The organism is Moraxella canis (assembly GCF_034424565.1).
Classification (GTDB): domain Bacteria; phylum Pseudomonadota; class Gammaproteobacteria; order Pseudomonadales; family Moraxellaceae; genus Moraxella; species Moraxella canis.
The window spans coordinates 2004496-2119838 of the sequence record NZ_CP139961.1 but is presented as its reverse complement, the minus strand read 5'-3'; the positions used below and the strand labels follow the sequence as shown (position 1 = coordinate 2119838).

Annotated in this window: 102 protein-coding genes and 2 pseudogenes (2 of these 104 only partly in view); 46 read left to right on the top strand and 58 right to left on the bottom strand. The window is 42.9% G+C overall.

Going from position 1 to position 115343, the window contains the following annotated elements:
* The 4 genes in view from U0021_RS09595 to U0021_RS09580 are tightly spaced (at most 41 nt apart) and all read right to left on the bottom strand, a layout consistent with a single transcriptional unit that may run on beyond the window.
* On the bottom strand, positions 1 to 933 hold the 5' portion of the coding sequence (locus U0021_RS09595; RefSeq protein WP_114799915.1) for an NAD(P)H-dependent glycerol-3-phosphate dehydrogenase. 396 nt of this gene lie to the left of the window's left edge; 933 of the gene's 1329 nt are visible here — the first part of the coding sequence; the start codon lies at positions 931 to 933; its stop codon lies beyond the left edge, outside the window.
* A 38-nt stretch (positions 934 to 971) separates the two neighbouring features.
* Positions 972 to 1547, bottom strand: a complete 576-nt coding sequence (locus tag U0021_RS09590) for a nitroreductase family protein (protein ID WP_114799914.1) — start codon at positions 1545 to 1547, stop codon at positions 972 to 974.
* Positions 1548 to 1588: 41 nt separating this feature from the next.
* On the bottom strand, positions 1589 to 2689 hold the full coding sequence (zapE, locus tag U0021_RS09585; RefSeq protein WP_114799913.1) for a cell division protein ZapE: 1101 nt from the start codon (positions 2687 to 2689) through the stop codon (positions 1589 to 1591).
* Positions 2690 to 2714: 25 nt separating this feature from the next.
* Positions 2715 to 3359 carry an alpha/beta hydrolase gene (locus tag U0021_RS09580; protein ID WP_114799912.1) on the bottom strand — a complete coding sequence of 215 codons (645 nt, stop codon included), beginning with the start codon at positions 3357 to 3359 and terminating at the stop codon, positions 2715 to 2717.
* Between the two features lie 178 nt (positions 3360 to 3537).
* On the opposite strand from U0021_RS09580, the gene U0021_RS09575 reads away from it, so the two are divergent.
* The gene (locus tag U0021_RS09575) at positions 3538 to 3891 is read left to right on the top strand and encodes a hypothetical protein (RefSeq protein ID WP_114799911.1); all 354 of its coding nucleotides are present in this window, start codon (positions 3538 to 3540) and stop codon (positions 3889 to 3891) included.
* A 78-nt stretch (positions 3892 to 3969) separates the two neighbouring features.
* On the opposite strand, the gene U0021_RS09570 is transcribed toward U0021_RS09575, so the two are convergent.
* Entirely contained in the window at positions 3970 to 4242 is a 273-nt protein-coding gene (locus U0021_RS09570) for a hypothetical protein (RefSeq protein WP_114799910.1), read from the bottom strand.
* On the bottom strand, positions 4232 to 4450 hold the full coding sequence (locus U0021_RS09565; protein ID WP_114799909.1) for a hypothetical protein: 219 nt from the start codon (positions 4448 to 4450) through the stop codon (positions 4232 to 4234). Before U0021_RS09565 ends, U0021_RS09570 begins: the two co-directional genes overlap by 11 nt.
* 109 nt (positions 4451 to 4559) lie before the next feature.
* Here U0021_RS09565 and U0021_RS09560 point away from each other — a divergent pair.
* A pseudogene (locus U0021_RS09560) lies at positions 4560 to 5092 on the top strand (IS1595 family transposase).
* A 199-nt stretch (positions 5093 to 5291) separates the two neighbouring features.
* Here U0021_RS09560 and ndk read toward each other — a convergent pair.
* Positions 5292 to 5723 carry a nucleoside-diphosphate kinase gene (gene ndk, locus U0021_RS09555; protein ID WP_003658352.1) on the bottom strand — a complete coding sequence of 144 codons (432 nt, stop codon included), beginning with the start codon at positions 5721 to 5723 and terminating at the stop codon, positions 5292 to 5294.
* Between the two features lie 246 nt (positions 5724 to 5969).
* On the opposite strand from ndk, the gene ychF reads away from it, so the two are divergent.
* The 6 genes from ychF to U0021_RS09525 all read left to right on the top strand — a co-directional run bounded on the left by ychF (position 5970) and on the right by U0021_RS09525 (position 13155).
* On the top strand, positions 5970 to 7061 hold the full coding sequence (gene ychF, locus U0021_RS09550) for a redox-regulated ATPase YchF (protein ID WP_114800053.1): 1092 nt from the start codon (positions 5970 to 5972) through the stop codon (positions 7059 to 7061).
* A gap of 185 nt (positions 7062 to 7246) precedes the next feature.
* Positions 7247 to 7738, top strand: coding sequence for a hypothetical protein (locus tag U0021_RS09545; protein ID WP_078256194.1), 492 nt, complete (start codon positions 7247 to 7249; stop codon positions 7736 to 7738).
* Positions 7739 to 7944: 206 nt separating this feature from the next.
* A complete protein-coding gene (locus tag U0021_RS09540; protein WP_114800052.1) occupies positions 7945 to 8661 on the top strand; it encodes a TetR family transcriptional regulator in 717 nt (238 codons plus the stop codon).
* Between the two features lie 246 nt (positions 8662 to 8907).
* Entirely contained in the window at positions 8908 to 9762 is an 855-nt protein-coding gene (locus U0021_RS09535) for an exodeoxyribonuclease III (protein WP_114800062.1), read from the top strand.
* A 273-nt stretch (positions 9763 to 10035) separates the two neighbouring features.
* Positions 10036 to 11790: an L-lactate permease gene (locus tag U0021_RS09530; RefSeq protein WP_114800051.1), complete on the top strand. Its 1755-nt coding sequence runs from the start codon at positions 10036 to 10038 to the stop codon at positions 11788 to 11790.
* A 156-nt stretch (positions 11791 to 11946) separates the two neighbouring features.
* Positions 11947 to 13155 (top strand): alpha-hydroxy acid oxidase, encoded by a 1209-nt coding sequence (locus U0021_RS09525; RefSeq protein ID WP_049235901.1) that lies wholly within the window; start codon positions 11947 to 11949, stop codon positions 13153 to 13155.
* Positions 13156 to 13363: 208 nt separating this feature from the next.
* Here U0021_RS09525 and U0021_RS09520 read toward each other — a convergent pair whose 3' ends face one another.
* The 8 genes from U0021_RS09520 to rsmG form a co-directional block, all read right to left on the bottom strand.
* Positions 13364 to 14356, bottom strand: a complete 993-nt coding sequence (locus tag U0021_RS09520; RefSeq protein WP_114800050.1) for a DNA polymerase III subunit delta' — start codon at positions 14354 to 14356, stop codon at positions 13364 to 13366.
* Positions 14357 to 14370: 14 nt separating this feature from the next.
* Positions 14371 to 15132 (bottom strand): 3-deoxy-manno-octulosonate cytidylyltransferase, encoded by a 762-nt coding sequence (gene kdsB / locus U0021_RS09515; protein ID WP_114800049.1) that lies wholly within the window; start codon positions 15130 to 15132, stop codon positions 14371 to 14373.
* Positions 15133 to 15153: 21 nt separating this feature from the next.
* A complete protein-coding gene (locus U0021_RS09510; RefSeq protein WP_114800048.1) occupies positions 15154 to 16107 on the bottom strand; it encodes a bile acid:sodium symporter family protein in 954 nt (317 codons plus the stop codon).
* Positions 16108 to 16134: 27 nt separating this feature from the next.
* Positions 16135 to 17172: a tetraacyldisaccharide 4'-kinase gene (lpxK, locus tag U0021_RS09505; protein ID WP_114800047.1), complete on the bottom strand. Its 1038-nt coding sequence runs from the start codon at positions 17170 to 17172 to the stop codon at positions 16135 to 16137.
* A gap of 30 nt (positions 17173 to 17202) precedes the next feature.
* Positions 17203 to 18300 (bottom strand): ParB/RepB/Spo0J family partition protein, encoded by a 1098-nt coding sequence (locus U0021_RS09500; RefSeq protein WP_114800046.1) that lies wholly within the window; start codon positions 18298 to 18300, stop codon positions 17203 to 17205.
* Between the two features lie 68 nt (positions 18301 to 18368).
* Positions 18369 to 18848 carry a hypothetical protein gene (locus tag U0021_RS09495; protein ID WP_227538674.1) on the bottom strand — a complete coding sequence of 160 codons (480 nt, stop codon included), beginning with the start codon at positions 18846 to 18848 and terminating at the stop codon, positions 18369 to 18371.
* A 15-nt stretch (positions 18849 to 18863) separates the two neighbouring features.
* Positions 18864 to 19640: a ParA family protein gene (locus U0021_RS09490; protein ID WP_049235894.1), complete on the bottom strand. Its 777-nt coding sequence runs from the start codon at positions 19638 to 19640 to the stop codon at positions 18864 to 18866.
* Positions 19641 to 19680: 40 nt separating this feature from the next.
* Positions 19681 to 20358: a 16S rRNA (guanine(527)-N(7))-methyltransferase RsmG gene (rsmG, locus tag U0021_RS09485; protein ID WP_064619653.1), complete on the bottom strand. Its 678-nt coding sequence runs from the start codon at positions 20356 to 20358 to the stop codon at positions 19681 to 19683.
* Positions 20359 to 20573: 215 nt separating this feature from the next.
* Between rsmG and U0021_RS09480 the strand changes: the two genes are divergently transcribed.
* The 4 genes from U0021_RS09480 to U0021_RS09465 all read left to right on the top strand — a co-directional run bounded on the left by U0021_RS09480 (position 20574) and on the right by U0021_RS09465 (position 25065).
* On the top strand, positions 20574 to 22946 hold the full coding sequence (locus U0021_RS09480) for an ATP-binding protein (RefSeq protein ID WP_114800045.1): 2373 nt from the start codon (positions 20574 to 20576) through the stop codon (positions 22944 to 22946).
* 52 nt (positions 22947 to 22998) lie between these two features.
* A complete protein-coding gene (locus tag U0021_RS09475; protein ID WP_114800044.1) occupies positions 22999 to 23367 on the top strand; it encodes a DUF6636 domain-containing protein in 369 nt (122 codons plus the stop codon).
* A gap of 155 nt (positions 23368 to 23522) precedes the next feature.
* Positions 23523 to 24176 (top strand): endonuclease III, encoded by a 654-nt coding sequence (nth, locus tag U0021_RS09470; protein ID WP_114800061.1) that lies wholly within the window; start codon positions 23523 to 23525, stop codon positions 24174 to 24176.
* Positions 24177 to 24477: 301 nt separating this feature from the next.
* The gene (locus tag U0021_RS09465) at positions 24478 to 25065 is read left to right on the top strand and encodes a biliverdin-producing heme oxygenase (RefSeq protein WP_114800043.1); all 588 of its coding nucleotides are present in this window, start codon (positions 24478 to 24480) and stop codon (positions 25063 to 25065) included.
* 94 nt (positions 25066 to 25159) lie between these two features.
* Here U0021_RS09465 and U0021_RS09460 read toward each other — a convergent pair whose 3' ends face one another.
* From U0021_RS09460 to U0021_RS09445, 4 genes are all read right to left on the bottom strand, one after another.
* Positions 25160 to 26155 carry a fumarylacetoacetate hydrolase family protein gene (locus U0021_RS09460; protein ID WP_114800042.1) on the bottom strand — a complete coding sequence of 332 codons (996 nt, stop codon included), beginning with the start codon at positions 26153 to 26155 and terminating at the stop codon, positions 25160 to 25162.
* Positions 26156 to 26196: 41 nt separating this feature from the next.
* Entirely contained in the window at positions 26197 to 26742 is a 546-nt protein-coding gene (locus U0021_RS09455) for a VOC family protein (RefSeq protein WP_078256180.1), read from the bottom strand.
* A gap of 297 nt (positions 26743 to 27039) precedes the next feature.
* The gene (locus U0021_RS09450) at positions 27040 to 28329 is read right to left on the bottom strand and encodes an adenylosuccinate synthase (RefSeq protein ID WP_049237709.1); all 1290 of its coding nucleotides are present in this window, start codon (positions 28327 to 28329) and stop codon (positions 27040 to 27042) included.
* Between the two features lie 54 nt (positions 28330 to 28383).
* Entirely contained in the window at positions 28384 to 29676 is a 1293-nt protein-coding gene (locus tag U0021_RS09445) for an ATP phosphoribosyltransferase regulatory subunit (RefSeq protein ID WP_114800041.1), read from the bottom strand.
* 370 nt (positions 29677 to 30046) lie between these two features.
* On the opposite strand from U0021_RS09445, the gene U0021_RS09440 reads away from it, so the two are divergent.
* Positions 30047 to 31336, top strand: coding sequence for a magnesium and cobalt transport protein CorA (locus tag U0021_RS09440; RefSeq protein WP_114800040.1), 1290 nt, complete (start codon positions 30047 to 30049; stop codon positions 31334 to 31336).
* Between the two features lie 140 nt (positions 31337 to 31476).
* On the top strand, positions 31477 to 33330 hold the full coding sequence (locus U0021_RS09435; RefSeq protein ID WP_114800039.1) for a monovalent cation:proton antiporter-2 (CPA2) family protein: 1854 nt from the start codon (positions 31477 to 31479) through the stop codon (positions 33328 to 33330).
* A 71-nt stretch (positions 33331 to 33401) separates the two neighbouring features.
* Here U0021_RS09435 and U0021_RS09430 read toward each other — a convergent pair whose 3' ends face one another.
* Positions 33402 to 34718 (bottom strand): Na+/H+ antiporter family protein, encoded by a 1317-nt coding sequence (locus tag U0021_RS09430; RefSeq protein WP_114800060.1) that lies wholly within the window; start codon positions 34716 to 34718, stop codon positions 33402 to 33404.
* Between the two features lie 254 nt (positions 34719 to 34972).
* Here U0021_RS09430 and lon point away from each other — a divergent pair, with 254 nt between their 5' ends.
* The gene (lon, locus tag U0021_RS09425; RefSeq protein WP_227538673.1) at positions 34973 to 37420 is read left to right on the top strand and encodes an endopeptidase La; all 2448 of its coding nucleotides are present in this window, start codon (positions 34973 to 34975) and stop codon (positions 37418 to 37420) included.
* A 62-nt stretch (positions 37421 to 37482) separates the two neighbouring features.
* The gene (locus U0021_RS09420) at positions 37483 to 38094 is read left to right on the top strand and encodes an inner membrane-spanning protein YciB (RefSeq protein WP_049237705.1); all 612 of its coding nucleotides are present in this window, start codon (positions 37483 to 37485) and stop codon (positions 38092 to 38094) included.
* A gap of 61 nt (positions 38095 to 38155) precedes the next feature.
* Here U0021_RS09420 and U0021_RS09415 read toward each other — a convergent pair whose 3' ends face one another.
* Genes U0021_RS09415 through U0021_RS09405 form a run of 3 tightly spaced genes read right to left on the bottom strand, consistent with a single transcriptional unit; the run spans position 38156 to position 40300 of the window.
* Positions 38156 to 38557: an ExbD/TolR family protein gene (locus tag U0021_RS09415; RefSeq protein WP_049237703.1), complete on the bottom strand. Its 402-nt coding sequence runs from the start codon at positions 38555 to 38557 to the stop codon at positions 38156 to 38158.
* A 10-nt stretch (positions 38558 to 38567) separates the two neighbouring features.
* A complete protein-coding gene (locus tag U0021_RS09410) occupies positions 38568 to 39116 on the bottom strand; it encodes a MotA/TolQ/ExbB proton channel family protein (protein ID WP_114800037.1) in 549 nt (182 codons plus the stop codon).
* A gap of 56 nt (positions 39117 to 39172) precedes the next feature.
* A complete protein-coding gene (locus U0021_RS09405) occupies positions 39173 to 40300 on the bottom strand; it encodes a TonB family protein (protein ID WP_114800059.1) in 1128 nt (375 codons plus the stop codon).
* Here U0021_RS09405 and U0021_RS09400 point away from each other — a divergent pair.
* Together U0021_RS09400 and U0021_RS09395 are read left to right on the top strand one after the other, a co-directional pair.
* Complete coding sequence (locus U0021_RS09400; RefSeq protein WP_162816789.1) at positions 40185 to 40619, top strand: hypothetical protein; 435 nt, start codon at positions 40185 to 40187, stop codon at positions 40617 to 40619. The two genes, U0021_RS09405 and U0021_RS09400, sit on opposite strands and share 116 nt — an antisense overlap.
* Positions 40620 to 40733: 114 nt before the next feature.
* Positions 40734 to 42254 carry an ABC transporter substrate-binding protein gene (locus tag U0021_RS09395; RefSeq protein ID WP_114800035.1) on the top strand — a complete coding sequence of 507 codons (1521 nt, stop codon included), beginning with the start codon at positions 40734 to 40736 and terminating at the stop codon, positions 42252 to 42254.
* A 16-nt stretch (positions 42255 to 42270) separates the two neighbouring features.
* On the opposite strand, the gene nadB is transcribed toward U0021_RS09395, so the two are convergent.
* Positions 42271 to 43827, bottom strand: coding sequence for an L-aspartate oxidase (nadB, locus tag U0021_RS09390; protein ID WP_114800034.1), 1557 nt, complete (start codon positions 43825 to 43827; stop codon positions 42271 to 42273).
* Entirely contained in the window at positions 43827 to 44936 is a 1110-nt protein-coding gene (nadA, locus tag U0021_RS09385) for a quinolinate synthase NadA (protein ID WP_114800033.1), read from the bottom strand. The genes nadB and nadA overlap by 1 nt, the downstream gene beginning before the upstream one ends.
* Positions 44937 to 45147: 211 nt before the next feature.
* Here nadA and U0021_RS09380 point away from each other — a divergent pair, with 211 nt between their 5' ends.
* Positions 45148 to 46083: an NUDIX hydrolase gene (locus tag U0021_RS09380; protein WP_114800032.1), complete on the top strand. Its 936-nt coding sequence runs from the start codon at positions 45148 to 45150 to the stop codon at positions 46081 to 46083.
* Positions 46084 to 46105: 22 nt separating this feature from the next.
* Positions 46106 to 46963, top strand: coding sequence for a carboxylating nicotinate-nucleotide diphosphorylase (gene nadC / locus U0021_RS09375; RefSeq protein ID WP_114800031.1), 858 nt, complete (start codon positions 46106 to 46108; stop codon positions 46961 to 46963).
* 61 nt (positions 46964 to 47024) lie between these two features.
* On the opposite strand, the gene U0021_RS09370 is transcribed toward nadC, so the two are convergent.
* Both U0021_RS09370 and prfA read right to left on the bottom strand, forming a co-directional pair.
* On the bottom strand, positions 47025 to 47414 hold the full coding sequence (locus U0021_RS09370; RefSeq protein ID WP_114800058.1) for a tautomerase family protein: 390 nt from the start codon (positions 47412 to 47414) through the stop codon (positions 47025 to 47027).
* Positions 47414 to 48493: a peptide chain release factor 1 gene (gene prfA / locus U0021_RS09365; protein WP_114800030.1), complete on the bottom strand. Its 1080-nt coding sequence runs from the start codon at positions 48491 to 48493 to the stop codon at positions 47414 to 47416. Before prfA ends, U0021_RS09370 begins: the two co-directional genes overlap by 1 nt.
* A 254-nt stretch (positions 48494 to 48747) precedes the next feature.
* Here prfA and U0021_RS09360 point away from each other — a divergent pair, with 254 nt between their 5' ends.
* The 3 genes from U0021_RS09360 to U0021_RS09350 all read left to right on the top strand — a co-directional run bounded on the left by U0021_RS09360 (position 48748) and on the right by U0021_RS09350 (position 53149).
* Positions 48748 to 49998: an NRAMP family divalent metal transporter gene (locus U0021_RS09360; protein WP_114800057.1), complete on the top strand. Its 1251-nt coding sequence runs from the start codon at positions 48748 to 48750 to the stop codon at positions 49996 to 49998.
* A 246-nt stretch (positions 49999 to 50244) separates the two neighbouring features.
* The gene (gene gabT, locus U0021_RS09355) at positions 50245 to 51507 is read left to right on the top strand and encodes a 4-aminobutyrate--2-oxoglutarate transaminase (protein ID WP_114800029.1); all 1263 of its coding nucleotides are present in this window, start codon (positions 50245 to 50247) and stop codon (positions 51505 to 51507) included.
* Between the two features lie 151 nt (positions 51508 to 51658).
* Positions 51659 to 53149 carry an APC family permease gene (locus tag U0021_RS09350; protein ID WP_114800027.1) on the top strand — a complete coding sequence of 497 codons (1491 nt, stop codon included), beginning with the start codon at positions 51659 to 51661 and terminating at the stop codon, positions 53147 to 53149.
* Positions 53150 to 53358: 209 nt separating this feature from the next.
* On the opposite strand, the gene U0021_RS09345 is transcribed toward U0021_RS09350, so the two are convergent.
* Complete coding sequence (locus tag U0021_RS09345) at positions 53359 to 54843, bottom strand: NAD-dependent succinate-semialdehyde dehydrogenase (RefSeq protein ID WP_114800026.1); 1485 nt, start codon at positions 54841 to 54843, stop codon at positions 53359 to 53361.
* 244 nt (positions 54844 to 55087) lie between these two features.
* Between U0021_RS09345 and U0021_RS09340 the strand changes: the two genes are divergently transcribed.
* Complete coding sequence (locus U0021_RS09340; RefSeq protein WP_114800056.1) at positions 55088 to 55882, top strand: IclR family transcriptional regulator; 795 nt, start codon at positions 55088 to 55090, stop codon at positions 55880 to 55882.
* 102 nt (positions 55883 to 55984) lie between these two features.
* On the opposite strand, the gene U0021_RS09335 is transcribed toward U0021_RS09340, so the two are convergent.
* From U0021_RS09335 to U0021_RS09320, 4 genes are all read right to left on the bottom strand, one after another.
* Positions 55985 to 57199, bottom strand: coding sequence for a CaiB/BaiF CoA transferase family protein (locus tag U0021_RS09335; protein WP_227538672.1), 1215 nt, complete (start codon positions 57197 to 57199; stop codon positions 55985 to 55987).
* Between the two features lie 95 nt (positions 57200 to 57294).
* On the bottom strand, positions 57295 to 58470 hold the full coding sequence (locus tag U0021_RS09330; protein WP_114800024.1) for an acyl-CoA dehydrogenase: 1176 nt from the start codon (positions 58468 to 58470) through the stop codon (positions 57295 to 57297).
* 339 nt (positions 58471 to 58809) lie between these two features.
* On the bottom strand, positions 58810 to 59691 hold the full coding sequence (locus tag U0021_RS09325; RefSeq protein ID WP_205276495.1) for a glycine betaine ABC transporter substrate-binding protein: 882 nt from the start codon (positions 59689 to 59691) through the stop codon (positions 58810 to 58812).
* The gene (locus tag U0021_RS09320; protein WP_205276494.1) at positions 59684 to 60331 is read right to left on the bottom strand and encodes an ABC transporter permease; all 648 of its coding nucleotides are present in this window, start codon (positions 60329 to 60331) and stop codon (positions 59684 to 59686) included. The genes U0021_RS09325 and U0021_RS09320 overlap by 8 nt, the downstream gene beginning before the upstream one ends.
* A gap of 452 nt (positions 60332 to 60783) precedes the next feature.
* Between U0021_RS09320 and U0021_RS09315 the strand changes: the two genes are divergently transcribed.
* Complete coding sequence (locus U0021_RS09315) at positions 60784 to 61578, top strand: HesA/MoeB/ThiF family protein (RefSeq protein WP_114800023.1); 795 nt, start codon at positions 60784 to 60786, stop codon at positions 61576 to 61578.
* Between the two features lie 62 nt (positions 61579 to 61640).
* On the opposite strand, the gene U0021_RS09310 is transcribed toward U0021_RS09315, so the two are convergent.
* Together U0021_RS09310 and U0021_RS09305 are read right to left on the bottom strand one after the other, a co-directional pair.
* Entirely contained in the window at positions 61641 to 62987 is a 1347-nt protein-coding gene (locus U0021_RS09310) for a NarK family nitrate/nitrite MFS transporter (protein WP_114800022.1), read from the bottom strand.
* 20 nt (positions 62988 to 63007) lie between these two features.
* Positions 63008 to 64219 carry an MFS transporter gene (locus U0021_RS09305; RefSeq protein WP_327037565.1) on the bottom strand — a complete coding sequence of 404 codons (1212 nt, stop codon included), beginning with the start codon at positions 64217 to 64219 and terminating at the stop codon, positions 63008 to 63010.
* A gap of 368 nt (positions 64220 to 64587) precedes the next feature.
* Here U0021_RS09305 and U0021_RS09300 point away from each other — a divergent pair, with 368 nt between their 5' ends.
* From U0021_RS09300 to U0021_RS09245, 12 genes are all read left to right on the top strand, one after another.
* Entirely contained in the window at positions 64588 to 66558 is a 1971-nt protein-coding gene (locus tag U0021_RS09300; protein ID WP_114800020.1) for a type IV pili methyl-accepting chemotaxis transducer N-terminal domain-containing protein, read from the top strand.
* Between the two features lie 8 nt (positions 66559 to 66566).
* Positions 66567 to 67223, top strand: coding sequence for a two-component system response regulator NarL (gene narL, locus U0021_RS09295; RefSeq protein WP_114800019.1), 657 nt, complete (start codon positions 66567 to 66569; stop codon positions 67221 to 67223).
* Between the two features lie 152 nt (positions 67224 to 67375).
* Positions 67376 to 68461: a GTP 3',8-cyclase MoaA gene (gene moaA / locus U0021_RS09290; protein ID WP_114800018.1), complete on the top strand. Its 1086-nt coding sequence runs from the start codon at positions 67376 to 67378 to the stop codon at positions 68459 to 68461.
* Between the two features lie 60 nt (positions 68462 to 68521).
* Positions 68522 to 69199 (top strand): MOSC domain-containing protein, encoded by a 678-nt coding sequence (locus U0021_RS09285; protein WP_114800017.1) that lies wholly within the window; start codon positions 68522 to 68524, stop codon positions 69197 to 69199.
* 38 nt (positions 69200 to 69237) lie between these two features.
* On the top strand, positions 69238 to 69807 hold the full coding sequence (gene moaB / locus U0021_RS09280; RefSeq protein WP_114800016.1) for a molybdenum cofactor biosynthesis protein B: 570 nt from the start codon (positions 69238 to 69240) through the stop codon (positions 69805 to 69807).
* Between the two features lie 67 nt (positions 69808 to 69874).
* Entirely contained in the window at positions 69875 to 70462 is a 588-nt protein-coding gene (mobA, locus tag U0021_RS09275; protein WP_114800015.1) for a molybdenum cofactor guanylyltransferase, read from the top strand.
* Positions 70455 to 70946, top strand: a complete 492-nt coding sequence (gene moaC, locus U0021_RS09270) for a cyclic pyranopterin monophosphate synthase MoaC (RefSeq protein WP_114800014.1) — start codon at positions 70455 to 70457, stop codon at positions 70944 to 70946. The genes mobA and moaC overlap by 8 nt, the downstream gene beginning before the upstream one ends.
* Entirely contained in the window at positions 70936 to 71187 is a 252-nt protein-coding gene (locus U0021_RS09265) for a MoaD/ThiS family protein (protein WP_114800013.1), read from the top strand. Before moaC ends, U0021_RS09265 begins: the two co-directional genes overlap by 11 nt.
* 1 nt (position 71188) lies before the next feature.
* Positions 71189 to 71683: a molybdenum cofactor biosynthesis protein MoaE gene (locus tag U0021_RS09260; RefSeq protein WP_078255496.1), complete on the top strand. Its 495-nt coding sequence runs from the start codon at positions 71189 to 71191 to the stop codon at positions 71681 to 71683.
* A gap of 11 nt (positions 71684 to 71694) precedes the next feature.
* Positions 71695 to 72480 (top strand): molybdate ABC transporter substrate-binding protein, encoded by a 786-nt coding sequence (gene modA, locus U0021_RS09255; RefSeq protein WP_114800012.1) that lies wholly within the window; start codon positions 71695 to 71697, stop codon positions 72478 to 72480.
* Positions 72477 to 73166 (top strand): molybdate ABC transporter permease subunit, encoded by a 690-nt coding sequence (gene modB / locus U0021_RS09250; protein WP_114800011.1) that lies wholly within the window; start codon positions 72477 to 72479, stop codon positions 73164 to 73166. The genes modA and modB overlap by 4 nt, the downstream gene beginning before the upstream one ends.
* Entirely contained in the window at positions 73163 to 73786 is a 624-nt protein-coding gene (locus tag U0021_RS09245) for an ATP-binding cassette domain-containing protein (protein ID WP_227538671.1), read from the top strand. The genes modB and U0021_RS09245 overlap by 4 nt, the downstream gene beginning before the upstream one ends.
* Before the next feature lie 20 nt (positions 73787 to 73806).
* Here U0021_RS09245 and U0021_RS09240 read toward each other — a convergent pair whose 3' ends face one another.
* The 7 genes from U0021_RS09240 to can all read right to left on the bottom strand — a co-directional run bounded on the left by U0021_RS09240 (position 73807) and on the right by can (position 84022).
* Positions 73807 to 75084, bottom strand: coding sequence for a molybdopterin molybdotransferase MoeA (locus U0021_RS09240; RefSeq protein WP_114800009.1), 1278 nt, complete (start codon positions 75082 to 75084; stop codon positions 73807 to 73809).
* A gap of 30 nt (positions 75085 to 75114) precedes the next feature.
* Complete coding sequence (locus U0021_RS09235; protein ID WP_114800008.1) at positions 75115 to 76218, bottom strand: peptidylprolyl isomerase; 1104 nt, start codon at positions 76216 to 76218, stop codon at positions 75115 to 75117.
* Positions 76219 to 76344: 126 nt separating this feature from the next.
* Positions 76345 to 77040 (bottom strand): respiratory nitrate reductase subunit gamma, encoded by a 696-nt coding sequence (narI, locus tag U0021_RS09230; RefSeq protein WP_114800007.1) that lies wholly within the window; start codon positions 77038 to 77040, stop codon positions 76345 to 76347.
* Entirely contained in the window at positions 77037 to 77837 is an 801-nt protein-coding gene (narJ, locus tag U0021_RS09225; protein ID WP_114800006.1) for a nitrate reductase molybdenum cofactor assembly chaperone, read from the bottom strand. The genes narI and narJ overlap by 4 nt, the downstream gene beginning before the upstream one ends.
* A gap of 1 nt (position 77838) precedes the next feature.
* On the bottom strand, positions 77839 to 79377 hold the full coding sequence (narH, locus tag U0021_RS09220; RefSeq protein WP_114800005.1) for a nitrate reductase subunit beta: 1539 nt from the start codon (positions 79375 to 79377) through the stop codon (positions 77839 to 77841).
* A gap of 99 nt (positions 79378 to 79476) precedes the next feature.
* Positions 79477 to 83229, bottom strand: coding sequence for a nitrate reductase subunit alpha (locus U0021_RS09215; RefSeq protein ID WP_114800004.1), 3753 nt, complete (start codon positions 83227 to 83229; stop codon positions 79477 to 79479).
* Between the two features lie 160 nt (positions 83230 to 83389).
* A complete protein-coding gene (can, locus tag U0021_RS09210) occupies positions 83390 to 84022 on the bottom strand; it encodes a carbonate dehydratase (RefSeq protein WP_078255505.1) in 633 nt (210 codons plus the stop codon).
* Between the two features lie 183 nt (positions 84023 to 84205).
* Between can and U0021_RS09205 the strand changes: the two genes are divergently transcribed.
* On the top strand, positions 84206 to 84982 hold the full coding sequence (locus U0021_RS09205) for a Crp/Fnr family transcriptional regulator (RefSeq protein WP_114800003.1): 777 nt from the start codon (positions 84206 to 84208) through the stop codon (positions 84980 to 84982).
* A gap of 127 nt (positions 84983 to 85109) precedes the next feature.
* Complete coding sequence (locus tag U0021_RS09200) at positions 85110 to 86375, top strand: NnrS family protein (RefSeq protein ID WP_114800002.1); 1266 nt, start codon at positions 85110 to 85112, stop codon at positions 86373 to 86375.
* Between the two features lie 194 nt (positions 86376 to 86569).
* Here U0021_RS09200 and U0021_RS09195 read toward each other — a convergent pair whose 3' ends face one another.
* Positions 86570 to 86845, bottom strand: coding sequence for a hypothetical protein (locus U0021_RS09195; protein WP_114800001.1), 276 nt, complete (start codon positions 86843 to 86845; stop codon positions 86570 to 86572).
* A 365-nt stretch (positions 86846 to 87210) separates the two neighbouring features.
* Between U0021_RS09195 and U0021_RS09190 the strand changes: the two genes are divergently transcribed.
* Both U0021_RS09190 and U0021_RS09185 read left to right on the top strand, forming a co-directional pair.
* Positions 87211 to 87747 carry a S24 family peptidase gene (locus tag U0021_RS09190; protein WP_162816793.1) on the top strand — a complete coding sequence of 179 codons (537 nt, stop codon included), beginning with the start codon at positions 87211 to 87213 and terminating at the stop codon, positions 87745 to 87747.
* A gap of 28 nt (positions 87748 to 87775) precedes the next feature.
* Complete coding sequence (locus tag U0021_RS09185; protein ID WP_205276493.1) at positions 87776 to 88204, top strand: Y-family DNA polymerase; 429 nt, start codon at positions 87776 to 87778, stop codon at positions 88202 to 88204.
* Between the two features lie 158 nt (positions 88205 to 88362).
* Here the strand turns inward: U0021_RS09185 and U0021_RS09180 are convergent, their stop codons facing one another.
* On the bottom strand, positions 88363 to 89739 hold the full coding sequence (locus tag U0021_RS09180; protein ID WP_114799999.1) for a UvrD-helicase domain-containing protein: 1377 nt from the start codon (positions 89737 to 89739) through the stop codon (positions 88363 to 88365).
* Complete coding sequence (locus U0021_RS09175; protein ID WP_114799998.1) at positions 89732 to 91456, bottom strand: ATP-dependent nuclease; 1725 nt, start codon at positions 91454 to 91456, stop codon at positions 89732 to 89734. The genes U0021_RS09180 and U0021_RS09175 overlap by 8 nt, the downstream gene beginning before the upstream one ends.
* A 233-nt stretch (positions 91457 to 91689) precedes the next feature.
* On the opposite strand from U0021_RS09175, the gene U0021_RS09170 reads away from it, so the two are divergent.
* From U0021_RS09170 to U0021_RS09155, 4 genes are read left to right on the top strand one after another with little or no spacing between them, the layout of a single operon-like run.
* Positions 91690 to 92865 (top strand): restriction endonuclease subunit M, encoded by a 1176-nt coding sequence (locus U0021_RS09170; protein ID WP_114799997.1) that lies wholly within the window; start codon positions 91690 to 91692, stop codon positions 92863 to 92865.
* A gap of 38 nt (positions 92866 to 92903) precedes the next feature.
* On the top strand, positions 92904 to 94610 hold the full coding sequence (locus U0021_RS09165; RefSeq protein WP_205276492.1) for a site-specific DNA-methyltransferase: 1707 nt from the start codon (positions 92904 to 92906) through the stop codon (positions 94608 to 94610).
* A 1-nt stretch (position 94611) separates the two neighbouring features.
* Entirely contained in the window at positions 94612 to 97890 is a 3279-nt protein-coding gene (locus tag U0021_RS09160; RefSeq protein ID WP_114799995.1) for a DEAD/DEAH box helicase family protein, read from the top strand.
* A gap of 4 nt (positions 97891 to 97894) precedes the next feature.
* The gene (locus tag U0021_RS09155) at positions 97895 to 100726 is read left to right on the top strand and encodes an SNF2-related protein (RefSeq protein ID WP_114799994.1); all 2832 of its coding nucleotides are present in this window, start codon (positions 97895 to 97897) and stop codon (positions 100724 to 100726) included.
* 249 nt (positions 100727 to 100975) lie between these two features.
* Here U0021_RS09155 and U0021_RS10000 read toward each other — a convergent pair.
* From U0021_RS10000 to U0021_RS09125, 5 genes and pseudogenes are all read right to left on the bottom strand, one after another.
* Positions 100976 to 101866: pseudogene (locus U0021_RS10000) on the bottom strand (IS256 family transposase).
* 181 nt (positions 101867 to 102047) lie between these two features.
* Positions 102048 to 103340 (bottom strand): DUF3100 domain-containing protein, encoded by a 1293-nt coding sequence (locus tag U0021_RS09140; RefSeq protein WP_114799993.1) that lies wholly within the window; start codon positions 103338 to 103340, stop codon positions 102048 to 102050.
* A gap of 23 nt (positions 103341 to 103363) precedes the next feature.
* Positions 103364 to 104536, bottom strand: a complete 1173-nt coding sequence (locus U0021_RS09135) for a M20 aminoacylase family protein (protein WP_227538669.1) — start codon at positions 104534 to 104536, stop codon at positions 103364 to 103366.
* A gap of 10 nt (positions 104537 to 104546) precedes the next feature.
* Positions 104547 to 106064 (bottom strand): aldehyde dehydrogenase family protein, encoded by a 1518-nt coding sequence (locus U0021_RS09130; protein ID WP_162816792.1) that lies wholly within the window; start codon positions 106062 to 106064, stop codon positions 104547 to 104549.
* A gap of 14 nt (positions 106065 to 106078) precedes the next feature.
* Entirely contained in the window at positions 106079 to 106945 is an 867-nt protein-coding gene (locus U0021_RS09125) for an NAD(P)-dependent oxidoreductase (RefSeq protein WP_114799992.1), read from the bottom strand.
* A 128-nt stretch (positions 106946 to 107073) separates the two neighbouring features.
* Between U0021_RS09125 and U0021_RS09120 the strand changes: the two genes are divergently transcribed.
* Positions 107074 to 107967 carry a LysR family transcriptional regulator gene (locus U0021_RS09120; RefSeq protein ID WP_162816791.1) on the top strand — a complete coding sequence of 298 codons (894 nt, stop codon included), beginning with the start codon at positions 107074 to 107076 and terminating at the stop codon, positions 107965 to 107967.
* A 19-nt stretch (positions 107968 to 107986) separates the two neighbouring features.
* Here the strand turns inward: U0021_RS09120 and U0021_RS09115 are convergent, their stop codons facing one another.
* The 9 genes from U0021_RS09115 to U0021_RS09075 all read right to left on the bottom strand — a co-directional run.
* Positions 107987 to 108709 (bottom strand): hypothetical protein, encoded by a 723-nt coding sequence (locus U0021_RS09115; protein ID WP_162816790.1) that lies wholly within the window; start codon positions 108707 to 108709, stop codon positions 107987 to 107989.
* A 111-nt stretch (positions 108710 to 108820) separates the two neighbouring features.
* Positions 108821 to 109276: a hypothetical protein gene (locus U0021_RS09110; RefSeq protein ID WP_114799988.1), complete on the bottom strand. Its 456-nt coding sequence runs from the start codon at positions 109274 to 109276 to the stop codon at positions 108821 to 108823.
* Positions 109276 to 110238 (bottom strand): hypothetical protein, encoded by a 963-nt coding sequence (locus tag U0021_RS09105; RefSeq protein ID WP_327037485.1) that lies wholly within the window; start codon positions 110236 to 110238, stop codon positions 109276 to 109278. The genes U0021_RS09110 and U0021_RS09105 overlap by 1 nt, the downstream gene beginning before the upstream one ends.
* A 154-nt stretch (positions 110239 to 110392) precedes the next feature.
* Positions 110393 to 110614 (bottom strand): DUF1542 domain-containing protein, encoded by a 222-nt coding sequence (locus U0021_RS09100; protein WP_162816853.1) that lies wholly within the window; start codon positions 110612 to 110614, stop codon positions 110393 to 110395.
* Positions 110615 to 111070, bottom strand: a complete 456-nt coding sequence (locus U0021_RS09095) for an immunity protein YezG family protein (protein WP_064620794.1) — start codon at positions 111068 to 111070, stop codon at positions 110615 to 110617. It lies immediately after the preceding gene.
* 1 nt (position 111071) lies between these two features.
* Complete coding sequence (locus U0021_RS09090) at positions 111072 to 112085, bottom strand: DNA/RNA non-specific endonuclease (RefSeq protein WP_162816854.1); 1014 nt, start codon at positions 112083 to 112085, stop codon at positions 111072 to 111074.
* Positions 112086 to 112266: 181 nt separating this feature from the next.
* The gene (locus U0021_RS09085; RefSeq protein ID WP_114801227.1) at positions 112267 to 112575 is read right to left on the bottom strand and encodes a hypothetical protein; all 309 of its coding nucleotides are present in this window, start codon (positions 112573 to 112575) and stop codon (positions 112267 to 112269) included.
* A 9-nt stretch (positions 112576 to 112584) separates the two neighbouring features.
* Positions 112585 to 115158, bottom strand: coding sequence for a hemagglutinin repeat-containing protein (locus tag U0021_RS09080; protein WP_327037484.1), 2574 nt, complete (start codon positions 115156 to 115158; stop codon positions 112585 to 112587).
* Between the two features lie 59 nt (positions 115159 to 115217).
* A protein-coding gene (locus U0021_RS09075; RefSeq protein ID WP_327037483.1) for a hypothetical protein crosses the window boundary here: on the bottom strand, positions 115218 to 115343 show its 3' portion. It continues 429 nt past the right edge of the window; only the last 126 of its 555 coding nucleotides appear in the window; its start codon lies off the right edge, out of view; it ends in the stop codon at positions 115218 to 115220.

Genomic DNA, 115343 nt, shown 5'->3' with positions numbered 1-115343 from the left:
AGACAGCCCTAAAAACGTTAAAGGGTCGGCGCCAACCGCCACACCAAAGCGGCTCATCTCTGCCAGAGCACGAGTGAGTAGCATGGCTTTGGTATTCTCACCCACATCATACGCTGCCGCCATACCCATAGCAATGGCATAGATGTTTTTTAGCGCCCCGCCGAGCTCCACTCCCTTAATATCATTGCTGGCAAAAACACGAAAAAACGCGCTATGTAAAGCAGTTTGAACTGCTTTTCTAAGTGGTTCTGACTCTGAGGCGATGACTGTCGCGGTGGGCATATTATCCATAATTTCTACCGCTAAGTTTGGTCCGCTCATGACGCCAAAATTCACCTCAGGCAATACCTCTTGGATGATATCACTCATCATCGCAAACGTCTCTTTTTCCATGCCTTTGGTCAATGAAACTACCGCTTGGTGCGTTATAAATGGCTTAATATTGGTCAGCATCTCGCGAAACGCTGAACTGGGCACAGCAACGAAAATCACATCCACGCCTGCCACTGCTGATTGAAGATCATGGCTGAATTTCAAACGCTCATCAAGCTTATGATTTGGCAGGTATTTTTTATTGATTCGAGTTTTATGCAATGACTTTACGGTGCGCTTATCTCGTACCCACAATGTGGCATCGCAACCATTTTTAGCTGCCAAATTTGCCATGGCAGTCCCAAAACTGCCACCGCCCAAAAAGGCAAAGCTCATCTGATTAATATCCGACACTGCCTGCTCTGCCGCTTGCATCGATTCAGCAAGCTGAGCGGATTTTTTCTTTTTTAGACCGGCAAGCTCAGCTATGCTTGAAATCAAAGGTTTGTTCGGCAAGCCTGATTCTTTGATAGCGCTGACCGCATCATCAATACCAGTGCTGGCAGCATCGACAATTTTTTGTACTTTTTGGTTTTTGACATTCGGTTTGCGCAGCTTCATACGGCATGCATCCTTTAAATATTAATAAAAACAATCGGTTACTGACGATATTCTACATAGTCAGACAAATCCACAGTCTCACGATCTGGCATCTGAACGCTGCTTGAACCAGTATAAAGCAAGCCACAAATGGTATTTTCTTTTGTAATACCAAAATGAGCTTTAACTTCAGGGGTGTTACACAAAGGACCTGTGCGCCAGACACTTCGATAACCCAAAGACTCAAGCGTGAGTAGCATATTTTGGGCAGCCGCCCCTGCGCTCAGCAACTGCTCAAATGGTGGCACTTTTTCGTGATACTGATATTGCGTTGCAATAACAATGATCATGGGCGCTCTGAGTGGCATATTCAGTGTTTTTTTGATGGCAACTTCATCCAAAACCTCACCGCGTGATGCTGCTTCATGCTCCGCTGCTGATAGCAGTACTTGACCAAATTCGGTCAGCGCCTCACCTGTCAATACCCAAAAACGCCATGGCTTAAGCTGCTTATGATCTGGCGCCACCATCGCCGCGCCTAATACCGCTTGTAGTTCAGCCTCATTTGGCATGGGCAAGGATAAGTTGCCGATGCTACGGCGCTGGTGAATGATAGTCAAAATCTCATTTGTCATTATTTTATCCTTAATTTTTATTAAAAATCAATATCGCCCTATTAATCCAAGCGATGCTCTTCTGCCAAGTATTCTTCTGACTGCATCTCCAATAAGCGTGAACGCGTCCGCTCAATTTCAAACGCCAATTTCTCGCCCTGATAAAGCTCCAAAATAGACTGCTCAGCTCGTATCAAGAGTTTTACCCTGCGATCATAAAATTCATCCACCAAATAAATAAAGCGGCGCGTCGGATCCATGAGAGTATCGTTCAGGGCAGGCACATTATCCACCATGACGGTATCAAAATCATTGGCAATCTCAATAAAATCCGCTGCCGAACGCGGCTGCATACACAGCGCTCGAAAGTCAGCCAGCAGCACCGTTTCTGTACGCTTAATAATATCAATATTACGACCGCCAATCTCAATGGGTGATGTGCTGATGGTCTGACCCCCTGCCAAAGTATCAAATCGCTCCGACAGCCAATCTTTTGTGTCATCAGTCAAAGGTGAGCTGTAAAGCTTAGCTTGCTTTAAAAGTCTTAGGCGATAATCAATGCCAGCATCAATATTCATGACGGTTGTATGTTTTTCAACTTGAGCGATGGCAGGTAAGAATCTATCACGATGAATGCCGTTTTTGTATAGTCCTGATGGCTCAATGTTAGAAGTCGCCACCAATGTAATACCGCGATCAAACAACATGCTAAATAAATCGCCCAAAATCATCGCATCTGAGACATTTGAGACAAAAAATTCATCAAAGCAAATAACTACAGCTTCTTGATGAATGATATCGGCAACTTTTTGCAAGGGGTCGGATTGACCTTGGAGCGCCACCAATTCACGCTGAACACGCTGCATAAAGTGGTGAAAATGCATTCGCATCTTACGCTTTATCGGCAGACTTTCATAAAACATATCCATCATCCAAGTCTTACCGCGTCCCACGCCGCCCCACATATATAGCCCTTTCGGCGTTGCTGGCTTAGATTTAAATAGGCTTGAAAACCATCCGCCGCCTGCATTATCTTCTGCTTTGATAATTTCGTGATACAAATTATCCATATAAGTCACTGCCGCCAACTGAACGGCATCTTCACTAAAATCGCCAGTAGCCAAAGCAGCCTGATAGCGCTCTAACGGAGTTTGATTTGACATGATGAATCCTTGTTATATTTTTAATTTAAATTTGGGTTTGTTCTTGTAAAATCTGCCCAAGCTCAACCAGTTTACCATGAAAAAAATGACCTGTTGAAAGCACGGTAGTGGGAATATCCCTTTCTTCGGCAAACTGCGCCAAATGCTCAGGACTGACCAGTTCATCTTGATCGCCATAAATCATAAATGTATGATCAGCCTGCCAACGCAAAGACGCCATGCCAACACGCATTACTGAAGGTGCGATGAGCGCTAAATTATGCAAATTCACGTCGGCAAATTCTTCATTATCCGTCATCAGACTTGCCAAGCGTGCGGCAGTATATCCACCAAAACTAAAGCCCCCTAGCCAAAGCTTACGGGCTTTGGTTTTATCCAAAGCATATCGCAGTACCGTCAGCGCATCTTCAAGCTCGCCATCGCCGGTACCCGTGACTCCAGTTGACTGACCCACACCACGAAAGTTAAACCGCAGCACATCCATGCCGGCATCACGACAAAATCGGTACATGGTGCTAACCACTTTATTATTCATCGTGCCGCCTTGGGCAGGATTGGGATGACAAAGAATCGCCAAGCCATCTTCAGCCGCTCGCTCGCCTGACTGCCAAATGGCATCAACTTCTAACACACCTGCAGGCGCATCGATCAGTAATATCTGTTGTTTCATAATTAAAATCAGCTTGGTAAATGAATCGCATTATATCATAATTTAGCGCTGTGCAAAACTTAGCATGGTATGCAGCATGATCTACAAAAAGCCCACAGTTGCGCAAAATACCTTACTTGAAATGCCGTGATTTCTTGTTATACTGACTAAATCAATGGTCTATCATTAGGAAGTTATGATGAAAAAAATACTAGCGATCGCTACTGTTGCTACCTTACTATCAGCCTGTGCCAGCACAACTACCACTGCACCTGTCATCACACGCGCTGACGGCGTTCACGAAACCACAGGCTTGGGTGCAACCAAAACCAAAGCCCAAGAGTCCGCCTTGACAGCCGCCAAAAAGCAATGTGGTATGCGCACGCCTGTAGTTGTGTCTGATAAGCTGACTTATAATGGTATTCTTGATGAGCGTACAGGTCGTATGATTGAGCAAGGAGTGAGTGTTGCAGGCGCTGTTCTTGGTCAATCCGCACCTAAGCTTAGCCGTGATGATGATTTTGAATATACCGTCAAATTTCGTTGCCAATAACCGGTTAATTCAATCTACAAAAATAAAAACAAGCGATAGATTTATCGCTTGTTTTTATTTGATTAAGACTTCTTTGAGTTATTCGCCAAATGGGTTTGGTAGTGGCGTCGAAGCATTTGAAGGTGGTAGCATTGGAAGCTTAATGTTCGGCTGATCACCTGTCAATGTTCTTAAAAATGCGACAATATCAGCCGTTTCTTCATTGGTGAATTGTTTATTTAGCTGAATTTTACCCATGATTTGTACAGCTTCTTCAAGAGAATTGACTTGACCGTCATGGAAATGAAGTCGGCATATTATCCGTTTACCCGTGCTACCCATGGCAAGGTTATGACACGGATTACAAGACAAACTGCCTGATTCTGATAAGTGTGGGTCGAACCAAAGCCCCCCCTAAATCAACTGCAGAAATATTTTCGACCACAGCAGGCTGAATGGGTTTGATTGGTTCATTTGGACGCACGCTGACCAAGGGTTTGGTCGGCTGATCTGCTGGCGTGATGACCGCTGCATCACTGATCCGCCGGTCAGGTTTGGCAAATTGTGTCAATGCCGGCATACTCAAGAATACCACTGCCAAAACAGTAATGATAACAGGAAGAAATTAAGCAATTAATAAAAAAGACTCCAATCTAGCAACCTAACCCAACCTAGGCTAGGCTAGCAATATGAAGTATAACAGTAAGTTGAGTGTCTATAAACTCAAGAAAATCATAACATGCTTTTGTATTGACATAGATGCAACAAGAACAGCACTTTTGCTTGGAGTTAAATCGCACTACAATTCATCATTGGTTTGGTATTTTTAGACAAGAAATCTATGAGTATCAAACCAACCAAAAACGCTTATTATACGGTGCAATTGAACTGGATGAAAGCTATTTGGGGCAAAGCGACAAAGGGGCTTTCATAGCAAGTTAAAGCCAGGTTGTGGTACATTAAAGCAACCTTACAAGCTGTGATACTTGGTAAAGATGTAGGTTATGACAAACAGTTTAGAGTAAATCATGGCAACAATGAATTTGCTTACGGTAGATGTCATATGAATGGCATTGAGAGCTTTTGAAATTTTAGCAAAAGACGGCTTGCTAAATTTAACGGTGTTACTGCCAACTTTGAACAACACTTAAAAGAATGTAAATGGCGTTGGAACAAAGATGTTAATGAGTTACAACGCCATTTATGGAGTTTGATTAAGTGAGATTTTTAACTTTGATAGTTTGGAGTCTAAGAAATTAATAAAAAGCTTGTCTAGCACATTATATTGAGTAGATAATGATCATGAATTAAAGATACGATGACACGTTATTTAACTATTTATATATAGACAAAATTTTTACAGAAACAAAAAACAGCCATCATATGACGGCTGTTTCTTGGGCGCTTAGACGCCTGAGCGATTAACGAGTACGTGGATAAACTTCGTCATCACCAAAGAAGTAGGCGATTTCGCGCTCAGCAGATGCCACAGAGTCAGAACCGTGTGCTGCATTTTCATCGATGCTGACAGCAAAATCTGCACGGATGGTGCCTTGAGCAGCTTCTTGTGGGTTGGTTGCGCCCAAGATCTCACGATGAGCCAAAACCGCATTTTCACCTTCAAGCACAGAGACAACCACAGGACCTGAAGTCATGAAAGACACCAAATCACCAAAGAAGCCACGCTCTTTATGCTCAGCATAAAAGCCTTCAGCATCAGCTTGAGACAGATGCTTATATTTCATTGCAACTGGCTTAAGGCCTGCTTTTTCAAAACGAGCGATGATATCGCCGATGTGGTTTTTGCCAACTGCGTCTGGCTTGATGATAGATAAAGTACGTTCGATAGCCATGGGTAAATCCTTATGCTAATTAAGTTTAAGGTAAATTCGCCATTGATTATAACAATTTTTTTGACACTTTTCATCTTTTTAACCCAGTTTATGGTGAAATTTTTTGCAACGAGTCGAAAATTCATCAAATCAACCCAAACAGGTTTTGGGTGGTGTTTTAGGCTTCGGAATTTGTCTTTTTTGATACCTTAATTTGATAAATTTTGGTATAATGACAAAATTTCACACAACATACGAGAATTTATTATGGGCTTTAATTGTGGTATTGTAGGCTTGCCAAATGTCGGTAAATCCACCCTATTTAATGCATTGACCAAAGCAGGCATTGCTGCAGAAAATTTTCCATTTTGTACCAAAGACCCAAATACAGGCATCGTCCCTGTGCCTGACCCACGCCTAAAAGCACTGGCAGGCATTGTTAATCCTGAGCGCACCATCCCAACGAGCATGGAGTTTGTGGATATTGCAGGTCTGGTGGCAGGCGCTTCTAAAGGCGAAGGCATGGGCAACCAATTTTTGGCAAATATCCGCGAAACCGACGCCATCGCCCATGTGGTGCGCTGCTTTGATGATGATAATGTCATCCATGTTGATGGGCGTGTTAATCCTTTGTCTGATATCGACACCATCAATACTGAGCTTGCTTTGGCGGATTTGGATGCCGTTACTCGCGCCATCACAAATCTCAACAAAAAAGCCAAAGGCGGCGATAAAGATGCTCAAGCTGCCCTTGCAGTCTTTCAAAAAATTGAACCTTTACTTGCTGATGGCAAGCCTGCACGCTTGGCAGGCTTAGATGACGACGAAAAAAAGCTGATTAAAAGCTATGGCTTGATCACACTTAAGCCTGTCATGTACATCGCCAATGTGTCTGAAGATGGATTTGAAAACAACCCACATTTGGACGCGGTACGCGAATTTGCTGCCAATGAAGATGCCATCGTCGTCGCGCTTTGTAATCAAATCGAAGCCGAGATAGCGCAGCTTGATGAAGAAGAAAAAGCAGAGTTTTTAGAAGGCATGGGCATGAGCGAAGCAGGACTTGACCGTGTGATTCGCGCAGGCTACGAGCTACTTAACCTTCAAACTTATTTTACTGCTGGCGTCAAGGAAGTGCGTGCTTGGACTGTCAAAGTCGGTGCTACCGCGCCTGAAGCTGCTGGCGTGATTCATACTGATTTTGAGCGTGGCTTTATTCGTGCTGAAGTCATCAGCTATGACGATTTCATCGAATACGGCGGCGAAAAAGGTGCTGCCGCTGCTGGTAAGTCTCGCTTAGAGGGCAAGACCTATATCGTTCAAGATGGCGATGTCATGCATTTTAGATTCAATGTCTAAATAAATCATTTAGATTAATTTCTTTATCAGCCAGGTTATACTTGGCTGATTTTATTTGTAGATGATAATAAATCCGTTCATGATTTCACAAAATATCTGAGCGTGATTTGAAATTGTTGGTTGGTTTTGTTATATTATCACGGTCACTATTTTTAATGATGTTAATGTTATCTCAAAGGATGATTATGAACCAAAAATTACTTTTAGCTTCTGTCGTGGCTGCGCTGACTTTGACCGCATGTAGCAAACCTGCCGAAGAAGCATCTCAAGCTGATACTCCAGCCACTGAACAAGTACAAACCACGGACGCCGCTCCAGCAGATACCCAACAATCACCTGAAACGGCTCAGATGACTGAAGATGCGCATGATCATGATGACCATGATGATCACAGTCATGCCGGTCATGATCACAGCCATGCTGATGGCGATGCCTATCAGTGCGGCAATCACACTGTTCATATCGCCGTCCATAATCATGATGGTGAAATGGAAGCTTATCTAAATCACGATGGCATCGAATACGACTTTGATCAAAATCCTGCTAATAACAATGAGTATACCAGCGATAATGGATTTGGTGACAATCAAAACACCACCCTGACCATCGATGGTAACAAAGCTGTCGTGACTGGCGATAATAATCAAGTATTACTTGACTGCGTCAAAGCAAGCTGATTGATATCTTAATACTGATTTTAAATCACTCATTTTAGCGATGAGTGATTTTTATTTGTCTGTTAAAGTCATCGCCGTCATGCACCTAAGAGCATTGATGCTATTAAATTTTGGCAAGCCCTCTTGAATGACTTGCAACTGGCTAAGTTTTTATCCATAATATACAGTCATTCACTCAAACTTTTAAGTTTATCACTGGACAGACTATGAGTATCGAAAAAGCAACCAACCGTGAGCAAAAAAAGCGTCAAACTCGCCAAGCGTTCTTTAATGCCGTGCTTGATCTGTGTATGAGTGGTCAAGGCTATAGCTCTATCAGCTTGCGTCAAGTGACGCGTGAGGTTGGTGTAGTGCCGACAGCTTTTTATCGCCATTTTGATGACATGGAGAGCCTTGGTAAAGCCTTGGTTGAAGATGAGCTTGGAAGTGCGCTTGCCTTACTTCGTGAGCATATGCAGCTTGGACGCAAGCGAAGCTTTGACCGTCAGATCGCCAAAAGTGTACAGCTATTTTTTAAAGCGGTTAATGCTCAGCCGCGTTATTGGCAATTCATCGCCAGTGAGCGCTTTGGTGGCTCTGAAGCGGTCAGACGCGCCATCAGCGAGCAGATCGATACTTTTGCTAAGATCATGACGACCGATTTGGGTTTACAGCCTGCGTTTGAGCATATTAACAGCTATGATCGTTATTTATTGGCAGAAACTGGCGTTAATTTATCTTTTTCTTGGATCATTGATTGGCTGGATTTGACTTATATGCCAGAGTTTTTGGATGAAGAAGATCGCCCTTCTCAAAATGAGTTAGACGCCAAAAAACAGCAGATGCTGCACCGCTGCACACGCCAAATGCAAATGGTGCTTTATGGCGCTTACAACTGGAAATCCAGCGAAGAAACCTTATTAGACGAACCTACCAATACCTAATCTGCCCTATCTGGGCGATCATCTCGCCCTTTTTTAATCCTAATATTAAGCACTACCATGACCCAAAATACTCTCAAGATGCCAAATAAACCAAAATCTATTCTTAATAAAAGCCTGACCAAGCCTCAAATCACACCAACTCAAACGACATCAATCACCCCTTTACCCAAGCAAGATACCACATCAGCCATCAAAAGTGCGCAAAAAACGCCCAATTCTAAAGCTTTAGCCGTCAAGCCAAATGACATTGTGCCATCCAAGTCCATCTATGATAATGCTGATCAAGTGCTGCGCGTGGTTTCTATCAATGTCAATGGCTTACGCGCAGCTCAAAAAAAGGGATTTTTTGAGTGGTTGGCTGTCAGTGATGCTGACGTAGTGTGCATCCAAGAATCACGCATCACTCACGAACAGTGGACGGATCAATTTCGCCCAGACGGCTGGCACACGCATCTATTTCCTGCCCAAAAAGCAGGCTATGCTGGCACAGCCATTTATAGCCGCCTCCCTTTTGTGTCGGTGGTGGATGGCTTAGGCTTTGATCTTGCCGACAGTCAAGGACGATTTATCAGCGCACAGTTTGATTTGTCCGCCCAAGGCATCGATCATCCAGTGCACATTGCCTCGTTGTACCTACCTTCTGGCTCATCAGGTGAAGATGCCCAAGCTAGAAAAGATCTTTTTTTGGAAAAATACCGCCACATCCTCAAACAATGGCGAGATGAGAATAAATCCGTCATCGTATGCGGTGATTATAATATCGTGCATAAGCGCATCGACATCAAAAACTGGTCAGGTAATCAAAAAGCGTCGGGCTGTCTGCCACATGAGCGGGCTTGGCTTGATCATATCTATGATGAACTTGGCTATGTGGATACATTCAGGGTGGTTCGACAAGATGCTGACATTTATTCTTGGTGGTCAAATCGTGGTCAAGCCCGTGCCAAAAATGTAGGATGGCGCATCGACTATCACGCCTGCTCGCCTGATTGGAAAGAGCGCACTTTGAATGCTTGGGTCTATAAAGATACTTGGTTTAGTGATCATGCACCTGTGATCATTGATTATCAATTATCATCACATGACGAAAACATAAAATAAATCATAGATTTATTTATAAATAATTCTTATTTTAATTTAAAATCTAGCTATTAGATAATTTTTTAGGTAAAATACCGCATTTTTATTTGTCTAGTAGATTTCATGAGTTTTTAACAGTGTCTCTTTAAGTGTTCGCCGCACAACTGCTATATCACTCACAGGTTTTGACACTTGTTAAAAAGCATCATCACGAATCTATCTTTCCAAAAGTCGCCTGAACATCTCTCGGCAGGCGACTTTTTTGGCTCAATTTTATGCAAACAAGGAGTGGGCATGCTTACTTTTTTGGCGATGTTGCCAATCATGATTGTTTTTTTGCTCTTGGTGGTGATGCGTCTGCCAGCCAAATATGCGATGAGCTTAGCTTATCTTGCGACAGCTGCTTTATCATATTTTGTTTGGCATACCAGCGGTCATCAAATCGCTGCAGCGACCATTCACGGTGTATTAACGGCGGTGAATGTCTTGTTCATCGTTTTTTCTGCCATTTTGATTTTAAACACCTTAAAACACAGCGGCGCAATTAACGCCATCCGCCAAGGCTTTATGGACATTTCACCAGATCGCCGTGTGCAAATGATCATTGTTGCTTGGCTATTTGGCTGTCTGATCGAAGGCTCAACAGGTTGGGGTACGCCGTCGGCAGTGGCAGCGCCTTTATTATTGGCATTAGGCTTTCCTGCGATGGCGTGTGTGATGGCAGTATTAATCATTCAGTCCACACCTGTGTCTTATGGTGCGGTAGGCACTCCGCTACTGATTGGCGTCAATTCAGGCCTTGAAAATAAAGAAGATGTTGCCAACGCTTTGGCAAATGTCGGCATGGATTTACCGGCTTATATTTTTAATATCTCAGGCAATGTCGGCATGATTCATGGTGCCGTCGGCTTTTTGATTCCGCTGATATTATGCGGATTTTTGACATTATTTTTTGGTCAAAAACGCTCGTTTACCGAAGGTCTAAAAGCTGCGCCCTTTGCGATTTTTGCAGGCTTGGCATTCACCATTCCTTATGCCTTGACCGCTAAATTTATCGGTCCTGAACTGCCATCCATTGTGGGCGCCGTCGTTGGCTTGTCATTGGTCATTCCTGCTGCTAAGCGTGGTTTTTTGATTCCCAAAGAAACCTTTGATTTTGGTCCGCGTGACAGCTGGGAAAAAGAATGGGTCAGTGAATTTGCCATCACTGAGTCGGCCGGCACGACTGTCCCAAAATTTTCAGTCATGCGTGCCTTTTCACCGTATCTGCTGATCATTGCCATCTTAATCATCACGCGCACCGTCGCACCGCTCAAAGCATGGCTAACCAGTGATTCGGTTTCGATTATTTTTGCTAATATTCTAGGCACTAGCATTACCAATAAAACACAGCTACTATATTCCCCTGGCGGCGTGCTCTTACTGGTGTCAATTTTGTGTATTTTTATTTTTGGCATGACAGGCAATATGGTCAAAAAAAGCTGGTCAGAATCTGGTAAAACCATGCTTGCTGCTGCGCCTGCATTGCTATTTTCGGTGCCGATGGTTCAGGTATTTATCAATTCAGGCACTGCGCCAGACGCTGCGGTACAAATGATCGCCATGCCAAAAGTTTTGGCAGCGTCTGCTGCGCAAGCCTTTGAAGGGATGTGGCCACTTGTCTCGCCTTGGATTGGCGGCTTGGGCGCCTTTATTGCTGGCTCAAATACAGTATCAAATATGATGTTTTCACATTTCCAATGGGGCACTGCGACCCAAATTGGCTTAGGTGTCATGGATGCCGCTAAGGTCGTGTCCTTACAAGCGGTGGGCGGCGCAGCGGGCAATATGATCTCGGTGCATAATGTTGTTGCTGCGTGCGCGGTCGTGGGCTTGGTCAATCGCGAAGGCTATGTGATTCGCAAAACCTTAATCGCCATGACTTACTATGTGATCCAGGCTGGTCTTGTGGGCATGGCGATCATTTTTAATCCGCTATATTGGGTAGGTGCGATCATCTGGCCACTGGCGTTTTTATTCATCATGAGCAAGGTGGGCAACAAAGCATAAGTAGGATTAGCAAATGGCTCAATTGATTTGGGCTATTTGCAATAAATCATCGCTTGCTGATAGTTTTTACTTGCCGATTTGGGGTAAAAACAAGTAAAATAGCCTGCTAAATTTGAAAATAATTTTTAAAAACACTTGATTAAATGAGAAATTAGAATGGCTGATTTAAGCAAAATTACCGAAATTGAAGATCTGCGTCGTATCGCTGAGCGTAAAGTACCGCGCATGTTTTATGATTATGTAGATTCAGGCTCGTGGACACAGACCACTTATCGCAATAACGAAACGGACTTTGATCGCATCAAGCTGCGTCAGCGCGTCCTTGTCGATATGGATAACCGCTCGCTTGCCACACAAATGATCGGTCAAGATGTCACCATGCCTGTGGCGATTGCACCAACTGGATTTACTGGCATGATGTGGGCGGATGGCGAGATTCACGCGGCGCGCGCTGCCGAGAAATTTGGCATTCCGTTTTCGCTATCCACCATGTCGATTTGCTCAATCGAAGATGTCGCCGAAAATACTACCAAGCCATTTTGGTTTCAGCTGTATGTCATGCGCGATAAAGAATTTATGGAAAATTTAATCAAGCGTGCTAAAGCTGCCAATTGTTCGGCACTGATTTTGACGGCGGATTTGCAAGTCTTAGGTCAGCGCCATAAAGACATTAAAAATGGGCTATCAGCACCGCCAAAACCGACGCTAAAAAATATCTTAAACTTAATGACTAAGCCTGAGTGGTGCTATAATATGCTTGGTACCAAGCGCCATACTTTCAGAAATATCGCAGGTCACGCCAAAAATGTGTCCGATCTGTCTAGCTTGTCAGCTTGGACGGCGGAGCAGTTTGACCCAGGTCTAAGCTGGGATGATGTGGCGCGCATCAAAGATCTGTGGGGCGGTCCATTGATCCTAAAAGGCATCATGGAGCCTGAAGATGCCATTATGGCGGCTCGCTCGGGTGCTGATGCGATGGTGATCTCAAACCACGGCGGTCGTCAGCTTGATGGCGCGCCCAGCTCTATTGCTTCTTTGACTGAGTGTGTGCAGGCATCTCAAGCCGAAAATCCCAACTGCGAAGTTTGGCTAGACAGTGGGATTCGCTCAGGTCAAGATGTTCTAAAAGCCATTGCCTTGGGGGCAAAAGGTACGATGATTGGGCGTTCGTTTTTGTATGGCTTGGGTGCTTACGGTGAAGACGGTGTACGCCGTGCGCTAGAGATCATTTATAAAGAATGTGATGTGACGATGGCGTTTTGTGGTCATACCAACATCAATACGGTGAACTCTGATATTTTGGTCAAGGGCACTTATGAACACCTCAAAGCCAATCAGCCGCACATCACACCAATTCGTTGGTAACTCCCGATAAAGAGCAAGTTTCACCAAACCAATGAAACTTGCCAAAATATTATCAAAAAAGGTTTTGGCTTTTAAATTTTAAATAATTAATCAAAACCTTTTTATTCTCCTGCCGCTATGATCGAATTGTTAATCGGTCATCATCAAACGGTTTAAAATTTAATTACCAATCATCAGCCCACACTGCTTGTGTTGATGAATGAAGCCGTCATTTTGCCATCTCAATTAAAATACGGTCAAAGCCCAAAGCCTCTTGCACATTTTGGGCATGAGCTGTCTGCACATCATCGATACAGCTTAGCAGTGAGTTAAGTTTTGCAGCCTCAAGCTGAACCTGACCAACCAGCATCTGAGCATCTATATCCTGATGCAAGCTTGGCAATCCCAACAGTATGCGCCACAAATCCGTTAGCATGACTCTTGACAAAGTGATGAATTCATCCAAAGTCAAAGCTTTTTGCCAGTAGCTACTGGCGGCGCTGGCTGTACGCTTGGATAGTTGTAGCGCAGCGAAAGTTTTTAGCCAAAGTATGCGCTGATCAAACCAGTTGGCGTCAGCCAATGCTTTGGCTTGCAAGACCGCACCATCACTGATGTCCAGTAAAATCTGTGATAGCTCAGGTGACATAAAGTCACTTAAATAACCAATCGCCTCTACTTTGTCGATATAAGATAAAGGCATTGTCTGTACACGGCTTTTGATGGTAGGTAAAAGTCTAGACGGATGATCGGTAATGAGTATCAAAAACACGCCATCCCTAGGCTCCTCAAGTGTCTTTAAAAATGCGTTGGCGGCGCCTAACGTCAGCGTATCCGCTCCATCGAGCACAATGACCTTTACCCCATGCCCTTTGGTTTGGCTGTATTCTTGGAGCGCGCGGATATCATCAATCTTAATGCTCTCACCCTGTGAATCACCAGATTTGGCACCCTGTGGTAAGACCAACAAGTCAGGATGTGTCCCAGCACGCAGCCATTGACAGCTCTGGCAGTGACCACATGCGCCATGCTGGTCTCGATGCAGACACAGTAAATACGCCACAAATCGCCAAACAAACTCACGCTTACCGATGCCTTTTTGACCTGCGGCGAGTAAGCCATGCGGCAAATGCTGCTCAATGAACTGTCCTGTCAGCTGCTGCCAAGCCTGCCTCTGCCAAGGCAAAAGCGGCGCAAAATAAGCCTCATGAAGAGCATCCATCAAATTAGCACCAATCAATAAGCCAAAAATTCATCCAGCGGCATGGCATTTAGTCGCTCCAGATCCTGAGGCGTATCCACCCCTGCTGGCAGTGCGACTTTTGCAATATCAATGGCGATACGTTCACCATTTTCAAGCACTCTAAGCTGCTCTAGGCTTTCTAATTTTTCAAGCACTCCTTGAGTCCAGCTTGTAAATTGCTTGAGCATACGCACACGATAAGCATACAAGCCCAAATGGCGAAATGCGTTATTCGGCACATCTGATGAGCCGTCACGATCATGCGGAATGGGCGCACGGCTAAAATACAAGGCGCGTTTTGCCTGATCCATCACCACTTTGACCACTGAGGGGCGCAAAAACTCTTCTTGATCATAAATTGGCTCACATAAAGTCGCCATCGCGCAATCTGGATTGTCAATCAAAAGCTGCGCCACCTGCTCAAGCAGCACTGGCGGCACCAAAGGTTCATCGCCCTGCATATTCACAATAATATCATCATCGCCAAAGTCTAAGTCCGATGCCACTTGAGCCAATCTATCCGTTCCAGATGGATGAGCGCTGTCGGTCATCACCACAGGTATGCCTGCATCAGCGCAAGTTTGATAAATCCGCTTATCATCGGTAGCCACACAGATGGTATCTGCAAAGCTTGCTTTTAGGGCTTTTTTTGCTGTCCACAGAATCATCGGCTGATCATGCAATCGCAATAGAGGCTTACCTGGTAGGCGAGAAGATTGATAACGCGCTGGAATGATCAAATGAATTTTTTGCATAGCTATCCTTACAAATTAAATTTAGGTATTTTTACGCTTATCCCACCATCCAAAGGCATTTCCAAGCAAAGTCCCTGAGATCGAATGCCAAACTACTGCAACCGCTGCAGCGATGGCGGCTTCCGCATTGGTGGGGAAAAATTTGGCGCTAAGCCCTGTGGCAAGACCAGTATTTTGAATGCCTGTTTCGATCGACACTGTCCGCTTTTTTGCGGTGGTCATGCCCGCTGTCGCAGCTGCATAATATCCCAAAACATACCCTGAGGTATTATGGGCAGCCACAGCCAAAAACATCACTAACGCCGATTCCATAAAACGATGCACATTTGCCCCCACCACTCCACCGACAATGCAAGCAAAAGCCAGTACAGCGACAGCAGGCATCACATCTTTAAGGCTTGAAAACCAAGCCTGTTTATGCAATGACATATTTGAGATCGATCCCAATATGACAGGAAATAAAGTCACCAAAACCATGACTTTGAACATTCCCCAAGCATCCATGTTCACCGTCTCACCCATCAGTAGCATGAGCCAAAGTGGGGTCATCACAGGTGCAAGCAGTGTCGATGCTGTCGTCATACCCACCGAAAAAGCCACATCACCACGTGCCAAATATGTCATGATATTCGACGACACGCCACCAGGACAAGACCCCACCAAAACCAAGCCCAGCGTTAAGCCATCCGACAGCCCAAGCCCTCGCCCAATGCCGATGGCAAGCAGTGGCATCACGGTGTACTGAATCATAGATCCTATAAAAATATCCAATGGGCGCTGCGCTAGGATCTTATAGTCTTTTTTACCTAATGTGATGCCCATTCCTAGCATCACGACACCCACCAGCAGCAGCTGAATATCGCCCCTAACCCAAGAAAAAACCTCAGGAGCTATGATAGCGATCAGTGTCGCCAAAATAATAATGATCGTGGTAAAACGCGTCGCCTGCTGACCAATCACAGAAAAAACTGACATCCAAATCCTTAAAATAGTTACAGCTGATTAATTTAATTGATAATTGGCAATCAAACGATCGATCTGCTCAAAAACCGCACAAGACAATACCGCCTCCACAGGCAGCACCCAAATCCGATCAAAAATATCATGAGTCGTTTGAGCAGCCAAATGACGCAATTTGACCGCATCCTTACTGGTGACAATGATGGGATAATCCGTCAAATCGACCAAGTCTTCAACCCTAAAATCATGATGATCCCCAAAAGGATGCGGAATAACCAAAAACCCCTTATCCGATAAAGTATCAAAAAACCGCTTAGGATACCCGATACCGCTGACCGCGTGAACGCACATACCTGTAGATGGCGCAGGACTTTTGGCAGTGCCCAAAAGCGGCTCAATCCGCCCTGCCCTTAGGCTCATCGTCATCGCATCATCGGGATAACTGGCAATGTTTTTATCATGGTAGATCACCAACGCGCCTTGCAATCGGTCAATAGGCTCTCTTAAAAAGCCTTGTGGCAGAAGCTTACCATTACCAAAACCTCTGGCAGCATCAACAACGATCCATTCTTCATCGCGATGCAGTGCATAATGCTGCAGACCATCATCACTGATGATGAGCGTCGTTTCAGGAAAATTTTGTAATAATAAATCGATGGCTTGACCGCGATCTGGCGCAACCGCCATCGGCAGATGCAAGCCACCAGAATGCAGGCTTTGGACAATTAAACAAGGCTCGTCGCCCACTTCGCTGGGCGTGCAACTAGGGGTGACCAGTTTGGGCATTTGGGCAGTATCACCGCCATAGCCTCGACTGATGACAGCAACGCTCACACCCCGCTTAAGTAAAATTTTAGTTAGAGCAATGATCAGCGGCGTTTTGCCACTACCGCCAACGGTGATATTACCAATGACAAGAACAGGTACAGGTGCCCGATAAATGGGGAATTTACCTGAATCATATAAAGACTTTCTGGCATGAGTGACCACGCTGTATAGTCCTGATAATGGTGTCAAGACCTTTAACCAAGGCGCATTATTTTGCCACGCCTGCGTAAGCATCAACTCAAGCTTCTTCATGATGACTGCCCTGCCTATTTTGTGTGATTATCAATAATTCGACATCTGGCGCAATCTATCTATCAGCTCACCAAGCTCATCGTGGCTATAAAAGAAAATCTCCACACTGCCTTTGCCATCTTTGCCTTGCTTTAGCTTAACCTTGGCACCCAAGGCATCCGATATCTGCTGAGACAGTGCCAACACCTCATGGTCTGGCTGAACTGTGTGCTTGGGATCAGGATCTAAAATTGATTTGACCAGTCTTTCGGCATCTCGCACAGTCATACCGCCATCAACAATTTTCTTGGCGATGACTGGCTGCTGCTCTTGGGATAGCGATAAAAGTGCGCGTGCGTGCCCCATGTCCATCACGCCATCAAGCATATATTGTTTGACTTGATTATGCAGATGATTGAGCCGCATTAAATTGGAAACCGTCGTGCGCGCCTTACCGACTACAGATGCGATCATGGCATGACTCATACCAAATTCGGTATGAAATCGCTGCAGCGCCGCCGCTTGCTCCAAGACATTGAGATCTTCACGCTGAATATTTTCAATCAATGCCAAGGCAATGGCGATCTCATCGGATAAGACACGCTCAATGGCAGGAATGGTCTCAAGCCCTGCCAGTTTCGCCGCTCGCCACCGACGCTCGCCAGCGATGATCTCGTGTGTCACCGTATCACTGGACTTGTCCTCATCTGACAAAAGCGGACGAATCACGATCGGCTGCATCACGCCATGCTGTTTGATAGAAAGCGACAACTCATTGAGCGCCTCTTCGTTCATGTCACGCCGCGGCTGATATTTGCCTGATTGTAGACGATTGGTAGCAATTTGCACAAGGGCAACTTTCTCACCCGTGCTAGCCTCTAAAGCTGAGTTATCATCGCTGGGTTTTTTGCTTTTTTTGGATTTTTTATCGCTTTTTGGGGTCTTTTTTGGCGCTTCTTCCAAAGAGATGAGAGTATCGGCTTCTGATACCGACTGATCCACGCCTTGATCAGACTTATTATCGGTCTGCTCACTTGTAGCACTCGCCGCCAAAGACTGGGCATCGGCGATGATTTTCTTCTCTGCTGAGATGTTGCCTAGCAGGGCATCCAGCCCACGATTCATACCCAATCCACGCTTTTTAATCATGAAAATTTCCAGTCTGTATTAGTGATTATTCAGTTAAAATTCATCTTTGGCGCATCCGCCAAATCAGATTATCGCGGCTCAGCCAAACCAAACTGCCAAAACAAAGCGATCTGTGTTTGTTGATATTCAGGCAGGTTATCCAAACCACTTGCCACCGCCTTATCATCGCTGCCAGTGGGCTCGTCGGTATCTTGTGGTATTGGATCAGTATGCCTAGAAGCCTCTAGCAACACAGACTCATCAGTCTGCCCAAGCTTATCATCCGCGCGGTGATGATAGCTATCTAGCTGGTCGGCGCTATCATCTTGTAAGGCAATTTCATGAGCATCATGATTGGCTGACTCAGATACTTTTGAGACATCAGCATCATAAGCGGTATCAGGCTCAGCGGTAACTGATGCCGCCTGCGACTGATCGGCAGAGCTGTCTTCATCCGCCATCACCAGTTTGGCATCATCAATCACATCGACGACTTGGCGACCGACTTTTGTCCCGCTTAAGAGCGCATCCAACCCGTATTTGACCCCAAGTCCGCGTTTTCTTGCCATGGCTATGTATCCGTTTTATTTGGCTTTGGTCTGTGCAACCACTTCATTCATGAGTTTATGATAAGCGATCGCGCCCTTGGACGATTTTTCATAAGTAAAAATCGATTGCCCAAAACTCGGCGCTTCTGCCAAACGCACATTTCTTGGAATACTGGTTTGATAAACCAAATCACCAAAATGACGCTCAAGCTCATTAGAAACATCTTGCGCCAAAGTGTTGCGATAATCAAACAAAGTGCGTACCACGCCGCGAATGTGTAAAGCATCGTTGATGGATTTAAGCTTATCAATCGTCGCGATCAAGTCCGCCACACCTTCAAGCGCATAATACTCGCACTGCATCGGGATGATGACGCCATCAGTCGCCGCAAAGGCATTGACCGTAATCATGCTAAGACTTGGGGCGCAGTCCATCACGATATAATCATACTCAAGCTTGCCTGCCGCCTTGGCATCTGCCATCGCTTGCTTGAGCAAAAAAGGCGCATCAGGAACACCAGCCAATGACACATCAATCCCAGCCAAATCACGGTTGGCACCGATGACATCCAAGCCGATATCTGTAGATAAGATGGCATCTTGTAGAGACACGCCATCAAGCAGCACATCCGCCATCGTGTATTCTAAGGTATTTTTATCCAAGCCAACACTGGTGGTGGCATTCCCCTGGGAATCCAAATCTATCAGTAGCACCTTTTTTTTGGCAATCATCGCCAACGCCGCCGCCAAATTGACTGTGGTTGTGGTCTTGCCAACACCCCCTTTTTGATTGGCAATTGCAATAACTTCCATAATAAAACCTTCAAAAATATATCATAAAAATGATTAAAAATTACTGTTTTGTGAGATAAACCACGCACCTGTCGTCATTTAATTTGGGCACTAAGATGGGCTCAATGTCTATATGCCAAGCCTGCAAATCTGCCATCTCTTCAGCGGTCGGGACTTTGCCTTTCATCGCGTATAAGACACCCGACTCAGCCAAGCACGGCTCGGCAAGGCTGACAAAATCAGCCAGTGACGCAAATGCGCGTGAAGTAATCACATCGTACGCATTCGCCTTTTGGGCATGATGGTGCTCAATTCTAGAAGCAATTGGTGTGATATTTTTTAAGCCAATTTCACTGGTGATTTGGCGTATAAAGCGGATTTTCTTTTGATTGCTGTCAAGGGCATCAATGTGCCAATCAGGCTTTAAAATCGCTAAGATCACCGACGGCAGACCTGCGCCTGTACCAATATCAAGCAACGATTGGTTTGACTGCGTCTTAAAAGGCAGTTTTGGGACGATCGCCATACAGTCAAAAATATGCTTAACCAAAGCCTCATCAGGATCTGTGATGGCGGTGAGATTGTACGCTTTACCCCACAATAAAAGACCATCTAAATACCGTAAAATCTGCACAATCTGCTCGTCAGTGATAGTCAATCCAAGCGATTGGGCGGCTGCCTCAATGGCGGCTGCAAAGCTTTGAGATTTGTGGGAGATTTTAGAAAATTTGGGGGTCATATCATCGTTCTTAATAAATTTAACACATCAACAAACAACACAAGACTGCCAAACTAGGCAGCATAAAATAAAAGTTTGCGCACAGCAAAGCCTATTTTATCATGCTTTAATCTGCTAAAATACCCTTTTTAACCAACCCACTGCGTTTTTTGAGCATTTCATCACATTTTACCGTTTTGCACAAAGGATAGGCAGGCTGAGCTGATTTCGATTTTATGAAAGACAACGCATATCACATTTTAAAAAACACCCACCGATTACAAGCCTGCGATTTAAAGCGTTATACCGATCCCAAAAAGCTGCCCAAATCTAGCCGCGCGCGCCTGCCTAAGCCTGATTTGGCATTTGGTCAAAGCCGTGCGATCAAGGCGTTAAACACAGCGCTTGATATCCGCGCCAATGGCTATCATGTGTTCGCGGTGGGTGAAAATGGACTGGGCAAACGCACCTTGGTTACGCGCCTTTTGACTGAGCGTGCCAAACAGATGCCCACGCCCAATGACTGGGTGTATGTCCATCACTTCGCAGATGCGCGCCGTCCGATCGCGATTGATTTTCCTGCAGGGATGGCAAGCGTATTTCAGCAAAAAGTGCATAAGCTTTGGCAGGACGCCAAGAAAAAACTTGCCGCCAAATTGCTTGGTGATACCCACCAAAGCCACATCGAAGTCATCAAATCCGCCACCGTGACACTACAACATGAACGCTTTAACAGTATCAATGATGACGCCAAAAATCATAATCTGATGCTAAAGACAGCTGCTGATGGGCGCGTGCATTTTATGGCGATTGATGACCAAAAACCGATCGACACCCAAGCACTCAGCAAACTTCAAAAACAGCTTTCAGAAGCACAGCTTGAGCTTGGTGAGCTTGAAGATAGCACGCATGATCAGCTAGAAGAGCTGCACCAAAGCACCGCCCAAAAAGTGCTTGAGCCGATGTTTAAGCCCATTTTGGCAAGCTTTAATCATCAGCCAAAAGCCGTGCGCCATCTAAATGCCATGCTAGATGATATGGTCAAGAATGTCGCGCGGATCATCAATGAAGATGATGAAAATTTTGTGGCGGCAGCGTTATCTGATGTGCCTAGTCGATATGCGGTCAATGTCTTGGTCAGTCATAAGCCTTCAGCTGGTGCACCAATTGTGTTTGAAGATTTGCCAACGCATCTTAATTTACTTGGGCATATTGAGTACACCACAGAGCTTGGCACCGTCTTGACTGATGTGAGCATGATCCGAGCTGGCGCTCTGCATAAAGCCAATGGCGGCTATCTTTTGCTTGAAGCCCAAAGCCTGCTTGAACATCCTTATGCATGGCAGGGGTTAAAACGAGCACTGCAGTCCAAACAAATCAAAATCTCAAGCCTAGAGCAGATGCTCACCTTGACAGGCAGCTTATCGCTTGAGCCTGACAGCGTGGCGCTGGATGTTAAGGTGATTTTGTTGGGCGAAGCTGATTTGTATTATGAACTTTTGGAGTTTGAACCTGAATTTAATTCGGTATTTAAAGTTCGTGCTGATTTTCATGACGACATCAAGCGCGACGACCTAAGCGAGCACGGCATGGTGCTAAAGATGATAGATATGATTAAAGCATATCAACTGCCAGCCTTTGATAATACAGCGTTTGCGGTGATTATTGATAAATTATCAGAGCTTAGCGACGACAAAAATAAGCTGGATTTGCACGCTGACCGATTGGCAGGCTTGATCGTGGAATCTGCGCGCATCGCTGCCCTTCAAAATGATAAAACCGTCACCGCCAAACATGTGCAAACCGCGCTTGATGACATCACCGAACGCACAAGCTATCTAAAAGACCTGTATTGGCAAGAAATTTTAAACGGTCAACAAATCATCTGCACCAAAGGCTGGGCGGTTGGACAAATCAACGCGCTCACCGTCATCAGCTATGCCGACAGCGAATTTGGACTGCCTGCGCGCCTGACCGCCTTGATTCAGCCCAATTTCGGTCATGGCGAGATTTTGGATATTGAGCGCGATGTCGAGCTTGGCGGCAGCTTGCACGCCAAAGGTATGCTGATCATGTCAAGCTTTTTACGATCATTGTTCAGTGAATTCCATGAGCTTAATTTTAGTGCGTCATTGGCTTTTGAACAAAGCTATGGTCAAATAGATGGTGATAGCGCCACCCTAGCCGAAGCTTGCGCCCTACTGTCTGCCTTAGCCAAAGTACCCATCGCCCAAAATCTTGCCATCACAGGCTCCATGAATCAACTTGGTCAAGCTCAAGCGGTCGGCGGCGTCAATGCCAAAATCGCTGGATTTTTTGATGCTTGCCGCGATAAAGGTCTAGATGGCAGCCAAGGCGTGATATTGCCGCGCGCTAACATTGACCAGCTGATGCTGCGTGATGACATCGTACAAGCGGTTATAGATGGTCAGTTTCATATTTATGCCATCGATCACATCACCGATGCGCTCGCCCTTTTATCAGGCATGCCCATCGATGACAAAAACAAGCATGGTGAATATAAGCGTAATACTTTATTTGGCAAGATCATCAAGCGCCTTGAAAGTTGGGCTCATGATGACAAAGACGATAAATCAGACAAAAAGTAAGGCTGCCTATCACTCCCAAAACTTCAGCAATTGATCATAGGTTAAACTACTCATGAGATTATTAAGCCCATTGATTTTAGCGGCACTATTGCCAATCAGTGCTTTTGCACAATCAACCGCCTTTGAGAGCCCATCAGGCAACATCTACTGCGAAGCGCACGACGATATGGTCGCCTGTTTTATTCACCAAACCAAAACAGGTAACGACGGCTGCGCTTATATCATCGAAGCTTATGCCCCATACGCCTACAGAACATGTGCTGCCGATGGTGGTTATGACGGCTATATCACCACCTTAGGCTATGGTAATAGCATTCGTGGTCAAGGGTGGACTTGCACCAGTCAGCAAACGGGTATGTATTGTGTGAATCGTCTTAAAAAAGGTTTCAAAATTAGTCGTTCAAAACAAATCATGTTTTAAACGCTCATCTTTTAGCGACCAATTTTACTCAGTTTATTAAATTAATAGTTAAAATAAATCTAAACCTTAGAACCATGACAACCAAACCCAAAGCCGTACGCCCCAAGACCAAACTGGCGATCACCAAAACAGCCGATACGCCACCTTCTCGCCCGATGAATGCTGAAAAGCGCTTGGCTTTTTTTCAAAAACTCTCGCAGCACATCAATGAGCCAGTAACTGAGCTCAATTATTCTTCTGAATTTGAGCTACTCATTGCAGTCATGCTATCAGCACAGGCGACCGATAAAAGCGTGAATATCGCCACAGACAAACTCTTTAAAGTTGCCAACACGCCTCAAGCCATTTTAGATTTAGGTTTAGATGGTCTAAAAAGCTACATCAGCTCGATTGGGCTGTATAATTCAAAAGCTGCTAATGTCATCAAAACTTGTCAAGATCTCATCGATAAGCACGAAGGTCAAGTCCCTCGCACCCGCGCAGAGCTTGAAGCCTTGGCAGGCGTCGGCAGAAAGACCGCCAATGTGGTCCTCAATACCGCTTTTGGTGAGCCTGTCATGGCGGTAGATACGCATATTTTTCGTGTGGGCAATCGCACAGGTCTCGCCACAGGCAAAACCGTTCTCGCTGTCGAAAAAGCCTTGATGAAGCGCATTCCTTCAGAATTTTTGGTTGATGCGCACCATTATTTGATCTTACACGGTCGCTATACTTGCATGGCACGTGCCCCAAAATGCGGATCGTGTGTCGTTTTTGATGAGTGTATGTTCAAAGACAAGCAAAAATGGGCTGTCAAGGATTTGGGCTAAACCGCCCTTATCAGTATTGATCATACGACCGCACCCTTACAATTTCATAATCCATATATCCGTCATCATTGTTGCGGGATTTGCGCTTACGGCTTATTTACGCAGTAAATTTGAGTTAAATTTGTAAAATTACCTATTGCAATCACACTTTAATTTGGCTATTATACGCTATTAATGATAATAATTATCATTGGTATTATTTTTATTGTTTATAAAAATCAATTTCGCTCATCTACCTTATCAGCTGAGCGGTTAAATTATACAAATTAGCCAATCTCTTATCACTCATTGGAAAGATTTTATGACAACTTCAAATTTTGCTGAACGCCTCAAAGAAGAAACTCGCAAAACACACGACATCGTCGATCAGATGGTCATGTCGGTCAAGCCCTTTGACAGCGTTGAAAACTATATCAAATTTTTAAATTTACAATCAGTGTTTCATCATATCGTTGATGATATCTACAAAAACCCTGCGCTAAACCAAGCCATCCCAAACTTAGCGTCTATGGCGCGCCACGAAGCGGTGCTGACAGATTTAAGCGATCTTAAGCAGTCGGCTTATCACTTTGACGGCACGCTACCAAAGCCCACCGACGCCAAAGCCATTGGTTGGCTTTATTGTGCTGAAGGCTCGAATATCGGCGCGGCGTTTTTGTTCAAAGACGCCAAAGAAAAACTTGGCTTTGATGAGAATTTTGGCGCACATCATTTGGATGCTCATCCCGATGGACGCGGCAAGCACTGGAAAGCATTCCGTGAATCTTTAAATGCGCTCAACCTAAGCACAGAAGATCAAGATGCCGCCATTGAAGGGGCGCTAGAAGCTTTTGAATTTTATAAAGTTGCACTTAAGCAAATTTTTGGCGAAGCCACGCCAAGCGCATGAACAACAGCCCACCGATTGAACTTGATGATCAAGGGTGGGCTAACTTAGCTGACTTAAATTGTGTGATATTAAGAATGTTTGATATAAAGTGAAACTAAATCCCTCTAACCACATTCTCAATCTTACCAAAGATCGTGTTGCCGTCTTTGTCAAACATCTCAATACGCACCACATCACCGTGTTTCATAAATGGCGTTTGTTCTTTACCTTCAATCTTTTGGTACATACGAAGCTCCGCCAAGCAGCAGTAACCGACGCCGCCATGCTCGACACTTGAGCCCCACAGACTGTCTTGTTTGTTAGACACCGTCCCTGAGCCAATGATCGTCCCTGCCGCCAGATGGCGCGTCTTGGCAGCATGAGCGATAAGCTGACCAAAATCAAAAGTCATGTCTGTGCCAGCATTAGGACGACCAAAGAGCGCATCATTTAGATGCACAACCAGTGGCAGGTTTAATTTATTGTCCCGCCAATCGTCCAGCTCATCTGGCGTCACCGCGACAGGACTAAACGCCGAGGCAGGTTTAGACTGAAAAAACCCAAAGCCTTTGGCAAGCTCATCTGGGATAAGATTTCTTAAAGACACATCATTGACCAGCATTACTAGTCGGATTTGTTCGGCGGCTTGTTTTGGGTTGCTGCCCATTTTTACTTTGCCTGTAATGACCGCCACTTCAGCCTCCATATCAATGCCCCACGCTTCGCTTGCGATGATATCATCATTTGGAGCGATGAAGCCATCCGAGCCACCTTGATACATCAAAGGATCGTCATAAAATGACTTAGGCACCTCTGAATTTCGGGCTTTACGCACCAATTCCACATGATTGATGTACGCTGAACCATCCGCCCATTGATACGCTCGAGGCAGTGGCGAGTGGCATTTTGTGCTGTCAAATGGTAAGCCGTCAGTGCTCTCATTGAGCTTTTGATAGATATCTTGAAGCTTAGGCGCTGTGTTTTCCCAATCATCGAGGGCAGCTTGCAAGGTGGGTGCGATCTCGCTTGCGGTGACATAGCGGCTCAGATCACGACTGACGACAACCAAGGTGCCATCTAGTCCGCCTTGTTTTAGAGTGGCTAATTTCATAAAAACTCCTGATTATTTTTATATTTTAAAAAACACATCTCTCACACATCGGGTGGCTCTGTGCCATCATGAACCCACTGCGCGTGTTTGGGGGCTTTTTTGGTTTGCGCCCATTCATTGAGCATCTGCCATTTGACCTGATCAAGCGCGCGGTTCATCCGATCGGTTGAGATATCACAGGCAAGCTCAATACGATGTCCATTAGGATCAAAAAAATAAATACTCTTAAACAGCGTATGATTCACAGGTCCCAAAACCTCCAAGCCTTCATCAATCAGCCTGTGTTTGGTGGCGTTTAACGTCTCTTCGCTATCAACTTTGAGCGCCAAATGCTGAGTCCAAATCGGCGTATTTTCATCACGCCCCATCTCAGGTTTGGTCGGTAACTCAAAAAATGCCAAAATATTACCACCCCCTGCATCCAAAAAAATATGCATATAAGGGTCAGGTTCGCCCGTAGATGGTACTTTATCCTCGGCGATGGCAAGCACAAAGTCCATGTGTAAGTGCTTTTGATACCATTCAACCGTCTGTTTGGCATCCTTGCAGCGATACGCCACATGATGCACGCCTTTGGTCAGGGACATGAAAACTCTCCTTGCTGATGTGCGGTTTGTTCTATCATTTCATCAAAAAATGACCCTAAATAAAAGTTGGATTTTATGGATTATTTATCAGACTATACGATAATTCCTGTGATTTAATGCATGAATTCACCAATGAATACTAAGAAACCTCAAGATGCAAGCTCACCGACCTTGAAAGCCAATGGATTCCCAAATCATGAATAACTATGATGAATATTGACGGTCATTAAAATAATTAAAATCCCCCAGAAGCAATCATGCAACTGGGGGATTTAATTGGATTAACCAAACAATCAATTAAGCGTCATAAGGATCGCGCAACACGATGGTCTCATCTCGATCTGGACCTGTTGAGATAATGTCCACAGGGCAGCCGACAAGCTCTTCGATGCGCTTAATATATGCTTGGGCATTGGCAGGCAATGCATCAAAATTGGTCACACCAATCGTTGACTCGCTCCAACCTGGCAAGGTTTCATATTTTGGGGTGACTTTTTCATAATATTCAGCATCATAAGCGCCTGCACATTCACCTTCTGGCACTTCATAGCTCGTACAGATATTAATCTCATCCAAGCCATCAAGCACATCAAGCTTGGTCAAGCAAATTCCACTCATTGAGTTTAGCACAACTGCACGGCGTAAGCTTACCGCATCAAACCAACCACAGCGACGAGCACGTCCAGTCGTTGCGCCAAATTCATGACCTACTTTTGCCAAATGGGCGCCCACATCATCAAACAGCTCTGTTGGGAATGGACCTGAGCCAACACGCGTGGTGTATGCCTTAGTAATACCCAGTACATAATCCAAATACAAAGGACCTAGACCTGTCCCAGTTGATACGCCGCCAGCTGTCGTGTTTGAGCTGGTGACAAACGGATATGTCCCATGATCAATATCAAGTAGCGTCCCTTGAGCACCCTCAAACATCAGATTTTCGCCATTTTGGCGGCGAGTCTCTAGCGCGTCGGTCACATCCACCACCAAATCTTTGAGCTCGGCTGCCCATTCTTGACATAGCTTAAGTGTGGCGTCAAAGTCGATGGCATCGACTTTATAATATTCAGTCAGTGCAAAGTTATGATATTCAAGCAAATTTTCTAGCTTTTCAGGCAGATCCGCTCGGAACAGATCGGCGACTTTCAGCGCGCGACGAGAAACCTTATCTTCATAAGCAGGACCAATGCCGCGTCCTGTGGTGCCGATTTTACCATTACCACGCTTGATTTCGCGCGCTTGATCCAAGGCAACATGATAAGGCATGATCAATGGACAAGCAGGCGAGATGCGCAACCGCTCACGCACAGGTACGCCCTTTTCGATCAAGCCGTTCATCTCTTTGAGCAGTGCATCAGGGGCAAGCACAACACCATTACCAATAAAACAAGTCACGCCTTCGCGCAAAATGCCTGATGGAATCAAGTGCAAGACAGTTTTTTCGCCGCCGACGACTAGCGTATGACCTGCATTATGACCGCCTTGAAAGCGAGCGACGGCGGTAGCTTTTTCGGTGAGCAAATCCACAATCTTGCCTTTACCTTCATCGCCCCACTGACTGCCCAGCACTACGACATTCTTACCCATAATGTATCCTTAAAAGTTACTCAATAAATCAATCAACAATCAAATCAGCGACAGTCAGCACTCATCACCAACTAAGCGCACCGCCCAAACAGGCTTATCTTGATCAGTATCCCAATGCAGGATACCATCAATCTGATCAGGCTTGTCATCTACAGTCAAAGGCTTAATCACAATACAGCCTTCAGATTGCAAAGTTTTAATTTGTGCCGCCAAATCGGCTTTCGTGTCTGCATCGGCATTTTGTAGATCATGATAATCCACCCAAATCACGGTGTCTTCTTCAAGCTCTACAAATTCAAGCAAGCGATTAATATCCATGCTAAAGCCAGTCGCGCCACGTGCCACGCCTTGAGTTGAGATCCCATCAAAGCGTCCGCCGCGCACCAAAGCCTGAGTCTGCGTGGTTCTATTGCTCAGATACACATCAAAGACCACGCCAGTGTGATAATGATAGCCTGACAATTCAGTCACATCAATGCTCACGCTCATGCCGACCGCTCTAATATGCGCCGCTAAAGTCGCAAGCTCATTTGCCGCTTGGATGATGTCATCATCTTGGCGAGCTTTATCAGACAGTTTACTCAATAAAGCCTCGGCATTTGGCGTACGATCACTGCTTAGCGTATGTTTAGCCAACACCAAAAAATCGGTTGCATCACTTGGGCTGCTTAGACTTTGTCCGATATTTTGGCACCATTTGGCAAGCTCTGGCATGGCTTTTTTATGATAAATACCAATCAGCTCGTCAGCGTCTTTGCTTGAAACGTCATGCAACTGGCATAAGCGATCAAAAATAGCCACATGTCCAATATCCACATGCAACATCTCTCGATCCAGTCCGATCTCATCCACCAGTGCTGCCAGCAGGTCAATCAGCTCAAGCTCGGCGCGGATGTCATCCACCCCAAAAATCTCAGCACCCAACTGAAGCGGCGTACGCAGTCCAAACAGACCAGTCGGTAGGGTTTTGACAACCTGCCCAACATAACAGTAACGGCTAATGCCTTTGCCGTATTTGCTGTCGATGCGTAAAATTTGCGGCGTAATATCGGCACGCAAGCCCATCAAGCGTCCATTAAGCTGATCGATAAATTTGAAAGTTTGGCGTTTTAAATCTTCATCGGCATTGTTAAGTAGGCTTTCGGTGTACTCAATCAAAGGTGGCGACACTAAGCGATAACCGTGCGCTGTAAGCACAAATAGTAAGGCATCACGCAAGCTTTCTTGTTTTTGAGCATCGGTAAATAGGACATCAGCCACGCCATCAGGTAGGAGCCAATTTTGCTGAATGTGTTTTGCATCCATTTGGTGTTCGGCGTTAGAATTGGTAGTGCTATGCTTTGGCACAAAAAACCCCTGTCAGCAAATAAAAACAGTCAAACAAGCGTTTGACCAAAAATACTGTGTCATGAAAAAATAAATTGGGCTATAATAAGCACCACAACGACAAATGGACTGTCATTGACCCATTTGTGATCACAGTGAGAATTTTTTCTTGACTAGTGTACCATACCTTAGCAGGCTTGCAAGGTTAATTTGAAAAAAATTTTCATCAGTGGCTAAATTATCCATGAAGTCATCAAAAGCCATGATTTAACTGATGAAAAATTGCTACATTATTGCTATAATAATCAACTGAATATAAAAATCTGCTCTATATTTTTAGGGTTTTGGCAAACTGATCATCACGAAATTTGCGATTTTTTTTGGGGATTTTATGACACAGCATAATACACAAACCGATCACACCCCAAATCCAAACGACCTTAATAACTCAACCGAACCCATCACCATTCCTGATCCTGTCATTCAGCAAGATGAGCTGTTTGATGAATCAGACATGATCAAAGTCACCACTGACTCTGAGCATACTCCCGAAAGTGCAGAAACATTCCACGATACGCATGACAGTTACATCTATGGCGATGCCGATGCTACGGATGAGGACACCATCGAGACGATGACCGTCTATGATCCTGATGCGGATCGTTTGGAGGATATAGAACAATCAGGTGATAACGAAACGGTCATTTGTTATTCTTATTCTCGTAAAACGGGTGCGCCGATTGAGGCTTTGGCGATCGAGGATGTCAGCCGCACACTTACCAATAATAATCAGTTTATTTGGCTTGGCTTGTATGACCCAAGCCTTGAGACGGTGCAAGAAGTTCAAGATGCTTTTGATTTGCATGAGCTTGCCTTGGAGGATGCGTTTGCCGATCATCAGCGCCCCAAAGTCGAAAGCTATGGCAACGATACCATCTTCGTCGTCGTGCGAACTGCCAAGCTTGAGGACAATCAAATTCGCTATGGCACCACCGCCATTTTTATGGGCAAAAATTTCATCATCAGTGTGCGCCGAGGAGCGTCCAACTCCTACACACCTGTCCGAGAGCACTGTCATCGCCGCCCCGAAAAGCTACGCTTAGGTCCGATTTTTGTACTGCATGCAATTTTGGACTTTATTGTCGATAACTATTTGCCAATCACCGACCGATTGGGTAATTATCTGCGCGAGCAAGAGCGTAATATTTTTTCGCACGAATTTAGTAAATCTACCTTAAAAAGCTTGTATGAGCTGAAATCTCAGTTGGTGCATATGCGAGCGGTGATTTTACCTGTTCAAGATGTGTGTAACTTTTTCATTAATCATAAAAAAAATGAGCTGATCTCTGCCTTCCCTGTCGCCGCTAAGCCATATTTCCGCGACGTTAACGACCACCTTTTGCGCTCTATTGATGCGGTCAATGGTCTGAACGAAATGCTGTCTGTGGCGATGGATACGTATATGGCGATGGTCACGATGGGGCAAAACGATGTCGTGCGTAAGCTTGCGGCATGGGCTGGTATAGCAGCTGTGCCGACGGCGGTAGCTGGCATCTATGGCATGAACTTTGACTACATGCCTGAGCTGCACATCAAATACGCCTATTTCGTGGTGGTTGGTGCGGTGATCATGGTATGTTTATTTTTATACTCTAAATTTAGAAAGGCAGGTTGGTTGTAATTTATCATTTAAACTGATAACTTCATAAGTTTTATATATAATTTTTGATTTTATTGGCACAGTGCTTAAGTTTCCATTAAAATGGCTGCTTAATTATTGTGCTTTTTTATTTGAGTTTATCATCAAAATAAGGGATGGCTATGGCTGAAGCTGGTATGGCAAGCGAGCTGATACAAGTCGTTACACTGCTTGGGGCTGCCGTGATTGCAGTTCCTGTTTTTCGTAAAATTGGCTTAGGATCCGTCCTTGGCTATTTGGCTGGCGGTCTGATCATCGGACCGTTTGGCTTGGGGGTATTTACCGATCCACAGACCATCATCCATATCGCTGAGCTTGGCGTGGTGATGTTTTTATTCATTATCGGTCTTGAGATGCATCCATCGCACTTATGGAGTCTCAGACGGCAAATCTTTGGGCTTGGCTCTTTGCAGGTGCTAGGCGCCACCGCCTTAATGATGCTGGTGATGAAGCTGTTTGGGGTATCATGGCAAGTGGCTTTTGTGGGCGCATCAGGCTTTGTGCTGACCTCGACGGCGATCGTCATGCAAACTTTGGGCGAAAACAATGAGTTATCCACTGCCAAAGGTCAAAGCATGGTGTCCATCTTATTATTTGAAGATCTGCTGATCGTGCCGCTGCTTGCCATTGTGGCTTTTTTATCGCCGGTGGTGCACGCCAGCGAAACGCCAGCTTGGCAGGCGATCGTGGTCGCATTGGGTTCATTGCTTGCACTTCTGGTTGTTGGACGCGTGCTGATTAATCCATTATTTAAAATACTTGCAAAAACTGGAGTGCGTGAGATCATGACTGCAGCAGCGCTATTAGTCGTGCTCGGATCGGCGCTTCTCATGGAACTTGGCGGCCTGTCGATGGCGATGGGCGCGTTCGTCGCTGGCGTGCTGCTGTCTGAATCCAGTTTTCGACATCAGCTTGAAGCGGACATTGAGCCTTTTCGCGGTCTTTTATTGGGCTTATTTTTCTTGGGCGTCGGCATGGCGCTTGATTTATCCATCGTCGCTAAGAACTGGCAGCTGATCGGTCTTGGCGTCATCGCACTTATGCTTACCAAAGGTCTTTGGATTTATTTGGCGGCGCGCATGACCAAATCTGATCACGCCATCGCCATTGAACGCGCGGTCATGATGGCTCAGGGCGGCGAGTTTGCTTTTGTGCTGTTTTCGGCAGCGGCGACTCATTCGGTGATATCTGCCGATACCCATGCCAATTTGACCGCAGTCGTTGTGATATCCATGGTGCTCACGCCACTATTTTTAGTGATCCATCAAAAATACACAGCCAAGCACAGCGCCAAAGCTTCTTTTAGAGACAGTGATGCGATCGACGAAGAAAACCCCATCATCATCTTAGGACATGGCAGATACGGACAAGTCGTGAATGGTATGATGACCGCTTGTGGCTATCAGACCACTTTGATTGATAGTGATGCTGATCATGTGGATGGGTTGTCAAGCTTGGGTATCAAAACCTATTATGGTGATGCCACACGATTTGATCTGCTTGACATGGCGGGCATCGCCAAAGCTAAGCTGGTGATCATTGCCATTGATCACCCTGAAAAAGCGCTGTCCATTGTACGCCATTTGCGCCATACTTATAGCGACTTGCCGATCGTGGCGCGCGCTTATGATCGCGTTCATGCCTATCAGCTTCACAGAGCAGGCGCCAATGCAGTGATTCGTGAGACTTTTGACTCAGCGGTGCGTAGCGCACGCACAGGGCTTGAGCTTCTGGGGATGGACAGTGAGATTGCCGAGCGCATCGCACATCTATACCATCACCGAGATCGGGACGGCGTCGCCGCAGCCGCCCAAACCTATGACCCAAATGTCAGCCGCTATAAAAACACGCACATGATCAGCATGCTCAATGAGCATCGCGCGCATACCAAGGTGATGATTGAAAAACTCTTGCGTGGTGAAGAAATCGAATGGCAGCCAAAACGGGGGACTTATTTGGGTCAAGAAAATCGCTAATCAATTAAAATGCCTTGAACTTAATTCAAGGCATTTTAATATGAATTTAACATTAAATTAACCAAAAGCTACTAAAGCACCATAGCAGCAATCCAACCAAAAATAATCAAAGGAATATTATAATGAATAAAAGTTGGAATGACAGAATCACGAATATGATCATGCTGACCGTCTGCATTTAGCCCCATGGTAGGACCCAGCGTAGAGTCCGACGCAGGCGAGCCAGCATCGCCCAGCACGCCTGCTGTCGCAATCAAAGCCACCGTAGCAGGCACACTAAAGCCCATCGCCATGCATAGCGGCACATAGATGGTCGCAATGATGGGGACGGTAGAAAATGACGAACCAATCCCCAGCGTCACCACCAAACCAACAAGCAGCATCGAAAACGCCGCAAGCATTTTGTTATCGCCAAAGATACCCACCACGCCATCAACCAACGCATCAATTTGCCCTGTGGCTTTCATCACTTCTGCAAAACCTTGAGCGCAAATCATGATAAAGCCAATCATCGCCATCATCTTGATGCCATCATTAAACACGTCATTGGCATCGCGCCACTTGACGACGCCTGTCGCCATAAATATCGCAAAACCCACGAGCGAGCCAATCAATAAAGAATCCGTCATCAGCTGCGCCACAAATGCCGCGACAATCGCCGCTACCGCCACGACAACATTGAGTGTGCCAATGTGAGTGGGTGCTTGACTGACCGCCACCGCTTTTTCTTGGTAATCACGGGGTTTACGATAAGTCACAAAAATCGCGATCAAAAGCCCGATCAACATACCCAAAGCAGGAATCGTCATGGTTTGCATCATTGAAATATTATCGGTAGCCATGCCTGCTTCATTGACATTTTTAAGAATAATTTGATTCAAAAAAATATCGCCAAACCCATAAGGAATGAACATATATGTATTGACCAATCCAAATGTCAAAATACATGTCACAGCACGGCGATCCAAGCGCAAACGATTCATCACCAATAATAGCGGCGGCACGATCAGCGGAATGAAAGCAATATGAATCGGCACAATGTTTTGGGATATCATCGCCATGATAATCAAGATAAAAAATAAGAAAAACTTAAGCTTGCCTGCGCCATCGGTGTGCTGCACTTGAGCAATCAGCTTATCTGCCAACATCTGCGGCAGTCCTGAATGAGCGATCGCCATCGCAAACGCACCAAGCATGGCATAAGACAAAGCGATCTGTGCACCGTTTTTAATACCATCTTGAAACGAAGTCAGCGTATCAGCGACTGACATACCCGCCACCAAACCGCCGACGAGCGCCCCAACCACCAAGCTTAGCACCACATGCACGCGTGCAAGCGACAAGCCCACCATCACAATGACAGCAAGCAACACAGCATTAATCATCATCACTCCCAACTCACCCATCAAAATCAAACGAAGTATTATACCCCAAAAACCTGTAAGATTTTTTTAATAATATGATGATAAATCAATAACTTAGCGATTTAATTATTATAGACAATTTGCACAACTGCAATCATCTAGCAATGTTTATTAAAAGCTCATTGATCATTTGCCAAGTTTTTATGGGCAAGCCTTGCAATTTATTGCAGATGCCACCATAAAACTGTCATCATTTTAACACATAAGGAATGACAACAATGACGATTTCAAAATCCGATTATTATGAAAACCCAGGGCAGCTGCCACTGTTGGCGGTGCGCGATGTGGTGGTTTACCCTTATATGCAAATCGCTTTGTTTGTGGGTCGTGAGCAATCCATCAAAGCCATTGAACTGGCTCAAGAAGCACACGATGGCGAGCTGATCGTCGTCTCCCAAAAAGACTCGCTTGCCGAAGAGATTAACATCAATGATCTGTATCAATTCGGTACTCGCTGCCGCATTGTCAGCACCATGCCGCATGATTCTGATGACAAATGCCTAAAGGTGCTGATCGAAGGTCTTGAGCGTGTACAAATCGGTCACATCCAAAATGCCAGTGATGATGCCGATGATAGCCTGATCGTGAAATTTACTGCTGCCGATGTTGAGCTAAATCTTAGCCAAGAAGAAGCCGATGCCCAAAAGTCAGTGCTGCTTGAGCTATTTAGTGACTATGCCGAAAGTGCACTGAGAAATTCGCGCGAGCTGATCCGTGTTGCCAATGGCTTTGACAATTTGCTTGAGCTGATCTACTTTGTCGCGACGCGCACGCAGCTACCCCTTGACAAAAAGCAAGCCTTGCTTGAATCAGGTGATGCCGCCGAATACTTTAAGGCGCTGAGTGAATATTTCACCAACACCAAAACCGAGCGCAGCATCGAAAGCGAGCTACAAGACACCGTCCGCAAGCAGATGGAAAATAATCAGCGCGAATATTTCTTAAATGAAAAAATGAAAGCCATCAAATCAGAGCTGTCTGATTTAAATAATGGCGCTGAAGATGATGATGCCGAGCTTGAAAATCGTCTAAAAGAAGCTGATTTGCCTAACGATGTCCGCAAAAAAGCCGAAAGCGAATTTAAAAAGCTTAAACAAATGCCTGCGTCTTCTTCTGAAGCGTCAGTGGTGCGCGGTTATGTTGAGTGGATTTTGGACACGCCTTGGAATAAAGCCAGTAAAGTTAGTATCAACCTTGACAAAGCCAAGCAGACATTGGATAAAGACCACTATGGCTTAGATGATGTCAAAGATCGCATCTTGGAGTATTTGGCGGTACAATCTCGCGTCAAACAAATCCGCGGTCCGATTCTGTGCTTGGTAGGTCCTCCAGGTGTGGGTAAGACCTCTTTGGGCGAGAGCATCGCGCGTGCCACAGGTCGTAAGTTTGTGCGTATGGCGCTGGGCGGCGTGCGTGATGAAGCCGAAATTCGTGGTCATCGCCGCACTTATATCGGTGCGATGCCTGGCAAGATCGTGCAATCACTTGCCAAAGTCGAGGTCAAAAATCCGCTATTTTTGTTGGATGAAATTGACAAGATGGCGCAAGATTTTCGTGGCGATCCTGCCTCAGCCTTGCTTGAGGTCTTAGATCCTTCCCAAAATAAAGCGTTCAATGACCATTATTTGGATTTGGATTTGGATTTGTCGCAGGTGATGTTTATTTGTACCGCCAATAGTATGAATATTCCGCCTGCCCTGCTTGATCGCATGGAGGTTATCCGCCTGCCTGGTTATACCGAAGACGAAAAAATGGCGATCGCCAATAATTATCTGACGCCAAAAGCCTTAGAACAAAATGGCTTAAAAGCTGATGAGCTGACCATCACCGATGAGGCGATTACCAGTATTATCCGTCATTATACCAGAGAGGCGGGTGTACGAAACCTTGAGCGCGAGATTAATAAAATCAGCCGAAAAGCAGTTCGCACACAAATTGAAAAGTACGGCACTAAGCCTAAAAAAGGTGTGAAAATCGAGGGGCTGACCATTAATGATGAGAATATCTCAGACTTTTTGGGTGTCAAGCCATTTGACTATGGCTTAGCAGAAAAAGAACCTGAAATTGGTCGCATCACAGGTCTTGCATGGACTTCGGTGGGTGGGGAGCTTTTGACCATCGAGTCTGCGACGATGCAAGGCAAAGGCGAGCTTGTGTTTACAGGATCGCTTGGCGATGTCATGAAAGAGTCTATCCGAGCCGCGATGAGCGTCGTGCGTGCCAATGGCGAGCGATTTGGTATTGATTATGAAAAATTTAAAAATACCGATTTGCACATCCACATGCCCGAAGGCGCCACGCCCAAAGACGGTCCATCGGCAGGTATCGCACTCACCACTGCCATCGTCTCTGCGATGACGGGTATTGCCATCCGCGCCGATATAGCGATGACTGGCGAGGTGACTTTGCGTGGTAAAGTCCTGCGCATCGGCGGGCTCAAAGAAAAGCTCTTGGCGGCGCATCGCGGCGGGATCAAGCATGTTTTGATACCCAAGTCCAATGAGCGTGATTTGGTCGAGATTCCTGACAATGTCAAAGAAGGCTTAATCATTCAGCCAGTTGAGACGATTGATGAGGTGTTAGCGGCGGCGTTGGTTGAGCCGATTCGCCCAATCCCACCAAAAGCAGTCACGCACGATAGCAGTAGCGATACTGTCCGCAGCTAAACGACAGCACACCTTGCGCAGATCTTGGCAAGGTGTGCTTTATTTATGAAAAGATACGCCTCATGAAAGCCTTATTTGATTATATCCCACTCATCATATTTTTTATCCTATATAAAACGACCGAACCCACCGACAGCACTCATCCGATTTTACAGCTGATTGGGTCATCAGGCACGGATAATAACCACATTTTGGTAGCAACCTTTGGTTTGATTGCTGCGACGGTGGCGGTCTATGGCTACTTATTCATCAGTCAAAAGTTTCGTCTAGAAAAACAGCAGTGGTTTGTGCTGCTGATGACGGTGGTCTTTGGCGGGATTACCTTAGCGCTGAGTGATGCCTTTTATATTATGCTAAAAGCGGTGCTAATCAATGGGGCATTCGCCTTAGGACTCTTGATCTCCCCTTTATTTACCAAGGATAATAGCCCCATCATCAAGCGACTGTTTGAGCCTGTATTTCACCTGACAGATCAGGGTTGGCGTCGGCTTAATTTGGCGTGGGTAGCGATGTTTAGTGTCATGGCAGGCTTGCACGCATTTTTTGCATTTGTGTTCGCTGATGGTAAGTACTGGGGTGAGTTTACCGCATTTGGTGATATGATTGTGATGTTTGGATTTTTGGGTGTGATGTTTTTTTGTTTAAGAAAAAATATCAGAAAAGACATCGCCTAAGGTCTCAATACAGCAAAAAAGCACTGTCTTTGACAGTGCTTTTTCATATTAAGATGATGACTCATTCGCTGACAAAGGCGATTTTACCCAGTCCTGCTTTTGAAGCTTCTGCAAGTACTTGCGCGACGGTGTCATACTTGCCTTCTTTGTCGGCGCGTAGATTAATTTGGGGGTTTTTGCCTGCAGCCACCTGCTCACCAAGGCGGGCAGAAAGCTCATCTAGGCTTAGTTTTTCTCGATCCCAATAGATCCCACCTTCGGCATCAATGCTGATCTGTAAGACTTCAGGTGGAGCGTCATTCACCGATGCCGATGTTTTTGGCAAATCAAGCGGTACGCTTGGGTTTAGCACCGTCGCCGTCACCAAAAAAATAATCATCAAAACCAGCATGATATCAATCAGCGGGATCAAATTCATCTCATTCATACCGCTATCGTCATGATTACCCAATTCAAAAGCCATCGTGTACCTCTTATTGTGCAACTTTTGCTAAGATTTGATGCGCTGTATCGGTCGCTTGGTGGATCGCCTGCTTATTAATACGCGTGGCAATATTATAAAAAACCACCGCAGGAATCGCCACTGCCAAACCCAGTCCTGTCATGATCAGTGCCTCGCCCACAGGTCCTGCTACTTGCGCTAAGCCTGCTTGACCAGTCGCACCGATGCTGTGAAGCGCATGAAAAATACCCCAAACCGTACCAAACAGTCCAATAAATGGCGCAATGGATGCGGTCGTACCAAGTATAGGCAGCCCCTTTTCAAGCTCATAGCGATGGCGTGCGATCTGCTGAAGCAGTTTTTGCTCTACAACCATCTTACGCTGAGCAAATGGCAGGCTCTCTAGCTCATCTGACCAAACCTTCGAGCTCAGCTGATTGCCGATACTCATTGCTTGACGACGAGAATTTAGCACACGCATGATGCCAATGACCCACGAAACCAAAGACAAGGCGATCAAGATAAAAAACAGTGTCTTACTCACTGCATCAGTGTGCGACCAATAAAATGCAAAATCCATAAACTTACCTCAACTCTTAAATCAATCATATCATTTCAAAATTTCAATCAGCCGAATCAATTCGTGCAGGCTTCATCTTTTTGCAATCTGAGCACAATCGGATAAATCGCCTTGCCCACGCGCGTGACATTGCCCTCTTTGAATGGATGCAGGCGACCACGCCCCACTTGACGCGTGATTTGTCTGTCTAGATTTCTATCACCTGTTGAACCATTCAGGCTGATATTGGAGATTTTACCTTCGGCATCAACACGGAAGCTGACTTGAACGGTCATATCCACATCTTTTCTTGATGAACAAAAATTACTGACTCTTGGCTTGGTTCTCCAGCTGGCATCGCTGATCGTGCCGATACCGCCTTCGATCACCTGATTTTGTTTGTTCTGACCGCCACCGCCTTGGTCGTTGTTATTGCCTGCATTTTGTTTTTTCTTGGCGGCAGCGTCAGCGGCTTGTCTTTCGACTTTTTCGCGCGCCTCTCGCTGAGCTTTTTCGAGTGCTTGGCGTTCTTGCTCCAGACGCTCACGCTCGCGCTGCTCATTTGCCAAGCGTTCTTGTTCTCTGCGCTCATGATCCAACCGTTCTTGCTCGCGTCTTGCATTCTCTAGGCGCTCTTGTTCAAGGCGTTCTTGCTCAAGGCGCTGCTGTTCTCTACGCTCGTTTTCTAGGCGCTGCTGTTCTTGGAGTTTAGCAAGCTGTCTTTGGTGCGCCTCCCAAGCTTCTTGAAGCCGCCTTTGTTCAAGCAACTGCTCTGCATCAAGCTCAGGGTCGACTTCAGGTTCTGGATCGGGTGTAAGCTCATTGACAGGTTCAGGCTCAATATCTGGCTCAATATCTGGCTCAACTTCGGTTTTTTGCTCAACTTCAGGTTCTGGCTCATCTTGTGTGGACTGCTTAGGCTCAGTCTCGACTTCAGCTGCTGGCGCCTGCAATGAAGCACGCATCTGAGCCAAGCTTGCCTGCGCTACCTTTGGCTCGTTGGATGGGGCAGCGGATTCAAGATTATTTAAAATGACAGGCTTAGGTGGCGGCTCAATGGTGATAAATTCAATCTCCAAAGGGGGTGTAATGGGTGGTGTGGTCAGCGGTTTTATGGTCATATTTGCCAATCCCAATCCCACCAATCCATGCAAGGCAGCTGCCACCGATAAAGCTAATACTTTGATTTTCTTGGAATTATCCACCGCAAACACCCATAAACACCCAAATATGGCACATCTATTGACAAAAATTAAAAATAAAAATAGTAACGATAACGATTATCAATTGGCGTATTATGAACGATTTGGTCATAAATTGCAATGTTTGAGTAAAATTTATTTTACCAAAATCGGCTGCCAACTGATCGCAAAAGGTTATATTATAACATTAATTATCAATCTGCCAACCCTTCTCAAACAAGTTTGGTTGAATTTTATGGCGCGGTATTTTTTCTTGACAATTTATATAACTTTGCTAAGATTTGAAAAATTTTTTATTATACAACTCTCCTCAAATCCATAAAATTAGTTATAAGGATGACTATGAACTTAAAATTGACCATGATGACTGCCGCCTTAGTGACAGTTTTAGGAATCAGCGCTTGTAGCACCCCCCCCCTCACAGCCGTCAGCATCGTTGCCGCCTAACAAAGACACGCTGATCATCGCCAATGGTGCGGAGCCTGCCACGCTAGACCCCCAAAAAAGCCAAGATACCACCAGCTCTGCCATCATTCGGCAGATGTTTGAAGGCTTGGTGATGACTGATGCCCAAGGCAAAATCATACCTGGTCTAGCCGAAAGTTGGGAGACGACGGATAATAAAGTTTGGACCTTTAAACTGCGTGATGCCAACTGGTCAAATGGTGATGCCATCAGCGCGCATGATGCCGTCTTTGCGCTTCAAAGATTGGTCGATCCTGCTACTGCTGCTTATTATTCTAGCTATTTGGTCGACGCCAAAGTCCACAATGCGGAAAAAGTCGTAACAGGCGATCTGCCTGTGGACGCTCTAGGCGTTAAGGCATTAGACAATAAGACCTTACAGATCACCTTGGATGAGCCTGTCCCTTATTTGGTGGATATGTTGGCGCTGCCAGTTGCTTATCCCGTACCCAAAGCGGTCGTACAGGCACATGGGGACAGCTGGCTATCACTTGACAACATCGTGGTGAGCGGTGCTTATCGATTAAGCGACTGGGTGGTGAATAGCCATATTAATCTTGAGCGAAATCCTGCTTATTATGACAACGCCAATACAGCCATCGAAAAGGTGCAATTTTTACCGATCACATCAAGTGCTGGCATGAATCGCTACATGACTGGTGAGCTGGATATCAATGGCGTGCCGCCAGAAGTGATGGATAAAGTTCGCAAAGATTTGCCTAATGAGATGCATACCGCTCCCCAGCTTTGTACATTCTATCTAGAGCCGAATTTTAAGTCAGCGCCATTTGATGATGCGCGCGTACGCCAAGCACTATCTATGAGTATTGAGCGTAAAACACTGACCGATATTCTAAAACGCGATAATCCTGAAGCGTATCAGTTTACGCCCCTAGCCATTCAAGGCATCACGAAGATTAGCCCAGATTGGCAAGCGCTTGACCAATCCGCACGCTACGAACAAGCGATCAGCTTACTCAAAGACGCAGGATACGATGCCAACAATCCACTGAAATTTGAATTTTTTTATAGCACCAGCGAAACAGCCAAGATGCTCGCCAGTGCGATTGATTCCATGTGGAGACAAAACTTAGGGGGCGCTGTCCAAGCGTCTTTGATCAACCAAGAATGGAAAACTTTTTTGGATGCTAAGAATCAAGGGCGATATAATTTGGCGTTTTCGGGCTGGTGCGCTGATTATAATGAACCAAGCAGCTTTTTGAATATCCTAAAAACAGGCAATAGCAACAACACTGGCAAATATAGCAGTGCGCAGTACGACGCCATTATGGCACAGACGCTGCAGCCAGGCATTGATGATGCTGCTCGCAGCCGCCTGTATCAAGAAGCCGAAACTGTGATCGCCAAAGACACTGCGATCATTCCAATGTATTCATCGATCGCTGTGCGCTTGATCAAGCCATATGTCAAAGGCTTTTCGCATGACAATCCTATGGATGATTATCACGTCAAAGACATGTCTTTTGAATGATATCTAATAAAAGTGCTCATCCAGCTTTTGGCAGCCGATTTGGTGCTATCAGATCTAATCCATCTTCCGCCCAATGATGGCAGCCAATGCTGTGAGCACGATCTAAGCTTGCTTTTGCCACCAAATAAGCGCATGTGGTGAGATTAAGCTGCTCAATTTGGCTTTGTGTGGTGAGGTTTTGGGTGGATAACTCAGCCAAAGCCCCCGCCAAAAGCTCGACAGTTTTTGCCACATCATCTTGCCTGCGCATCACCCCAAGATACTGCTGCATCAGTCGCTTGATTTGAGCGACATCCAGTGGCGCGCTTGATACAAGATTAAGCTGCTTTTGCGTCTGAATCGACCAGTTGGGCAGCACATCGCGACTTACCCAATTTATCAATGACTCTTGTAAGGATTTGGCAGCATTTTGCCCCATCACCAAGCATTCTAATAATGAATTGCTCGCCAACCGATTGGCACCGTGCAGCCCTGTATACGCCATCTCACCCAAACAATACAAGCCCACGACATCACTTCGCCCACTGGCATCTGTCAAAACACCCCCACAAAAATAATGCTGTACAGGCGTTACAGGGATCGGCTGCTTGGTCATGTCCACGCCTTTGGCTAAGCAGGATTGATAAATTTTTGGAAAATGCAGTTTGATAAACGCATCCGATTGATGACTGATGTCCAAAAATACGCCCTGCGCGGTGCGCTGCATCTCCTGAGTGATGCTTCTTGCAACGATATCTCTGGGTGCAAGCTCCAGACGATCATCATAATTTGACATGAAGCGCTCACCTTGAGCATTGATAAGCCGCCCACCCTCACCTCTAACCGCTTCTGAAATCAGCGCCGTCTGAGCCATACCGTCATCAAAGCCTGTCGGATGAAATTGAACAAATTCAGCATTCACGATGCGGCAGCCTGCCCGATACGCCATCGCGATGCCATCACCAGTACACACCTCTGGGGCTGTGGTGTATTGATAAATCTGCCCCAAGCCGCCAGTGGCGAGCACCACTTTATCAGCATAATATTTTTTGGATTGATGATTCATCAAACAGACGACGCCTTGACAGTGTACTTTTTTTGTCTTTGCATTATAAGCAGTCAAAATATCTGTGACAAAACACCACTCAAGCACGTGGATATTTGGGCAAGATTGCATCTGCACCCAAAGACACTCCATGACTGATTGACCTGTATAATCAGCCACATGACAAATACGCCGCCTACTGTGTCCGCCTTCTTTGGTTAAATGTAAACCTTGTTCGGTGGCGCTAAAAGGTACTGCCAAATCACGAAGCCAAGCGATCGCATCAGCACCATGGCGGATGATCTGCTCGGTCGTGTGGGGATCGCACAGACCTGCACCTGCGATGAATGTGTCTGTCATATGCGCTTCAATGCTGTCGGTCGGCGCCATCACCGCAGCGATACCGCCTTGAGCAAAGCGGCTTGACGCGTCAGCAATCTTACCTTTGCACATTAATAAAATTTGACAGTCCTTTGGCAAAGATAAAGCCGTCGTCAAAGCCGCCAAGCCACTACCGACGATCAGCACATCGTAGTATCCTTGCTCCATTATGCCGCCCCTAAGCCATGCGTGGGCTGTTTGGGCAATGTTTGTGAAAATTCAATCATCTTATTGAGCGCATGACGCGCATCAGCCATCAAAGACTCGGTCAGCTGAATCTCACCGGTGCCATATTTGAGCGCTTGATAAACGCCCTGAACGCCATTCATCGCCATCCAAGGACAAAACGCACAGCTTTTACAAGTTGCACTATTCCCTGCTGTCGGTGCTGCGATGAAAGTTTTTTGTGGGGCGTGTTTTTTCATTTCATGCAAAATCCCCAAATCAGTTGCGACGATAAAAGTTTTTTCGGGTCGGTGAATGGCGGCTTGTAGCAGCTTACTGGTAGAGCCCACCACATCGCCTTGGGCAACCACTTCAGCGGGAGATTCTGGATGCACCAAAATCACCGCTTCAGGGTGCTCTGCTTTCAGCTGCTCAAGCTCCAAAGCTTTAAATTCATTATGCACAATACAAGAGCCTTGCCATAAGATCATATCCGCGCCCGTCATTTGGCGAATATACTCCCCCAAATGACGATCAGGACCCCAAATGATCTTTTCTCCTTTGGCGTGTAGATGACTGACAATTTCAAGCGCTACCGAAGAAGTGACCACCCAATCAGCACGCGCCTTAACAGCGGCACTGGTATTGGCATAGACCACCACCGTTCTATCAGGATGCGCATCACAAAATGCGCTAAATCCATCAATCGGACACCCCAAATCTAGCGAACATTCAGCACCCAAATCAGGCATTAGCACGGTTTTGTGCGGGCTTAATATTTTGGCACTCTCACCCATAAAGCGTACCCCCGCCACCAATAATGTTTTGGCATCGTGGGCAGCGCCAAACTTAGCCATCTCAAGCGAATCCCCAACGCAGCCACCTGTCGCCAATGCCAAATCTTGAATGTCAGGATCAACATAATAGTGCGCAACGATGACCGCATCTTTTTGGATCAAAAGATCCTGAATATTTTGCTGATATTTAGCCAGCATATCTCTTGGTAACTCAGGTGGCACCTTCGCCCAAGCTTGCTTGATACGGCAAGCGGTTGTTGGCATATTGGATAATGGCGCTTCATAGTCAAACGCTTTTTGGGTATTTTTGTGCATCATAATCTCCTTTTACACCCTCTAACCCACATGGTCATTCAAATTATTTATGCTCATTTTGAGTATTAGTTTGACATATTATGCTCATTTTGAGTATAATGTAAAGCAGTTTTTGACAATGCGTCGTTTTTTGAAGGGTTTTGTCATAAAAAGTCCATTGAAAGTCAGTCAGATTTTTTTTAAAATGATGATTTTTCAATGACTTTTAATTATGAGCGTACATTCATCGACCAATACCTCTCCAGATGACGGCTTGGTTGAACTGGTGACCGTTTTGACGGCTGTGACCGATCATAGACCTCGGGTGCTGACGGTCTGTGGCGGCGCCAAACTGCCCAGTGGTCAGCTGACGCCCATCCATCATTCGCTTCAAGCCGGCGTGAAAGACTGGGTGCGCAGTCAGACCGCCCAGCCCATGGGCTATGTTGAACAGCTTTATACCTTTGTGGATGGTGAGCGCAAAAATGCTCAAGGAATGCCCATTTTGTATGTCAGCTATCTTGGGCTGGTCAAGGAAGCCACAGAACACAGCCTAAATCCTGATGCCACCTGGCAGGATTGGTATGATTATTTTCCATGGGAAGATCGGCGCAATAGCAGTGAGCCTACCGAGATTTTGGCAGGTCTGTATGCATGGGTGGATGCTGGCAACGATGCCCAAGAACGCCAAGAACGCCTAAGACGCGTACAGCTTTGCTGGGGTTTGTCGCCTTATACATGGTCAGAAGAACAGGTGCTGCTGCGCTATGAGCTGCTCTATGAGACAGGCTTAGTTGCCGAATCGCCTTGGCAAAACCCAAATTTTGAGCTTCACCATACTGGTCGGCATATGCAGCACAGCCATCGCCGTGTATTAGCGACAGCGCTCGCCAGACTGCGCGCCAAGATAAAATATCGGCCTGTTATTTTTGAGCTCATGGCGGATGAATTTACCCTACTTCAGCTCCAAAAAAGTGTCGAAGCATTATCAGGTCAAGAACTCCATAAACAAAATTTTCGCAGGCAAGTTCAGCAGCAGAATCTGATAGAAGCCATCGAAGGCAGGTTTGCGCATGAGCGCGGTCGCCCAGCACAGCTTTACCGATTCAAGGACACCGTGCTACTTGAGCGCTTGCTGTCTAATACTCGCCTGCCCGTGAGTAAATGATTGATCATATAAGGATAACTTCATGAAAACGCCATTATTTGCGCTGCCGGATGCCCTGCTCATACCCACAGTTCAGGCGGCACTTTTGGAAGATCTGGGACGACGCGGCGACATTACCTCAGCTGCCGTCATCGACAAAAGCAGCACGGCAAATCTTGCCATCGTCAGCCGAGATACAGGCGTATTGGCAGGGATGGATTTGGCACGACTGGCATTTGAATGTAGTGATAAATCAATCACCTTTAATATTCAGGCATCGGATGGGGATGAGATCAAGCCAGGTCAAGTGCTGGCTCATGTGTCGGGCAATACCCAAGCCTTACTCCAAGCCGAACGGACTGCACTAAATTTTTTGACGCACTTAAGCGGTATCGCCAGCATGACAGCCAAAGCGGTCGCTCAAGTATCGCACACTCAAGCCAAAATTACCTGTACACGGAAAACCACGCCTCTTTTAAGAAATCTTCAAAAATATGCCGTACGTGCAGGGGGCGGCTGTAATCATCGCTTGGGGCTTGATGATGCCATATTAATCAAAGATAATCATTTGATCTATTCAGGCACCCTCAAGCAAACGCTAACACATGCCAAAGCTGCGGCAGGTCATCTGATACCCATCGAAGTTGAAGTGGATACCATCGCACAGCTTGAAGAAGCCTTGGATGCGGGCGCTGAATTTATTTTGCTTGATAACATGGATAATGACACGCTAAAACAAGCGGTCAAGCTGTGCCAAGGCAAAGCCAAGACCGAAGCCTCAGGCGGTATTACATTTGATCGCTTGCGCGCTGTCGCCGAATGCGGTGTGGATTATATTGCTTTGGGCTATCTGACCCACAGCGTCATCAATCACGATATTGGTTTGGATTTTTTGGATTAATGGTCTAAAACATCCAAAAACCTGCAATCATATTTGATTAGCAGGTTTTTATTCGTCACATTTAAACCTCAACTTGATAGTTTAAAAATAATTCATCCGCTGGTTTGCCACGGATACCCCAATTTTCTTTAGGTGTCTCAAAAATGGTTATTTCAACGTTTTGGGGGCTGATTTGGCACTCTTTAGATAAATACTCAAAAATCAGCTGAATGAAACGCTTCTTAGTAGCCACACTCCTGCCCACAAACATCGAAACCTCAATGATAATATAGTCATCGCTTCTATCATCTGGATAAATAAAATCCTGAGCATCCAAAGCAATGAACCGCTGAAAACGCTTTTGGGCAGGGTATGCCAAAGCATCAACCAAAGCGCGGTGAATGGCATCACTAACAAGTTGTCTTTTTTGCTCAATCAGTGCTTTATGTGCATAAATCTTGATTTGGGACATCATTCAGCCCCCACACTTGCCATCAGATCTGCCTGATGCTCACGCAATAAGCTGTCCAAAAGCTCAGTCAAATCCCCTTCCATAATCGCATCAAGCTTATATAAAGTCAGATTGATGCGGTGATCGGTCATACGCCCTTGGGGGAAATTGTAGGTGCGAATGCGCTCAGAGCGATCGCCAGAGCCAACGAGATTACGCCTCATATCACTGGTGGCGTCAATTTGGGCTTGCACTTTGGCTTGCTGAATGCGCGCCACCAACATTTTCATGGCTTTTTCTTTATTGGCGTGCTGACTGCGCTCTTGTTGGCATTCAGCCACCACCCCTGTTGGGATATGCGTGATACGCACCGCCGAATCCGTCGTGTTCACGTGCTGACCACCTGCGCCGCTTGAGCGATATGTATCAATCCGCAAATCACTTGGGTTAATCTCAACACTATCATCAATCTCAACCTCAGGCATCACCGCAACCGTACACGCCGAAGTATGCACGCGCCCTTGAGATTCGGTAGCAGGGACGCGCTGTACGCGGTGCGCGCCGCTTTCAAATTTCAATTTACCGTACACGCCCACGCCAGAGACTCGGCTGATGATTTCTTTATAGCCGCCATGTTCGCCTTCATTGGCTGAGAGCACTTCGACTTGCCAGCCTTGAGATTGCGCAAATTTTTGATACATACGAAACAAATCGCCCGAAAAAATCGCCGCCTCATCGCCGCCTGTACCCGCGCGAATCTCCAAAAATGCCGTTGCCTTATCATTAGGATCTTTGGGTAGCATCATCACATTGAGCGCCTCCTCAAGCGTCTCAATGCTTGCACGCGCCATCTCGATCTCGTCAAGCGCCATTTCCTTCATATCAGGATCATTCAAAAGCTCGTTGGCAGTTTGTAAGTCTGCTTCCGCTTGCACAAAGTCCTTCCAAGCAGCGGTGATCTCAGACAGATCGCTGTGCTCCATAGACAGCTCACGAAACTTTTTATTATCGCTGATGGTGTCAGGATCAGATAAAAGCGCGGTCACTTCTTCAAAACGATCGACCATTTGATCCAAGCGGTGGCGTAAAGATTCTTTCATAAATTTATTTCGGCTAAATATTTGGTAAATCAGTTATTTTGCCATATTTTTTAGGTTTTTGCACCGTTTTATGGGTGTCATTGCGTGGTTATAAGGCTTATTCCTGAAATTTTGGTTGTTTCATCATGCTTGATTGTGCTAATCTGTGGCAAATTGTAATCTTTTATCAAGTAATCTTTGCAGTACTTGTAGTCTTGGCAGGCTTTCATAAAACACAGCAGCTGCGATGTTTGAAACTTTTTGAGTATGAACTTATGACTGATACAACCCTAAACCAAAGCCATAAATTGACTTGGCGCTCATTTGGACCTGGTATTTTGATGGCTTCTGCTGCCATCGGCGGCTCACATTTGGTCGCCTCGACACAAGCAGGTGCTTTATACGGATGGCAGCTTGCGATTATGATCATTCTTGCCAATTTTTTTAAATATCCGTTTTATCGTTTCGGCACAGAATACGCCTACTCGACAGGTAATAGCCTAGTGGCAGGCTATGCCAAGATCTCACGCGTGTATCTTTGGGCATTTTTTGTCTTATGCATCATTTCAGGTATCATCAGTACAGGCGCGGTGGCGCTGCTTTGTGCGGTGATCTTGGGGCAGATTTTACCTTGGGAACTAAACACGCTTGCGCTTTCAGGCATCGTGATGGTTACTGCATGGGTGCTGTTATTTGCAGGTCATTATCGCTTTTTGGATGGCTTAACCAAGTGGATCATCGCCTCATTGACAGTGGCAACTGTGGCAGCTGTATTTATCGCTGCAGGCAAGCCTTCTGCCATGGCTGCCGACTTTATGCCTGCTTCACCTTGGAATTTGGCGGCTCTTGGATTCATTGTCGCACTCATGGGCTGGATGCCGGCGCCGCTTGAGTTTTCTGCCATCACTTCGGTGTGGACTTCCAAGAAAATTCGCACCGATCATACCAGCCGTTTTCAGGGTTTTGTCGATTTTAATGTTGGCTACTTTACTTCAGCGATCTTGGCAGTGCTATTTTTGGCGCTTGGCGTATTTGTACAATATGGCACAGGCACTGAGATCGCGATGCAAGGCGGCGCTTATGTGCCACAGCTGATCAATATGTACACTGAAACCATCGGTAGCTGGTCAAAAATGCTGGTCGCTGCGATCGCCTTTTTGTGCATGTATGGCACAGTCATCACCTGTGCTGACGGCTATGGTCGTACCAATTCAGAAAGCCTATCGCTGATTTTGACCAACACCACAGCCGACACCGAAAAATATGTCGCCAAATGGACTGCATTCACGATTGTGGCAGGCTATGGCTTGATCGCATTCTTCTTAGGTCAAATGGCGGCACTGCTCAAATTTGCCATGATTTCAGCATTTGTGACCGCACCGATTTTTGCCTATTTGAATTACTCTTTGGTCAAAAAAGAAGGTCATCTGAGCACCACCATGAAATGGTATGTGCTGGCAGGCATTGTGTTTTTGACAGGCTTTACCATACTGTTTTTATTGCAATTTTTTGGTATGATTGGCTAAATTTATCCATTTTACCCCAAGCGATCGCCAAGCCAAAGTTGCTTGGCGATTTTTTATGATTATTCGATAGTTATAGATTGGTTCATGTATTAGCTGATTTTTAATCAGTCATCCGTCAAAAAAGCCAAAAATTTATCAAAATCGGTTGCCAAGCCTTAAAAAATATGGTTTGATATACTCATTCCATATCAAGAACAAATGTTCAGTATAAAGAACATATCACCCACTGGAACAAAAGGAAGTCCTATGAGCCAAACCAATCAGTCTTTACTCACCCGTCGCCAAAACGTGTTACCCACAGGGCTTGGCGTAGCATTCCCCATCTTCGCCGATTATGCCAAAAACAGTGAGATTTGGGATGTCGAAGGCAAGCGCTACATTGATTTTATCGGTGGCATCTCGGTGCTCAACACAGGGCACAGCCATCCGCGTATCGTCGAAGCTGTCAAGGCTCAACTAGATCGCTTTTCACACACATCAGCGCAGATTGTCAATTATGAAAGCTATGTTGAGCTGTGCGAAAAATTATGTGAGCTTGCCCCCATTTCTGGCGATAAAAAAGCCTTTTTATTGACCACAGGTGCCGAAGCGGTCGAAAATGCTGTCAAGGTGGCGCGCGCTAAGACGCATCGTCATGGTGTGATTGCTTTTCAGGGCGGCTGGCATGGGCGCACTTTGCTTGCGATGGGCTTGACTGGTAAAGTCATTCCTTACAAAAAGAATTTTGGTCCCATGCCTGCGTCCATTTATCACGCGCCGTTTCCTTGTGAAGAAAATCATGTCACCGAAGAAGAGGCGCTGCATGGGCTTGAGATGATCTTTAAATGTGACATCGATCCTAGTGAAGTGGCAGCTATCATCATTGAGCCTGTCCAAGGCGAAGGCGGTTTTCACCAGCTAACGCCCAGTTTTGCCAAATCACTGCGTAAGATTTGTGATGAGCATGGCATTGTACTGATTTTTGATGAAGTTCAGTGCGGTTTTGCTCGTACAGGCACGCTGTTTTGTGCTGAGCAGCTTGGCGTTGAGCCAGATTTGATGACCTGCGCCAAAGCACTGGCGGGTGGTTTTCCCATCTCGGCACTGATCGGACGCGCGGACATCATGGATGCGCCGCAAGTCGGCGGCTTGGGCGGCACTTACGCTGGGTCACCGCTTGGCACAGTGGCAGCACTGGAAGTCATCAAGATCATCAAAGAGGAAAATTTACTAGAAAAAAGCCAAGCCATTGGCAATAAAATGTCAGCATTTTTGGAGAATTTAAACAGCCCAATGATTCAGCACATCCGCCATAAGGGCGCCATGCTTGCCTTTGATATCGTTGATGAACAAGGCAATCCTGATGTCGATCAAACCAACGCCTTAAAATCTTATGCCTTTGAGCAGGGGCTACTGCTGGCATCTTGTGGCACAAATTTCAACACCATCCGCGTGATGATGCCTTTGACCATTCAAGATGAAGTATTGGATGAAGCTTTTGAAATCATTGGCAAATTTTTTCAGCGCTAAGCATTGATAGCGATGTGCCAAACTTACCCAAACTGCAAAGTTTGACACAAAACATCTTGGCATCCAAAATCAGTGGTATTTTGGATGTCAGCCATTCAAATAAAAAATCATGGCTTTGAGTGGCTAAATTCACATAAAATAAGGATTTTTTATGGAAAATCAACATGGTTTAAGTAAATCTTTAAGCACCCTTGACATTGTCGCACTCGCTTTTGGTGCGATGATTGGCTGGGGCTGGGTTGTGCTGGCGGGCGGCTGGGTCAGCTCTGCTGGCGTGCTTGGTGCAGTCGTTGCTTTTTTCATTGGTGGACTTGCGGTGTTACTCATTGGGCTGGCTTATGCTGAATTGGCAGCGTGTATGCCCATCACAGGTGGTGAGCACACTTATACGCATCGTGCTTTTGGGGTGCATGTCTCTTTTATCTGTTCATGGAGTATTTTATTTGGCTACTTGTCTGTCGTCGCCTTTGAGGCGGTCGCCCTACCGACTGTGGTTGAATATCTCATTCCCAATTTTAATCAAGGCTATATGTACAACATCGCAGGCTGGGATGTCTATGCCACCTGGGTGGCGGTTGGAATGCTTAGTTCCATCATCGTCACTTGGCTAAATGTTCGTGGTCTAGAAGTCGCTGCATGGTTCCAAAAACTTGCCGTTCTAGGGATTCTTTTTGTTGGTATCATGCTGTTTGTTGGGGCGCTGCTATTCAATCCTGAAGCCAGATTTGACAATCTTGGTTTACCAAACTTTATCAATGGCACAGCAGGCATTATGACGGTGATTATTATGGTGCCGTTTATGTTTGTGGGCTTTGATGTGATTCCACAGGCAGCCGAAGAGATTGACCTTAGCCGTCCTAAGATTGGTTTGTTTTTGATTGTCTCGCTCATCATGGCGATCATGTGGTACATGGGGATTGCTTGGAGTGTGGGCTACACATTATCCGCCGAGCAAGCTGCTAGCTCAAGCCTAGGTACTGCCGACGCGATGGTGAATGCTTGGAATAGCAAATGGGCAGGCGTATTGCTGATTATTGGTGGTGTTTTGGGCATTTTGTCCAGTTGGAATGCGTTTTTGATTGGCGGCAGCCGCCTGATGTACGCCATGGCAAAATCACATATGTTGCCAGAATTTTTGGGTAAAATTCATCCAAAATACGGCACGCCTGCCACAGCGATCATGCTGATTGGTGGTTTGGCGACATTGGCGCCATTATTTGGTCGTAAGACGCTTGTGTGGATTGTAGATGCAGGCGGCGTAGGCATTGTCATTGCTTATACTTGTGTGGCAGCAGCGTTTTTATATTTACGCTTTAAAGAGCCTGACATGGTGCGACCTTTTAGAGTACCTGCCGGCAAATTGGTTGGCGTCATCATCTTATTGGTCAGTATCGGTATGATTAGCCTGTATCTGCCTTGGGCACCATCAGCGCTGACACCTGTTGAATGGGTTATCTTTGGCGTGTGGTGCTTGATTGGCGCACTCTTATACGGCTATGCTTATAAGAAAAATCCTGGCAAGAGCCAAGCTTTTATGGACGAAGAAATCCGCGCCATCAAAGAAGCCAATCAAGTCTGGCTCAAAGAAAATGGCATGCCAAGTCTTGCCATTGAGCGACAAGCCAGTCGCCGCAATCCCTAAACAAAATCAGTCTATGATTTGACAGCGGCTTTTGTCGCTGTTTTTATTTTAATGAATTAACCCAAAACTTAAAGGTCAAATTGCAAGGTCGAAATCAATCAAGCCTAAAGGGTAAATCATTTATGACCACACTTCATTCAGTCAATCAATCACACATAAAAAAGCAGCGCCTTTTGCACTGCTTTTATTGATGAGAGATTTAGTGAAAGTTATTCGCTGACATCCATGCACCAATATTTGGTGGTGACATATTCTTCGATGCCATATTTTGAGCCTTCACGCCCAAAGCCTGACTGCTTCACACCGCCAAATGGTGCAACTTCGGTTGATAAAAGCCCTGTATTTTGGGCGACCATGCCATATTCTAGCGCTTCAGAGACGCGCCAAGCACGAGCATGGCTTTGGGTATAAAAATACGCTGCCAAGCCATAGATGGTATCATTAGCATGGCGGATGACTTCTTTTTCATCCTCAAAGGTCATGATCGGTGCAATCGGACCAAATATCTCCTCATGAGCGATATCCATCTCATCACTGATGCCACTGATGACAGTTGGGGTAAATGACAGATCGCTTGCCTTATGCGGTGCACCGCCAGTGACCAAGGTCGCCCCTTTGTCAAGCGCATCATCCAAAAGTGACTGCACTTTTTTGAGCGCCTGTTGGTTGATCAGCGGTCCGACATCGGTTGAGTCATCAGCGCCGTCACCGACCTTGAGCGCCTCCACTTTTTGCTTAAACTTCGCCAAAAATTCATCCTTAACCGAGCTTTGGACATAGACGCGGTTAGCACACACACAAGTTTGCCCTGCGTTTCGATACTTTGAAGCAATCAGCCCTTCTGCCGCCTTTTCTAGATCAGCATCATCAAACACGATGAAAGGTGCATTACCGCCGAGCTCCATGGACAGCTTTTTGACGGTGCTTGCGCATTGCTCCATGAGCACTCGCCCTACTTCGGTAGAGCCTGTGAATGACAGCTTATGGATGCGTGCATCTTTGGTGAGCACCTCGCCGACCACAGACGATTTGCCAGTGACGACTTGTAATACACCCTCAGGAATGCCTGCTTGTTTTGCCAAATATCCGAGCGCCAGTGCAGAAAATGGCGTCTCGGTGGCAGGCCTGATGATCATGGTGCAGCCAGCCGCCAGCGCAGGCGCCGCCTTACGCGTGATCATCGCCGATGGGAAATTCCAAGGCGTAATCGCGGCGCACACACCCACTGGCTGCTTGAGCACCACATAGCGCAGTGACTGATTGGCGCTTGGAATGACATCCCCATAGACGCGCTTAGCTTCATCAGCGAACCAGCGTATGAAGCTATTGGCATAACCAATCTCACCGCGCGACTCCTTGATGGGCTTGCCTTGTTCATAGGTCATGATCAGCGCCAAATCCTCTTTGTGCGCATCAATCAAATCTGCCCAAGCATGTAAAAGCTTGGCGCGCTCACTTGCTGTCGTATTCGCCCAGCCTACCTGAGCGGTATCGGCGCACTCAACCGCTTTTAGGACAGCCTCTTTTGATAAACTGGGTATCGTCCCTAGCGCCTCACCTGTAAAGGGATTGGTCACTGTGATGGTATCGCCTGAGTCGGCATTGACCCATTCGCCGCCGATTAAGCAAGCTTGCTTTAGCAAATCAGGGCAGTCAAGGGGAATGGATGAAGTTTTGGTCGTCGGTTGGTTCATAGCACATCCTTTTTACTGATAAATTATGACCTAAAAATGGTGGATTGAATTAATTGTTCGATATATTGAACATATGTTCTTTATATTGTACAATATAGCACTAAATATTTTGGAATACAAGACCAAAATTCAGGGTTTTGCCAAGCAAGATCAGTTGCATGAATATCTTGTATAGACAGTTTAAGATATGCGATAATTTGGCAATTTTACACATTTAACCTTATCAATGACATCAGAACCCACCATGAACAGTACACCAAAATCATCAGCCGCTCCCAAGGCAGCCAGCGTACCTGCGCTTGATAAAGCCTTTGAAATTCTTGACTTTATCACCCAAAGCCCCTCGCCCGTCTCTGCTGCTGCCATCGCCAAAGAGCTGGGGCTGGCTCGCTCTACCACTCACAACATCTTACAAGCACTCAGCGCAAAAGGCGTGCTGTACAAAGATGCCAATCATTTGTTTAGCTTAGGTTCGTATTTGTTGTATTGGGCGGGACGGTTTGAGATGGCGCATGGCGTGGCCGGGGTATTTCATGAGCTTGTGGCAAGCTTTGATGAACTTACGCCCTATACGGTCACCTTATCGACGATAGATTTTGAGCGCGGCGAAACGGTTTTTTTGAGCTCGCATCAAGGCACCAGCGCGATTGACTTTGTGTTTCGGCGCGGCGTTCGCGTACCTGCCCTTTTTTCGGCGACAGGCAAAGCCATCCTAAGCCAGCAGCCTTTTGAGCAGGTTGTCTCAATGTATCCAGACTTCCCTGCACCGCTGACCGAGCGCGGCGTGGCTGATTTTGATCAACTCAACGGGGAGTTTGAGCATATCAAGCAAACGCGCTTATCGCTTGACGACGGTCAGCTGCGACTTGGCATGACGTGTATCGGCACCTACATCCAAAGTCCTGATGATAAGGTCAAGCTTGGCATTGCTGTGTCTTTATCCGACAGCGAATATGACGACAAAAAAGCAGAAATTGGCGATGCGCTCATCAAGCTTGCCCAAGCCATCGAAAGTCGTATGGGAATTGGTAAAATTTAATCATCCGATCCGATGGCTTGATCACCAAAACAACCTAAGCTTTTAATATCTATAAAATAAAAGCAGCGGATGACTGCTTTTATTGATCCTTAAATCACAGGCTTAGATGACGCCATTTTGCTTAAGTGTTTCGATGCTTTGATCATCCAGATATTTGGCAAGCACTTGAGCGGTGTCCGCGCCAAGCAGTGGTGGTGCGGTGCGGTACTGCACGGGCGTATCGGATAATTTGATGGGATTACCCAGCACCTTGACAGGCGAGCCTTCAAACTGATGCACCATGCCGCGGTGGCGTGCTTGCGGTGTGCCGAGCGCTTCATCAATGGTGTTGATTGAGCCACAAGGAACGCCTGCATCATCTAGCAGATCCAGCCAATATGCCCGAGTCTGACTGACAAAAACCGCTTGCATGGCAGGAATCAGCAGCTCACGGTTTATCACACGCTTTGGGTTTGTAGCGTAGCGCTCATCGGTATGCCATACCTGCCCAAGCGCCTGACACAGCCGCTCAAACTGACCATCATTACCACAAGCAATAATAAAATGCCCATCCAAAGCCGCAAAAACTTGATAAGGCACAATGCTTGCATGAGCATTCCCCAGTCTTGGCGGCGTGGCGTTGGTTGCCAAATGGTTCATGCCGACATTAGCAAGCATGGCAAGCGCACTGTCAAACAGCGCCACATCCACCCACTGCCCCCTACCCGTCTGCTGGCGTGCATACAAAGCAGTCAAGATACCTACCGTCAGCTGAAGACCTGAAAACAGATCCACCACCGCCACCCCGACTTTTTGGGGCGCGCCATCAGCCTCGCCAGTGATGCTCATCAATCCTGATAAGCCTTGGATGATATAATCATAGCCCGCTTTATGAGCATCTACTCCCGTCTGCCCAAATCCTGTCAAAGACGCATAAATCAGGCGCGGATTGATCGCTTTTAGGCTATCATAATCCAGCCCATATTTTGCCAAATTACCCACCTTAAAATTCTCAACCAAAACATCGGCATCTTTGACCAGCTTTCGTATGACTGCCTGACCGTCTGGATGTGAGATATCCAGCGTCAGAGACTGCTTATTGCGATTGACTGTGGCAAAATAAGCACTGGTCATGTTGCCATTATCATCTTCAAAATTGGGCGGGTTCCAGTGGCGAGTCTCATCGCCCACTTCTGGACGCTCAATTTTTATCACTTGGGCGCCAAAATCCGCCAAAATCTGCGTGGCACTCGGTGCCGCCAAAACTCGTGATAAATCAATCACCTTAATCCCTTGAAGTGCCTGCGGCGACAAGCCCAAATCACTGACGTTATCCATCATCATTCCTTTTGATCATAAACTTTATAACAATAAAAAACGGGCAGAAGTACGCCCTCGCCCGTTTTGAAAGATATTTAAAGACATTAAATTAATCAGGCAAAGGCTTGGATACCTGTGATCGCACGACCCAAAATCAGTGCATGGACATCGTGCGTGCCTTCGTAGGTGTTCACCGCCTCCAAATTCATGGCGTGGCGAATCACATGGAACTCATCGCTGATGCCATTGCCGCCATGCATATCGCGCGCCACACGGGCGATGTTCAGCGCCTTACCGCAGTTATTACGCTTAATCAAAGAAATCATTTCAGGCGCTGCCTTGCCCTCGTCCATCAAACGACCCACTTGTAGGGCAGCTTGTAAGCCTAAGGTAATCTCAGTTTGCATATCAGCAAGCTTGAGCTGCATCAGCTGAGTGGCGGCTAAAGGACGACCAAACTGCTTGCGATCAAGCGTATAAGTGCGCGCCGCCTGCCAACAAAATTCTGCCGCACCCATCGCGCCCCAAGCGATGCCATAGCGAGCTTTATTTAGGCAGCCAAAGGGTCCTTTGAGCCCGCGAATGTCGGGAAACGCGTTTTCTTCTGGAACGAACACGCGATCCATGACGATCTCCCCTGTGATCGATGCCCGCAGGGAAAATTTGCCTTCGATTTTTGGGGCAGATAAGCCTTTCATCCCCTTTTCAAGGACAAATCCACGAATCTGACCTTCGTCATCTTTTGCCCACACCACGAATACATCCGCAACCGGTGAGTTGGTAATCCACATCTTAGAGCCATGTAGCTCATAGCCACCCTCGACTTTTTTGGCGCGTGTTTTCATACTGGCAGGGTCAGAGCCTGCATCAGGTTCGGTCAAGCCAAAGCAGCCAATGTACTCGCCTGTCGCAAGCTTGGGTAGGTATTTTTGTTTTTGGGCTTCGGTGCCATAGGCATAAATCGGGTACATTACCAAGCTTGACTGCACACTCATCGCCGAACGATAGCCAGAGTCCACCGACTCCACCGCTCGCGCTACCAAGCCATAGGCGACATGCGAAAGCCCCGCACAGCCATAGCCTTCAAGCGTCATGCCCAGCAATCCAAGTTCGCCCATCTGTCTCATAATATTGGTATCAAAGTTTTCATGGCGGTTGGCTTCGATGATGTTTGGCATCAGCTGTTTTTGACAAAAGCTCTTAGCAGTGTCATAAATCATACGCTCTTCTTCGGTGAGCTGAGAATCTAATAACAAGGCATCTTGCCAATCAAAAGGTGGGCGACTCATGATATCTCCTTATCAATGCAATGAATGTCATGGTTATTCAATATACTGTACAAAAGTTCTGTATATTGAAACATGTCCCTATTTAATCAAATAAAACGTGCTTTGTAAAGGGGCGGCGGCTAAATTTATTCGCCCCTTTTTATTTCGTTAGCCTTAAGCCTGTTAGCGGATATGGCCTGACTTACCATAACTTGGATAATACATGCCATCACTTAGATGGCTGCTTACGATGACTACTTACAGTTTAATCTTAGATTAAAATAGCTCATCACCCAAAAAATGATGAGCCGCCAATAAGGTCATGGCGCATTAGCAATGATGTGGTTAATGATCAACCAATTAAGATGCCAATAAAGATTTTTCACGCAAAAAATCTTCCGCCACTTTCTTTTCGTTCTGACCTTGATTTTCTACCAAGTCGTTCATGCGCGCCATATCTTGTTCTGAAATCAGCCCATCGATTTTCATCAGTGCCGATTCAAGCTTTGGGTGCTTTTGTAGCGCTTCTTGTCTGACGACTGTGCCTGCATGATAATGGGTATAAAATCCTTGGTCATCTGTCAGTACTTTTAGGTTTGGATTGGCTAAGGCGCCATCAGTGGTTGAGATGCTCACAACATCAATTTGACCATTATTCAGCGCTTGATATTTTAGGCTGATATCTAGGTCTTTGGTGCTCTTAAATTGATAACCATAAGCATCACTCAAAGCCTTGTAGCCATCATCACGCTCAAAAAAATCATACTCAGCGCCAAAAGTCAGATTTGGGCTATAAGGCGCAAGCTGACTAAAGGTGGCGATCTGATGATCATTGGCGTAGTCTGAGCGCACCGCCAAGCCAAAGGTGTTATTAAAGCCGTACATCCCCACCCAGCGAAAGTCGTATTCCTTTTGATAGCTTTTTTTGAGCTCTTCTAACAGTACAGCTTGATCAGCGATCGGTTCATTTTTTAGGACATACAACCACGCGGTGCCTGTATATTCTGGATATAAATCGAACTCGCCTTTGACCATGGCAGGATGAATATTTGCCGTACCTCCGCCGATACCTTTGGTGATTTCGACCTTTGAGCCGGTTTCTTGCTCAATGAGTATGGCGAGCATCTCAGCGATGATGAATTGTTCGGTCATGGGCTTGGTAGCGATACGAATTTTATCATCTTGGCTTTGGCAAGCGACCAATAAAACACTCATCAGCAGCAAAGCGGATTTTTTAAGCATAAGATTTTCTCCATTTGATTGATTTTTCAAAACGCGCTAGCACAAAGTCAGCCAAAAAGGCAATGAGCATGATCAAAATACTACCAACCACTGTCATGGCAGTGCTATTCGTCGTGATGCCGCGATAGATCGCCACCCCAAGCCCGCCTGCGCCAATAAAAGATGCAATACCCGCCAGCGCAATGGTCATCACAAGCATCGTACGAATGGATGATAAAATAATTGGCAACGCAAGCGGCAGCTTGATACGGCGCAAAATCTGCCAACGCGTCATCCCAAAAGCTTCAGCAGCTTCTATCAGTCCCACATCAATCTGCTTAAGCCCCGTGTGCGTGCCATTGACCATCGGTAATAGCGCATAAATCACCAGCGCAATGATCGCCGAGACATTACCAATACCACTCACCAAAATCAGCAAGCCGAACAAAGAGATGCTTGGAATGGTATAAATGATGTTGCTCGTCTGGATGACAAACGGTGCCAGCTTCCTATTTTCGGTGATCAGCACACCAAGCCCAACCCCAATCACGATCGCAAAGCCTGCCGCGACGCCACAGATCATCAAATGCTCAGCAAAAAGTCGCATAAAAAACGCAGAGCGAGTGGTCAGCAGCTGCAAGGATTCCTGAATGATAGTCACGCCATATCCTTTGATTTTTTTATAAATTTATTTAAGTGAGTATAAATACTTACCAATTCATTTTATATGACCAAGGCGCATATTACAATGTTAAGCTTTGTAAAGATTGTAATAGTGGGTAAAAATGCTAAAATCTACTGAGTAATATTTACTTAAGATATTTTAAGATATAAATCAAATTATGAAAATTATCTTTATTTTTCAGTGTTACATCTGTTCAGACCATTAATAACTTAAATCTCTCCAGATGCTTTATGAAATGGAGTGGTATTTAAAACCTTAACTATGACAATCCCAAGTATAATTAAAAAATTTTTATACTTCTAATATAACTAAATTTTTATCTAAGTTTAAAATTAGATAAGAGAAAAAGGTTATATTTACCCAAAAGTTGTATTGACCTAACATGACAATCTGGGCAAACTGTATTTTTTGATAAATTGATATACTTTATGACGAATACCGATACCAAATCCCACCCCAAAACCGAATTATGCGATGCCGAGCTGATGCGTTATAGTCGTCAAATTTTATTAGACGGATGGGATATTGAATCACAACTTAAAATTAAACAGTCGTCTGTTTCACTAATTGGGATGGGCGGTCTAGGTTGTATGGTTGCGCCGATTTTAGTGAGAGCGGGTGTGGGTGAAGTGCATTTATTTGATTTTGATACCATAGATGACAGTAATTTACAAAGACAGCTGTTGTACACTCAAGCAGATATTGGTTTACCAAAAGCACAAATAGCTAAACAAGCACTGATAGAACAAAACTCTTGGGCTACAGTCCATAGTCATAATATTGCACTCAATGATGATACTATAAAAGAAAACTTAATATCTATTGAATCAGACTTGTGGATTGATTGCAGTGATAATTTCGATATTCGTCAAACCCTTAACCGCCATTCGATCATAACCGATACCGCTCTACTTTCATTGTCCGCCATTGGCGAAACTGGGCAAGTTGCACTTTTTGAGCCAAAAAAAACAGGCTGCTATGCATGTTTATTTGGTACTCCGATGAGCGCAGCCCAAAACTGTGCAACTTCTGGTGTGTTGGCAAGCACGGTGGCGGTGATCGGTGCACTCGGTGCTGACATCGCCTTACATTTTCTCGGTAAAGATCAAAATACCTTAAAAGATACGCTGATGGTATGGCAAGGTACTCGTGCCAATTTTCAAAAAATGAAGTTTGCCAAAAACCCCTCCTGCCCTATTTGTCAAAAATCTATCGCGCTATAATAATTTAATATGAAGAAATAATAAAAAACGGCTTTTATTAATAAGCCGTTTTTTGTTTGACTTTAACAAGGATATGGGGCATTTCTGCGTGAATAATACCACCATGTCAAAGCGATACATATAATATAAAATGCAATGAGTACAAGGAAGGTACCATTTACCCCTAGACCTGAGCCGAACATTTTTGGGATAAAAAACCCACCATATGCCGCAAATCCTGCCGAAAAACCCACAACTGCCGCAGATTCTTTGCGCGCTTGTATGATAGCATCGGAGGAATGTAAACGCTCATGCATGGTTCGAAAGATCACAGGAATCATACGAAAGGTTGAACCATTACCAATCCCCGTAGTGATAAATAGCAACATAAACCCAGCAAAATAGCCTGTAAAATTACCATTTTTAAGGAAAAACATAACTGCGATGACAGCAATTGTCATAATAATGTAATTCCAGAATGTGACGCGCGCACCGCCAATTTTATCAGATAACCAACCCCCTGCAGGGCGAAATAGAGCGCCAACTAAAGGACCTAGAAAGGCAACTTTTAGAGGATCAATCTCAGGGAATGACTGCTTAATGACCATAGGAAACGCTGCACTAAAGCCGATAAAAGACCCAAAAGTTGCTAAGTAAAGAATACACATGATCCAATTATGCTGTCTTCGAAAAATGATCGACTGTTCTTTGAACGACGCTTTGGCATTACTTAAATCATTCATGCCAAACCATGCAAGTACGGTCATAATAACGATTGGAATGACCCAAACAAAAGCGGCGTTTTGCAAATATAAAACTTTGCCAGATTCAGTAACCTGACCATCTCCTGCCAATGCGCCAAATAAAGAAAACCCAATAACCACAGGCACAACAAACTGCAGTACAGATACACCCAAATTCCCCAAACCTGCGTTTAAGCCTAGAGCCATACCTTGTTTAGACTTAGGGTAAAAAAATGAGATATTAGACATACTGGATGAAAAATTGGCACCGCCGAAACCGCATAGTAGCGCGATGATTGCAAATGTGGTGAAAGAATTTTCAGGGTTTTGTATAGCCAACCCCAGCCAAATTGTAGGTATAAGCAAAGATGCGGTTGACAGTGTCGTCCAGCGGCGACCACCGAAAACAGGCACTAAAAATGCATAAAATAAACGCATGGTTGCCCCAGATAAGGCAGGTAGTGCCAAAAGCCATGACAGCTGCGCTTTGTCAAATTGAAAGCCAACTTCAGGCATACGAACTACAATCACGCTCCAGATAACCCAGACCGAAAAGGCAAGCAATAATGCAGGAATTGAGATAAAAAGATTTCGAGTAGCGACACGGCTGCCGCCATTTTGCCAAAATGTTTCATCTTCAGGGCGCCAGTCATCGATGCGACGACCACCTTTAAGTTGATTATTCATTTAGGTCTCCAAGATATTGGTTATAATTTTAAGGTTTTTGGCTGATGGTCTTGCTCCATTTTTGGCTTGACCTCTGATAAATAAATCCAAATCAAACTCACCCACACCACACCAAACATAATCATAAACGCCGATGAACGAATGCCTGTGATATCTACAGCAGCACCAAACATAATCGGTAGAATAAAGCCGCCAAGACCCCCTGCCAAGCCAACAACACCTGATACTGCACCCATATTATCCTTGTATTCATCAGACAAATATTTAAATACTGATGCCTTACCAATTGCAAAGGCAATACCTAATAAGAAAATCAGTACAGTAAAGACGGTGGCATTTAAGCCAATATAAAAGCTTTTTTCTCCATCGACTGTCTGAATGGTCAAGAATGTTTGAGGATAGGATAAGGCAAATAGCAGCAAAAACGATGACCAAAGTACCCACCAAGTGACTGTGTGTGCCGAATACTTATCTGACAGCCACCCACCCAGTGCACGCAATACCCCACCAGGCAAACTAAAACACGCTGCCAAAAATGCTGCTGTTTGTAGGCTAAAACCATATTCGCCGACATAATACTTGGTCATCCAAAGCGCCAGTGCCACATAGCCGCCAAAAACGATCGAATAGTATTGGCTATAACGCCAAACATTCTTATCCTTTAAAACAGCCAGTTGACTGGCAAGAGTAGCATTACTGGCAGTACGATGCGTTTTATTATCATAGCTAAAAAACCAAAAACCTATGGCTGTAATCAGCATAATACCTGCATAAACTTTAGGTAAAAAACGCCAGCCTTCTGCAGCACTGGCTGCTGTGGACGCCCCTACAGCGATAATGGCAGGACCGATCATCTTAGTAATCGCTGAACCTGCATTACCTGCGCCAAATACACCCATGGCAAAGCCCTGCTTGTCTGCCTCAAACCACTTGGCTACATAGGCGATACCCACCGAAAAGGATCCACCTGCCAAACCAACAAACAAGCCCAATAATAAAAATTGCCAATATTGATCAGCATACCCCATTAAAAAGATCGGCAATACGGTCGCTAACATTAAGACAAAAAATACAATGCGTCCGCCATATTTATCCGTCATGATACCCAGCGGTAAACGAACTAGCGAACCTGTCAAAACAGGCGTGGCGGCAAGTAATCCAAATTGGGTTTCATTTAAGTCAAGTGCTTGCTGAATAGGGATACCCAAAACAGCAAACATCATCCAAATCATAAAACATACCGTAAATGCAATGGTCGATGAGATGAGTACAATGGTAGATTTTGTTGTCATGATAGGCTCTTTTTACAAGATGCTAAAAACAGCTTTTATTTGGATCTCAAAATCTCTCCAAATAAATCAGCTTTAGAAAAGTACACAAGCTATAATAAATTGAAATTTTTTTGAATTAGTTGATTTAAATCAATCATAAATTAATGCTCTTGTGTCTAAAATATAGATTTCTACTACTTAAGAAGTAGTCGTTCTTCATAAGGATTAGCGTATAATTGCTTGATTTTTCAAGAACTTGTTTTTAAGCACCTGATTACAATCAATCATTTTTTACTCAAACAGCAGATCTTGGCTTTTTGGGGGTATGTATGTTAAATAACCGACTTAGTGGCTTTTTGCCAAGATCGCTTTCAGTGCGTGCTTGGCTGGCAGTTGGCGTTATTGTATTTTTTGCGACAGTCACAGCCAGCACTTCAGCAGTCTTAGCCTGGGTATCAAAATCTGATGCTCAAGCACTCAATTCTGTCGGATCAATTCGGATGGCAACTTATCGCATTAATTATTTATTAACAACCAATACCACTTTACCAATTGATGATCATTTAAAACTTGATCCAACCTTATCGATCAATCAGCAATTGATTGATGATATGCAAGCACGTTTGAATGTGCTGTATGCATATCAGAATATGCCTGGCAATAAGGACACCGAGATAGATAGCCAAACTGAAACAATTCAACACCATTGGCTAAAAATGCTAAAGCCTGCTTTAGTTAATAATGATAATGCTGCAGTATTAGTGGCGTCTGGTAAATATATTAAAGAAGTTAATGAGCTAACCAAAAAAATTCAGGTTCGCAGTGAAACTCGTCAGCACTGGCAACAAGTATTACAAATGTCTGCGCTTGGTATCATCTTATTAACCCTATTATTAGGTATGTACGAGCTTAGACGCAATGTACTAAGACCCATTCACTCTCTCATAGACAGCACGCAGCATTTTCGACGCGGTCATCATGTGCCTGCGCTGGTAACTGGCTATCAAGAGTTTCAAACGCTTAGCAAATCATTTAATGATATGGCGGATACCATTAGCGAACATCAAGCCAAACTCAATCAAGAAGTATTAAACAAAACTCGCCATCTTACCCAAGCCAACCAATTGCTTAAACTATTGTATGATTTTTCCAATCAGCTCAATCAAGAGCCTGTTACACTATCTAAGCTACATCATTTACTTGAGAATTTTTCAAAGATAAATCCAAGTTTTGGGTTTACATTATGCTTGCATGATCACCTAAAATTAAATGAATCTAGCACTTCAGGACCTCTCTTGAAAAATGACACTACGCTTGTGTCATCTAAAGACAGCATTAGTATTCACAGTCACTCTGTTGAAGAATTGCAAACAGGCAAAACCGATCTTTTGTCGAGTAAAATTTGTTCTACGGGCAATTGCGAGCAATGCACTCTCAAAGCCAGACCCACCACAAAGATTTATCCCATCAGCGCCCAAAACAGCTACTGGGGCGAGCTGATGGTTCATCAGCAGTCTGAAGAAGATGACGCCACAGTTACCAAAGAGCTTGTACAAGCATTGGCAAGTCTAGTAAGCCTAGTATTTACCATCCAAAAGCAACGTCAACAAGAGCATCAATTAATACTTTTAGAAGAGCGGAACACCATTGCCCGCGAATTACATGACTCATTGGCACAGTCATTATCATACCTAAAAATTCAGCTTTCTATGCTGGGTACACATGCCCGTCAACTTTCTGACGCAGCTCAACAAAACCAAAATGATACGCTCATGGATCATAATGAAGCCATGCTTCAAGTTTTAGGGCAAGCGCGTTCAGGGCTTGATGCTGCCTACATTCAGCTGCGCGAGTTACTAGTGACCTTTCGCTTAAAAATAGAATCGGGCAGTTTTGATAATGCCATCGAACAAGCTTGTGATGAATTTTCTGCGAAAGGCGGTTTTAATATTACACTGGATAATCGGATTTTGAGCCAAAATCTAAGCGCCAATGAGCAAATTGACTTATTACAAATTATTCGTGAAGCATTATCCAATATTCAGCGCCATGCATACGCCAAAGAGGTAACTGTCAGCCTTTATCAAAAAACACATTTAGACACTGAGCAGCGTATTTATTTGGAAATCGGTGATGACGGCGTGGGTTTACCAAAGCATATTGATGGACAACAGCATCACGGATTAAAAATTATGCAAGAGCGCACGCACAGTTTGGGTGGCGAGTTTGATATCAGTCAAAATACCCCGAAGGGCACTTTGGTGCGTATTTGGTTTTTACCTAAATTTTATGAAAACTAGGAATAACAATAGTTTTAAAGATTTTTACCGCAGCCAATCCTGCACGCCTTCTTCTTGTCGATGATCATCCGATGTTGCGTCGTGGTTTGGCAGATTTATTAAGTCTAGAAAAGGATGTTCAAGTCATTGCTGAAGCCAACCATGGCATGGAAGCTTTGGATATTCTAAATCAAGAAATAGTAGATCTTGTGATTTTAGATCACACCATGCCTGTCTTAAATGGCATTGAAACGCTCAAAAAAATACGGGAGTTAGGTATTCAAACCAAAGTTTTATTATTTACTGTATCAGACAATAGCAAAGATGTTCAAGATGCGCTTCATTTGGGCGTTGATGGCTATCTACTCAAGGATATGGAGCCAGAGCAAATCATTACTGATATACGTAAGATTTTGCGCGGTGAATTAGTCATCAGTCCAAGTCTTGCACCGATTTTAGCACAAGCGATGCGCAAACCTGTTCAAACTGACAGCAGTCACGAGCTGACAGAGCGCGAGATCCAAGTTGCCAAAATGATTGCTCAAGGGATGAGTAATAAGATGATTGGTAACAAGCTTGGTATTGCTGAATCCACAGTTAAAGTTCATGTCAAACACATTCTTGGTAAAATTGGCCTGCGTACGCGCGTTGAAATTGCCGTTTGGGCGGTTGGTCATTATCAGTGATAAGCGAAATAATCAAGCATTGTAGTGACACATACATCCAAAGTAGTAGAAGATGTCAAAAAATTTTAACCATGTGGCTATAGGTCGCTTGGGTATTTTTTGTTATAGTTGTACTACATTCATCACCGAGGCAACGCCCATAAGTTATTGTCATGAAAAACTCTTTATTATTCCAACCGGCGCAGCCAGCCCACCAAGCGACGGATTGTTTTGACACGGTATTTTATGGCAATGAGTTTACCCTAGCAACATCCAACTCAACAGAAAAATTGACTGATAACTTTCAGCGTAAACTAACCTATCTTAGACTTTCCATCACTGATTTTTGTAATTTTCGTTGTAATTATTGTCTGCCTAATGGCTATCAAGGCAAACGCCCTAATAACGAGCTGACACAACAAGAAATTACCACTTTATTGGCAGGATTTGCTGCTCTTGGCACCACCAAAGTTCGCCTAACAGGGGGCGAGCCATCCATACGCCATGATTTACCTGATTTGATCAGACTTATCAAAAATACAGAGGGCATCAAGACCGCGTGTATCAGCTCCAATGGCTATAAATTAGGTAAACATCTATCCGCTTGGCATGATGCAGGCTTGGATAAATTAAATCTAAGTATTGATAGTTTTAATCCGACAACATTTCATAAAATAACAGGCTATGATGGCTTGCCTGACCTACTGCGTGATATTGATAAACTCTTACACTCAACCAGCATCACCTTAAAGCTCAACGGCATTTTGATGGCACATACCGCTTATGATAATCTTATGGCAGCACTGGACTTTGTCAAAGATCGTCCTGTTACTTACCGTTTTATTGAATTTATGCAAACATCGGATAATAGCCAACTGTTTTTTGCCGAACATACCAGCAGTCAGCATATCAAAACCCATCTAATCGAGCACGGTTGGAGAGCTCAAATGCGCGCAACGGATGGTGGACCTGCAACTGAATACAGCCATCCTGATTATGTCGGCAAAATTGGTCTGATTGAACCTTATTCACCCAAATTTTGTGATCATTGCAATCGCCTGCGTGTTAGCAGTCAAGGTCAAGTGCATCTTTGCTTGTTTGATCGCCAAAATTACGACATTCGTCCTTATCTGACCCAAGGTGACACTCAGGGGCTCATTCAAGCTTTGCAAGCCTTAATGCCTATCAAACCCGAGCATCATCACCTGCACTCTGCCGACAGCGGCATGATGCATAATTTATCCTTGGTAGGCGGTTGATGTGTTATGATGAGTGATTTCACTGATTGCTGAAATCATCGATACACAAGGAGGCAGAAAATGGATACTCTACCTAAGTTTATTGGCACTCTGACCACCGTACGTACAGGTAAAATTGAGCCGTTTGTGCGTGGCGTGAGTGCTATTAATAAAATTCCCATTGATGGCAGCATGAAAGTTGATTTACTGGGTCTAGACGCAGACGAACAAGCTGAGCATAAATTTCACGGCGGACCACTCAAAGCAGTGCATCAAATGCCAATCACTACCTATGATGTCATCAATCAGGCGTTTGGTTTGAACGTCCCTGTTGGCTCACTCGGAGAAAATTTAACTGTCATTACCGATAAGATACCGATGAACGAACGCTCGGTATGCATTGGCGATATCTATCAATTCGGTGATGCAGATGATTGCGTACAGCTTCGGGTCGTGCAGCCTCGCCGTCCTTGTTATAAGATCAATGATCGACTAAATACTCCAAACATATCTTCTTTTGTTAGTCATCAAGGCATTGCTGGGTGGTATTATCAAGTGGTCAAAACAGGCGTCATTAAGCCTGACTTACCCGTCTACCTTATCGAACGCCCTTTTGAATACGCCACTTTGCACACTCTTTGGCAATTAGTGAATCAAAAAAGCAAAATCGATGCCGCTACTGCCAATCAGTGGCTGAACATTGATTGCCTTGAGAGCAGCTGGAAACAGAAAATTTTTAATAAAATCCTAAGACCTTAACTTTGATTTGATACTTTAATTAACCCACAGGACATCTTATGTGTAACTTATGTAATGACCCCAATCATCAACCACAAGCCAAAAAATCCGATAAACCATTTACTCCCTTAAACATCGCTGTACTAACGGTATCTGATACGCGCACACTGGACGAAGATACTTCAGGAAAATTCTTGGTAGATAGCCTAGTGGAGGCAGGTCATGTATTGGTTGACCGCAAGCTGACCAAAGATGATATTTATCAAATCCGTGCAGTGATTAGTGCATGGATCGCTGATGAACGCATTCATGCCGTTATTACCACAGGGGGTACAGGTTTTTATCATCGTGATAACATGCCAGAAGCAGTCGGCGTGCTATTTGATAAAGAAGTGCAAGGCTTTGGGGAAATGTTTAGATACTTATCTCATGGCGAAATCGGAATGTCAACCCTACAATCTAGAGCAGTGGCAGGCATGGCAAACAACACAGTAATTTTTTGCTTACCAGGATCAACAGGAGCATGTCGAACAGGCTGGGAGGGTATTATCAAACAGCAGCTGGACAACCGAACTCGTCCTTGTAACTTTGTACCACATTTAATGCGTCAAAATCCATCGCATGGCTGATAGTGGCAGATTTGGATTCTCGGTTTAATGGTAACTATAATATGACGCTTAAGATCGGAATTAAGCCATGAATTTATGCGCTGTCTTAATTTTAGCAGGGGGAGAGTCAACTCGAATGGGACAACCCAAAGCACAGCTTGCCCTGCCTAACAAAAGTACGGTGCTTGATTTTCATATCGCTTGTGCCAAAAAATTAAATCTACCCATTTTTTTGGCGGATAATGGTAAAAATTGTGTGCATGATCCACTCATTACGCCACTTAAAGATTATTTGCCTTGCAATGATTCAGGTAAAGGTGCAGGTCCTTTATCCGGCATCGCTGCTGGCTTACAGGCGGTAGAAAGCGAAGGCTATGTTTTGACTGTTAGCTGCGATCATTTGCTAGCGATTGATAAAATTGCTGATATATTAAAGTTTACCAGTGCTCAAGTTGGCTATCTATACGCAAAAAAAGACTGTCCCTTATTAGGGGTTTACCACACCAGCATTCTACCAATATTACTTGATTTTCTGGCTCAGGGTGGTCGCTCAGTCATGCAATTTTTAGACCTTGTTGACCGCCAAACTTTTGATCTTAATGATGATTTACACTCTTTGACTAACTTTAACACACCCAGTGAATTTGCCTTAGCTTTGGAAAATTTTTATGACTGATTTAGATCACCGCACCCTAACTCATCTAGACGCCAATGGTGATATTAGCATGGTTGATGTTTCAACCAAAATAGCAACCCAGCGCAGTGCTACCGCAAGCGCTCAGGTAATTTTTCCTTCAAACATCTATTTAGCCATCAAAAACACTGATGGCATGACAAAAAAAGGGTCAATTACCCAAACAGCTCACATTGCAGGTATTATGGGTGCTAAGAAAACGAGCGATTTAATCCCTTTATGCCATCAGCTACCGCTTGATAGTGTTAAGCTAAGCTTTGACTATAATGATGCAAAATGTGCCATCGTTGTGACAGCAGCTGTCAAGGTGACTCACAAAACTGGTGTAGAAATGGAAGCCTTAACAGCAGTATCAGTAGCTTGTCTGACCATCTATGACATGACCAAAGCAATGAGCCAAGACATTATCATTACCGATGTTTGTCTATTAAATAAAACTGGGGGGAAATCTGATTATGTCAAATAACTTAACTGTTACTGTATTATATTTTGCCAGTCTTGCCGAACAGGCAGGTATAGATGAAGAAATTTTAACAACCTCGCATTATTATCTTAATGAGATTTATTCTTATTTATTAGATAAATACGATTTTAATTTAACACAAGATGAATTGGCGGTTGCTGTCAATCATCAGATTACCAGTTGGCAGACTAAGGTTAGCAATGGTGATATCATTGCCTTCATTCCACCTGTCGCTGGAGGTTAATATGGCTCAAAAACTACATCAAGGCTCATCAAAAATCGCTTTAAGCCATGAGGCTGCCTATCATGCAGCAATCACTGATGGATTCGCCCTATTGGACATCGCTATCGATGACAATAAACTAAAAAAAGGTCTGCTTGATGACCGCTGTGGGGCTTTAGCGACCTTTGAAGGTTGGGTGCGAAACCATAACAACAGCCGTCCAGTAGAGAAGCTCACCTATTATGGTTATGAGGCACTGGCACTTAATCAAGGAAAGCTATTGATCAGTGAAGCCTGCCAACGTTTTAAAATTGAAAATGCCATCGCCATGCATCGCATCGGTGATCTGAACATAGGCGATATGGCGGTGTGGATAGGCGTTAGCGCTCATCATCGCTATCCTGCCTTCGAAGCTTGTCAGTGGTTGCTCGACGCCATCAAGGCACAGATTCCTATCTGGAAACAGGAGTTTTATACGGATAGTCAGGAAAGCTTATGGCTTTCTAATAACGGTTAGGTCAAAAAATTATGCAAAAATTCTTTTTTAGCATATTAATATTGTTAGTTTTATCAAGTTTGAGTGCATGCAGTCAGGATCCTTCAACCAAAGCGCAGACTGTGACCGTTTATGCTGCGGCAAGCCTATCAAATGCCCTTGATGAGATTAATGCATTATATCAGCAACAGCATGATACTGTCGTACATACCTCGTACGCCTCTTCAGGTACACTTGCCAAACAAATACAAAGTCGTGCGCCTGCTGAAGTATTTTTATCGGCAGATACCACTTGGATGGATGATCTGACAGACAAAAATTATTTGATCGAAGGTAGCCAAAAAAATTTATTGACCAATCGCTTGGTACTTATTACTCCAAAAGATAAGCCAGTTCCACTGAATGTTGCAGAAAATGGATTGTTTGACCCTCATCTTTTTCAAGGCAAACTTTGTATCGGCAACCCCCAAAGCGTGCCTGCTGGCAAATACGCCAAAGAAGCTTTTACCTATTTGGGTATATGGGATGGTCTTTTAGATAAATTGGTGGAAACCCAAGATGTACGCTCTGCTCTCAACTTCGTTCATAGAGGCGAGTGTCAGCTTGGTGTGGTCTATCAAAGTGATGCTGTCATAGCAAACACTGTCCAGATTGTCGCCATATTTCCCCAAGATAGTCATCGCCCAATTATCTATCCCTTAGCGATGATTAAGCACGAAGATCGGCATAATCATAACATCAAGCCATATTATGATTTCATTCAAAGTGCTGATGCAATAACCATTTATCAAAAATACGGTTTTGAAGTACTGCCATGATTAGCCTAACCCATGATGAGTGGCAAGTTATTTATTTATCCTGCAAAATCGCTTTATTTAGCTTAAGCATTACTTTGGTACCTGCAATAGGAGTGGGATACTGGTTAGCTCGTAAGCAATTTTGGGGGAAGTCTTTGGTGGAAACTTTAGTATTTTTGCCATTGGTACTTCCCCCTGTCGTACCAGGCTATTTATTACTTATCAGTTTTGGCAATCAAGGTGTTATCGGTCGTCATTTATCTGCTTTGGGGTTTGAGGTTGCCTTTAACTGGAAAGGTGCGGTTCTGGCAAGCAGTGTTATGGGCTTTCCGCTCATGGTGCAGTCAGTGCGTTTGGCGATAGAGCTGGTAGACAGACGGCTTGAGATCGCCGCCATGACCTTGGGCGCAAGTCGCCTGAAGGTATTTTTTGGGATTACTTTACCTTTATCAAAAACTGGTATTTTGATCGGTGCAATGCTTGCTTTTTGTCGTAGCCTAGGAGAGTTTGGCGCGACCATTACTTTTGTAGGAAATATTGCAGGACAAACTCGCACCCTACCTTTGGCCATTTATAGCCTATTACAGCAACCAAACAGTGATGATAAGATAATGCGCTTAATGATGATTAGTATCGGCGTAGCATTTATCGCAATGTGGATTGCCCAATGGTACAATCGAACGCAAAGAAACAGGCTAACCCAATGAATGTGTTTGAATGCGATTTCCATCTGACTTTAGGTAAGTTTAATCTTGATGTCAATTTATACTCAAACGCGCAAGTGGTGGGTTTATTTGGAGCATCAGGCTCAGGTAAAAGCAGTATTCTTCATGCTGTTGCAGGGATTCAAACTCCCCAAGCAGGCAAAATCATCATCAACAAACAAACTTGGTTTGATAGCAATACCCATATTAATTTTAGCATTCAAAATCGCCGTGTTGGAATGGTTTTTCAAGACGCTCAACTTTTTCCGCACAAAACCGTCATAGAAAATTTAACCTATGGTTATCAAAATATTCATCCAAATGAAAGACGGTTTCATCCTGATGAGATTATTGAGCTACTTAAAGTTGGTCATTTAATCCACCGTCTGCCAAACAAACTGTCTGGTGGTGAAAAGCAGCGAGTAGCTTTGGGGCGCGCTTTATTATACTCCCCCAAACTGCTACTTTTGGATGAACCTTTATCGGCACTTGATAGCATGCACAAACAAGATATCTTGCCATTTTTTCAAGCTGTTATTGATAGCACCGCGATACCAATGTTATATGTGAGTCATGACAAATCTGAAATTATGCACTTGACCGATGACATTTATTACTTATAAAATCAAATGGTCAGTGCAACTCACATCACCCAATCAAATAGCTGAATCATCACCTGTTCGCCTTGATTCGCACCCACACTATTTTCATCAAGTACAATTAGACAGTTGGCTTGAGACAATTGTTTGATGCGGTGAGAGTCTTGCGCACTGGCTGGTGTGACTTGTAATTTTTTTTCACCCATTTCAAAATAGCCGCGCTGATACTCTCGCCTACCTGCACTTTTCTTGATGTTTGCCGTCGTAATCGCAGGCAAGTGTAAGGTAAGGGGTGCATCTATTGCCCCTAGCGCCTGCCATAGTGCTGGACGCACAAAGTTAATACAGCCAACTACTGTAGAAAGTGGATTGCCCGGTAACCCAAAATACAGCACCTTACGCGCATCCGTAGCGAATTCACCAAAAACAAACGGCTTACCCGGTTTCATAGCGACTTTATAGTGATTAATTTTACCCAAGCTTTTTACCACTTCGGTTAAAAAATCATAGTCGCCGACAGAAACACCAGCGCTAGAGATAATTATGTCACATTCTTCAATGGCATGCTTGACTGCTTCGTAAGTCTCATCAAACACATCTTTGACAATGCCATAATCCTTGATTATGATAGGTAATTTGCTTAATAATGCCTTTAAAGTTGGAGTATTGGAATTATAAATCTGAGCCAAATTACTCAATGGCTGACCAATGGAAACCAGCTCATCGCCTGTGGCTATCAGACCAATTCTGAGTGGTGAAAACACTTCAATTTCATCATATCCCATACCAGAAAGCAGACTAATATCACTGGGATTCAGACGCTTACCTGCACTAAGCAAGGTATCACCTTGAGCAATCTCTTCACCTTGGTGACGAATATTGGCGCTGACTTTAGCAGGCTTGGTTAGTACAATGGAATAAGGCTGAGATTTATCAGTTATGTTAATTTGATCAAAAGTAGTATGTTCTTGCATTACTACCGTATCACAACCCTCTGGTACAACCGCTCCTGTAAAGATACGCACCGCTTGGTTGGGTAAAATCTCGCCACTAAACGGCGTGCCTGCACAAGACTCGCCTATGACGGTAAATTCACCACCCTGCTGTAGTTGGCTTTGTGCAGCCAAAGCAAACCCATCCATCGCCGAAACATTCTGGCGCGGCATATCGAGATTTGCGTTTATATCAACCGCCAATATGTGATTAAGTGCATCGTTTAAAGCCAGTACTACCCTCTGTCTGGATACCAAAGGATTGTCAATATCCAAATATTCGTCCACGCGACTGATAATTGATTTTTGAAGCTCATCTACACGAATCATGTGTTTTTCCTTTTATAAATTTAATATAAATCAGCCACGATAAATATTTTGCTCATTCATCTTAAGCTCAATGCCAATAATATCAGCCTTTTGGCTCAATTCAAATAAATAGTCACACAAACTATGATGAAATGACTGCTGCTTAAGATGATTTTCAATGATAGGATATGCCTCTTCAAAGCTCAGCTGCCTACCCTCCTGCTTTTGTAGAACTTCAATCACATGGATCCCATATCGCGTCTCAATCGGATTAATACTGATACCAACTGGCAAAGCAAATACAGCACTCTCAAATTCAGGCACGGTACTGCCTTTTTGTAATACACCCAATTCACCGCCATCATCTTTTGAAGGACAGGCGGAGTATCGACGTGCAAGCTCAATAAAATCACTATCCCGATTTTGGCTTTGATTAAGCAAATCGATCAATTGGCGAGCTTGCTTTTTTAATTCAATGCGCTCTTCACCCTCTTGTGGCGGGCACGCAAGCAAAATATGGCGAAGCGTCATTATTGGCGTACTAACAAATTCAACTTGATTAGCATGATAGTAATTCTGACAGCTTGTTTTGTCTGGTGATTTGGCGATAACTTGCTGCTCTAACAGCTTAGCGATGGCAGCTTCTTCATTCTCTAACCATACCCTTTCTCCCAAGCGCATCACCACTTCTTGGCGCAATAATTCACGCATAACTAAGGCTTGAGCTGCTAAAAACAATGCTTCTTCTTGGCTATTAGCAGGATGATACTGCACTTCGGCAGCTACTGCTTTGGGGTCTATTGCTACGCCATTCACAGTGATATTTGGTAAAGCTTGGTGGCTTGAGGCGATTAGATTGGTGCGGTCAGACATTTTTTTGTCTAATGCTTGCTTGATAAATTGAGCATCAGATGAAGGTCTGCTCAGGTCTTCAGAGGTTGGCATAATGCGAATATTATCGCCTTCTTGAGCCAAATTCTCTATATTCAATACTTTGGCGAGCTTAGTAGAATCATCATGTTCATCTGTGCATATATTTTGAATTGTTTGTTGAGTCGGTATATAGGTTCCAACGCTCATAAGACCTCTTATCATGGTTGCAATGAAAATATGAATAATAAGATCATTATCCAAAATAAAGAGTCTGTTCACCATACTTCTTTGGGAGAATGTCAATTGATCACTTTAAAGAGAGTATCTTAAGATAAAAAACCACAAAGACAAGGATGCAGTCTTTGTGGCAATGGCACAGTATTTTATTATTGTTATTATTGGTATTACTTACTGAGATCTCTTTTGGCGCAAAATTTGGTAATTGCGACCCAAATACCAAATTGGCGCTGAAATAATATGAATCAAGCGTGTAAATGGCACCAATAAAATCAGTGTCGTCCCCAAGAACATATGCATCTTATAAATCAGCCCTGCATCTTCAACCAACGAGGCAGCATATACAGGTCTTAAAATCGCAAGATTTTGCGCCCAACCTGCCAATGATACCATCAATGCTCCATCTGAATGGTTCGGATACGAAAAAATCGTCCCAAGACCCATCAGTAATTGAACCAAGATGATAATAAGTAGCATCTTATCGCTGAATGTAGAAGTGTGACTTATACGTGGGTTAGTAAAACGTCGCCAAATCAACATCACAAGCCCAATTAAACACATCACGCCTGCGATGCCGCCCACGATGACAGCAAGCAGCTGTTTTTGAGGGGCGGTAATGATACGCTCATAAACAAAATGTGGTGTCAGCATACCAAAAAAATGCCCCAAAAGCACTACGATGATACCGATATGGAATAAATTACTGGCAAGACGCATATATCCATCGGACAGCATCTGGCTTGAGCCAGCACGCCATGTGTACTGTGATAAATCAAATCTTGCCCAACAGCCGAGTACGCACACAGTTAAGGCAATATAAGGATATATGCCAAATAAAAAAACATGAATCCAGTTTTGAGCATTCATATACGAACTCCTTGTGTTGTGTTTGCAGAGTCTGTCTTGATTTTTTGATTAAAATCTACCCAATGCACAGGTTGAGTTTGTTGATTTTGGGTATGTGCACTTGCCATGTGGCTGATGCGTTTAGCTGTTTGGCTTGAGGGGCACTGTGTGTCATTATTTGCCATGAAGTTAACCACTTCTTCTTCCCACTCGGCATCAATGGCTTCAGGTGTGGTATCATCAATCACTTTACCCATTTTAGTAAGCTCTTCATCGATATCACTTAAAGGCTTGCCTGAAATCTGTAGCAGAGCCTCAAATAAGCTCACATATTTGCTGTTTTTATCAATTAATCTAGCAGCAAGCAGTACTAAAATATGACTAATATCTGCAATCTCAAGACGAATAGCAATATGATCATCGGTCTGAGTGGCTTGATAAGCTAAAAATTCAAGATACATTGGAAGATAATCCGGCAACTCTTTAACATCAATTTCAAAGCCTGCTGATTCATATTGCGCCATCAAATCCACCATAGCTTGACCACGGTCGCGACTTTCGCCATGCACATGCTCAAACAACCATAAAGACAGTGTGCGGCCACGCTCAAACAAACTGTCATAACGTGACTGAGCCTCAATGGCACCCAAATTCCCAAGCTCATCAATCAACTCGCCAATATGCTGACGCACTTCTGGACTGATGAGCCCAGATGCCATGACAATGTCACGGCATGCCTCAAGATTATTGTCCTCAAATAAGGCGTCGTGAGGATAATCAAGCAATAAGCTAATAACTTTTAATAATTTAAAATCCATCTTAAGACTCCCAAGTCTGTACAGTGTCAATCATATCACGACGATTGGATTTTCTTTGTCCGAACATATTGACATCATTGCTGCCACCACAGCCCGTACCGAAACTAAAACCACAGCCATTGCGTTCAGCAAAGGCATCACTCATCGCTTCTTCACGATGCGCCGTTGGAATGACAAAGCGATCTTCATAATTGGCGATCGCCAAATAGCGATACATTTCATCGACTTGGTGCTTGGTTAAGCCCACTGCATCAAGCACAGCTTTAGCATCTTGTTTCTCAACAAGCTCAAGGCGCTTATAGCTACGCATGGCTAGCAGGCGCTTAAGTGCTAAGCGAACAGGCTCTTCATCACCTGCGGTGAGCATATTAGCAAGATATTTTAATGGGATGCGCAGACTGTCCACATCAGGAATGAGTCCATCCATACCCACTTGCCCAGCTTCGGCAGCGTTTTGAATGGGTGATAACGGTGGTACATACCATACCATCGGTAAAGTACGATATTCTGGGTGCAGGGGTAAAGCAAGCTTCCAATCCATCGCAAGCTTATAGACAGGAGATTTTTGGGCGGATTCAATCACGCTCATCGGTACGCCATCTTTCAGGGCTTGCTCAATGACTTTGGGGTCATTGGGGTCTAAGAACACGTCAAGCTGGGCTTTGTAAAGGTCTTTTTCGTTTGGTGTACTGGCAGCATCCTTGATTTTGTCGGCGTCATACAAAAGTACGCCCAAATAACGAATCCGTCCCACGCACGTCTCCGAGCAAATGGTCGGCTGACCTGATTCAATGCGCGGATAACAAAAAATACATTTTTCAGATTTGCCTGACTTCCAGTTATAATAAATTTTTTTATAAGGACAGCCAGATATACACATCCGCCATCCACGACATTTTTCTTGATCAATAAGAACAATACCATCTTCTTCACGCTTATAAATTGCTCCAGATGGGCATGATGCCACGCATGTTGGGTTTAGGCAATGTTCGCAAAGACGCGGCAGATACATCATAAAGGTATTTTCGTACTGACCATAGATATCCGCTTGCACATTATCAAAGTTTTTATCAATTCGGCGCTTTTCAAATTCTGAGCCTAAAATCTCCTCCCAGTTTGGACCCCATTCAATTTTTTGCATTCTTTTGCCCGTTATTAAAGAACGAGGGCGTGCTATCGGCTGATGCTCGCCAATCGGTGCAGATTGAAGATGCTGATAATCAAAATCAAACGGTTCGTAATAATCATCTATCGATGGCAAATCAGGATTGGCAAAAATATTGGCAAGAATGCGGAATTTGCCACCAATTTTAGGGTTAATTGTCCCATTGGCATTGCGAATCCAGCCACCTTTCCATTTAGCTTGGTTTTCCCATTCTTTGGGATATCCGATACCGGGCTTGGATTCTACGTTGTTAAACCATGCGTATTCCATACCCTCACGGCTGGTCCAAACGTTTTTACAAGTTACAGAGCAAGTATGGCAACCAATACATTTGTCAAGGTTTAGCACCATGCCCACTTGAGAACGAATTTTCATATTAATTTTCCTCAACCTAGCAAAAGCTAGGTAAAATGTGTCATTGAGTATAGTACCTACTTTGGCAGAATTTCTTTATTCTGCCAAAGAGCGTGCGCATCAGTCTAAAGTAGTAGGTAATGGCTGTGGCAGACTGTCGTCTGGCTTGCCTTCTAGCCAGTCAATATTCGCCATTTTACGCACCACAACAAACTCATCTCGGTTGCATCCCACTGTGCCATAATAGTTAAATCCATAACTTTGTTGTGCATAACCGCCAATCATGTGCGTCGGTTTTAAGATCGCGCGCGTCACAGAGTTATGAATACCGCCACGCGTACCTGAATTTTCAGAACCTGGGATATTGACTAGCTTTTCTTGAGCGTGATACATCATGGTCATTCCTTCTTTGACACGCTGTGAGACGACTGCTCGAGCGGTAATGGCGCCGTTATGGTTAAACACTTCAATCCAGTCATTATCCACAATACCTGCCTTCTTGGCATCAATTTCGCTCATCCACACAATTGGACCGCCACGACTTAGGGTAAGCATAAGCAGGTTTTCAGAATAGGTTGAATGGATACCCCATTTTTGATGCGGCGTTAAGAAGTTCAGCACAATCTCTTTATTACCATTGGACTGATAGCGTGTTAATGCTTGTGTAGCACGCGTGTCAATCGGTGGGCGATACTGCTGCATCTGTTCACCAAACGCCTGCATCCAAGGATGGTCTTGATAAAATTGCTGACGACCCGTAATTGTACGCCATGGTATCAGCTCGTGCACATTGGTATAGCCTGCGTTGTAACTCACCTTATCAGACTCAAGACCTGACCATGTCGGACTTGAAATAATCTTTCTTGGCTGGGCGACAATGTCACGGAAGCGGATTTTTTCATGTTCAGAAGACTTGGCAAGGTGGGTGTGATCTCGTCCTGTATTTTTTGACAAATCTGCCCATGCCTTGACTGCAACGTGCCCGTTGGTCTCTGGAGCCAGCATCAAAATCGTCTCAGCAGCATCAATCGCGGTATCAATGCGTGGGCGACCATAAGCAACGGTGTTGTCGGTAACGGTATAGTTTAATGCTGCCAAATTGCCAACTTCTTCTTTGGTGTCCCATGTAATACCTTTTGAGCCATTGCCCAAGGTGTCCATGAGACCGCCTAGAGACGTAAATTTAGCATAAGTTGCTGGATAATCACGCTCCACTACCTTGATATGTGGACAGTTGATGCCTGGTACAGGGCGCTCGCCTGCGGTTTTCCAATCCGTACCGCCAAAGGGCTGAGCAAGTTCAGCAGGGCTGTCGTGCTGCATTGGCAAAGTGACAATGTCGGTCTCGACACCCAAATGACCATGCGTTAGTTCGGAAAACTTTTTAGCGATGCCTTTATAAATTTCCCAATCAGTTTTGGATTCCCAAGCTGGATCGGTCGCCGCCGTCAAAGGGTGAATGAACGGATGCATATCCGAAGTATTCATATCGTCTTTTTCATACCAAGTGGCGGTTGGTAAGACGATGTCTGAATATAGGCAGGTGCTAGACATTCGAAAATCCAAAGTGGTCACCAGATCAAGCTTGCCTGTTGGTGCATTATCTACCCAATCCACTTCATTTGGACGGATACCACCATGCACCGTTTCTTCGCCTAGAATACCATGCTTAGTACCGAGCAGGTAATGCAGCATATATTCATGCCCTTTGCCTGATGAGCCAAGCAAGTTTGAACGCCAAATAAACAAATTTCTAGGGAAATTAGCTGGATTATCAGGACTTTCTGCTGCAAAGCGTATTGAACCATTCTCAAGACCATTGACCACATAAGTTTCAGCATCACCAGAGGCTTTGGCAGCGCGCCCAATCACCAAGGGATTTTGATTCAGTTGTGGCGCAGACGGCAACCACCCTGCACGCTCAGCACGGATATTGTAATCAAGCATATGTTCAGGGAACTGCGCTTTATTGGCATGAGGTGAAAGAATTTCATGCGCAGAGACTTTTTCATGACGCCATTGACTTGAGTGATTATAAAAAAAGCTTGTACCATTCATATGGCGCGGCGGTCTATGCCAATCTAGGGCAAATGCTAAAGGTGCCCAACCTGTTTGCGGACGCAATTTTTCTTGCCCAACATAGTGCGCCCAGCCACCGCCTGTCTGACCAATACAGCCACACAAAATCAGCATATTGATCACACCACGATAATTCATATCCATGTGATACCAGTGGTTCATACCAGCGCCAATGATAATCATGGACTTGCCATGGGTTTTGTGAGCATTTTCTGCAAATTCGCGTGCGATCTGGATGACTTTTTCGCGGCTTACACCAGTGATAGCCTCTTGCCATGCTGGCGTGCCTGCCACAGTTGAATCATTATAATCATCGGTCACATGCTGACCGCCCATGCCGTTATCCACGCCCAGATTGGCAAGCATCAAATCAAATACGGTAACCACTTTGGCAGTCTCACCGTTAGCCAAAGTCAATGTACGGCAAGGCAAGGTCTTGTATTGAATGTCATCGCCTTGAGCAGATGTAAAGTATGGATGTTCACCACCGCCAAAATAATCCAAGCCAACCAAAACGGTTTCACCTGAATCTTTTTGAGATAACTGCAAAGTAACTTCGCTATTATTTTTACCCTCTTTGTTTTCAAGGTTCCAACGACCAGACTCACCCCAGCGATAGCCAATAGAACCAATCGGTGAAACAAGCTCACCATTTTGATCAAGCGCAACAGTCTTCCATTCAGGATTATTATCTTGACCCAAGTTATCTATTAGATCAGAAGCTCGCAAAAATCGACCTGCGCGCGTAGACTTGCCTTCGCCTTCAATCATTACCAGCATCGGCAAGTCGGTATATCGGCGCGCATAATTTAAGAAATAATCGCTTGGCTGCTTTAAATAAAATTCTTTAATAATTACATGGCAAAAGGCTTGGGCAAGAGCGGCATCGGTACCTTGTTTTGGATTGAGCCACAAATCGCACAGTTTGGCAATCTCGGCATAGTCAGGGGTGATGGCAACGGTTTTGGTGCCTTTATAGCGCACTTCCGTAAAAAAGTGAGCATCAGGAGTACGAGTTTGCGGTACATTTGAGCCCCAAGCAATGATATAATCTGAATTATACCAATCAGCGGCTTCAGGTACATCAGTTTGCTCGCCCCATGTCATTGGAGAAGCGGGTGGCAAATCACAGTACCAATCATAAAACGATAAGCAAGCTCCACCAATTAAGGATAAATAGCGGCTGCCAGCAGCATAGCTCACCATACTCATGGCAGGGATGGGCGAAAAACCAATAATGCGGTCAGGTCCAAACGTCTTAGCAGTATAAACATTACTTGCAGCAATGATTTCAAAAACCTCATTCCAACTAGAGCGCACAAATCCGCCCAAACCACGCTTGGACTTATACTGCGCAGTCTTATTAGGATCGCTGACAATACTACCCCACGCTTCAACTGGATCTGTATATTTAGTACGCGCTTCTCGCCAAAGCTTCAGTAAAGGTTTACGCACTTTTGGGTATTTGAGACGATTGGCAGAGTACATATACCAACTATAACTGGCACCACGTGGACAGCCGCGCGGTTCGTGGTTAGGCAAATCTGGGCGAGTGCGCGGATAATCGGTTTGCTGGGTTTCCCAAGTCACCAAGCCATTTTTAACATAGATTTTCCATGAGCATGAGCCAGTACAGTTGACACCATGGGTTGAGCGGACAACTTTGTCATATTGCCAGCGATTACGATAAAAATTCTCCCAGTCACGGCTTTCATCACGGACTTCACCATGTCCGTCGGCATATTCACCCGTTTTTTTCTTAAAGAAACGAAATTGGTCGAGTAAGTGGCTCATTTTGCTTTCCTCGTTGTTGTAAAAAGAGCTTAGCTGGCTAGCGACAATCGAAACACCAAGCTAACATTGATTATAAAAATTTATTGGTTACCTAACTATTGCCTAAATGGCTATCATTAGATACTTCTTTGGGTGTAGTCGAATGACTGCTTTAATTTTATTAATGCGAATAGATAAATGCCGATGCCAGCTGTTGTGCATTACTAATACTCACGCCCAAATCCTCAATCAGCCCACTATTCATGTCATAAATCCAGCCATGTACCGAAAGTTGTCTGCCTTGATACCAAGCATTTTGCACTATGGTAGTATGGCAAACATTAGTGACCTGACGCTTAACATTGATTTGGCATAATAAATCAAGCTCCTCTTCATCAGTTAAGCCCTCAAAAGCCTCACGATATTGGTAACGCATTCCTTTCAACGGTCTCAGCCAATTATCTATCAGACCATATTCTTGTTGGCTAAGCGCCGCCTTAACACCGCCGCAACCATAGTGACCACATACGATAATATGCTCAACCCTAAGTACATCTACCGCAAACTGTAACACTGATAACAAATTCATATCAGTTGAAACTACCATATTTGCGACATTGCGGTGCACAAAAAGCTCTCCTGGCATGACGCCTACCACTTCATTGGCGGGCACACGACTGTCAGAGCAGCCGATCCATAAATATTTGGGTGACTGCGCCTTTGAGAGTCTTGGAAAATAGTCAGGATCACGCGCTGTCAGTGACTGCGCCCAATATTGGTTGTTATTTAACAAATCACTTAATGTTACATGCATACACACCCCCAGAATTGATTTGGTTTTAGCATAAACCAGTTGTCAACACCTAGCTATGCTCTAAATGGTTAAGACACTACCCTAAAGTAGTAAGCTTAGTTGGCTGCTTTCTACCTAAGTATACTATGGCTAAAGTCGCTAAATGTTTACAATACCTCAATCTAATTTGCCCACTCTTTAGCCATGAAAAAACTGTATGATGAAAAAAAGATTGTTTATCTTCAGCGCTTAGGCTGCCATCCTATTTTTGCGACAACCAATAAGAAACTTTCAATTTCGGCAGCAACGATTCACTACTACCCCAAAGGCAGTTTGATTTATTTGCAATATGCTAAAGTGCGTTATTTATATTTTTTATTAGAAGGTGCAATCCATTGCTATCGTCAGCAGCCCAATGGTCAAGAAAGCCTAATAAACAGATTTGATACAAATAAAACTCATATCCACCAGGTGCAGATGATCAATGAAAGCCTGCCTAATTTAAAAGTAGATGAGTGTGATGAAAAACAAGATGAGATGCTTGCGTATAATCAATATAACTCGTTTGGAAAAAATAGCTGCCATCAGTTAACCGCCAAAGCTTCACAAAATAGCTATGTTGCCATTTTACCCATTCATGAGATAAAGAAAACATTCAACAACTCGTCTTTAGCTACGATATTTACTTGGTATGCAGATCAGATGTATGAGCAAATCTCGACACAGTTTTTATTGTATGATTTATTAAGCCTGAAAACTGCACAAGCGAAAGTAGCTTATTATCTGTTATGCCATGCTGACAATAACAGCAAAGTAGAGATACCCATGAGTCAAAAAAATTTAGCAGGCCTACTGAGTATCCGTGCTGAAACACTCAGTCGAACTTTGCGATTTTTGATAAATCAGCAAATTATCAGCGTAAATGGTGCACAATACACTATTTTAAAATCCGAACACCTAGAACAGATGGTTGAGCAATGACCACACAAACGCTATTTCATTTTTGATGAGATGATATTTTAAAAAATAGTGATTTAATCAGCAGATTACTTTTTTTAATCAGCAGATTACTTTTTTGACAATCGTAATAACAATTCAAAGATTCGCCATGCTTATGAATATCCAAAACACCGCCAAACGCCCAACATCCCCCCATCCCATTTTAAATTTGGGTTTTCGCATATTTTTTGTGGGTTCGGCGGTGTTTGCTGCGATAAGTATGCTGCTTTGGCTGGTGATATTACAAGGCTTTGCTCCTTTTCAAGGAGTGGTTTCGCCCTTTTATTGGCATGGTCATGAGATGGTGTTTGGTTATGCTTTGGCAGTGATTGCAGGGTTTTTATTAACGGCAGTCAAAACATGGACAAATCAGCCCATGCCTTATGGCTGGCATTTGGGGACGATATTTGGGGCGTGGGCGGCATCTCGCTTGATTTGGCTTGGGCTTCATGCCACACCCAGCATTGCCCTGTTTGTGGCGGCTTTTGTATTTGACATGATATTTTGGGGCATGACCACTTTTGCTGTCATCAAAGCGGTGTGGGCTGTTCGCCAAAAACGTCAAATTGGCATCATTGCCAAACTTGTTCTTTTGACTGTTGCCAGCGTTGCTTTTTATGTGGGCGTGCTGATAAATCATCACGGCACACAGCAAATCGCCTTATATTTTGCCTTATACTTGGTGATTGGCGTGGTGTTTACCATCGCACGGCGTGTTTTGCCATTTTTTATCACCAAAGGCATCAACGTCAATCGTGATGGCACGCCAAATGGCATACAACTTGAACAAAAAAACTCCAATCTACTGGACAAGCTCAATTTATTTGGATTTTTTGGATTTATCATTTTTGATTTGTTCATCAAACAGCCCATGATTGCTGGCGTGTGTGCGTTGGTGTGTTTGGTGGCTAATTTGGCACGCCTAAACAACTGGTATCACCACGCCATCTGGCAAAAGCCCCTGCTATGGTCGCTCATCATCGCGTTTTTTGGCATGACGATAAGTTTGGCGATGTTTGTGCTTTATCCGATTGCCACACAGTTAAATTGGTTTGGCTCTGTTAATATCCACACGCTTGGACTTCATGGTTTGGCGGTGTTTGGCATTGGGCTGATGACGATTGCCATGATGGCTCGGGTGTCGCTTGGACATACTGGCAGAAATATCCATCAGCCCCCTGCCGCTGTGTCATTAATGTTCATGTTGATGATTTTGTGTGGCATATTTCGTGTGGTCTTACCGCTATTTTTTAATGATAGTTATATGCCGCTCATGTTATTATCACAAGTATTGTGGATAGCGTCTTTTGTGATATTTTGTCTTTGTTATGTGGGCATCTTAGTAAAACCAAGAACCGATGGGCTGTTTGGATAACGTAAATAAACATTTAGATATCCATTTATAAAACCAACTTACAACCACAACACTTATCATGTGTCAAACATGAAAAGTAAGTACGCTATCAACGTTAAACCTAAGATTGTATTCGTTGATAAAAGATAAAAGCTTTCGAGTACATACCGTTGCATTTTCTAGCCATTCGATTTAGTAGCTTACAATCAAAATTTTCAACACCTTTGATATGATTGTTTTGTTTTTGCAAATTCTTTTGCTTGATTCATTTTTAAAATGCTTAAAATGAATAACTTCAACAAAAAAAAGCCCAAATCTTTCGATTTGAGCTTTTTAAAATTTGGAGCGGGAAACGAGATTCGAACTCGCGACGTTGCTGAGGAATAAAAAATCTCCCACGTCTCTGCCAAAATGCGGACAAGCTCTTCACTCGCCTCTTTTAGCAGCGCTGTCAAAGCATTTTGGTCTAAATAAACCTTAGGCTTCAGCATAAACTAACTCTAATTCATTTCAATATATAGTGTTAAGAATCATGTATTTTCAAATATATATATACAATATATAGAAAGTAGTATATTATGATACCATAAGAACCTACATTTAGCTGCATGGTTATTAAGATGATTCTGCTATATCTCTTAGAACTCGACATAGTCATTGGATCTTATTCAGTCCCATACACATTCAAACGTTTGGTGGTTTGATGAATGAGTGGTTTTGAGTTGATATTTACATTATTTTCATTTAAACTTGATTAAGTTACTTAATCAATTTGGATCATACATCATGTCTGATATCAAAGAACCTATAAACAAGACCAAAGGCCGTGGTCATGGGGGCAAAAGAGCCATAAACTTTGGGTGAAAAGACAGCTGTCAAACGCATTCCTCTTTCATGTGTGCCTATTGTCGATGAGATATTGGCCGCTAAAAGAGCCTCTTATTATCTTAAGCCATCAAAGTACATGGGTAGACTACCTAATGATGTGCTTTATTTATCAAACATCCTAAGCAAATTAGACATCCCTTTATACCAGGAGAAAGTTGCTGTAGGCTTTCCAAGTCCTACTGAGGGGTATTTATCCAACGCGATTGACCTAAATGAGCTTTTAGTGACCAACTCGCCTGCAACTATCATAATTCGCTGTGGTGGTTTGTCAATGTTAGATGCGGGCATTGATTTAGATGACCTACTTATTGTAGATCGATCCCCTGTGGCAGAGCATATCGGCATTGTATTGGCAAATGTGAATAATGAGTTTGCCATTAAACGCTTGGTAAAGGCGCACACGGGCTTGATCTGCACTCTAATAACAGCAGTGGCAGCTATCCCAACTTCATACCCAGCGACGTTGACGAATGGTCCATTGTGGGCGTGTTACTCATGTCATTAAAAAACAAGGGGCACATGGGGTCGCTAAAATGTACGCCTTAATTGATGGTAACAGCTTTTACTATTCTTGTGAGCAAGTATTTAGACCCGCCCTAAAAGAAAAAGCGGTTGTTGTTTTATCCAATAACGATGGTTGTGAGGTATCACTCACTGCACAAGCCAAAGCTTTTGGCATTAAGATGGGTGTGCCTTACTTTCGGGTTAAGCATGTTGTGTCTCAAGGTTTATTGTTTGCTTTTAGCAGCAATTATGAACTGTATGGCGACATGTCTAATCGCATGATGAAAACCATTGAAAGTATCGCGCCTGCTGTTGAGATTTATTCGATCGATAAATGCCTTGCACAATTAAATACCCTGAATGATTTACAAGGTCTAGGTACGCAGATTAAGCAGCGTATCATGCAGTGGGTAGGCATACCCACATGTGTTGGCATTGCCCCCCCGCTAAGACATTAGCTAAATTCTGCAAAAAAAACATTAAGCACTTTGGCGGGGTTGTGGCGTGGACTGATTGGTCTTTTGATGTACAGCAGCGCGTGGTTGGGTAAGCTTTTTTATTGCATTCTAGCTTAAATTATTTTCACAGCCAAACAGTCCTTTATCACAATATATTTTTATACGAAAAACAAGCGTTTTTCAGCCCTAGTACACGCTACATAAAACATTTTGGCACTTCCACCTATATTTCTAAAATCATTTTTTTGCAAAACGACATTTCTAAATTCCAACCCTTTAGCAGAATGTATGGTCATTGCAATATTTTGTGTTTTATCTAACTGATAAAATTGTCTTGTAGTATCAAGGTTGATACACTCGATAACTTCTGCAAAATCACTGCGGTTTATTAGTCCAGCATGATCATTTAAAGATTTTAATGTATCAATACATAGATTATTTTTAAAGTCTTGTATCAATTTTCTAGCTATATTTGTATGGATATCGGATAAAAATTTGTCTTTAAAGTATACCTCTTCAACTGATTTTGAGAAATACAATCTTAATAATGAATCTAAATAATTTTGATACTGCGGATCTTGTTGGTTTTCAATAAAATTAGGAAGTTTTACCAAAACCAAGTCAAGCTCTTCAATAATACTCTGATTTTTTCCTGTGCTCCAAAATAAAAAACACAATCCTTCATTATTAAATTTTTCTTCACTAAATTTATCAACAATTGTTTTAGCAGTTTTCGTGACAAATACTCCGTATACAGTTCCATCCTCACAAGATATGCTGTTTTCTTGTGGAATAGTATAGTTTTTTGCACAAGCATCAATCAATGAATGACAACGAAAATTTCGACTTAATTGATAAATTCTATCTTTAAAGTGTGGATTATTTCTCATACTTTGAAATTTTTCCGAACTCGCCCCCCTAAATTCATAAATGGTTTGCTGTGGATCGCCAGCCAAAACAACTTGTATGCCATAAGATAAAAACAACTTTACAATTTCATACTGTAAACTATTATTATCTTGTGCTTCATCAATGTATATTGCTTCAAATTTTGTTTTTAAGTATTTTCTGATATATTCATTTTTTTCAAGGCATTCAATTGCGTATTCAAATAAGTAATCTTTCTCTGACCTCATACCACTAGATGTCATAATTTTTCTATCAATAACGTTATTTAACCACTCTTCTAAACTACTTGAGCTATTATCTGGATTAAAATCAAATAAGATTTTTTGGCTTCTAAAATATTCATTAAACGCCAATACATGATGCAACAAGAATGAATGAAATGTCATCGCAATAATTTTACTTCCATTTAGTTCTTTTACTTTTTTCAAAATATCACCAGCACTTTTGTTAGTAAAACTAATAATTGCAATATTTTTCCAAGGTTTAATTCCTTTGGTCTGATTGATTGCTCTTCTAACCAATGTATTGGTTTTTCCCGAACCCGCATTAGCAATAATCATGGCTGATGAAAATCGTTTTGGCTCAACGATATCTTTTTGCTCATCTGTTAGATTAAAATTATTCATCAACCAAATCCTTTAAGCATTTAAAGTTCTCATGATAAAAGATTTTATTAGCTTCAGCATGTGTGGCATTTTTGGTAAATTCCCACATATTTATCCATTTTGACTCCTGCAAATCTTTAACGAATTTATCGTCTTTATCAAGACATATTGCCAAATCATGCTCCAAATCAATTTTTGATAGATATATTCCTAAGCGAGAAAACTCATCAAAACAATTTTTATTGCTTAAAATTTTGTTTCTAAAATCATCTTTTGCTTCTAAAATGGTAGATTCTGATGCATTAGGTCCCAAGGCAACATTATCTAACTTTTCTTTTTCTTCGCAATCACAGAGTAAATTGAATAAATCAATGCAACGATTAAATCCTAATGCGGTTAATTCATCTTTTCGTGAAACTTTAGCAATATCATTATCTGTTTTAATAATAATCTTAATACCTAATCCTTTTAATATTTGAATATATTTATCAAAATAGATGCCCGCAATACTTTGTACAATGATATCTGTTCTATCGCACCCTAATGTATCTAATACCCATTCAAAAAGCAATTTCTCAGATGGCCCCTCAACCAATAAGACTCTATTAACGAATAAACATTGTGCTAAATTTTCCATTAAAATATTTTTAAGGTTATTATAATCATCTGTTATTTTGGCAATTTCTGAATTTATCTCTATTTTCCCGTTTCTTTTAAATAGTCGAATTAAATTAGCCTCATCACTAATTTTAAAAAATAATTGTGGTGAATGGGTAACCAAAAATAAATAAGGGCTAAATCCTTCATTAAAAATAGTTTTGGATAATTCAATCTGTGATGAAATAAAAAGATGATTTTCAGGTTCTTCAATTAACAAAATTGGAATCTTTCCATTGGCAGCTTGCCCCTTATTTAGCAGATAACTTATAAGAGAATACATTACCTTCCTGACTCTTCCATCACCTGATGTAGGGTATATTTTTGCTTCAACCTCACATTCTTCATCCTTTGCATCGTACATATAAATATCTAAATTATGATGCAAATCACCAAAAGTATGATTTGGCGATATTTTTATTTGATAATTTTTATCAAATAATACAAGCTGTTCATTTAAATCGGATTCCATGGTTTTTACTGTGGACAGCTTTGATATCTCAGCATTGATTGACTTATTTAACTCTCTTATTGTTTGCTCAATATCTTTATCATCGACATGCTTATCATGATTACCTAATAATTCTTTTTTGAATTCTTTAAATTTAGATATCATATCATTTTGCGATGGAATAAATACGCAATAAAAAGTATCATCTAACACGGTGCGGTTTAACCCACGCATAGGAACTGCTAACAAGCTTTCATTCTCAGATCCCCAGTGCAAATTACTAATATATTTATTATCTTCTAACTCAATGGACAATTTGATTATAAAATATTGATTATCATCTACACTTGCATTTTCAGCCCTGGCAATAATAATATCTTTAAATTCACTCTCTTCTGATATATCCAAATAACAACATATTTCTATAGGTTTAGATGTATTGCAGGTATGGAAATCTGTATCGAAAATTTGACTATTTCTTGCACGGTGATCAAATAGTAAGCGTAAAGCATAAATTAAATTACTTTTGCCAACATCATTCATGCCAAAAATTAAATTTTTATTTGATAATTCAATTTCAGAATCATCAAAATTCCTAAAATTTTTGATTTTTAATTTTTTGAGCTTCATACACTGCCTTTAATCCACTACAAATCAACGGGTGCCAATCTTCAATTCTATCACTTCTACTTTTTATCACAGAATAAAAAATATCACAACTTCAACAATAAGATTACCATGATCATAATTAAAACTTTAAGAGGAATCTATAACAGCCTGACGAAATACCAAGTGAATACCATCTCGCAGACATGGTATTTATAGTATAATAAAATACCACAACTCTAAACATAGGAACCGCCATGACTGCCTTATTCGAACTCACCAGCAAACTCAAAGAAATCTTTCAGATTGACCGTGCCGATTTGGATTTTGGCATTTATCGCATTTTAAACAGCCGTAACGAACAGATTACCCACTATCTAAACCACACCCTGCCAAAAAACGTTGCCGACAAACTTGCCAAAAATAGTGACATGGAAACGGCGGTTTACCGTCACTTATTGACTTTTTTTAGCCGTTATTATGAAGAAGGCGATTTTATCAGCCAGCGTCGTTACAAGGGCGATACCTACGCCATTCCCTACAATGGTGAGGAAGTAATGCTACATTGGGCAAATAAAGACCAGTATTACACTAAATCAGGTGAAAACTTTGCCAATTACCGTTTTGATTTGGCGGACGGACGACAAGTCTTTTTTAAACTAAACACCGCCGATACCGCCAAAGACAACCAAAAAGACAACAAAGTAGAGAGAGTATTTGTAGTAGCCGAAGACAGCATTGTTGAAAGTGAAGATGAATTTGGCGACGTAATCACCCAAGCCATTACAGCCATTAGCGAAAGCGATGACGGTAAGGTTTTGACCATTTTGTTTGACTACACGGCTATTAAGGATGCCAAACAAACACAAGCAAAAGATAAAGATACTGAAAAAGATAAATCCATTAACGGACAGACTGTTCAAACTTTGTTAGCCAATCCGATTATTGGTAAAAATTGGCAAATACTCGCCCAAAAAGAAGGAACAGAAAATAATAAAGAACGCTCGCTATTACGCAAATATTTGGACGACTACACCGCCAAAAACAAAGCAGACTATTTTATCCATAAAGATTTGGGTGGATTTTTAAAGCGTGAATTGGATTTTTATATCAAAAATGAAGTGATGAATTTGGATGACATTGACAATGCCCAAACCGCAGACAATATTGCCCAAAATTTACGCCTAATCCAAACACTTCGTCACATCGCTCATGACATCATCGCCTTTTTGGCTCAATTAGAGAATTTCCAAAAACGACTTTGGGAAAAGAAAAAATTCGTTGCCGATTGCCACTATCTCATCACGCTGGACAACATTGACGAAAAATTCCACGCCGAAATTTTTGCCAATCAAGCCCAGCTTGATGAGTGGCAAAATCTATATGGTTTAACAAGTGTTACCCCCCCCCCCGAAAATCCTATCTTGTTGTAAATACAGCACTTTTTCCTAAATCCTTTCAAGCTAAATTATTGGCGACTTTTACCGATTTGGATAACGAAATCAACGGTACAATCATTCATAGCGATAATTTCCAAGCCTTAAATTTATTACAAGCCAAATATCAAGGGCAAGTCAAATGTATTTATATTGACCCGCCTTATAATACGGAAGATGACCGTGCGAAAGGGAAATTTATTTATAAAGATGGTTATCCAAGTTCTACTTGGGCTTCTATGATTTACGATAGACTGCTAGCATCAAAAACATTATTAAATCAAACAGGCATTATTTTTCAAAGTATTGACGATAATGAACATTCAGAGCTTAAACTTATATCTGATAAGATATTTGGATTTAAAAATTACTTAAGTTCATTTATTAGAAAAACAAAATCAATGACTGGTGATGATAATAACGGTCTTAATATTCAACACGAATATTTAATTTCTTATGCTGTAAATAAAAGTTGTTTAAAGATTTCTGGGGAAGAAAAAACTTTAGAAGGTTATTCCAATCCAGATAACGACCCAAATGGGGATTGGTGTTCAGGAGACCCTAGTGCCAAAAGTGGTGGAAGCTCAACATATTTTCCAATTAAAAATCCTTATACAGGATTGGAGGATTATCCGCCACAGGGTAGATATTGGGCATTTTCACAAGAAACTATGCAAGAATATATAAGAAATGGACGAATTAAATTTAAGGAAAAATATAGTCCTAAAAACCGTGGATTTATTTTCAAAAGATATGCCAATAATCTAACTAGTAATTTTATGCCTGTTGGAACTATTTTTTCTGTTGATAATGATTATATGAATTCTGTTGCAACAACAGAAAATAAAAATATATTTAGTGGCTCTATGGATTTTGATTATCCAAAACCAAAAATATTTGTGCAAAAGCTAATACAATATTCCACAGAAAAAACAGACCTAATCCTAGACTACTTTGCAGGCAGCGGTACAACCGCCCACGCTGTTATCAATCTGAATCGTGAAGATGGTGGCAATCGCAAGTTTATTTTGGTGGAGCAAGGCGAATATTTTGATACGGTGCTAAAACCCCGCATTCAAAAAGTCATTTTTGCCAAAGACTACAAAGACGGTAAACCTGTGGCGGATAAGGACGGACAATTTGGAGGTATCAGTCAAATGGTCAAAGTCCTAAAACTAGAAAGTTATGAAGATACGCTCAATAATTTGGTTCTGCACCAAAGTGATTTGCTTGGCAATTTACCCCAAAATGCCCAAAACGACTATTTATTAAACTATATGTTAGACATTGAAAGCCGTGAAAGCCTGCTGAACGTGGCGGATTTTGCACATCCATTTGATTACGAATTAAACATCAGTGCCAATAGTGCAGGAGCATTTGTCCGCCAAAAAATTGATTTGGTAGAAACCTTTAACTACCTGATTGGGGCGACTGTTTTGGGCATTGATGACCGAAGAGATAGTAAAGGCTATGTGGAGATTGAATGTCGATTGCCACGCCAAAATGACGATGAACGCACACTGATTTTTTGGCGTGATTGTGACAAATTGGGCTATGACGAACTAAAAACAATGTTTGTTGTACGCAATATCAACCCTAAAGAAAGTATTTATCAAGAGATTTATATCAATGGTGATCACACGCTAGATACGGTATGGGAAAGTGCGGACGGTGTGCAAAGCACCCTGAAAGTCAAATCTATTGAGCAAGAATTTTTGACATTGATGTTTGGAGCAATCTAAGATGGCAAAAGCAACCAAGACCAAACAGACCAAATTAGACTTTCATCAGCATTTGATTTTAAATCGCTGGCTATTATCACTGTTTAATGTGGATAAACTACAAGATTTTTTTGGCAAAGAGCCCGAACGTTTTGAAGGCGTGTTAAACGGCAATACGCTGTTTTTGGACGAGATTCTGTACGGACAATTTTTCCGTTTGCATAACAGTCTATTAACGGCAGAAGAATTACGCAATTATGACTTTAATATTGTCAAACATTGGCAAAAAATCACCGAAAAACGCAATCAAAAAGACGGCTTTGAATTGAAAATGAAATATTTTCAGTATTTAAGTTTGCTGTTTACTGAAATTTATTTAGATTGGTATTTTAATAAACCGCACGATTTATTAAATGCTTTAAATCAAGCCAAAGCCGATTATGAATTGAATGTTAAAGAAGCCAAAACATTCCCATCCTTTGATTTGACGGATTTGTCCAGTCTTGCTTTTTGGAACGCCACAGGCAGTGGCAAAACATTGATTATGCACGTTAATATTTTGCAATATCAGCATTATGCCAGAAAAATAGACAAAATCATTGTTATCACTACCAATGAAGGATTGTCTAAACAGCATTTGGACGATTTGCTGCTATCGGATTTTTCAGCCAGCCTGTTTGATAAAAATGCTGGGCAGCTCATGAAATCTGATGTGGAAATTATTGAAATTACCAAACTGGCAGACAAAGACGGCGATAAGACCGTAGCGGCGGAAAGTTTCTCAGGAAATAATTTGGTATTGGTTGATGAAGGTCATCGTGGCAGTAGTAACGAAACGGGTCAGTGGCTAAAAAATCGTGAAATCGTCAGTCGAGGTGGTTTTTCGTTTGAGTATTCGGCAACGCTTGGACAAGTGGTCAGTGGACGCAAAAACCCATTTTTTGAAAAATACGCCAAATCGATTTTGTTTGACTATTCTTATAAATATTTTTATCAAGACGGCTTTGGCAAAGAAAGCCTGATTTTAAATTTAAATAAAGAGAATAACTATTTTGAAGAGCACGAAAAATTGTATTTAACTGCCTGCTTATTGGCATTTTATCAACAAAAATATTTATTTAAAGTGCATCAAAGTGAAGTAAGTCAATGGAATATTGAAAATCCTTTGATGATTTTTGTGGGTAGCAAAGTCGCCATAAAATCATCTCCTGGGCAAAAAGACAACGAATCTCAGAAACTAGAAAAATCAGACGTATTAAAAGTAGTAAATTTCTTGGCATATTTTGTCAATTACACCGATGAAGTCATTGGTTTTTTAAAAGACTTGATTGGCAATACTGCACGCCTTGTCAATGATAAGGGCGTGGATATTTTTAAAGGCAGGTTTAATCCTTTAACGCATTTTCAAGGCAAAGAAAACGAGTTGTATGCCGATATGCTTGATAAAATGATGAATGCCAAACATAAAGCCCGTTTACGATTGACGCACCTAACAAAATCGGACGGCGAATTGGCATTGTCATTGGGCGAAAATGGCACACCTTTTGGTGTAATTAACATTGGCGACAGTGGCGGATTGTTCAAAGCAGCTGAAAATTCTACCGATTTTGATTGCGTCAGTGATGATTTTAATGAAGGTTATTTTGGACAAATTAACAGTGATAAATCGCCCATTAATATTTTGATTGGCTCAAAGAAATTTACCGAAGGCTGGTCAAGCTGGCGAGTTTCTACCATGGGCTTACTCAATATTGGTAAAAATGAAGGCAGTCAAATCATTCAGTTGTTTGGACGTGGCGTACGCCTAAAAGGGCAAAATATGTCATTAAGACGCAGTGTGCCAAACGAACGCCCCAAATCGTTTGATTTAAAAAAGCTAGAAACACTCAATATTTTTGGCATCAATGCCAATTATATGGACGCATTTCGTGAGTATCTGTCAGATGAGGGCATTGATACAACTGAAGTTATTACCATTGAGTTTGATAGCCGCGCCAATTTACCAAAAGATGTGGTGTTGCAGACTCTATCGCTTGACGATGCTTACAAAGGCAATCGTGAAAAAAGCTTTAAACGCACCGAAACTGTCACGCTGTTTGATATTCCCGATAAATACAAAAACATCAGAGCTCCGATGGCAGTTTTAGATTTATATCCAAAAGTTCAAGCCATTGCCAGTCGTGATAACGCCATAAAAATTAGCGAAAATCAAAAAGAAAAAAACAAGTTAAACACCCTGGTTTTTGAATTCATCAACTGGGATAGGATTTATTTAGCATTGTTAAATCACAAGATGTGGCAATCCCTCAATAATCTTAAATTAGATAAAGACAAAATCAAACAATTTGCCCAGCAAGGCGATTGGTACAAATTATACATTCCAAGCGGCGAATTAACTATTCATCACTTTGACGACATCATCAAACAAGAGAATATTTTATTGGACTTGCTGATGAATTATTTGGACGCCTTTTATAAGAAACTAAAAGGCGCTTATGAAGGTCAATATTATAAAAAACAAGTCATTGACCACAGTCACAAAGCATTATTGGAAAATTATGTTTTTGATATTCGCCCCAATGAAGATGACGGCGTACCAAACTATGAAAGTAAATTAACCGAATTAGAAGATTGGGTAGGAAGTGGCAATTTGGCGAAAGTGATGGGATTTCGTGATAGCCATGTCAATGCCATTTGTTTTGACAGACATTTATTTTATCCAATCATTACCCTAGATAATAAAGACAGTCTGCCGTTCTCACTCAAGCCTTTGTTAATGGAAGCCAAAAGCGAACGCAAGTTTGTGATTGATTTGCAAAACGCTTGCAATGCAGGCAAATTAAAAGATTGGATTGGTGATAAAGAGCTGTATTTATTGCGAAATGCATCCAATAAAGCCAAAGGTTTGGGGTTTGCATTGGCTGGCGATTTTTATCCTGATTTTTTGTTGTGGCTGGTTGATAAACATAACCAAAAACAGTGGTTGACCTTTATTGATCCCAAAGGTATTCGCCAATTATCCTTTGATGACCCCAAGTTTATGTTGTTTGATGAATTAAAAACACTTTCAGACAACCTTAAGCTAGACAATCTCATTTTAAACAGTTTTATTTTATCCATTACGCCAAGTAAGGATATCACAGAAACTGGAGCATTGAATCATTTTGGCAAAACCTATACAGAATTTGCCCAAAAGCATATTTTGTTTATGGAGCATATCAATGGCGTTGATTATCTGGAACATCTATTTAAAGCCATCTTGGCTGATGATTATTTAGAAACGATAAATTGGGAAACATAAAGAGATGAACATCACATCACACCAAGCCAAATATTTTGCTAATGCTATTTTATGTCAATCTGACAATGGCGTAGAACGCATTACGCAAGGTTTATTTAATGCCAAAGTGGATTTGAATCCACACCAAATTGATGCTGCTATTTTCGCCTTACACAATCCTTTGGATAGAGGTGTATTATTGGCAGATGAAGTTGGTTTGGGTAAGACCATTGAAGCAGGCTTGGTGTTGTGTCAATTATGGGCAGAGCGTAAACGCCAGCTTATTATTGTTTGTCCTGCTGTGCTTCGCAAACAATGGCAAAATGAATTGGCAAATAAATTTGGACTGCCAAGCATTATTTTTGACAAACACATGCTAAAAGATTTTGGCAATGATGAGTTTAAGTTTCTATCTGGTCATATTGGAAAACAGATCATCATTACTTCTCACCATTATGCCAGTAAATTTGCTGATACTTTGGCAGGGTATTATTTTGATTGCGTGATTATTGATGAAGCCCATAAATTAAGAAATGCTCACCGCAACAGCAATAAAATGGGGCGAGCTCTCAAAGCGGCATTTCAAGGACGCAAAAAAATTCTTTTAACCGCCACTCCCTTACAAAACAGCTTAATGGAATTATATGGCTTATCCACTTTGATTGATGATGAAATGTTTGGCGATGAGAAGGTCTTTCGACGTGAGTTCATTAATAGACAAAATAACGATGAGTTAAAAAATCGCTTGCAGGCTGTGGTCAAGCGTACTTTGCGAAAAGATGTAAGCGAATACATTCGCTACACCAAACGCCATACCATTACCCAAAATTTCTATCCCAGTGATGACGAACAACGACTTTATGAGTCCATTTCTGAGTTTATTGGGCGAGAAAATACTATCGCCCTACCCAGAAGTCAACGCCATTTGATTGGCTTGATTTTACGCAAACTACTGGCATCCAGCCCCTATGCTGTTGCTGATACATTACAAATCATTCTAAATCGTTTATTGGCACTAAAAAAACAACAGCAAACGAGTGATTTATTGTCCCAATTTGATGATATTGAGAGCGATTTGATTGGTGAGTTTGATGAATGGGAGGATGATAGCAGTGATGACAACAGTAATGATGATTTAACAAATTTAAATCAAGAAATAGCCCAAATTCAATCTTTTATCAAGAAAACTCATGAATTAAAAAACGACAGTAAAGCCCAATCCTTATTAACCGCATTGGCAACAGGCTTTGATAAGATGAATGAATTGGGCGCAAAGCAGAAAGTGATTATTTTTACTGAAAGCGTCCGCACGCAAAGCTATTTATTTGATTTTTTAAGCAATAACGGCTATCGGGATAAAATCGTTTGTTTTTCAGGCAGTAATAGCAGTAAATACAGTCAAGCCGTCTATCAAAAGTGGCTAAATAATTTAGATAATAAGCATAAAATCACAGGTTCAAAAGCTGTTGATGTTAGAACAGCACTCATTGATGAGTTTGAACAAACAGCGCAGATTATGATTGCCACAGAATCAGCCTCTGAGGGAGTGAATTTGCAATTTTGCTCTTTGCTTATCAATTATGATCTGCCGTGGAATCCGCAAAGAGTAGAACAAAGGATTGGACGTTGTCATCGTTATGGTCAATTATTTGACGTGGTTGTGATTAATTTTTTAAACAAACGCAATGAAGCCGATCAAAGGATTTTGGAATTACTGGGCGAAAAATTTAAGTTATTTAACGGCGTATTTGGTGTTTCTGATGAAATATTAGGGCGTATAGAAAGCGGTATTGATTTTGAAAAACGGATTAACCAAATTTATGATAAATGTCGTACATCCGATGAAATCAAAACCGCTTTTGATGAACTGCAAAAAGAACTGGAAAGTCAGATTGAGGCAAATCTAGAACGAGCAGGCAGTCAAATTTTGGATTATTTTGACGAAGATGTGCAAGAAAAACTAAAACTGCAATTATCAAAAAGCCAGAGACTGTTGGACAAAACCAGCCGTTATTTCTGGTTGGCCACACAATTTGCTTTAAATAATAAAGCTAATTTTGATGAAAAAAACGGAAGTTTTTATTTGCACAGCCCACCAAAAGGCTTTCAGGCTGCCAATTATGTTTTACAAGCTCAAAACGAGCAAAAAGGACATGATTATCGCCTACATCATCCACTTGGTGAGTACTGCTTGTCTGTTTGTCAAAATGCGCACACTCCAATCGCTTCGCTATCCTTTGATTATACCAATCATCATAGCAAGCTATCTATTATTGGACAAAAACAAGGACAATCAGGCTGGCTTTGGGTAGATAAAGTTGGTTTTTATGGTGAAAAACAGACACACGAAGAAATAGTTTTTACCGCCTGTACCGAGCAAGGTGAATGGCTTGACGATGATTTTTGTCAAAAATTACTGAGTATTCAAGCACAAAGCGATGAATCTAATAAAGTATTTCCAGAGAATTTGACACAAAATGCCAAGCAAGCCATCACTGCCCTAACCGCACGCCATAGTGAAAGCCAAAGTATTTTATTAAAGCAAGAAAGTCAAAGACTGGATAAATGGGCGGAAGATAAAATTAAAGCCAGCGAACAAGAGGTTGCCGATATTGATGAAAAAATCAAGCAGATTAAACGCGATAAAAATCAAGCTAGAAATTTGGAGGAATTGGCACGAATAGAAACCGAGTTAAAAAATATAGAAAGACAACGACGTCGTTTACGTCAATCTTTATTTGATGTTCAAGATGAAATTGAAGAACAGCGAGATGAATTGTTTAGTAGAATACAATCTCAATTGACCCAAGATACAAAGGTTGAACATCTATTCACTATACATTGGGCAATAAATTAATCCTCTTTTCTGAAGTTATACTTGGTGCAATAAAATAGCAGTGCTAGTCATGGTAATATACGGCATGGTTGGTTCTTAATGTTAGAAGCCCTGGCATTGCATTGTTTCCTGCAGAAAGCAATGCAATGCCTTTGAGTTCACGCTTATAGGAATTCTATTTAATTATTCCACTACAAATCGACAGCTAAAAAGGTGCATTTATAAAAAATTCACAGGGCCTTTCCCACATTCTGTGTAACTACCACTGGGTTAAAGATAAGGTTCAAATCTATCACCAGATTCAATCATAAAAAGATTAAGAGCAGAAGTCCAGTTGCGAATTGGCACTATCCATTTTTTTAGACGCATTTTGGATAGCCAAGCAAATCACCTTTCTGCCTGAATCATCAGAGGGAAATACCTTGCGCCTATTCTCCGCTGAGCGTCAGCACGCTGTTTAGTGATTCAATGGCATTGGTGGTATAAATAGCTCTTCGAATGTCTTTGGGGTAGTTTAAGAATGCTGAAAGCCCCTGCCAATTTGCTTGCCATGATTTGACAATTTGCGGATATTTATCTGCCCATAGTTTATCAAACCGCTCAAGATTAGCCAGGGTCAAAGCTTCAGTGTCTGCGCCATAAATTGATTTTAAGTCACAGGCAATGGCTTTACGACCTTTATAGGGCACAAACTTCATTGAATAGCGAACCATGTACACTACGCACAATTAAACTTGCGTATTTGGATACACTGTTGTGATTGCCTCACTAAAGCCTTTTAATCCATCCACACAAGCGATTAGAATGACTTTTAGCCCACGACTTTGAAGTTCAATCATGATACCAAGCCAAAACTTAGCGCCTTCATTTTCAGACAACCGCATGCCCAGTATCTCTTTTTTACCTTGCAAATTAATGCCCAAGGCCAAGTAAATTGTTTTATTGACAATACAACTGTCTTGACGCATTTTTACCATTGTGTTTGTTGCTCTGTTCTGACTTCACGTGTTTATCATAGCCCAGATGCTCTCTCATCTCTACCTCTAGACTGTTGTTAATAAACTGCTGAAGCATGAACTTATGTATGGCTTTAAAATCATCCATGCTGTTTAAGTGCCCAACCATTTGAGTGGTCAGTTCATTGAGTTTGTTATCGTACATTGCTTAATCTCCTGTTGGAAATATTATAAGCAGTTACACAGATTTGGGGAAGGGCTCGAAAACCTATAGACAGCAAATCAACAAAACCGTGAATAATCAGTTGAATTCACAAATAAAAGCAGCCAAGTGGCTGCTTTTTAGCGGTGGTTTTTTACAGGTGCTACATAATGGCGTAAATTAATCATAATAATGCATCTGCAATAACTACTGAACCTAAATAGGTTCCTGTGAATGTCAATAATGCAATCATTATGATTTTGATGCCAGATTGCTTAAACAAGCTTATTTCAGACTTGGAGATCGCCATACCCGCATATGCTAGAGCTGGTGTTATTAAAGGCAATAGACCAAGTTTGTCTGTTTCTGCTATTACATAGTCAGCCATTGGCATAAATGGTAATGCGATAAAGATTGCCGCAATTGAAATCCATGCGATATTTGGCACACCGATAGGAACTATCTTTTTAACAAAGATACCGATCAAGCAGCAAACAAATAGAATAGCCATACCTGGCAATGCCTCAATTGGAGACGTTTTTGTACCAACCCAATTGACGATTAGTAATAACGTGCAGATAAAAACAAGACCTGTAATTAATTGTGCTAATGAAATAGAAACTTCGTCATTATCTGCGGTACCAATTTCCTCGGTTACAAAAGAGGCTGACTGAGTCTTTCTCAATTTTGACGATACATTAAATAACCATTCTGCAAATGGCAGCGCTATAAAGATTGAAACAAACAATCCGGTTGCATAAGTTAGTAGGTTGCTTGAGGCTGCAAATGCAACAATATCCTCTTTATGCTCTGGAAGAATCTCAGAAAGTGCTGCAGAACATGCACCCATCATACTTCCAGAACCAACACCGCAAGCCATAGCTAAGGCGCGAACATCAAACAAATTCCAAGAAGCAACCACGCCTGCCATAATTGAAAAATAAATTGCTCCAAACAGTGTTCCCATTACATAAACACCCATGACACCAATACCTTCCGGTGTTTTTAATCCAAATCTGTCAGCAATCAAGGCAATATTCGGCTCCCGTGCAATCGAGTGTGTGGCACCAATTGATTCACGCCCCATGCCAAAAACCAAGACAGCAATTGGCATTGCAAACAAAACTGTCGCCACATTACCAATTTCCTGGAGAATCAGAGCGGGACCAGCTGCAATAATCTCGTTAATCTTAGGTCCGATACCGACTGCGAATTTGGCTATAAATGGCATAAGGCATATCAAAATCCATTGACCCGCAACCAAATTACCATTTTTTCCAACCAACTGACCTAATGTTGAGTTAATGTTTGGATTAAAAAATACTGAAAATACAAAAGCGTACAACAGTGGCAGCAAAATCATTGTACCAATACCGATATCAAATTTAGCAATCCCAATCCATTCTGCAATACAGGCTAGCACCAAAGCTAGAGCATGTAAGCGCCAATTAAAAAATATCGAATTTGAAATTTTCATATTTACGTCCTTTAAGTTGTTATTTATAACTTTAACCTACCCTCAGCCAAGCTAATCCATAACTTAATTCCGATAGGTAGCGCATTATCATTAAAATCATAATATGGGTTGTGTAATGCCGTTGAAGGTTTATCGGCTTCATCAACGCCAAGCCAAATATAAGCACCTTTCTTATTATTCAACATAAATGAAAAATCTTCAGAAGCCATAGTTGGTAAAACATCTGAAAAAACTTTATCTTCCCCAAATGCTAATTTAGCAAGATGTCTTGCTTCGTTGGCGCAATCTGGGTCATTAATGGTTGCAGGATAACAATCTTGATAATCCAAGACGCCCTTTACACCAGTTGTATGTTCAAGAGATTCTACATTTGCGATTAATTGCTGCTTGAGGAGTAGCCGCACATCTTCATTAAAAGCCCTAATAGTTCCTTTTAATCTAGCCACCTCTGGAATAATGTTATAAGTGTCTCCACTCTCAAATTGTGTAATGCTTAACACTCCCGAGTCTAGTGGTGAGATCTGTCGAGCAACAATAGATTGTAGTTGATTTACTAACATTGCACCTGCCACAATTGGATCTTTGCCTTGATGAGGCATAGCTGCGTGCGAGCCCACACCTTGCAGCCGAATGTCGAAAATATCAAACGATGCCATCATTGAGCCATCATTAATACAAATATCCCCAAGCGGTCTACCAGGCCAATTATGTAATCCGTATATCTCATCAATGGTAAAGTTTTCAAACAATCCGGCCTCTACCATTGCTTTCCCACCCCCTTTGTTTTCTTCAGCAGGTTGAAAAATAAAATAAATCGTACCATCAAACTGACCATATTCAGAAAGGTATTTTGCAGCCCCAAGCAGAATTGCCGTATGGCCATCGTGACCACAGGCATGCATCTTGCCATTATTGATCGAACAATACCTTAAATCATTTAGCTCCTGCATTGGTAATGCATCCATGTCTGCACGGATTGCAATACTTTTATTTGAGTTGCCTTTTTTCAACACGCCAACCACACCTGTGTTGGCAATATTTTCATATACTTTAATATTACACTTTGTTAATATATCCGCAACCATCTTTGCTGTATTAAATTCTTCAAATCCAAGCTCAGGATTGGCATGTAGATACTGTCGCCATTCACGAACTTCCTTTAAAAAATTTTCAGACAACATCTCATATGACTTCATAATTACTCCTTTATACCTCTTGCGCACCGTATCCAAAATTTACCAAAGGTGTAAGGGCTGTTTCAACCCACACGCTCTTAATTTGGCTATACTCATGTAAGGCTGCCAATCCCGATGACCTGCCGTAGCCACTATCTTTATAGCCACCAAATGGTGAACTTACATGAATATTTTTATAATTATTAATCCACACAGTACCTGCTTTAATGTTTTTTGCCATACGATGCGCTCGCGCCACATCATTTGTCCAGACAGCTCCGGCTAAGCCAAATTGACTATCATTAGCGATTCTAATTGCCTCTTCTTCGTCTTTAAAAGGTATAGCAACCACAACCGGTCCAAATATTTCTTGTTGAGCACAATCTAAAGTGTTATTACCAATAAGAATTGTTGGATTAACATAATATCCGTCAGTTTTAGGTATTGAAATGGTATTTCCTACAGCAATGGATGCTCCTTGTTTTTGTGCATTTTCTAAAGCGCTACAAACGTATTCAAATTGCTTTTTATTATTGATTGGTGAAATATGAGTGGTTTCTTCAGTAGGATTGCCAACAACAAACTTATTTGTACTTTTAGCTAAATCATTAACAAACTGATCAAAAATATCTAATTGGATTAGCAATCGCGAGCCTGCTACACAGCTTTGGCCTGCATTCGCAAAAATGGCATTTTGTGCGCCACGAAGAGCCTTATCATAATCAGCATCTGAAAAAACAATATTTGCAGATTTACCACCCAATTCAAGTACACAAGGGATTCCTCTTTTGGCAGCATGAACAGCAACATTCTTACCTGTTGATACAGAACCCACAAAAACAACTTTTTGAATATTTGCACCATTGATGAGTTTCTGACCTATAGTATGCCCATACCCAGCAACCACATTAATTAGGCCTTTCGGGATACCAACCTGCTCAGCCAGATAAGCTATCAATAATGAGGTTATAGGGGTAATCTCAGATGGTTTTAAAACCACAGCATTGCCCGCTGTAATTGCTGGAGCTATCTGCCAACCACAAGTAAATATCGGTGCATTCCATGGTGTGATTTGTAAAACTACGCCCAAAGGCTCATAAGTCGTATAGTTTAAGTGGCCAGTTGGTACAGTAATGGTTTTTCCATGAATCTTGTCTGCCCAACCTGCATAGTAAAAAAACATCTCGGCTACTTTCGCTACCTCACCTCGCGCATCACGAATTGGCTTGTTGGCAGTCCAAGACTCAATCTGCGCCAAAATTTCCTGATTTTCGGTGATTCTTTCTCCTAGTTGATAGATAAATTGTCCACGTCTCGCTGCGGTCATGCTTAACCATTGCTGCTGTGCAGTCGATGTGCAATAATTTAGTTGATTGATGATATCCTCGTCGGCATCCTGATAATAAAATAAGTCAGAATCATCATGGGCAAATTTAACATTGATTTTATCGCCAGTGCCAAAGACCCACTTCCCACCCACATAACTTGCAATACCTTTAAACTCTGGGCAAATTTTTTTAATGAACTGATCAACCAATTTATTCATCATACAACATCCTTTATTTAAGATTTTTTAAATAATTTTTCATCTACTAGTTGCACAATTGCATTAAAATCTATCTCGTCTGCCAAGTTGTGGCTATCATGCCAAAAATTTACAACTTGTTGCGATAACAAAAGATCATCAGGCAATAAATTTTGGGCTAGCGCTACATCTTTTCTCATCAAACCCATGGTAAATCCAGAATCATAAGTTTGATTCAAAATCCATTTTTTAAAATTAACTTCACTAACCGCACTGCGGCCGGAACCTTGATTGATACCTCCTAAGAAAGCCTGTGGATCAACTCCCAAGCGCGTCGCCATAGACATTGCCTCAGCAACCAATAAGAGATTTGCAGCTACAAGTAAATTATTACCGAGTTTAGTAATATTACCTGCACCAACCTCACCGACTCTAAGATGATTTGCGCTCATTTTATTTAAAATTGGCGTAATCTCATCATATACTGCTTCACTTGACCCAACAACCATGCTCATTGTGCCTGATGCAGCACCCAAAGGACCTCCTGATACAGGAGCATCCACGAAAGTCATTTCTATATCACAGAAAACTTGTGCGATTTGACGACTCGTCTCTGGGATTGAAGTACTAGTATCAATCACTATCAGTCCTTTTTTAGGGTAGGCAATGATCCCTTCCTCACCCAAGCAAGTTTCTAGAACATGTTCTGCTTTTGGTAGTGATAAAATCAATATTTCAGATTGTTTAATGAGATCTTTTAGGCTGTTGCAAAGCCTAATATTCTGCTGCCTTGCTCTTTTTTGACTGGATGCACAGATATCATAACCTAATACAGATTCGTCTTTTTGCTGAAGGTTTATCGCCATAGACAGGCCCATATTCCCCAAACCTATAACACCAATCATTGCAATTCTCCTTATTGCTTCATTGTTAACAACTATTGAAAGATAGTATAAAAACGGTTAATATAAACCTCAAGTTCACAAGATAAATAAATTGTTGCCTTTTTAGCAACATGTTTAAGATGGCTCTTATGAAAAATGTAATAGACAAGCGAATGTACTATTTTTATCAGACTGTGCAGCTAGGTGGTATTCGTGTTGCAGCAGACGCTTTGAATATTGCGCCTTCGGCTATAAGCAGGCAGATAGCAAACCTGGAAAAAGAACTTGGTATAGTGCTTTTAGAACGTGGTATGCGTGGTGCAAGACCAACTGAAGCTGGATATTATGTCTTAGATTGCTTCCGACACGTGCTAGAACAAGCTGAAGTCTTAGAAAGTCGAATTGGCGCACTAAAAGGTATGAATGCCGGCACTATAACAGTCAGCACAGGGGCCGGTTATGTTAAAGCACTATCTTTATTAATTACCAAGTTTTCTGCCAGATACCCTCAGATTACTATTCGCATCAATATTAATAGCAGTAACGAAATTATTCGTAAAGTACTAGAGGGAGAGTCCAACTTTGGTATATTATATAATGCTATTAGACACCCTAAACTCAAATCACATTATCGAGCACAGCATCCATTGCATGTATTTATGGCAAAAAATCATGCATTATCCCAAAATAGTAGTGTTAGCATCAAACAACTGACTAATGAAAGGTTGGCAATGACTGATATCACTCATGGGATCCGCCAATTAATCGAGAATGCTGAGCGCGAACACGGGCTATCTTTAAGCCCCACTCTGCTTTGTAATGATATGAATTTATTAAAAGATTATGCGCTATTTGGTGGTGTCACGTTTTTACCAAGATTCATGTTACAACCCTCAGAAGTTGAACTTATTACCACTAAGCCTTTATTAGAACCAATATTTTTAAACCCTGAATCACAAATTATCTCTCGACGAGGTGCAATATTATCACCTGCAAGTCAAGCCTTGTTAATTGAACTTGCAATCATGCTAAAGAATCTTTAATTGATTACTATTATAAAATCTAAGAGACATCTTCACCAATAATTCTATTTGCCGCCATTGCTTTTGGGTGACTTGTTTTTGATGAAAGTTCGCCAAAGATCATTTTTGCTGGACCTATATTAATATCAATGCCAAAAACCTTTTTGCTTATTGGCACAGATTTCCTATCTTCTGAACCTGTTCTACCACCCAACCCATTTCCAAAATCAATGTAAGGGTCTACGTCATATCTCTTATGTCCTAGCCCATCCTGTTCTGGTCCGTAATAATTATAAGCTCCCGCATTGGTTGGATCTCTGACAATTCTAGTGTAGTCATCATCACTTAAAATACTTAAAATACCGTCTTTTGTGTTAATAATAATTTCCATTTGTCCACCATTGTGAACAAATTTTTTGTATCGATAGTTGCCATTAGGTAATTTCTGCGGAACACCATTGGGGTCGTAGTTATGAAAGGCGTTTTGATAATCTTTCATCAAGTCCCAGTCACTACGATTTGCTTTAAACGACTCTTCCGCTCCTTTGTTCCAATCCCTTTTTTGAATGACATGCAAATAATAAAATCGATGACAATCCTTACCTGCAAGGCAGTTTGCATAAGCCGCATCAAACGCCTTATCTCTTTGCTTACTAAGATTTTCAAGCTCTTGTATTTCTCGTGTAATTTCTGCACATCTTTGAGATACACAATTGCCATAAGCATTGGATAAATTAGATTTCTCTTGCCTTAGCTGTCTCAACCTTTCATTTTCCCTATGGTTTAGATAATTCCACTCAACCTGCCCTGTATTATTTACTTTGTTTGTGGTATTGTTAATAATTATGGAATATATTGTTTATATATTACTGACTTACAATGCCAAAAATTCTTCTAGATCTCTTACCGCACTTATATAATCAATAATTCTTAAGCTTATGTATATTTCATCATTATTATTTATATTCTCATAACTGAAATAGTGATCTTTATTTAACTTAAAGTAGAAAAATATAAAATCATTATTCCTAATTGCTATTTTAGTGAAATCATCAAACGTATCCTCAAGAGAAAAATAATGTGAATCTACAACAACCCCATTATCACTCTTAAAGATTTTTTTATAGTTCAAATTATCTATGTCATTCATAAAATAATAAGGGTTTTCTATTAAATTTTTTAAACTATATATAAATGATGGTATGTACGTATTGTCATCTAATGTGCCTATTTCTACTCTTCCAAAATTAATAGTGATAGGTATATATTTTTTCGATTCAAAGTTACCTATATTAAAACTCATAAAAGAGTTACCCACAATATGACTCATTACTTCCCCCTAATAGAATTTGGAACATGATTAATGCTAATTCTTCTATCTTTCCCAGAATTAGTTACACCATCAGTTGAGCCATTCCAATGAAAATTGCCGTTACCATCATTCTGAAATCTATGGTAAACAATTCTACCATTTTGATTTTCCCGAGCCCACCTATTGCCATCAGAAGTCATAATACTTCGCTCCCAAAGATTGATGTGATTAGCAGGCAACACGGACTTCGTACTATCATATCTATTATTCCCTCCCCCTCTTGGGTCATGATGACCAGGATTCTCATAATATTGTCTTTGTATGGTTATCAAACTACCTTTGGTTGATGGCTTTGATCCTTCGACAATATAATCACTTGTGCTACCACGCTCAACAGTATGCTGGCCCAATACCCTATGACCTGTTACAGGATTTATAGTGCCAACCGCCACATCAGACGAGTTGATCGTAGTTCCTTTAGTATTAACGCCAACCCCATACCTATCATTCCCAACAACTGTACCAGCACGCCCACCACCATACAATCTTTCATTGGCCAGTTCACCTACTAAAGCCTGGGCTTCATTGCCATTATAGCGGTTGATATGATTAATACCGGTATCTCTAATAAGATAACCGCCTGTAGCATTATTTATTTTAACACTATTGATGGTGGTGCTTGCATGAGTGCCACCCAATCTTGATATGTCAGTATAAAGACCTGGCAAGTGTTTTAGATTATAATCTCCCTGTGTGCCCGCTTGAAAATGCCTAATGAGATTAGAGCATCTGTGGCTATTAAAATCAGTGGCGCAATAGTTTTTGAAATGATTAAAGTTTGTTTTGTTAAGATTATCATACTTGGCATTCACTTGAGCAATGCACTCTTGGTTACCAGAACAATTGATAAGGCTAGTTTTCCATGCAGATAATTCTGTATGCGTCAAATAATTCCACTGGGTCTGCCCCACATTATTCACAGTACTTGCAGTATCGCCGCCAATAGAAGCACCAAGTCCTGCTGATAAGGCAAGTAGAGTGATGTCTCTGGTTTGTTTGTCAAAGCCTTGTTCTACCAGATACTCATCAATCTTTGGAATGGCGTAGGCTGTCCCACCTGCTGATGCCGCACCCTCAACAGTGCCTGTCGCTAGGGCAGCAGCTGCACTGCGTAGGGCTACACGATAAACTCCACCTTCTGCCCACTTTTTTGGCTTCTGCTAGTTTTTCATCAGCGGTAAGATTAGGATTGTTGCTTATCTTGGTGATGGCATGGCTTGATATCTCAGCCACTGCCTGCGGTGCATTTTGTCCAAAAGCAAAGCTAACCTCTCTTTGTAATTCAATCTCTAGCATCTATGATGTTTGTTTTTTCAATCTCACTCGCTCTTGCCATATTTCTTTGGGGATATAATATGGATCATCAAGTTCAGATTCGGTTAAGTTACTGATTCCACGCATATATAAACCATTCCAAGAGTCTTCTTCAGGAATGTAAGCAAATTTAATTTTAAACCCACCTTTTTCATCAAGCGTTACTTGACATTGAGTCCAGGGATCTTTATGAAATAGGGGGAGTTTTTGTAGATTTAATAATAAATCAATAATTTCATTGTCAATATGTTGAACAGGATTATCCCACCCTTGGTAAAAGCTATACTTTATATTGTTTTTATCAAACCAACGAGAACCAGCTTGAGTTTTATTTTTGTAAAGCTGAGCCGAAAAAACTATTTTTATTGCTTCAAATGGCATAATAGACCATAGTAATTCACCAATTTTTTGATAGATAATTTGATCTTCTGTTAGCATATTAATTTCCTGTTGATGTGTTTTTTAAAGTTTGACTATCAAGTTTTACATCATTAATAACTTGATTAATAACAAAACTCTCAGGTCGCTTACTATTTCCTGAATATATAGGTTGAATTTTAACTTGTACTTTTCCTCCTGCTTGCAATGTCTTTTTCCATTGCTGCTCCAGTTTATACCACTCTCCACCAGCGCCATTTAATTTAGCATCCATAGGCACTAAATTAATAGCCTCACCAGGACCACCGAATATCGAGGCAATTAAATGTCCGCCACAATCACTTTCTTGACGACATGAACCACCTGCAATACGCTGTTGGTAGGCGTTTCTATTCCAGGGATCTATTCTTAGGTCAGCACTTACTTCTTTGACTCGTTTTTGTGCATCTGTTGTATATTGAAAACCATTGTCAAAACGATAAATACTATTTGCTTGCGGCTTATTGGCTAACTGACTCCATTGGTTTGTTCGTCCTCGCTGTAGTTCAACAACTGCCTGTTCAACTTTTTTGCCCGCTGAAGTCAGTTTGTTCGATTTATATAGAGCTGCAGCCTCTTCAAACAGTTTCTTTGCTAAACCATAGCCTTTTGTTGCAGCTCGTTCAGCAGGAATCGCAGAGGCGATTGCTAAAGCTTTTTCACTTAAATTTTCAGCATTGTAATAATCTACGCCAGCACCATAAGGTGAGATAACGAATTTGGCAGCTTCATTTAAAATAACTAGCTGTTTCCACTCAGCTTCTCTAAAGGCTTTATCCCATTCAGGATCATTACTACGCAGTTCATGCTCTCGCATAATTTCCAAACGGATTTCTTCAATTTGGTTGTTCTCTACAGCTACTCTCCCCACCTCAGCCGCACTCACAGCATCAGCAGTGCTGCCATCAGTCGCTGTATAAGCCGTTGTCACTGTGGCAAGGTTTAGAATGCTTGTGATGGTGTCTTTTTGGTTTTGGGTGAGTTCGCTTGGGTCTTTGGTGCCATATAGATAATTAGCCAAGACAGGTGCAGCCACTTCACTACCTGCCCCTGCCAATGCACCTGCGGTGATGTTGTTACCTGTGGTATAACTTACCGCAGCACCTAGTATGGCATGAGCCAGTAGGTTAATCTCTTGATTTTGTTGAGTTTCGTAAGCTCTAACTAACCTACGCGGGCTGCCATCAGTGATCTTGCTTGTGACTGAATTTCTAAAGTCAGCCTACCATCATTACTTCTGTTAGACTAGGAACAATAATCCATATTAACAAAATTACTGGGAAAAATCTCAAGAACGCTTGAACAATGCGGAAATTTTTATCATTCTTGATGTTATCAGAGTCAATATTACCCCAAAAAATATCTAAAGCAAATTTAGATATTGTGATGCTACGCTCCAAATAATCTAAGAATTTTTTAACCATACCTATATTTTTACACAGTCTATATAAAAAGTAATTATAGAATGCAGTATATACAAGTATTGCTAGAAATAAACATACAACAATTATATCTTTCTGACTCACTGACAACTCCTAATCCTGCTTTGGCTTATTGGAAGTTGGAAATACTTGATAAGTTCTACTATAGCCAATAGCACTATTAACCTGACCCCCAATTCCCACCCCTGCTTTCTCTGTTACATACATCCTTTTATTTTCACTAGCTCCATAACAAGCGCCAATACCAATGCCCATCTTTCCCGAAGCACAAGATTCAACATAAAGCCCATCAGATTTCTTCCCTTGAGTAAATGACTTATTTGCACTAGCACTGGCAGACCAGCCGGTAACAACAGCGCCACTAATGTTCACTTTTCCATCGCCAACATAGGTCATGGAGCCTGAGACACCCAGTCCCGCTGCTGCTGCCACCTCCACAGATGTATCTTTAACTATAGCATCCACCGCTTCCCGATAACGTTCTTTTTTAACCCTTAAACTTTCAGGCTCTTTTTTGTTTTTGTTAAACCCGTTCCACTCCACCGCATTCTCGCCCACATTCAAATCATTCGCCATTTGGTCGATGTTGATATCACCATTGTTAACGACAGTGTTTGTGGCCACTGTGGCAAGGTTTAGAATGCTTGTGATGATGTCTTTTTGGTTTTGGTTAAGTTCGCTTGGTTCGTTGGTGCCATATAGGTAATTTGCTAGAATTCCTGCCCCTGCCTCATTGCTTACCGCAGAGACAGCACCTGCGGTGATGTCATTACCTGTGGCATAACTTACTGCAGCACCTAGTACAGCATGAGCCAGTAGATGATTGGCTGATTGTTCTTCTGGTCTATTACCATTGTCTAATTGGTTTAGTGTTTTATTACCTTTAAAGTATTGCCCAATTTGATAAGCAAGCTCTGGGCTTGCTGCTCTTGAGACATCCCCTATGATACCGTTTGAGTTAGGGGCGTACAAGGCGGAGGTAATGCCGTCAAAGAGTCTTAGGTTATCGTCTATTTGCTTGGCTTTGGTTTCAAGTTCTGTTTTTCTTGGGTCGTTATCTGCTAAATCTTTGGCTTGGTTACGGTAGTCTTCTGCTTTTTGAGCAAATTCACTTCTAATGGCACGGCGTTCAGTATCAAATGCTTGAGTAATAGTCACCTGAGCATTTAACTCTTTATGTGCTTGTGCTTGGTTAAAGTCATTGGTGATGATTTCATTAAGCTGGTTTTGAACTTCTTTTTGTTTGAAGTTCTCTGTATTGATATGGCTAAGCCCTGCTTGGTCAGTGATGGCAGAATGGGTGGTACTGGTTTTATTGACTGGGGTGATTGTACCATAGCCTAAGCCTTGTAGGGCAGGTTTTGCTTTGTTGTCTGGATTGCCAGTATCTGCACCAATACCAATGCCAAGACTGATGGCATTACCTTCATAATTTAGGTGATTTTCAATGTCTTGGGTTTGGATACCTTGGGCAAATTGAGTGTGGTTTTTACCTTGATCGGTGATAAGATAGCCGCCAGTAAACTTGCTTTTGCCTTGTACTTGTAAAGTGGATTCTTTGGCTTTGATACCAGTTTGGTCGGTGACTTGGGCATAGCTTGCATTGGCGTTTGTGTTACCACCAGTGATACTAAAGCTTTGGGGTTTGCCATCAAAGCCAACATCGGCACTAAATCCTGCTTGTTTTTGATCATGAGTGTATTGATAAGTATCTTGACGGCTTTTGACGATGAGATCTTTGCCCACTGTACCTGTTAGGTATGTGGTGTCAAGATTGGCACCATCTAGGATAAGACTGCCACCAATGTCATTGACGGTTGTACCGCCGACAGTGATTTGGGTGTTGGTGTGGGTTGTAGCAATCTCTTGACTACTGCCTTTTGCTTTGTTGGCATTGATGGTAAAGCCAGCAGAATTTGAACTTAGCCCATCGGTGCTAAGATTGGCAGAAGCATAAACACCAAAGCCTGCGCCTTTGCTGCTATTTTGGCTGTCTTGGGTGCTAGTTTGGGTTGAGGCTTGATAGATGACACTGCCTTCGACTTGATTGTATAGGTTTTGTTTGGCTGTGATGTTTGAGCCTGTGATGGTGACCGTACTGTCAGCACCTTTGCCTGAGACATCAAAGATCAGATTGCCCTCAGCATAAACATTGGCAGCGTCATTCACCTCTTGATGGCTGTGGCTATCACTTTTGGTGGTTTGACTCCCGATGGTCGCCTGAGCTCTCATGCTACCAAAGTTTTTGTTGTGTAGATTGTTGGTAAGGGTGTAAGCTTTAGAAGTGCCTGCAGCTGCTGCCATGATTGTCATGCGCCGAGAGTTGGTGTCTTTGGCAGCATCTGTTAGCTTGTCTAAGCTTTGGACATCACTGACAAGACTGCTGGAGACGCCGGCAGTTAGCCCTGAGGTTTTTTGGCTAAAGCTGTGTGTATTGGCAGCGGTGGCATTTTGACTGGTGATATTGACAGCTTGTGACTTAAACAAGATATTGCCTGTATTGGCATCAGTCTCATCTTTTTGGGCGATGATGTCACTGTTGATGACATCAGTGTCATCGCCTGCTTCAAGGCGGATATTGCCCCCTGTGGTGCCAATCACCGAGCCTGTATAGGCGGTGTGCTCATCACTGTTTTGTTGACGAGTTTGTTGCTTGCCTAGGGTCACTGAGGCGGGTGTGGTGGTAAATACCCCTTTTTTGGTGGTTTGTTGACTACTATGGCGGCTTAGGCTATCTTCAGCAGAGCCGATAAGCAGAGCTGATTATCAGCCTTAATCAGAATGTCCTTATCTGCCAAGACTTCGGTTGAGATTAGGCTGGTGTTTACACCTTGAATGACGACTTCATTACC

Coding starts and splice junctions, on each gene's coding strand:
- U0021_RS09095 (WP_064620794.1), bottom strand. CDS start 111,070: ATGCTAACAGAAGATCAAATTATCTATCAAAAAATTGGTGAATTACTA.
- U0021_RS09460 (WP_114800042.1), bottom strand. CDS start 26,155: ATGAAATTAGCCACTCTAAAACAAGGCGGACTAGATGGCACCTTGGTT.
- U0021_RS09520 (WP_114800050.1), bottom strand. CDS start 14,356: ATGGATGCTCTTCATGAGGCTTATTTTGCGCCGCTTTTGCCTTGGCAG.
- U0021_RS09465 (WP_114800043.1), top strand. CDS start 24,478: ATGACAACTTCAAATTTTGCTGAACGCCTCAAAGAAGAAACTCGCAAA.
- U0021_RS09325 (WP_205276495.1), bottom strand. CDS start 59,691: ATGCTTAAAAAATCCGCTTTGCTGCTGATGAGTGTTTTATTGGTCGCT.
- U0021_RS09590 (WP_114799914.1), bottom strand. CDS start 1,547: ATGACAAATGAGATTTTGACTATCATTCACCAGCGCCGTAGCATCGGC.
- U0021_RS09400 (WP_162816789.1), top strand. CDS start 40,185: ATGGGTGGTGTGGTCAGCGGTTTTATGGTCATATTTGCCAATCCCAAT.
- gabT (WP_114800029.1), top strand. CDS start 50,245: ATGAGCCAAACCAATCAGTCTTTACTCACCCGTCGCCAAAACGTGTTA.
- mobA (WP_114800015.1), top strand. CDS start 69,875: ATGAATTTATGCGCTGTCTTAATTTTAGCAGGGGGAGAGTCAACTCGA.
- U0021_RS09530 (WP_114800051.1), top strand. CDS start 10,036: ATGCTTACTTTTTTGGCGATGTTGCCAATCATGATTGTTTTTTTGCTC.
- U0021_RS09130 (WP_162816792.1), bottom strand. CDS start 106,064: ATGATGAATAAATTGGTTGATCAGTTCATTAAAAAAATTTGCCCAGAG.
- U0021_RS09480 (WP_114800045.1), top strand. CDS start 20,574: ATGAAAGACAACGCATATCACATTTTAAAAAACACCCACCGATTACAA.
- narI (WP_114800007.1), bottom strand. CDS start 77,040: ATGAATGCTCAAAACTGGATTCATGTTTTTTTATTTGGCATATATCCT.
- U0021_RS09360 (WP_114800057.1), top strand. CDS start 48,748: ATGACTGATACAACCCTAAACCAAAGCCATAAATTGACTTGGCGCTCA.
- rsmG (WP_064619653.1), bottom strand. CDS start 20,358: ATGACCCCCAAATTTTCTAAAATCTCCCACAAATCTCAAAGCTTTGCA.
- U0021_RS09160 (WP_114799995.1), top strand. CDS start 94,612: ATGGCAAAAGCAACCAAGACCAAACAGACCAAATTAGACTTTCATCAG.
- U0021_RS09215 (WP_114800004.1), bottom strand. CDS start 83,229: ATGAGCCACTTACTCGACCAATTTCGTTTCTTTAAGAAAAAAACGGGT.
- U0021_RS09490 (WP_049235894.1), bottom strand. CDS start 19,640: ATGGAAGTTATTGCAATTGCCAATCAAAAAGGGGGTGTTGGCAAGACC.
- nadA (WP_114800033.1), bottom strand. CDS start 44,936: ATGCACAAAAATACCCAAAAAGCGTTTGACTATGAAGCGCCATTATCC.
- U0021_RS09245 (WP_227538671.1), top strand. CDS start 73,163: ATGAATGTGTTTGAATGCGATTTCCATCTGACTTTAGGTAAGTTTAAT.
- U0021_RS09120 (WP_162816791.1), top strand. CDS start 107,074: ATGAAAAATGTAATAGACAAGCGAATGTACTATTTTTATCAGACTGTG.
- U0021_RS09340 (WP_114800056.1), top strand. CDS start 55,088: ATGAACAGTACACCAAAATCATCAGCCGCTCCCAAGGCAGCCAGCGTA.
- U0021_RS09580 (WP_114799912.1), bottom strand. CDS start 3,359: ATGAAACAACAGATATTACTGATCGATGCGCCTGCAGGTGTGTTAGAA.
- kdsB (WP_114800049.1), bottom strand. CDS start 15,132: ATGCAAAAAATTCATTTGATCATTCCAGCGCGTTATCAATCTTCTCGC.
- narH (WP_114800005.1), bottom strand. CDS start 79,377: ATGAAAATTCGTTCTCAAGTGGGCATGGTGCTAAACCTTGACAAATGT.
- U0021_RS09265 (WP_114800013.1), top strand. CDS start 70,936: ATGTCAAATAACTTAACTGTTACTGTATTATATTTTGCCAGTCTTGCC.
- can (WP_078255505.1), bottom strand. CDS start 84,022: ATGCATGTAACATTAAGTGATTTGTTAAATAACAACCAATATTGGGCG.
- U0021_RS09315 (WP_114800023.1), top strand. CDS start 60,784: ATGACGAATACCGATACCAAATCCCACCCCAAAACCGAATTATGCGAT.
- U0021_RS09300 (WP_114800020.1), top strand. CDS start 64,588: ATGTTAAATAACCGACTTAGTGGCTTTTTGCCAAGATCGCTTTCAGTG.
- modA (WP_114800012.1), top strand. CDS start 71,695: ATGCAAAAATTCTTTTTTAGCATATTAATATTGTTAGTTTTATCAAGT.
- U0021_RS09175 (WP_114799998.1), bottom strand. CDS start 91,456: ATGAAGCTCAAAAAATTAAAAATCAAAAATTTTAGGAATTTTGATGAT.
- nadC (WP_114800031.1), top strand. CDS start 46,106: ATGAAAACGCCATTATTTGCGCTGCCGGATGCCCTGCTCATACCCACA.
- prfA (WP_114800030.1), bottom strand. CDS start 48,493: ATGAAAGAATCTTTACGCCACCGCTTGGATCAAATGGTCGATCGTTTT.
- U0021_RS09260 (WP_078255496.1), top strand. CDS start 71,189: ATGGCTCAAAAACTACATCAAGGCTCATCAAAAATCGCTTTAAGCCAT.
- U0021_RS09345 (WP_114800026.1), bottom strand. CDS start 54,843: ATGAACCAACCGACGACCAAAACTTCATCCATTCCCCTTGACTGCCCT.
- moaB (WP_114800016.1), top strand. CDS start 69,238: ATGTGTAACTTATGTAATGACCCCAATCATCAACCACAAGCCAAAAAA.
- U0021_RS09235 (WP_114800008.1), bottom strand. CDS start 76,218: ATGGTGAACAGACTCTTTATTTTGGATAATGATCTTATTATTCATATT.
- U0021_RS09565 (WP_114799909.1), bottom strand. CDS start 4,450: ATGCCGGCATTGACACAATTTGCCAAACCTGACCGGCGGATCAGTGAT.
- U0021_RS09370 (WP_114800058.1), bottom strand. CDS start 47,414: ATGTCCCAAATCAAGATTTATGCACATAAAGCACTGATTGAGCAAAAA.
- U0021_RS09335 (WP_227538672.1), bottom strand. CDS start 57,199: ATGGATAACGTCAGTGATTTGGGCTTGTCGCCGCAGGCACTTCAAGGG.
- U0021_RS09170 (WP_114799997.1), top strand. CDS start 91,690: ATGACTGCCTTATTCGAACTCACCAGCAAACTCAAAGAAATCTTTCAG.
- lon (WP_227538673.1), top strand. CDS start 34,973: ATGACGATTTCAAAATCCGATTATTATGAAAACCCAGGGCAGCTGCCA.
- zapE (WP_114799913.1), bottom strand. CDS start 2,689: ATGTCAAATCAAACTCCGTTAGAGCGCTATCAGGCTGCTTTGGCTACT.
- U0021_RS09305 (WP_327037565.1), bottom strand. CDS start 64,219: ATGATTTGGATGATGTTTGCTGTTTTGGGTATCCCTATTCAGCAAGCA.
- U0021_RS09525 (WP_049235901.1), top strand. CDS start 11,947: ATGGCTGATTTAAGCAAAATTACCGAAATTGAAGATCTGCGTCGTATC.
- U0021_RS09350 (WP_114800027.1), top strand. CDS start 51,659: ATGGAAAATCAACATGGTTTAAGTAAATCTTTAAGCACCCTTGACATT.
- U0021_RS09155 (WP_114799994.1), top strand. CDS start 97,895: ATGAACATCACATCACACCAAGCCAAATATTTTGCTAATGCTATTTTA.
- nadB (WP_114800034.1), bottom strand. CDS start 43,827: ATGGAGCAAGGATACTACGATGTGCTGATCGTCGGTAGTGGCTTGGCG.
- U0021_RS09430 (WP_114800060.1), bottom strand. CDS start 34,718: ATGATGATTAATGCTGTGTTGCTTGCTGTCATTGTGATGGTGGGCTTG.
- modB (WP_114800011.1), top strand. CDS start 72,477: ATGATTAGCCTAACCCATGATGAGTGGCAAGTTATTTATTTATCCTGC.
- lpxK (WP_114800047.1), bottom strand. CDS start 17,172: ATGAAGAAGCTTGAGTTGATGCTTACGCAGGCGTGGCAAAATAATGCG.
- moaA (WP_114800018.1), top strand. CDS start 67,376: ATGAAAAACTCTTTATTATTCCAACCGGCGCAGCCAGCCCACCAAGCG.
- U0021_RS09125 (WP_114799992.1), bottom strand. CDS start 106,945: ATGATTGGTGTTATAGGTTTGGGGAATATGGGCCTGTCTATGGCGATA.
- U0021_RS09200 (WP_114800002.1), top strand. CDS start 85,110: ATGCTTATGAATATCCAAAACACCGCCAAACGCCCAACATCCCCCCAT.
- narJ (WP_114800006.1), bottom strand. CDS start 77,837: ATGGATTTTAAATTATTAAAAGTTATTAGCTTATTGCTTGATTATCCT.
- U0021_RS09135 (WP_227538669.1), bottom strand. CDS start 104,536: ATGAAGTCATATGAGATGTTGTCTGAAAATTTTTTAAAGGAAGTTCGT.
- U0021_RS09440 (WP_114800040.1), top strand. CDS start 30,047: ATGACACAGCATAATACACAAACCGATCACACCCCAAATCCAAACGAC.
- U0021_RS09450 (WP_049237709.1), bottom strand. CDS start 28,329: ATGGGTAAGAATGTCGTAGTGCTGGGCAGTCAGTGGGGCGATGAAGGT.
- U0021_RS09575 (WP_114799911.1), top strand. CDS start 3,538: ATGAAAAAAATACTAGCGATCGCTACTGTTGCTACCTTACTATCAGCC.
- U0021_RS09455 (WP_078256180.1), bottom strand. CDS start 26,742: ATGTCCCTGACCAAAGGCGTGCATCATGTGGCGTATCGCTGCAAGGAT.
- U0021_RS09475 (WP_114800044.1), top strand. CDS start 22,999: ATGAGATTATTAAGCCCATTGATTTTAGCGGCACTATTGCCAATCAGT.
- U0021_RS09420 (WP_049237705.1), top strand. CDS start 37,483: ATGAAAGCCTTATTTGATTATATCCCACTCATCATATTTTTTATCCTA.
- U0021_RS09540 (WP_114800052.1), top strand. CDS start 7,945: ATGAGTATCGAAAAAGCAACCAACCGTGAGCAAAAAAAGCGTCAAACT.
- ndk (WP_003658352.1), bottom strand. CDS start 5,723: ATGGCTATCGAACGTACTTTATCTATCATCAAGCCAGACGCAGTTGGC.
- moaC (WP_114800014.1), top strand. CDS start 70,455: ATGACTGATTTAGATCACCGCACCCTAACTCATCTAGACGCCAATGGT.
- U0021_RS09435 (WP_114800039.1), top strand. CDS start 31,477: ATGGCTGAAGCTGGTATGGCAAGCGAGCTGATACAAGTCGTTACACTG.
- U0021_RS09500 (WP_114800046.1), bottom strand. CDS start 18,300: ATGATTAAAAAGCGTGGATTGGGTATGAATCGTGGGCTGGATGCCCTG.
- U0021_RS09415 (WP_049237703.1), bottom strand. CDS start 38,557: ATGGCTTTTGAATTGGGTAATCATGACGATAGCGGTATGAATGAGATG.
- U0021_RS09545 (WP_078256194.1), top strand. CDS start 7,247: ATGAACCAAAAATTACTTTTAGCTTCTGTCGTGGCTGCGCTGACTTTG.
- U0021_RS09110 (WP_114799988.1), bottom strand. CDS start 109,276: ATGAGTCATATTGTGGGTAACTCTTTTATGAGTTTTAATATAGGTAAC.
- U0021_RS09330 (WP_114800024.1), bottom strand. CDS start 58,470: ATGAGTCGCCCACCTTTTGATTGGCAAGATGCCTTGTTATTAGATTCT.
- U0021_RS09185 (WP_205276493.1), top strand. CDS start 87,776: ATGTACGCCTTAATTGATGGTAACAGCTTTTACTATTCTTGTGAGCAA.
- U0021_RS09140 (WP_114799993.1), bottom strand. CDS start 103,340: ATGAAAATTTCAAATTCGATATTTTTTAATTGGCGCTTACATGCTCTA.
- U0021_RS09180 (WP_114799999.1), bottom strand. CDS start 89,739: ATGAATAATTTTAATCTAACAGATGAGCAAAAAGATATCGTTGAGCCA.
- U0021_RS09205 (WP_114800003.1), top strand. CDS start 84,206: ATGAAAAAACTGTATGATGAAAAAAAGATTGTTTATCTTCAGCGCTTA.
- U0021_RS09495 (WP_227538674.1), bottom strand. CDS start 18,848: ATGGCAAGAAAACGCGGACTTGGGGTCAAATACGGGTTGGATGCGCTC.
- ychF (WP_114800053.1), top strand. CDS start 5,970: ATGGGCTTTAATTGTGGTATTGTAGGCTTGCCAAATGTCGGTAAATCC.
- U0021_RS09240 (WP_114800009.1), bottom strand. CDS start 75,084: ATGATTCGTGTAGATGAGCTTCAAAAATCAATTATCAGTCGCGTGGAC.
- U0021_RS09380 (WP_114800032.1), top strand. CDS start 45,148: ATGAGCGTACATTCATCGACCAATACCTCTCCAGATGACGGCTTGGTT.
- U0021_RS09410 (WP_114800037.1), bottom strand. CDS start 39,116: ATGGATTTTGCATTTTATTGGTCGCACACTGATGCAGTGAGTAAGACA.
- U0021_RS09285 (WP_114800017.1), top strand. CDS start 68,522: ATGGATACTCTACCTAAGTTTATTGGCACTCTGACCACCGTACGTACA.
- U0021_RS09510 (WP_114800048.1), bottom strand. CDS start 16,107: ATGTCAGTTTTTTCTGTGATTGGTCAGCAGGCGACGCGTTTTACCACG.
- U0021_RS09310 (WP_114800022.1), bottom strand. CDS start 62,987: ATGAATAATCAACTTAAAGGTGGTCGTCGCATCGATGACTGGCGCCCT.
- nth (WP_114800061.1), top strand. CDS start 23,523: ATGAATGCTGAAAAGCGCTTGGCTTTTTTTCAAAAACTCTCGCAGCAC.
- U0021_RS09100 (WP_162816853.1), bottom strand. CDS start 110,614: ATGCTAGAGATTGAATTACAAAGAGAGGTTAGCTTTGCTTTTGGACAA.
- U0021_RS09195 (WP_114800001.1), bottom strand. CDS start 86,845: ATGCTGAAGCCTAAGGTTTATTTAGACCAAAATGCTTTGACAGCGCTG.